This is a genomic window from Pseudomonas azotoformans (assembly GCF_001579805.1).
In the GTDB taxonomy this organism is placed as follows: domain Bacteria; phylum Pseudomonadota; class Gammaproteobacteria; order Pseudomonadales; family Pseudomonadaceae; genus Aquipseudomonas; species Aquipseudomonas azotoformans_A.
Genome location: NZ_CP014546.1, coordinates 2977286 through 3090734 on the forward strand (window position 1 = coordinate 2977286; position 113449 = coordinate 3090734).

General features: G+C 60.8%; 103 protein-coding genes and 4 pseudogenes (2 of these 107 cut by a window edge). 45 read left to right on the plus strand and 62 right to left on the minus strand.

Going from position 1 to position 113449, the window contains the following annotated elements:
• From AYR47_RS13775 to AYR47_RS13825, 11 genes are all read right to left on the minus strand, one after another.
• A protein-coding gene (locus AYR47_RS13775; protein ID WP_010212412.1) for an ABC transporter permease crosses the window boundary here: on the minus strand, window positions 1-266 show its 5' portion. It extends 463 nt beyond the left edge of the window; only the first 266 of its 729 coding nucleotides appear in the window; it begins with the start codon at window positions 264-266; its stop codon lies beyond the left edge, outside the window.
• A 57-nt stretch (window positions 267-323) separates the two neighbouring features.
• On the minus strand, window positions 324-1103 hold the full coding sequence (locus AYR47_RS13780; RefSeq protein ID WP_033902768.1) for a transporter substrate-binding domain-containing protein: 780 nt from the start codon (window positions 1101-1103) through the stop codon (window positions 324-326).
• Window positions 1104-1291: 188 nt separating this feature from the next.
• Window positions 1292-2926 carry an ATP-dependent DNA ligase gene (locus tag AYR47_RS13785; RefSeq protein WP_061435561.1) on the minus strand — a complete coding sequence of 545 codons (1635 nt, stop codon included), beginning with the start codon at window positions 2924-2926 and terminating at the stop codon, window positions 1292-1294.
• Window positions 2923-3927 (minus strand): ligase-associated DNA damage response exonuclease, encoded by a 1005-nt coding sequence (locus tag AYR47_RS13790; protein ID WP_061435563.1) that lies wholly within the window; start codon window positions 3925-3927, stop codon window positions 2923-2925. Before AYR47_RS13790 ends, AYR47_RS13785 begins: the two co-directional genes overlap by 4 nt.
• Before the next feature lie 125 nt (window positions 3928-4052).
• Window positions 4053-6494, minus strand: a complete 2442-nt coding sequence (locus AYR47_RS13795; RefSeq protein ID WP_061435566.1) for a penicillin acylase family protein — start codon at window positions 6492-6494, stop codon at window positions 4053-4055.
• A 102-nt stretch (window positions 6495-6596) separates the two neighbouring features.
• Window positions 6597-7241: a glutathione S-transferase N-terminal domain-containing protein gene (locus tag AYR47_RS13800; protein ID WP_033902764.1), complete on the minus strand. Its 645-nt coding sequence runs from the start codon at window positions 7239-7241 to the stop codon at window positions 6597-6599.
• Between the two features lie 105 nt (window positions 7242-7346).
• Window positions 7347-8132 carry an ABC transporter ATP-binding protein gene (locus AYR47_RS13805; RefSeq protein WP_061435568.1) on the minus strand — a complete coding sequence of 262 codons (786 nt, stop codon included), beginning with the start codon at window positions 8130-8132 and terminating at the stop codon, window positions 7347-7349.
• Window positions 8129-9187, minus strand: coding sequence for a FecCD family ABC transporter permease (locus AYR47_RS13810; RefSeq protein WP_061435570.1), 1059 nt, complete (start codon window positions 9185-9187; stop codon window positions 8129-8131). Before AYR47_RS13810 ends, AYR47_RS13805 begins: the two co-directional genes overlap by 4 nt.
• The gene (locus AYR47_RS13815; protein WP_061435573.1) at window positions 9184-10296 is read right to left on the minus strand and encodes an ABC transporter substrate-binding protein; all 1113 of its coding nucleotides are present in this window, start codon (window positions 10294-10296) and stop codon (window positions 9184-9186) included. Before AYR47_RS13815 ends, AYR47_RS13810 begins: the two co-directional genes overlap by 4 nt.
• A 28-nt stretch (window positions 10297-10324) precedes the next feature.
• Window positions 10325-11005 (minus strand): Fe2+-dependent dioxygenase, encoded by a 681-nt coding sequence (locus tag AYR47_RS13820; RefSeq protein ID WP_061435575.1) that lies wholly within the window; start codon window positions 11003-11005, stop codon window positions 10325-10327.
• 3 nt (window positions 11006-11008) lie between these two features.
• Window positions 11009-13390: a TonB-dependent receptor gene (locus AYR47_RS13825; protein ID WP_061435576.1), complete on the minus strand. Its 2382-nt coding sequence runs from the start codon at window positions 13388-13390 to the stop codon at window positions 11009-11011.
• 198 nt (window positions 13391-13588) lie between these two features.
• Here AYR47_RS13825 and AYR47_RS13830 point away from each other — a divergent pair, with 198 nt between their 5' ends.
• Window positions 13589-14299 carry a response regulator gene (locus AYR47_RS13830; protein ID WP_033902758.1) on the plus strand — a complete coding sequence of 237 codons (711 nt, stop codon included), beginning with the start codon at window positions 13589-13591 and terminating at the stop codon, window positions 14297-14299.
• On the plus strand, window positions 14296-15690 hold the full coding sequence (locus AYR47_RS13835; protein WP_061435577.1) for an ATP-binding protein: 1395 nt from the start codon (window positions 14296-14298) through the stop codon (window positions 15688-15690). The genes AYR47_RS13830 and AYR47_RS13835 overlap by 4 nt, the downstream gene beginning before the upstream one ends.
• 24 nt (window positions 15691-15714) lie before the next feature.
• Here AYR47_RS13835 and AYR47_RS13840 read toward each other — a convergent pair whose 3' ends face one another.
• The 4 genes from AYR47_RS13840 to AYR47_RS13855 are packed head-to-tail and all read right to left on the minus strand — an operon-like array spanning window position 15715 to window position 17387.
• Window positions 15715-15915: an SEC-C metal-binding domain-containing protein gene (locus tag AYR47_RS13840; protein WP_003189235.1), complete on the minus strand. Its 201-nt coding sequence runs from the start codon at window positions 15913-15915 to the stop codon at window positions 15715-15717.
• Entirely contained in the window at window positions 15912-16394 is a 483-nt protein-coding gene (locus AYR47_RS13845; RefSeq protein WP_016975046.1) for an LEA type 2 family protein, read from the minus strand. The genes AYR47_RS13840 and AYR47_RS13845 overlap by 4 nt, the downstream gene beginning before the upstream one ends.
• A gap of 20 nt (window positions 16395-16414) precedes the next feature.
• A complete protein-coding gene (locus AYR47_RS13850) occupies window positions 16415-16885 on the minus strand; it encodes a YchJ family protein (protein ID WP_033902756.1) in 471 nt (156 codons plus the stop codon).
• Window positions 16886-16889: 4 nt separating this feature from the next.
• Window positions 16890-17387 (minus strand): DUF6231 family protein, encoded by a 498-nt coding sequence (locus tag AYR47_RS13855; protein ID WP_033902755.1) that lies wholly within the window; start codon window positions 17385-17387, stop codon window positions 16890-16892.
• 190 nt (window positions 17388-17577) lie between these two features.
• Between AYR47_RS13855 and AYR47_RS13860 the strand changes: the two genes are divergently transcribed.
• On the plus strand, window positions 17578-18273 hold the full coding sequence (locus AYR47_RS13860; RefSeq protein WP_033902754.1) for an OmpA family protein: 696 nt from the start codon (window positions 17578-17580) through the stop codon (window positions 18271-18273).
• A gap of 160 nt (window positions 18274-18433) precedes the next feature.
• Window positions 18434-19192: a hypothetical protein gene (locus AYR47_RS13865; RefSeq protein WP_061435578.1), complete on the plus strand. Its 759-nt coding sequence runs from the start codon at window positions 18434-18436 to the stop codon at window positions 19190-19192.
• Window positions 19193-19271: 79 nt separating this feature from the next.
• Here AYR47_RS13865 and AYR47_RS13870 read toward each other — a convergent pair whose 3' ends face one another.
• Window positions 19272-19736 carry a CopD family protein gene (locus AYR47_RS13870; protein ID WP_010212384.1) on the minus strand — a complete coding sequence of 155 codons (465 nt, stop codon included), beginning with the start codon at window positions 19734-19736 and terminating at the stop codon, window positions 19272-19274.
• A gap of 99 nt (window positions 19737-19835) precedes the next feature.
• Between AYR47_RS13870 and dinG the strand changes: the two genes are divergently transcribed.
• The 6 genes from dinG to AYR47_RS13900 all read left to right on the plus strand — a co-directional run bounded on the left by dinG (window position 19836) and on the right by AYR47_RS13900 (window position 28295).
• Entirely contained in the window at window positions 19836-21980 is a 2145-nt protein-coding gene (gene dinG, locus AYR47_RS13875; protein WP_033902752.1) for an ATP-dependent DNA helicase DinG, read from the plus strand.
• A gap of 89 nt (window positions 21981-22069) precedes the next feature.
• A complete protein-coding gene (locus AYR47_RS13880; RefSeq protein WP_061435580.1) occupies window positions 22070-24367 on the plus strand; it encodes a beta-galactosidase in 2298 nt (765 codons plus the stop codon).
• A gap of 82 nt (window positions 24368-24449) precedes the next feature.
• Window positions 24450-25595 (plus strand): EstA family serine hydrolase, encoded by a 1146-nt coding sequence (locus tag AYR47_RS13885; RefSeq protein WP_033902842.1) that lies wholly within the window; start codon window positions 24450-24452, stop codon window positions 25593-25595.
• A gap of 143 nt (window positions 25596-25738) precedes the next feature.
• On the plus strand, window positions 25739-26884 hold the full coding sequence (locus AYR47_RS13890) for an OmpA family protein (RefSeq protein ID WP_061435582.1): 1146 nt from the start codon (window positions 25739-25741) through the stop codon (window positions 26882-26884).
• 27 nt (window positions 26885-26911) lie between these two features.
• Complete coding sequence (gene pdxH, locus AYR47_RS13895; RefSeq protein ID WP_061435584.1) at window positions 26912-27559, plus strand: pyridoxamine 5'-phosphate oxidase; 648 nt, start codon at window positions 26912-26914, stop codon at window positions 27557-27559.
• Between the two features lie 271 nt (window positions 27560-27830).
• The gene (locus AYR47_RS13900) at window positions 27831-28295 is read left to right on the plus strand and encodes a glycine zipper 2TM domain-containing protein (RefSeq protein WP_003189251.1); all 465 of its coding nucleotides are present in this window, start codon (window positions 27831-27833) and stop codon (window positions 28293-28295) included.
• Window positions 28296-28998: 703 nt separating this feature from the next.
• Here the strand turns inward: AYR47_RS13900 and nhaA are convergent.
• Window positions 28999-30186: a Na+/H+ antiporter NhaA gene (gene nhaA / locus AYR47_RS13905; RefSeq protein ID WP_061435585.1), complete on the minus strand. Its 1188-nt coding sequence runs from the start codon at window positions 30184-30186 to the stop codon at window positions 28999-29001.
• Between the two features lie 216 nt (window positions 30187-30402).
• On the opposite strand from nhaA, the gene AYR47_RS13910 reads away from it, so the two are divergent.
• Entirely contained in the window at window positions 30403-31497 is a 1095-nt protein-coding gene (locus AYR47_RS13910) for a PLP-dependent cysteine synthase family protein (RefSeq protein ID WP_033902747.1), read from the plus strand.
• A gap of 43 nt (window positions 31498-31540) precedes the next feature.
• On the opposite strand, the pseudogene AYR47_RS13915 reads toward AYR47_RS13910, so the two are convergent.
• From AYR47_RS13915 to AYR47_RS13925, 3 genes and pseudogenes are all read right to left on the minus strand, one after another.
• Window positions 31541-33155: pseudogene (locus AYR47_RS13915) on the minus strand (NAD(P)/FAD-dependent oxidoreductase).
• Between the two features lie 106 nt (window positions 33156-33261).
• Window positions 33262-33933, minus strand: coding sequence for a COG3650 family protein (locus AYR47_RS13920; protein WP_033902841.1), 672 nt, complete (start codon window positions 33931-33933; stop codon window positions 33262-33264).
• A gap of 96 nt (window positions 33934-34029) precedes the next feature.
• Window positions 34030-34629 (minus strand): short chain dehydrogenase, encoded by a 600-nt coding sequence (locus AYR47_RS13925; RefSeq protein WP_033902745.1) that lies wholly within the window; start codon window positions 34627-34629, stop codon window positions 34030-34032.
• Between the two features lie 104 nt (window positions 34630-34733).
• Between AYR47_RS13925 and AYR47_RS13930 the strand changes: the two genes are divergently transcribed.
• On the plus strand, window positions 34734-35642 hold the full coding sequence (locus AYR47_RS13930) for a LysR family transcriptional regulator (protein WP_061435587.1): 909 nt from the start codon (window positions 34734-34736) through the stop codon (window positions 35640-35642).
• On the opposite strand, the gene AYR47_RS13935 is transcribed toward AYR47_RS13930, so the two are convergent.
• The 9 genes from AYR47_RS13935 to AYR47_RS13975 all read right to left on the minus strand — a co-directional run bounded on the left by AYR47_RS13935 (window position 35639) and on the right by AYR47_RS13975 (window position 43258).
• Complete coding sequence (locus tag AYR47_RS13935; RefSeq protein WP_033902743.1) at window positions 35639-36124, minus strand: DoxX family protein; 486 nt, start codon at window positions 36122-36124, stop codon at window positions 35639-35641. The two genes, AYR47_RS13930 and AYR47_RS13935, sit on opposite strands and share 4 nt — an antisense overlap.
• Window positions 36121-36897, minus strand: coding sequence for an HvfC/BufC N-terminal domain-containing protein (locus tag AYR47_RS13940; RefSeq protein ID WP_061435588.1), 777 nt, complete (start codon window positions 36895-36897; stop codon window positions 36121-36123). The genes AYR47_RS13935 and AYR47_RS13940 overlap by 4 nt, the downstream gene beginning before the upstream one ends.
• A complete protein-coding gene (bufB, locus tag AYR47_RS13945) occupies window positions 36894-37772 on the minus strand; it encodes an MNIO family bufferin maturase (RefSeq protein ID WP_033902741.1) in 879 nt (292 codons plus the stop codon). Before bufB ends, AYR47_RS13940 begins: the two co-directional genes overlap by 4 nt.
• Window positions 37773-37795: 23 nt before the next feature.
• Window positions 37796-38092 (minus strand): BufA1 family periplasmic bufferin-type metallophore, encoded by a 297-nt coding sequence (locus AYR47_RS13950; RefSeq protein ID WP_061435589.1) that lies wholly within the window; start codon window positions 38090-38092, stop codon window positions 37796-37798.
• 171 nt (window positions 38093-38263) lie between these two features.
• The gene (locus AYR47_RS13955; protein WP_010212366.1) at window positions 38264-38965 is read right to left on the minus strand and encodes an ABC transporter ATP-binding protein; all 702 of its coding nucleotides are present in this window, start codon (window positions 38963-38965) and stop codon (window positions 38264-38266) included.
• 1 nt (window position 38966) lies between these two features.
• Entirely contained in the window at window positions 38967-39734 is a 768-nt protein-coding gene (livG, locus tag AYR47_RS13960) for a high-affinity branched-chain amino acid ABC transporter ATP-binding protein LivG (protein ID WP_016975067.1), read from the minus strand.
• Entirely contained in the window at window positions 39731-40984 is a 1254-nt protein-coding gene (locus AYR47_RS13965; protein ID WP_016975068.1) for a high-affinity branched-chain amino acid ABC transporter permease LivM, read from the minus strand. Before AYR47_RS13965 ends, livG begins: the two co-directional genes overlap by 4 nt.
• Window positions 40981-41904 (minus strand): high-affinity branched-chain amino acid ABC transporter permease LivH, encoded by a 924-nt coding sequence (livH, locus tag AYR47_RS13970; RefSeq protein ID WP_028619257.1) that lies wholly within the window; start codon window positions 41902-41904, stop codon window positions 40981-40983. The genes AYR47_RS13965 and livH overlap by 4 nt, the downstream gene beginning before the upstream one ends.
• Window positions 41905-42130: 226 nt before the next feature.
• Window positions 42131-43258 (minus strand): branched-chain amino acid ABC transporter substrate-binding protein, encoded by a 1128-nt coding sequence (locus AYR47_RS13975; protein WP_016975069.1) that lies wholly within the window; start codon window positions 43256-43258, stop codon window positions 42131-42133.
• A 340-nt stretch (window positions 43259-43598) separates the two neighbouring features.
• On the opposite strand from AYR47_RS13975, the gene AYR47_RS13980 reads away from it, so the two are divergent.
• Complete coding sequence (locus AYR47_RS13980; RefSeq protein WP_017735930.1) at window positions 43599-43901, plus strand: DUF2288 domain-containing protein; 303 nt, start codon at window positions 43599-43601, stop codon at window positions 43899-43901.
• Between the two features lie 308 nt (window positions 43902-44209).
• Here the strand turns inward: AYR47_RS13980 and AYR47_RS13985 are convergent, their stop codons facing one another.
• From AYR47_RS13985 to AYR47_RS13995, 3 genes are all read right to left on the minus strand, one after another.
• Window positions 44210-46387, minus strand: a complete 2178-nt coding sequence (locus AYR47_RS13985; protein ID WP_061435590.1) for a hypothetical protein — start codon at window positions 46385-46387, stop codon at window positions 44210-44212.
• A gap of 203 nt (window positions 46388-46590) precedes the next feature.
• The gene (locus tag AYR47_RS13990; RefSeq protein ID WP_061435591.1) at window positions 46591-48855 is read right to left on the minus strand and encodes a putative bifunctional diguanylate cyclase/phosphodiesterase; all 2265 of its coding nucleotides are present in this window, start codon (window positions 48853-48855) and stop codon (window positions 46591-46593) included.
• A 140-nt stretch (window positions 48856-48995) separates the two neighbouring features.
• The gene (locus AYR47_RS13995) at window positions 48996-49361 is read right to left on the minus strand and encodes a YkgJ family cysteine cluster protein (RefSeq protein WP_061435592.1); all 366 of its coding nucleotides are present in this window, start codon (window positions 49359-49361) and stop codon (window positions 48996-48998) included.
• A gap of 251 nt (window positions 49362-49612) precedes the next feature.
• Between AYR47_RS13995 and AYR47_RS14005 the strand changes: the two genes are divergently transcribed.
• Window positions 49613-50959, plus strand: coding sequence for a spinster family MFS transporter (locus AYR47_RS14005; protein ID WP_033902735.1), 1347 nt, complete (start codon window positions 49613-49615; stop codon window positions 50957-50959).
• Between the two features lie 149 nt (window positions 50960-51108).
• Here AYR47_RS14005 and rapA read toward each other — a convergent pair whose 3' ends face one another.
• On the minus strand, window positions 51109-53955 hold the full coding sequence (rapA, locus tag AYR47_RS14010; RefSeq protein WP_033902734.1) for an RNA polymerase-associated protein RapA: 2847 nt from the start codon (window positions 53953-53955) through the stop codon (window positions 51109-51111).
• A 219-nt stretch (window positions 53956-54174) separates the two neighbouring features.
• Here rapA and AYR47_RS14015 point away from each other — a divergent pair, with 219 nt between their 5' ends.
• Window positions 54175-54516, plus strand: coding sequence for a hypothetical protein (locus tag AYR47_RS14015; RefSeq protein WP_033902733.1), 342 nt, complete (start codon window positions 54175-54177; stop codon window positions 54514-54516).
• On the opposite strand, the gene AYR47_RS14020 is transcribed toward AYR47_RS14015, so the two are convergent.
• From AYR47_RS14020 to AYR47_RS14030, 3 genes are all read right to left on the minus strand, one after another.
• Entirely contained in the window at window positions 54513-55694 is a 1182-nt protein-coding gene (locus tag AYR47_RS14020; protein ID WP_033902732.1) for an aminotransferase class V-fold PLP-dependent enzyme, read from the minus strand. The two genes, AYR47_RS14015 and AYR47_RS14020, sit on opposite strands and share 4 nt — an antisense overlap.
• Window positions 55691-56161 (minus strand): RidA family protein, encoded by a 471-nt coding sequence (locus AYR47_RS14025; protein WP_061435594.1) that lies wholly within the window; start codon window positions 56159-56161, stop codon window positions 55691-55693. Before AYR47_RS14025 ends, AYR47_RS14020 begins: the two co-directional genes overlap by 4 nt.
• Before the next feature lie 90 nt (window positions 56162-56251).
• The gene (locus AYR47_RS14030) at window positions 56252-57118 is read right to left on the minus strand and encodes a LysR substrate-binding domain-containing protein (protein WP_061435595.1); all 867 of its coding nucleotides are present in this window, start codon (window positions 57116-57118) and stop codon (window positions 56252-56254) included.
• Between the two features lie 164 nt (window positions 57119-57282).
• On the opposite strand from AYR47_RS14030, the gene AYR47_RS14035 reads away from it, so the two are divergent.
• The 3 genes from AYR47_RS14035 to ccoM all read left to right on the plus strand — a co-directional run bounded on the left by AYR47_RS14035 (window position 57283) and on the right by ccoM (window position 58290).
• Complete coding sequence (locus tag AYR47_RS14035) at window positions 57283-57768, plus strand: lipocalin-like domain-containing protein (RefSeq protein ID WP_082781495.1); 486 nt, start codon at window positions 57283-57285, stop codon at window positions 57766-57768.
• A 100-nt stretch (window positions 57769-57868) separates the two neighbouring features.
• The gene (locus AYR47_RS32680; RefSeq protein ID WP_017137225.1) at window positions 57869-58030 is read left to right on the plus strand and encodes a hypothetical protein; all 162 of its coding nucleotides are present in this window, start codon (window positions 57869-57871) and stop codon (window positions 58028-58030) included.
• 143 nt (window positions 58031-58173) lie between these two features.
• A complete protein-coding gene (ccoM, locus tag AYR47_RS33245) occupies window positions 58174-58290 on the plus strand; it encodes a cytochrome c oxidase subunit CcoM (RefSeq protein WP_003172387.1) in 117 nt (38 codons plus the stop codon).
• A 150-nt stretch (window positions 58291-58440) separates the two neighbouring features.
• Here the strand turns inward: ccoM and AYR47_RS14040 are convergent.
• Both AYR47_RS14040 and AYR47_RS14045 read right to left on the minus strand, forming a co-directional pair.
• Window positions 58441-59917 (minus strand): annotated as a pseudogene (locus AYR47_RS14040) (inorganic phosphate transporter).
• A gap of 314 nt (window positions 59918-60231) precedes the next feature.
• Window positions 60232-60432: a hypothetical protein gene (locus tag AYR47_RS14045; protein ID WP_003189295.1), complete on the minus strand. Its 201-nt coding sequence runs from the start codon at window positions 60430-60432 to the stop codon at window positions 60232-60234.
• A gap of 556 nt (window positions 60433-60988) precedes the next feature.
• Here AYR47_RS14045 and pcaR point away from each other — a divergent pair.
• The 11 genes from pcaR (at window position 60989) to pcaC (ending at window position 71631) form a co-directional block, all read left to right on the plus strand.
• A complete protein-coding gene (gene pcaR / locus AYR47_RS14050; RefSeq protein WP_061435597.1) occupies window positions 60989-61831 on the plus strand; it encodes a pca regulon transcriptional regulator PcaR in 843 nt (280 codons plus the stop codon).
• A gap of 145 nt (window positions 61832-61976) precedes the next feature.
• Window positions 61977-63317 carry an MFS transporter gene (locus AYR47_RS14055; protein WP_061435600.1) on the plus strand — a complete coding sequence of 447 codons (1341 nt, stop codon included), beginning with the start codon at window positions 61977-61979 and terminating at the stop codon, window positions 63315-63317.
• Between the two features lie 148 nt (window positions 63318-63465).
• Entirely contained in the window at window positions 63466-64323 is an 858-nt protein-coding gene (locus AYR47_RS14060) for a CoA transferase subunit A (RefSeq protein WP_061435603.1), read from the plus strand.
• A complete protein-coding gene (locus AYR47_RS14065; protein WP_028619270.1) occupies window positions 64323-65102 on the plus strand; it encodes a CoA-transferase subunit beta in 780 nt (259 codons plus the stop codon). The genes AYR47_RS14060 and AYR47_RS14065 overlap by 1 nt, the downstream gene beginning before the upstream one ends.
• On the plus strand, window positions 65099-66301 hold the full coding sequence (gene pcaF / locus AYR47_RS14070; RefSeq protein WP_208603941.1) for a 3-oxoadipyl-CoA thiolase: 1203 nt from the start codon (window positions 65099-65101) through the stop codon (window positions 66299-66301). The genes AYR47_RS14065 and pcaF overlap by 4 nt, the downstream gene beginning before the upstream one ends.
• A gap of 17 nt (window positions 66302-66318) precedes the next feature.
• Window positions 66319-67023 carry a protocatechuate 3,4-dioxygenase subunit beta gene (pcaH, locus tag AYR47_RS14075; RefSeq protein WP_017137233.1) on the plus strand — a complete coding sequence of 235 codons (705 nt, stop codon included), beginning with the start codon at window positions 66319-66321 and terminating at the stop codon, window positions 67021-67023.
• Window position 67024: 1 nt separating this feature from the next.
• Window positions 67025-67591 (plus strand): protocatechuate 3,4-dioxygenase subunit alpha, encoded by a 567-nt coding sequence (gene pcaG, locus AYR47_RS14080; RefSeq protein ID WP_033902725.1) that lies wholly within the window; start codon window positions 67025-67027, stop codon window positions 67589-67591.
• A 173-nt stretch (window positions 67592-67764) separates the two neighbouring features.
• Window positions 67765-69060 (plus strand): MFS family transporter, encoded by a 1296-nt coding sequence (locus AYR47_RS14085; RefSeq protein ID WP_016975088.1) that lies wholly within the window; start codon window positions 67765-67767, stop codon window positions 69058-69060.
• Between the two features lie 10 nt (window positions 69061-69070).
• Window positions 69071-70426 carry a 3-carboxy-cis,cis-muconate cycloisomerase gene (locus tag AYR47_RS14090; RefSeq protein ID WP_061435607.1) on the plus strand — a complete coding sequence of 452 codons (1356 nt, stop codon included), beginning with the start codon at window positions 69071-69073 and terminating at the stop codon, window positions 70424-70426.
• A gap of 10 nt (window positions 70427-70436) precedes the next feature.
• Window positions 70437-71228 (plus strand): 3-oxoadipate enol-lactonase, encoded by a 792-nt coding sequence (gene pcaD / locus AYR47_RS14095; RefSeq protein ID WP_033902723.1) that lies wholly within the window; start codon window positions 70437-70439, stop codon window positions 71226-71228.
• 10 nt (window positions 71229-71238) lie between these two features.
• A complete protein-coding gene (gene pcaC, locus AYR47_RS14100) occupies window positions 71239-71631 on the plus strand; it encodes a 4-carboxymuconolactone decarboxylase (RefSeq protein WP_028619276.1) in 393 nt (130 codons plus the stop codon).
• 3 nt (window positions 71632-71634) lie between these two features.
• Here the strand turns inward: pcaC and AYR47_RS14105 are convergent, their stop codons facing one another.
• The 5 genes from AYR47_RS14105 to AYR47_RS14125 form a co-directional block, all read right to left on the minus strand.
• Window positions 71635-72534, minus strand: coding sequence for a polysaccharide deacetylase family protein (locus AYR47_RS14105; RefSeq protein WP_061435609.1), 900 nt, complete (start codon window positions 72532-72534; stop codon window positions 71635-71637).
• 83 nt (window positions 72535-72617) lie between these two features.
• Window positions 72618-73868, minus strand: a complete 1251-nt coding sequence (locus tag AYR47_RS14110) for an OprD family porin (RefSeq protein ID WP_061435610.1) — start codon at window positions 73866-73868, stop codon at window positions 72618-72620.
• Between the two features lie 173 nt (window positions 73869-74041).
• Window positions 74042-75499, minus strand: coding sequence for an AdeC/AdeK/OprM family multidrug efflux complex outer membrane factor (adeC, locus tag AYR47_RS14115; protein WP_033902719.1), 1458 nt, complete (start codon window positions 75497-75499; stop codon window positions 74042-74044).
• Window positions 75496-78657, minus strand: a complete 3162-nt coding sequence (locus tag AYR47_RS14120) for an efflux RND transporter permease subunit (protein ID WP_038849800.1) — start codon at window positions 78655-78657, stop codon at window positions 75496-75498. Before AYR47_RS14120 ends, adeC begins: the two co-directional genes overlap by 4 nt.
• A 3-nt stretch (window positions 78658-78660) precedes the next feature.
• Window positions 78661-79809: an efflux RND transporter periplasmic adaptor subunit gene (locus AYR47_RS14125; protein WP_033902717.1), complete on the minus strand. Its 1149-nt coding sequence runs from the start codon at window positions 79807-79809 to the stop codon at window positions 78661-78663.
• 286 nt (window positions 79810-80095) lie between these two features.
• On the opposite strand from AYR47_RS14125, the gene AYR47_RS14130 reads away from it, so the two are divergent.
• Window positions 80096-80728 (plus strand): TetR family transcriptional regulator, encoded by a 633-nt coding sequence (locus AYR47_RS14130; protein WP_033902716.1) that lies wholly within the window; start codon window positions 80096-80098, stop codon window positions 80726-80728.
• Window positions 80729-80962: 234 nt separating this feature from the next.
• On the opposite strand, the gene AYR47_RS14135 is transcribed toward AYR47_RS14130, so the two are convergent.
• The 3 genes from AYR47_RS14135 to AYR47_RS14145 are packed head-to-tail and all read right to left on the minus strand — an operon-like array spanning window position 80963 to window position 83554.
• Window positions 80963-82018 carry an alkene reductase gene (locus tag AYR47_RS14135; protein WP_033902715.1) on the minus strand — a complete coding sequence of 352 codons (1056 nt, stop codon included), beginning with the start codon at window positions 82016-82018 and terminating at the stop codon, window positions 80963-80965.
• Window positions 82019-82047: 29 nt separating this feature from the next.
• Window positions 82048-83214, minus strand: coding sequence for an MFS transporter (locus tag AYR47_RS14140; RefSeq protein ID WP_016975100.1), 1167 nt, complete (start codon window positions 83212-83214; stop codon window positions 82048-82050).
• 13 nt (window positions 83215-83227) lie between these two features.
• Window positions 83228-83554, minus strand: coding sequence for an ArsR/SmtB family transcription factor (locus tag AYR47_RS14145; RefSeq protein WP_016975101.1), 327 nt, complete (start codon window positions 83552-83554; stop codon window positions 83228-83230).
• Between the two features lie 154 nt (window positions 83555-83708).
• Between AYR47_RS14145 and AYR47_RS14150 the strand changes: the two genes are divergently transcribed.
• Window positions 83709-84281, plus strand: a complete 573-nt coding sequence (locus AYR47_RS14150) for an acyl carrier protein phosphodiesterase (protein WP_033902713.1) — start codon at window positions 83709-83711, stop codon at window positions 84279-84281.
• Here AYR47_RS14150 and AYR47_RS14155 read toward each other — a convergent pair.
• Both AYR47_RS14155 and olsB read right to left on the minus strand, forming a co-directional pair.
• Window positions 84278-85072 (minus strand): lysophospholipid acyltransferase family protein, encoded by a 795-nt coding sequence (locus tag AYR47_RS14155; RefSeq protein ID WP_061435612.1) that lies wholly within the window; start codon window positions 85070-85072, stop codon window positions 84278-84280. The two genes, AYR47_RS14150 and AYR47_RS14155, sit on opposite strands and share 4 nt — an antisense overlap.
• Complete coding sequence (gene olsB / locus AYR47_RS14160) at window positions 85072-85827, minus strand: L-ornithine N(alpha)-acyltransferase (protein ID WP_003172415.1); 756 nt, start codon at window positions 85825-85827, stop codon at window positions 85072-85074. The genes AYR47_RS14155 and olsB overlap by 1 nt, the downstream gene beginning before the upstream one ends.
• A gap of 187 nt (window positions 85828-86014) precedes the next feature.
• On the opposite strand from olsB, the gene AYR47_RS14165 reads away from it, so the two are divergent.
• Together AYR47_RS14165 and AYR47_RS14170 are read left to right on the plus strand one after the other, a co-directional pair.
• Entirely contained in the window at window positions 86015-87088 is a 1074-nt protein-coding gene (locus tag AYR47_RS14165; RefSeq protein WP_061435614.1) for a serine hydrolase domain-containing protein, read from the plus strand.
• The gene (locus tag AYR47_RS14170; protein ID WP_061435616.1) at window positions 87085-87399 is read left to right on the plus strand and encodes a hypothetical protein; all 315 of its coding nucleotides are present in this window, start codon (window positions 87085-87087) and stop codon (window positions 87397-87399) included. Before AYR47_RS14165 ends, AYR47_RS14170 begins: the two co-directional genes overlap by 4 nt.
• A 66-nt stretch (window positions 87400-87465) precedes the next feature.
• On the opposite strand, the gene AYR47_RS14175 is transcribed toward AYR47_RS14170, so the two are convergent.
• From AYR47_RS14175 to AYR47_RS14200, 6 genes are all read right to left on the minus strand, one after another.
• Entirely contained in the window at window positions 87466-87855 is a 390-nt protein-coding gene (locus AYR47_RS14175) for a hypothetical protein (RefSeq protein ID WP_061435617.1), read from the minus strand.
• 475 nt (window positions 87856-88330) lie between these two features.
• A complete protein-coding gene (locus AYR47_RS14180) occupies window positions 88331-88726 on the minus strand; it encodes a hypothetical protein (protein WP_061435619.1) in 396 nt (131 codons plus the stop codon).
• A gap of 48 nt (window positions 88727-88774) precedes the next feature.
• Window positions 88775-89164, minus strand: a complete 390-nt coding sequence (locus AYR47_RS14185; protein ID WP_061435620.1) for a hypothetical protein — start codon at window positions 89162-89164, stop codon at window positions 88775-88777.
• The gene (locus tag AYR47_RS14190; protein ID WP_061435622.1) at window positions 89161-90573 is read right to left on the minus strand and encodes a PAAR domain-containing protein; all 1413 of its coding nucleotides are present in this window, start codon (window positions 90571-90573) and stop codon (window positions 89161-89163) included. Before AYR47_RS14190 ends, AYR47_RS14185 begins: the two co-directional genes overlap by 4 nt.
• 76 nt (window positions 90574-90649) lie before the next feature.
• Entirely contained in the window at window positions 90650-91135 is a 486-nt protein-coding gene (locus AYR47_RS14195; RefSeq protein ID WP_061435624.1) for a hypothetical protein, read from the minus strand.
• A 226-nt stretch (window positions 91136-91361) separates the two neighbouring features.
• Window positions 91362-91655, minus strand: coding sequence for a DUF3077 domain-containing protein (locus AYR47_RS14200; protein ID WP_061435626.1), 294 nt, complete (start codon window positions 91653-91655; stop codon window positions 91362-91364).
• A 537-nt stretch (window positions 91656-92192) separates the two neighbouring features.
• On the opposite strand from AYR47_RS14200, the pseudogene AYR47_RS14205 reads away from it, so the two are divergent.
• The 6 genes and pseudogenes from AYR47_RS14205 (at window position 92193) to AYR47_RS14230 (ending at window position 98804) form a co-directional block, all read left to right on the plus strand.
• Window positions 92193-93369 (plus strand): annotated as a pseudogene (locus AYR47_RS14205) (M20 aminoacylase family protein).
• A 59-nt stretch (window positions 93370-93428) separates the two neighbouring features.
• Complete coding sequence (locus AYR47_RS14210; RefSeq protein ID WP_061435627.1) at window positions 93429-94739, plus strand: citrate-proton symporter; 1311 nt, start codon at window positions 93429-93431, stop codon at window positions 94737-94739.
• Window positions 94736-96179: pseudogene (locus tag AYR47_RS14215) on the plus strand (amidase). The gene AYR47_RS14210 and the pseudogene AYR47_RS14215 overlap by 4 nt, the downstream one beginning before the upstream one ends.
• 64 nt (window positions 96180-96243) lie before the next feature.
• Complete coding sequence (locus AYR47_RS14220; protein WP_033902706.1) at window positions 96244-97002, plus strand: IclR family transcriptional regulator; 759 nt, start codon at window positions 96244-96246, stop codon at window positions 97000-97002.
• Between the two features lie 52 nt (window positions 97003-97054).
• Complete coding sequence (locus tag AYR47_RS14225) at window positions 97055-97645, plus strand: YceI family protein (RefSeq protein WP_061435629.1); 591 nt, start codon at window positions 97055-97057, stop codon at window positions 97643-97645.
• Window position 97646: 1 nt separating this feature from the next.
• Entirely contained in the window at window positions 97647-98804 is a 1158-nt protein-coding gene (locus AYR47_RS14230; RefSeq protein WP_061435631.1) for a phospholipase D-like domain-containing protein, read from the plus strand.
• Window positions 98805-98835: 31 nt separating this feature from the next.
• On the opposite strand, the gene bglX is transcribed toward AYR47_RS14230, so the two are convergent.
• Window positions 98836-101127 carry a beta-glucosidase BglX gene (gene bglX, locus AYR47_RS14235; protein WP_061435633.1) on the minus strand — a complete coding sequence of 764 codons (2292 nt, stop codon included), beginning with the start codon at window positions 101125-101127 and terminating at the stop codon, window positions 98836-98838.
• A gap of 225 nt (window positions 101128-101352) precedes the next feature.
• Between bglX and AYR47_RS14240 the strand changes: the two genes are divergently transcribed.
• From AYR47_RS14240 to AYR47_RS14255, 4 genes are all read left to right on the plus strand, one after another.
• Window positions 101353-101964: a LemA family protein gene (locus AYR47_RS14240; protein ID WP_028619295.1), complete on the plus strand. Its 612-nt coding sequence runs from the start codon at window positions 101353-101355 to the stop codon at window positions 101962-101964.
• An 18-nt stretch (window positions 101965-101982) separates the two neighbouring features.
• Window positions 101983-102711, plus strand: a complete 729-nt coding sequence (locus tag AYR47_RS33175; RefSeq protein WP_061435635.1) for a TPM domain-containing protein — start codon at window positions 101983-101985, stop codon at window positions 102709-102711.
• Window positions 102712-102739: 28 nt separating this feature from the next.
• Window positions 102740-103357, plus strand: coding sequence for a TPM domain-containing protein (locus AYR47_RS14250; protein ID WP_033902701.1), 618 nt, complete (start codon window positions 102740-102742; stop codon window positions 103355-103357).
• A gap of 87 nt (window positions 103358-103444) precedes the next feature.
• Complete coding sequence (locus tag AYR47_RS14255) at window positions 103445-104662, plus strand: class I SAM-dependent methyltransferase (protein WP_061435637.1); 1218 nt, start codon at window positions 103445-103447, stop codon at window positions 104660-104662.
• On the opposite strand, the gene AYR47_RS14260 is transcribed toward AYR47_RS14255, so the two are convergent.
• From AYR47_RS14260 to AYR47_RS14285, 6 genes are all read right to left on the minus strand, one after another.
• Window positions 104650-105552, minus strand: coding sequence for a DMT family transporter (locus AYR47_RS14260; protein ID WP_033902699.1), 903 nt, complete (start codon window positions 105550-105552; stop codon window positions 104650-104652). The two genes, AYR47_RS14255 and AYR47_RS14260, sit on opposite strands and share 13 nt — an antisense overlap.
• Window positions 105553-105655: 103 nt before the next feature.
• Window positions 105656-108226 carry a TonB-dependent receptor gene (locus AYR47_RS14265; protein WP_033902698.1) on the minus strand — a complete coding sequence of 857 codons (2571 nt, stop codon included), beginning with the start codon at window positions 108224-108226 and terminating at the stop codon, window positions 105656-105658.
• A 128-nt stretch (window positions 108227-108354) separates the two neighbouring features.
• Window positions 108355-109323 (minus strand): FecR family protein, encoded by a 969-nt coding sequence (locus AYR47_RS14270; protein ID WP_033902697.1) that lies wholly within the window; start codon window positions 109321-109323, stop codon window positions 108355-108357.
• Window positions 109320-109859, minus strand: coding sequence for an RNA polymerase sigma factor (locus tag AYR47_RS14275; RefSeq protein WP_033902696.1), 540 nt, complete (start codon window positions 109857-109859; stop codon window positions 109320-109322). Before AYR47_RS14275 ends, AYR47_RS14270 begins: the two co-directional genes overlap by 4 nt.
• Window positions 109860-109974: 115 nt before the next feature.
• Window positions 109975-110853 carry a dihydrodipicolinate synthase family protein gene (locus tag AYR47_RS14280; protein WP_061435638.1) on the minus strand — a complete coding sequence of 293 codons (879 nt, stop codon included), beginning with the start codon at window positions 110851-110853 and terminating at the stop codon, window positions 109975-109977.
• 28 nt (window positions 110854-110881) lie between these two features.
• Window positions 110882-111664, minus strand: coding sequence for an aldolase (locus AYR47_RS14285; RefSeq protein ID WP_033902694.1), 783 nt, complete (start codon window positions 111662-111664; stop codon window positions 110882-110884).
• A gap of 105 nt (window positions 111665-111769) precedes the next feature.
• Between AYR47_RS14285 and AYR47_RS14290 the strand changes: the two genes are divergently transcribed.
• Window positions 111770-112297 carry a helix-turn-helix domain-containing protein gene (locus AYR47_RS14290; protein ID WP_033902693.1) on the plus strand — a complete coding sequence of 176 codons (528 nt, stop codon included), beginning with the start codon at window positions 111770-111772 and terminating at the stop codon, window positions 112295-112297.
• On the opposite strand, the gene AYR47_RS14295 is transcribed toward AYR47_RS14290, so the two are convergent.
• Window positions 112298-113314, minus strand: coding sequence for a DUF4917 family protein (locus AYR47_RS14295; RefSeq protein ID WP_061435640.1), 1017 nt, complete (start codon window positions 113312-113314; stop codon window positions 112298-112300).
• A 123-nt stretch (window positions 113315-113437) separates the two neighbouring features.
• Here AYR47_RS14295 and yiaY point away from each other — a divergent pair, with 123 nt between their 5' ends.
• Window positions 113438-113449, plus strand: partial view of an L-threonine dehydrogenase gene (gene yiaY / locus AYR47_RS14300; RefSeq protein WP_061435642.1) — the start only. 1137 nt of this gene lie beyond the right edge of the window; only the first 12 of its 1149 coding nucleotides appear in the window; it begins with the start codon at window positions 113438-113440; the stop codon falls past the right edge of the window.

A 113449-nucleotide genomic window follows, 5' to 3' on the forward strand; every position in this document is an offset into this window, starting at 1 on the left:
CAGGTTTGCAGGCTGTAGAAAATCAGCAGCATCAGCACCAGGTCGGGCACGCCGCGAATCAAGGTGGTGTAGAGCTGGGCGGGAATGCGCAGGAAGGGCAGGCTGGAGAGTTTGGCGCTGGCGCCGAGCAGGCCCAGCAACACGCTGACGGCCAGGGACAGCACCGACAACTTGATGGTCATCCAGGTGCCTTGCAGCAACAGCGGGCCGAAACCCTTCAGGCTGAGCGCGCTCAACCCGAGGGTTTGCAATAATTCTTCGAACATAAATCAGGACCTATGGCGATAAAAAAGCGCCCCTCCAAAGGAAGGGCGCTCCAGGCATTATTTGCCGCTGTACAGGTTCAGATCGCCAAAGTGTTTCTTCTGGATGGTGGCGTAGGTGCCATCATCGTGTAACGCTTTGATACCTTTATCCAAAAGCGCCTTCAGTTCAGTGTTACCTTTTTTGATACCGACGGCGGTTTTCGACGGCAGCAACGGGTCGTCAATGGCCGCGCTGACTTCATAACCGGCACCGGCCGGCGACTTCAGGAAGCCCAGTTCGGCTTGCAGCATGTCCTGCACGGAGGCGTCGAGACGGCCAGAGGTCAGGTCGGCGTACACCTGGTCCTGGTTGGCGTAGGCCTTGGTGGTCACACCGGCTTTATCCAGTACGGCCTTGGCGTAGGCTTCCTGGATGGTGCCTTGCTCGTAGCCCACGGACTTGCCCTTGAGGGACTCTGGCGTCGAGTAGCCCGCGCCTTTTTTGAACACCAGCGAAGTCGGGCCGGAGAACAGTTCGCTGGAGAAGTCGATGGCCTTTTCACGCACCGGGGTCACGGTCATGGATGAAATCACGCCGTCGAACTTGTTGGCTTTGAGGCCTGGAATCATGCCGTCGAAGTCACTTTCAACCCACTTGCACTTCACTTTCAGCTCGGCGCAGATCGCATTGCCCAGGTCGATATCGAAGCCCACCAGGCTGCCGTCGGCGGCCTTGGATTCGAACGGCGCGTAGGACGGATCGACACCAAAACGCAATTCCTTGTATTCCTTGGCCGTGGCTACACCTGCGGCCATGCACAGGGCCAGTGCAGAAAGGGTCAGCAATGCTTTTTTCATTATGTAATCCCTGGAAACCAAGATAAGCGCTTGTGGCGCGTTTAGGACTGTTACTGAACGGTGTCAGACGGATCACAAGTAGCAATTTCTGCACCATAGTTCCGAATGAGCGTTTTAAAAGGTGCGGGAAGGGAGATCTGAGTGTAGGAGATGCCCGAAAATGGGCATCGAAAAATGAGTGCACTGTTTCAGGTCAGAAGGTCTTGCAGGGTGGCGAGGTTGTCGGCTTCCTCGACTTTCTTGTCCTGCCGCCAGCGCAACATCCGTGGAAACCGCACCGCAATCCCACTCTTGTGTCGCTTGGACAAGGCAATGCCCTCGAATCCCAGCTCAAACACCATACTTGGCGTCACACTGCTGACCGGGCCGAATTTTTCCACGGTGGTCTTGCGCACAATCGCGTCGACCTTGCGCATTTCTTCGTCGGTCAGGCCGGAGTAGGCCTTGGCAAACGGCACCAGCGTGCGTTCGCTGCCGGCCGGGCCGTCCCACACGGCGAAGGTGTAGTCGCTATACAGGCTGGCGCGTCGGCCATGGCCACGCTGGGCGTAGATCAACACCGCGTCGACGCTGAACGGGTCGACCTTCCACTTCCACCACACGCCCATGTCCTTGGTGCGGCCGACGCCATACAGGCCATCGCGTGCTTTAAGCATCATGCCTTCCACGCCAAGGCTGCGCGAGGCTTCGCGTTGTTCGGCCAGTTCTTCCCAAGTCGCGCCGGTCAACAGCGGCGACGCCCGTAATAGCGGCTGGTTGCACTGGGCGATCACCTGTTCAAGCTGCGTACGCCGCTCAGCCTGGGTGTGGTTGCGCCAATCGTCGCCCTGGTGTTCCAGCAGGTCGTAGGCCAGCACCGCAACCGGGGCGTCCTCCAGCACTTTTTTGCTCAGGGTCTTGCGCCCAATCCGCTGTTGCAGCAGGGCGAAGGGTTGCACCGCGTCTTTCCACACCACGATTTCGCCATCGATCACCGTGCCATCGGGCAACCCGCTTACCAGGCTGTGCAGTTCGGGGAAACGCTCGGTCACCAATTCTTCGCCACGGGACCAGATCCACAGGCGGCCGTCGCGTTTCACCAGCTGCGCGCGGATGCCATCCCACTTCCATTCCACTTGCCACTCAGCGGGAGAGCCCAGCAAATCGTTGAATTGCTCCACTGGTTGCGCCAAACCATGGGCGAGAAAAAACGGATACGGTTGCCCGCCACGTTGTGCATGTTCGTCGGGGGATTCGGCGGCGATCAGCTTTAAATAGCCCTGGGCTGTAGGACGGTTGGACAGATCGGTGTAGCCCACCAACCGCTGCGCCACGCGCTTGCTGTCCAGGTCGGCCATCGCGGCGAGGGCGCGGGTGACCAGCAGCTTGGACACGCCCACGCGAAAGCTGCCGGTGATCAATTTGATGCAGACCATCAGGCTGGGCTGATCCAGTTGCGCCCATAACGCCGGCAGGCGCTCGGCCAATTCCAACGGCGGCAGGCCACGCAACGGCAGGAGTTTTTCCTCCAGCCACACCGCCAGGCCGTCCTGCGAGGTGTAGGTGGATTCCGGCAGCAGCAGGGAAATGGTCTCTGCCAGGTCGCCTACCGATTGGTAGCTTTCTTCAAACAACCACGGCTCGATGCCCGACGCTTCGGTGGCCATGTCACGCAGCAGGCGCGTCGGCACAAGTTGCCGAGGGCGTCCGCCGGACAGGAAATACACGGCCCAGGCCGCATCTTCCGGCGCGGCATCGCGGAAGTAGGCTTGCAACGCCGCCAGCTTGGCGTTGCTGGACGTGGTGGCGTCGAGGTTGGCGTACAACTCGGCAAAGGCCTTCATGCGCTGGCCTCTTCTTCGTCATCACCGTATTCAGTGGTGAAGCCCTGGGCATCCAGGCCTTTTTCCCGCAGATGGCGCACCAATACGCCGACAGACCCGTGGGTGACCATCACCCGCTCGGCGCCGGTTTGCTCGATGGCCCACAACAGGCCGGGCCAATCGGCGTGATCTGACAGTACAAAACCTCGGTCCACGCCGCGCCTACGTCGGGTACCGCGCAGGCGCATCCAGCCGCTGGCGAAGGCGTCGCTGTAGTCGCCGAAGCGCTTGATCCAACTGCTGCCGCCGGCCGAAGGTGGGGCGATGATCAAGGCTTGGCGCAGCAGCGGGTCGGTCTTCTTGAAGTCACCGGCGTAAAGGGTTTCGGGGATGTAGATGCCGGCCTCGCGGTACACCCGGTTCAACGGTTCGACCGCGCCATGGCTGAGGATCGGGCCGATGCTGGCGTCGATGCCATGCAGGATGCGCTGGGCCTTGCCGAAGGAATAACAGAACAACACGCTGGCCTTGCCGGCGGCGATATTCGCCTGCCACCAGTCGTTGATCCCGGCGAAGATCTGCGCCTGGGGCTGCCAGCGGTAGATCGGCAGGCCGAAGGTCGACTCGGTGATAAAGGTGTGGCAGCGCACCGGCTCAAAGGGCGCGCAGGTGCCGTCGGGTTCGACTTTATAGTCTCCGGATGCGACCCAGACTTCGCCCTTGTATTCCAGGCGCACTTGGGCCGACCCCAAGACATGCCCGGCCGGATGAAAACTTAAGGTGACGCCGTGGTGCACCAGTTGCTCGCCGTAAGCCAGGGTTTGCAGGTTGATGTCCTGACCCAGCCGTGAACGCAGGATGCCTTCGCCAGGGGCGGCGGCCAAATAGTGCTGATTGCCGGTGCGGGCGTGGTCGCCATGGGCATGGGTGATGACCGAGCGTTCGACCGGGCGCCAGGGGTCGATGTAGAAATCTCCGGCGGGGCAGTAGAGGCCTTCGGGGCGGGCGATGACAAGGTCCATGGACGTGCCGGGGGCGATGGGCTTATCAGGTAGGAGGCGGGCTGGCGAGCGGAAGTTCGATTAACTATTGTAGTGAGCAGGGCAAGCCCGCTCACCACAGTAAAAGCCAGCCCACGCTTTTCCGGTTATTTGCCCGGCGTCAGGGTCAACCGGGTTTTCCCATACACCTTCTCGAAGTTCTGCGGCTGCATCGGAAAGCTCAGGTATTGCGCCTTGAGCGACGGGTCGATGCCATTGGCATAGTTCGGGCTGGCCGGGTTGCCGGACTGGCCGATGCCACCCTGGCCCATCATCGCTTCCACTTGGCCGAAGTCGACGATCATGCGCAGCGCCGGCACCTGGGTGGTGCGGAAGTCCTGGCCCCAGCTGTACGGCGCCGGGTTCAGGGTGTTGTGGTCACCACCGGAGGCCAGCGGACCGCGAATCACCTGGCCGTTGGTATTTTTCCAGGTGGTGGTGTGCAACTTGCCCCACTGCCAGGCCTTGTGATCGGCGCCCAGCTGGCTGTCGCCATTAGTGATTGCGGCGGCCAGGCTGCGGGCGAGGATCGCCGGTTTGTCTTCTTTCTGCGGGGTGCGCACGTCGTCCCAGAACGGGCTGTCTTCGCGGCCCAGCAAGTGGTCGGCCTGGGCGGCGTAGGACAGGTTGGCATTGCTGACAAACGCCTTCCAGCTGGCACTGTTTTCCGGGCCGAGTTCGTCGAGGAAGATCTGTTTGGTGCTTTCCTGCAGGAACAGTTCATAGATCGCCGCGTCGGCGGAGGTGGATACCAAGCGGCCGTCAAAAGCCATCAGGCGGCCCAGTGCTTCACGTGCCTTGGCCTGCTCAGCGGCTGGCAGCGAGTCAATCGCCTGTTTCAGCGGCTGGGCCATGCCTGGCGCTTGGAACATGGTCTTGAGTTTGGCGGCGAAGGTGGTGGTCTGGTCGTACTGCATGGCAATCATGCTGCGGCTGTCATGCTTGCCGGCATTGGCAAGTTGCGCCAGACGCTCGCTACGTTCCGGCGCATCCCAAGAGTTGGACAGCTGCATGCCATAACCGCGGGGCGCGGTGCGTTGGTTGGCGGTGCCGATCCAGCCTTGGGCCGGGTCCTGGTCATACGGGTGCAGCATTGCGTCGGCGTAGCCGTCCCAGTCAAACCGCGTGTCCCAGCCCGGCGACGGCAGCAGGCCTTCGCCTTCGCGACGGTTGGGGAAGCGTCCGGTGACTTGCCAGCCAATGTTGCTGGCGTCGGCGAAGATCATGTTCAGCGCAATGGCGCGAATTTCGCGGGTGGCGTCCGAGGCCTTGCCGGCGTTTTTCGCACGGGACAGGTCGAAGAACGCATCCAGGCTCTTGTCGTCCTTGAAGTCGGCGGTTTGCAGCGCCAGGCCCAGGCCGGTGGTCAGCGCCTGGCTGCTGTTGAGCAGGGCGCCGTGGCGGGTTTCGTACACCACTTCGCGAATGGAGCGTTGGCCTTTGACGAAGAAGGTTTCGTTACGCACCTGGGCGGGTAACCATTTGCCGTTGTTCTCGTAGTACAACGCGCTGCCCTGGCGTTTGACCTTTTCCAGGAACAGGTCCTGGGTGTCGCCTTTGACCGTGCTCATGCTCCACGCGACGTTGCCGTTGAAGCCGGACAACAGCGTCGGCAGGCCGGCAATCGAGGCGCCCACGGCCTGGTATTTAGGTGCGCGGATCTGCACGTAGCTCCACGGCGACGGCGCTTGCGGCTGGGCGGCAAGGTCGCCGGCCAGCAGGCTTTTACCGCTGCGGCTGCGTTGCGGGCCGATGGCCCAGTTACTTGAGGTGGTCACTGCCAGCGAATTGAGGCTGCTCAGTTGCTGGCTGACCGCGTCCAGCCCGGCCAGACCTGTGATCTGGCCCAGGTTCACGCCCTTGAGTTTCTCGGCCTCGGCCAACGGGATCGCTTCGTCCGGCGCGCTAGGCGTGAGCCACGCGAGTTTGTCGACGCCGACTTTCTGCGCCAGCACCAGCGAGGCAATTTCTTCCTGCAGGTTGGCCGACTCGCTGAAATTCAGCAGGCAGAACAGCAGTGCCGAATCTTCCGGCTTCCAGTACTCGGGCTTGTAGCCGGTCTGGGCCAGGTCCGGCGGCAGCTTGTCGCGGTAGCGGAACAGGTAGGCGTTGACGCCACGCGCATACACTTCAAAGAAGCGCTTGAGGCGCGGGCTTGAGGCGTTGTACAGCTCGCCGGCGCTTTTCTTCAGGTTGACCGCGCGCATGAACCGGTCGACATCCAGCACCTCGGGCCCGGACATTTCTGCCAGGCGGCCCTGGGCCAGCAGGCGCAAGGTGACCATTTGGGTGATGCGATCACTGGCGTGTACATAACCGAGGCTGAACAGCGCATCATGGAAGGTGTTGCTTTCGATCAGCGGCATGCCCTGGGCATTGCGGCGCACGGAAACATTCTGTGCCAGGCCTTTGATCGGCTGCACGCCGGCGACCGGTGGCAGGGTGTCCTGGGTGCTCTGGAGCTGGCAACCGGCCAGGCTTAACGCACTGGCCACTGCCGCGGCAACGCCGAACCGGGGAAGAAAATGTGAGAGGGCTGGCGAGGCCATGGCAAAGCTCCTGCGGGGGGTAGCGTCAGTAAAGGCGCTACGTTAGTGAGCGCGGCGAAACGACGCAAGCAGGAGCTATGCCTTATTTTCAGGAATTGCGTATCAAGACTTGGGCGGGTTCACTTTCTGCACCAGCTCATAGGCACGCACTGTTGCCGGCCGTTCCTTGATGCTGTTGAACCAGCGATGCAGATGTGGGAAATCTTCCAGCCGTTGGCTCTGCCACTTGTGGGAAACAATCCATGGGTAGATCGCCATGTCGGCAATGCTGTAGGCCTCACCCGCCACGAATGCACGGTCCGCCAAACGTCGGTCCAGCACGCCGTACAGGCGGGCGGTTTCGTCCACATAACGTTTGATCGCGTAAGGGATTTTTTCCGGTGCGAACTGGCTGAAGTGGTGATTCTGACCCGCCATCGGCCCCAGGCCGCCCATTTGCCAGAACAGCCATTGCAGCGCTTCCTGACGACCGCGCAAGTCTGTTGGAAGGAACTGGCCGGTTTTTTCCGCGAGATACAACAGGATTGCGCCGGATTCAAACAGCGAAATCGGCGCGCCGCCGTCGGTCGGGTTCTGGTCGACGATGGCCGGAATGCGGTTGTTGGGAGCGATCTTCAGGAAGTCAGGCTTGAACTGGTCGCCCTGGCCGATGTTGATCGGATGCACCTTGTAGGGCAGGCCGGCTTCTTCCAGGAACAGCGATACTTTGTGACCGTTAGGGGTAGTCCAGTAATACAGGTCGATCATGAAGCTCTCCAAAAGTGGTGATGCTTGAGCGGATGCCTGTAGGTATAGGTAATGTTGGGTGTGCGAAAATTCAATGAAACATTTGCGCATACCCTTAGAAGCAAATCAAAAAGCGCCATCCACCAGCACCTGCAACGATTGCTGCGAACAGCGCTCGATGCGCGCCCGCACGCGATACACCTCGGCAAACAGCAGTGGATTGAGCACTTCGTCCGCCGCGCCGCTGGCGTACAAACGTCCCTGGCGCAGCACGGCGATATGGTCGGCGAAGCGCGCAGCCAGGTTGATGTCGTGCAGCACCACCACGGCGATCAAGTTGTGTTCGCGCACCAGCCCGCGTACGCAGTCCATCACTTTCAGTTGGTAATTGAGGTCGAGGGCGCTGGTGGGTTCGTCCAGCAGCATCACCTGGGGGCGACGGGCGATGAGCTGCGCGAGGCTGACCAGTTGGCGTTGGCCGCCGGAGAGGGTGCTCAGCAACTGATCAGCTAAATGCACTATGCCAATGCGCTGCAAGGCGTCGAAGGCTTCACGCAGGCAGGCGTCGCTGGACAAGGGAATGCCCTCGACATTCGCCACGCGCAGGGCGGCGATCACACTTTCCATCACGCTGAGGCTCAAGCCCGGCGGCAGGTTCTGCGGCATGTAGGTCACGCGTCGTGCACGCTCGGCGACGGACATGGCCGACAGGTCGAGGTCACCCAATCGTACAACGCCTTGCATCTTTTCCAGCCCGGCCACGGCACGCAACAGGGTGGACTTGCCGGCGCCATTGGGGCCGATCAGCGCGGTCAAACTGCCATGGGGCAGGGTAGGCAGGCTCAGGTCGTGCACGATCTGCCGGCGCCCGTAACTTACCTGGGCGTTGTGTACGCTCAAACCTTCGCTCATAACTGCCTCCCGCGCTTGAACACCAGCACCACAAAAATCGGCACGCCCACCAACGCGGTGACGATACCCACCGGCACGATCACACCGGGCATGATCAACTTGCTGGCAATCGACGACAGCGCCAGCAGCAACGCGCCGGTCAAGGCGCTGGCCGGCAACAGGAAACGTTGATCGTCACCCACCAGGATCCGCGCGATATGCGGACCGACCAGGCCGATAAATCCGATGGTGCCTACAAAGGCCACGGCGGTGGCCGACAGCAGGCTGATGCGCAGCAGTGAGAAAAACCGCAGCCGCTTCACATCCACGCCAAAGCTTTGCGCGCGGTCCTCACCCATGCGCAATAGGGTCAGGCGCGGTGCGGCGGCAAAGGAAAACGGCATGACGACCGCCACCACCAGGGCCAGGATGCCGAGCTTGTCCCAGTTGGCGCGGGTCACGCTGCCCAGTGTCCAGAACACCAGTTGTTGCAGCACATCTTCGGTGGCAACCAGTTGCAGCAAGGCCACCACCGCGTTGCAACTGAACACCAGGGCGATGCCGAACAGCACCAGGCTTTCCACCCCGGCGCCGCGCAGGCGCGACATGGCTTGCAGCAAAAACACCGAGGCAGCGGCGAAGATGAAGGCCGAGATGGAAATCGCCGTGTTGGCTGACACCCACAGCGTTGTCACCGGAAACACAATCACCAGTGACGCGCCCAACGCTGCCGCCGACGACACGCCCAGCGTGAACGGGCTGGCCAGCGGGTTGTTCAGGATTGCCTGCATCTCGGCCCCGGCCAACGACAACGCGCAGCCCACCAACACCGCCATCAGCGCGTAGGGCAGGCGCACGTTCCAGATGATCACCTGGTCGGTGGCGCTCAGGTGCGACGGGTGCAGGATACCGTCGAGCAAGGCCAGCAGGCCCATGCCCGACGGGCCGCTGGCCAGGTCCACCAGAATGGCGCAAACCAGTGCGGTACCGAGCAGGCCTAGCAGCCAGGTACGCCGCGCCAGCAGGCGGCGGTAGCCGTGGGTGGCGCTGGCGAGGTCGAGGGTCTGGGTGGTCATTTAGGGGTGTCGATCCAATAGGCACCCTGCAACGGCATCCCCAGGAACTGCGCGTTGATCTGCGCCATGGTCGCCTGCGGATCCAGCTTGGCGAACAGTTCTGGGTGCACCCATTTGGCCAACGACTCAATCGCGAGCAGGTTGTACGGCGAGTTGTAGAAGTCATGCCACAGGCCGTGGGCAGTGCCTTCGCGGATGGCGCGAAGGTTGGCGAATTCCGGGCGTGCCAGCACTCGGTCGAAGGCTTCACGCGCCTCGTCGTTGCTGACGCCAGCCCCCAGGATCAGCCCAGGCTTGTGGTTACCGGTGGCGACATAAATATCCGGATCCGCCTTCAGCGCGTACTCCACGCTGATATCCCCCAGCGCCCCCGGCACCACGTCGGCGGCGATGTTGCGCCCGCCCACCAGCTTGATCACTTCACCCATGCCGCTTTTGCCGGTGGTGTGCCCCGGCGCTTGCCAGGCCCCGGCCAGCAGTTCGAGGAACACACTCGGGCGCGGCCCCGCCGGCAAGGTGGCGACCGCATCGGTGATCACCTTGATGTGCTGGTCATAGAAACCCAGGAACGCTTTGGCCTGGGCTTCACGCCCCAATGCTTGGCCCAGCGCGGTCATGCTGGTGTGAGTGCCCTGCACCGGATTGATACGGAAGTCGACGAACAGCACGGGAATGCCCGCCTTGGCCAGCACATCGGCGACCGGGCTGTGTTCGGTAGGGCCGTGGCCGGAAATGCTGAACACCGCCAGGTCAGGTTTCAGCGAGAGGATTTCCTCGGCGCTGACGCTTTGCTCCGACGCTTGGCCGATCAATGGGATGTCTTTCACCGTGGGAAATTTCGCCACGTAGGCGTTATAGGTGTGCTGGTCCAGCAGCTTCAAATCGTTCTGCCAGCCGACGATGCGTTGGAACGGCGCGTCGCGGTCCAGCAGGGCAAACGCCGAAATCAACCGGCCTTCACCGAGGACCACGCGTTTTACGTTGTCAGCCACTTCGACCTTGCGGCCCAGCACGTCGGTGACTTCATGGGCCGCAGCGGTTTCGGCATAGCCGAGGACCAGGGCGCCGAACAGCACGCCCAACTTGAGCAGGTGACGGGGTTTCAACATGGCAGGGACTCCAGGTGAAGGCGGCGCATCAGACATCGCTCCAGCGCCGCAACAGGTTGTGATAGGCGCCGCTCAGTTGCAGCAGCGCGTGGTGGTCGGCGTCTTGGACGGTGAGGGTCTGGATGGCGACGTCCATGTCCAAGAGCAACTGGCGCTGGCTGTCTTCGCGCACCAGGCTTTCGATCCAGAAGAAACTCGCGATGCGTTCACCACGGGTCACCGGGTTGATCTTGTGCAGGCTGCTGCCGGGGTAGATCAGCAGGTGGCCGGCGGGCAGCTTCACCGCGTGCTCGCCGAAGGTGTCGCGGATCACCAGTTCACCGCCGTCGTAGCTGGCCGGGTCGGCCAGGAACAGCGTGGCGGAGATGTCGGTGCGCACCCGCTCGCGCACGCCCTTGATGCCGCGAATAGCGTTGTCGATATGCCAGTCGAACGCTTCACCGCCGCTGTAGCGGTTGAACAGCGGCGGGTAGATGCGCTTGGGCAAGGCGGCCGACATGAACAGCGCGTTGTCCGACAGCCGCGCCAGAATCTGCTCGCCGATGCGCAGGGCCACTGGCGAATCTTCCGATAACTGTCGGTTGTTTTTCGCCATGGCCGAGCGCTGTCCGGCGGTCACCTTGCCGTCAACCCAGGGCTGATCGAGCAAGGTGTCCACGGTGGTTTCGACTTCGCTGGCGCTGAGCAGCGCCGGGATTTCGATCAACACGGTTCAGAACTCATAGTCGACGCTGGCGGTGAGGGTGCGCCCGGCACCTGGGATGCCGTAGAGCTGGAAGCCGTCGAGGGACGCGCCGACCTGGCTGTAATAAAACTTGTTGAACACGTTGTTGAGGTTGAGGTTGACCGTGGTGTCCTTGTTCACCTTGTATTGTGCGGCCAGGTTGCTCAGCCAGTAGCCGGGGGCTTTTTCGTGGTCGCGGGTGTAGATCGCGTACACGCCGGACGGGCCATTGGCGTAGCTGCTGTTGTTGTTCAAGCCGCCGACGTACTTGTTGTCGGTGTAGCGGCGTCGACCCACGTATTGCTCGCCGTAGCTGAGGCTCAGGGCGTCGGTGACGGCGTAGGTGGTCCACAGGTTGGCGGTCAGGTCGGGGACGTTCTTGGCTTCGGCGCCTTTGTTGATGCCTTTGGTCTGGGTGCTCTTGAGTGCCGAGAACCCGCTGTAGGCGGTCCAGCGCGGGGTGATATTGCCTTGCAGGCCCAGTTCGATGCCGTCTACACGCTTGGCGGGCAAGGCACGTACCGGGGCGGATTCGCCGTCCTGGTATTCCCAGGCATTGTCCAGTTCGGTACGGAAGATCGCCGCCGTGACGTTGAGCCTGTCGTGGGCAATGTCCCACTTGGTGCCCAGTTCATAGGTCTTGGACTTGGCCGGGCTGTAGTTGCTGGTGCTGGCCGCGCCGTAGATCTGGTTGTTGGTCGATGCGCCCAGTGCCGACGGCTGCGCCGCTTCGCTGTAGGACACATAGATACTGCCGTTGGGCAGCGGTTTGAACACCGCGCCAACCCGACCGCTGACGGCACCGTCAGTGCTGCTGATGCTGGCCTGGCCACGCTGGCTGGTTTGTGCGCGCCAGTTGTCATAGCGCAACGAGCCCAGCACTTGCCACTGATCGTTGAGGGTGATGGTGTCGCCCAGATAGATCCCGGCGTTGTCGATCACCGAACGCGGGTCGCCATCGCCTTTGGTCACGTAGGTGCTAGCGAAGCTGTGGCTGGGGTCGTTCATGTCAAACAACATGTCGCCGGCCGGCACCTTGGCGTTGCGTTTCAGGCCGCCGTAGGTCTCGTGATAGAACTCCAGGCCGCTGACCACGGCGTGCTGCAGGCTGCCGGTGGTGAGGTTGAAATTGAAGTCGGTCTGGTTGTCGAGGATGGTGTAGCGCTTGGACAAACCGAAGTCACTGCCGCGCAGGATGCCGTAGGCGGTATTACTGTTATTTACATAATCGGTGTAGGCATTCACCGTGCTGCCCGGCACTTGGCTGATCGGCCCTACACCGGTGTAGCCCAAGGTCGCACAGCGGGTGCCGGTGCAGGTCTTCTGGCCGTTGGCATTGGCGGCGAAGAAGCGCGCCGGGGAGAGCACGGCAAAATTGTCGCTGCGTTCCCAACGGGTCTGGTTGCGCAGGTTGGCGTCATTCCAGTCGAAGTCATGCTCGAAGCGTGCGGTGAGCGAGGTGGTTTTGTTCTCTTGGGTGTAGAGGCTGGAGTCGCCGTACCAGTTGGAGCGCTTCACGCCGGGCATGCGGTCGCCATTCGTCCCACGCTGGATCGGCACGCCGCCGTCCGGGGTGTTGGTGTCTTTCTGATAGAAAGTGTCGATGAAGAAGCGCGTGTCAGTACCCAGGCCGAAGCCGAACGAGGTGGCAATGCCCCAGCGGTCGTAGTCCACGTCGTCACGTTCGGCCACCTGGTTGTAGTGCTTCATCAGGTTGACGCGTACGGCGGTGGTGTCGTTGATCTGTTTATTCAGGTCGGCGGTGAGACGGCGGTAGGCATCGGTGCCGATACCGGCGGAGACGCGGTTGGCGTCGCCCAAGTGCGCTTCTTTACTCACCAGGTTGACGCTGCCACCCACGGCGGACACGCCGGATTCGATGGAGCCGGTGCCCTTGAACACTTCCGCCTGTTGCAGGTTGAAGGTGTCGGTACGGGTGGACATGCCCGCATCGCGCACGCCGTCGACGGTCAGACTCTGCTCGGAAGAAAACCCGCGAATCGAAAACAGGTCGCCCCAGCCCAGGTTGCCCTCGCCGGACATGAAGGTAATGCCCGGCACGTTGCGCAACACTTCCTGCAGGGTCTGCGCGTTCTGCTCCTTGAGCACCTGCTGCGGCACGATGGTCACGCTTTGCGGGGCGTCCAGCAGCGGTTGGCTGATTTTTGCCGAGGTCACCCGGTCCACCTTGAAGGTGGAGGTGGCTTCGCCATCAACCTTGATTTCCGGCAGGCTCAGCACCGAGTCATTGGACGTGGCCGTTGGCGCGTCAGCCAAGGCAACCGGTACGACGCTGCCGGCAGCCAGCAGGCCGAACATCGGCGCCAGAGTAGTGTGCAGCGTGTGGCTGCGAGGTGTGGGCAATGACATGAGTGGCTTCCGAGTCTAAATTACAATTACTCTCATTTAGGTTCGGTAGTCTAAAGAGCGATTTCCCCTGCCATACCCCAGGTTTGTATCGCTGATGCGTGATTATGGTTTCCTACAACATTCCATTACATTTGCCTGCACGGCTGGCTGAACTTTCGGCTATTTGCTGCGTTTCATTGTTTTTCGGATTGACTGCCCATGGCCAAGCAAGACCACCTGCTGATCGTTGATGACGATCAGCAAATCCGCCAGTTGCTCTGCGACTACTTGAGCGACGCTGGCTTCCAGGTGTCCACCGCCGCCGACGGCAAGGAAATGCGCCGTCGTCTGGCGCTGAATGTCATTGACCTGATCGTCCTCGACCTGATGCTGCCCGGCGAAGACGGCCTGAGCCTGTGCCGCGAACTGCGGGTGAACTCCAACATCCCGGTGGTGATGCTCACGGCCAAAGGTTCGTTGATCGACCGCATCGTCGGCCTGGAAATTGGCGCCGACGATTACCTGCCCAAACCGTTCGACCCACGCGAACTGCTGGTGCGGATCAAGGTGGTGCTGCGCCGGGTGCAGAGCTTTCCCGACCGCGCGCGCCTGGATGAAGCACCGAGCATCCGTTTTGCCGGCTGGCAGCTCGACACGCGGGCGCGACAGTTGCTCTCGCCGGAGGGGGTGGTGGTCAGCCTGGGCAACTCGGATTACCGCGTGTTGCGCCTGTTGTTGCAGCACCCCAATCGCCCGTTGAGCCGCGACTTTTTACTCAACCACGTGTTCGACAAGGACAGCACGCCGTTCGACCGTTCCATCGACGTGTGCGTCAGCCGCTTGCGCTCGCAACTGCCGGCCCATTTGATCAAGACCGTGCGCAACGAAGGCTACATGCTCACCGCCGACGACGTGGTGCTGGAGTCGTGAGACTGCTGCCGCGTTCGTTGTTCGGGCGGCTGGTGCTGATTTTGGTCAGCGGCATGCTCGCGGCGCAGGCGCTGACCAGTAGCATCTGGTACGACCGTCGCCATGGGCAGGTGCTGGAAATTCCGGCGCGCTTGATCGCCACGCGCCTGGCGGACGTGGTGCGCCTGGTGCACAGCGACCCGCAACAGGCGGACCAGCTGATCAAGATGCTCGACACGCCGACCTTCCGCCTGACCCTCAGCGATCAGGCCAGTAATACGCCCAGCACGCTTCACGACAGCGACCGGCCCACCGAACGGTTGATCAAGAAGGTGTTGTCGGAAAAAACCGGCTACGCCCAGACCCTGATCCTGTTGCGCCTGTCGTTGGTGGATGGTGAGGGGCAAACCGCCGGGCTGTCGACCCTGCTCGGTTCCAAACCGGTGGTGGGGCAGTTTCTGATCGACCTGCGCCTGCCTGACGGCCGCTGGTTGCAGGTGGATGCCAGCGAAGAACAGGGTTGGACCAGCACTTCACCGCTGGACCTGCTGTTCGATTACGTCATGCGCATTTATTTGCTGCGGGTGCTGGTGCTGGTGTTGATCGCGCTGGTGGCGGTGCGCCTGGCGATCCGTCCGCTCAACGCGCTGGCCAAGGCGGCCGAAGCCCTGGGGCGGGATATCCAGCGCCCGCCGTTATCGGTGGACGGCCCCACCGAAGTACGCCGTGCTGCCCAGGCGTTCAATGCCATGCAACAGCGGCTGATCGCCAATATTGCCGAGCGCACGCGGTTTCTTGCGGCTATTTCCCACGACCTTCGTTCACCGATCACACGCCTGCGCCTGCGCACCGAAATGCTGGAAGACAACCGCACCAAGGAGCGTTTTCGCAGTGACTTGGAAGAAATGGAGCACATGGTCTCCAGCACCTTGGACTTTGTCAGCAGTGGCGAAATCAACGAGGCACGGCAGAACATCGATATCAACGCCTTGCTGCAAAGCTTGCAGGCGGATCTGCAAGATGTGGGCGAAAACGTGGTGATCGAAGGCCGGGCCAAACAGCCACTGCCGGGTTACGCCCGTAGCCTCAAGCGTTGTGTGCAGAACCTGCTGGAAAACGCGGTGCGCTATGGCAGCGATGTGGTGGTTCGCGTCGAGGACCAGGTGGAGAGCTTGAAGATCGTCATCAGCGATCGGGGGCCGGGGATTCCCCAAGAACAGCTGGAGCAGGTGATGGAGCCGTTTTATCGGGTGGAAGGTTCACGCAATGCCGAGACCGGTGGGTATGGCTTGGGGTTGAGCATCGCTCACACCATCGCCAAGGCGCATGACGGGCGGTTGAGTTTGCGTAATCGCGAAGGTGGGGGGCTTGAGGTGGCGTTGCTTTTGTGGAGAGCCCGCTCACCACAGTAAGTGGGCTCCTCCGGGGTCAGGGCCTTACGCCCCGTGGCACTTCTTGAATTTCTTTTCGCTGCCGCATGGGCAAGGATCATTGCGACCCACGTCCTTCAAGGCGTTGCGCACTGGCTCCTGGTGAGCGTGGCCGCAGTTCGGGCCGTGGACATGGCCGTGGTCGTGATCATGGTGATCGTGATCGTGGTTGCAGTCAGGGCCATGGACATGGGGTTGCTGAGTCATCGATGTCGCTCCGGAATAAAATCGCCGGGGATTATCTCGCCATTGTGGTTCACCTGCACGTCATAACCGATGAATAATCCGGTTTTCAGCTCACCCTCCAGGCGATATGGCACCGGCCGGTCGGGATTTTTCAGCATCTGCACCACATCGCGGATCTGCGGCCAGAGGTTGGTGCGCACCGACACCCGGAAAAACTTATGACTGCGCGGCGGTACGGTGAGCCATTCATTGGACTCGCCTTCGGTCAGCACAAAATCATCCAGGGTGACCTTGTAGATCAGGCCGCGCACGGTCAGGTCGGCGTCGTCGCGGTTGTCCACGCGAAAGTACAGCTTGAATTTCTGCTCCAGCAACTTGGCGCGCACCACTTCGACTTTGACCAGGGACACGTGGGGCGGCGGGGAATCATCTTCGAACCACGACGCGCAGCCGGTCAGGCCAAGGGTCAACGCCAGAAGCAAGCTGTACATCCGGAGCATGGCGTTAATCCTTTGAGGGTTTAGAGGTAGCTGGAACAGCACTTCTTGAATTTCTGCCCGCTGCCGCACAGGCAGGCATCGTTACGCCCGGCCTTCACTTCCACTGTCGGGTCGATGAAGTACCAGCGCCCGTCATTCTGTACGAAAGAAGACTGCTCGCGGTGGCTATGTTCGCCAGTGCTGTCATGCCAGCGCGCGGTGAAGGTCACGAAAGCGTGTTCCGGCTGGCCGCCGAACACCTCGGAGCTTTCCACCTCAAGGCCGAGCCAGGTGCTTTGGGCACTCCAGGCGGCGATGGCGTTACGGTCCAGACCGGCCTGTTGCGCGGGCAGGGTGGTGGCGACCAGGTAGTCCACCAGGCCTAGCACATAGGCGCTGTAGCGCGAGCGCATCAACGCGGTGGCGCAGGGCGCCGGGTGCCCGGCGTGATAATGGCCGCAGCAGGCATCCAGCAGGTTGCCACTGCCGCAGGGGCAAATGGATGTACTCATCGGGTTACCACCAATACTTTCCGAAGTTTTCCGGGTTGGCCCAGAAGCGGGCGTTGAGCCAGTCCGGCACCTGTTTATAGTCAAGCAGATCATAGGTAAACAGCGTCAGAACCTGCTCGTCGCGCTGGAAGCGCTCGCCAGCCTGCAGGGCCAGGGAGAAGAAGTCGGTGTCCTTCCAGTCGCAGGCGGCCAGGTCCACCAGCACCGCAATGCGGCTGGCATTCAGGTTGCGGATGCCGCCGAGCAGGGTCAGGCCTTGCGGTTTTGACAGGTGCTCCAGGCAGTCCACCACCAGTGCCAGGTCAAACCGCTGTGCGGCAAGCTCCGTGGGCAACGCGCCGGGCTGCGCGACGGACACTTGGGTATCCGGGTGGGCTTGTTGAAAAGCCTCCAGCGCCGGGAACTGGCTGGCGCCCAACAGCAACAGGCGTTTGGGCTGGTGCAGGTCGAGCAAGGCGGCCAAGGCTTGCTGGGGGGTACGGGCAGAAATACCGGCGATCATCAGAGATCCTCACATCAGGACCCTAGAGACTAGCGCGGCTGAGCGTGCGGGCCTAGAGCGGGCGGCCGAGAAAAGTCCCATGAATGCGGCGATCGTCAATGAATACAGGGGCGCGGCGTAGTGGCGCAGATGAAAAGAGCGGTCTTTACTCCACCCATCGGCCCCCGCCGATCCCCTCAGGAGAAATCAGATGAGCATCATGCGGACAGCTCTACCCTTGGTTCTGCTAACCGGAGTATTGACAGGTTGCGCAGGTTTGCAAAAAACCGATTGGCCCACCTGCGCCGCCCTTGGCGGTGTGACCGGTGCGGCGATCGGTGCTACGGAAAGTTCGGCCTATGCCGGCGCAGGTGCTCTGCTGATCGGCGGCATGGCGGGTGCGTATTGCTGGGTGCACGGCGATGGCGACGAAGACGGCGATGGTGTGCCGGACAGCCGTGACAAGTGCCCAGGCACGCCAAAAGGTGTGCAGGTGGATGCCAATGGTTGCCCACCGACACCGCCACCGGCCGTGGTTGAAGAAGTGGTCGTGGTCAAGGAAGAAACCATCGTGATCCGCGATGTGCACTTCCAGTTCGACTCGGCCAAGCTGACGGCGGCGGATAAAACCAAGCTCGACACCATCGCCACGCGCTTGAAACAGGAAGCCCCGAGCGCCCAGTTGCGGGTCAGTGGCCACACCGACAGCGTCGGCAAAGACGCCTACAACCAGAAACTTTCGGAAAAACGCGCCCATTCGGTCACGGAGTACCTGATCGGTGCGGGTGTACCGCGCAGTAACTTTGTCTCGGTGACCGGCGCGGGTGAAAGCCATCCGGTAGCCGACAACAAAACCGCTGAAGGCCGCGCCCTGAACCGTCGCACGGAAATCCAGATCAACCGCTGACGGCCCTTGCCCCTGTGGGATCCACAGGGGCATCGCTGCCAATCCTCCCCCTTTATTAACTTTTTTGATCCTTCACTGGCAAAGCGCCTGTGGAAGTCGTTACTGTGCGTCCAAAGAAAAACTAGAAATATTTCTTAAAAGAATTCAGGGGAGCTCCACGATGCGTAAGGTTTTACTGCTGGCCCTGTTGGTCAGCCCTGTTGCCCTGGCTCAAAGCGTCAGTGTGGAAACCAACTCGTTGATGCGCCTGCCCAGCAGCACCAGCGTGTTGCAACTGGAACGCTTGGAAGTGGCGGATTACGGCACCTTGCTGATCCCTGCCACCATCAGTCAGGTTACGGTGGATGAACTGCACCTAGGCCGCGACGCGCGCATCGCCATTGTGCCCGGCAACACCGCGCTGCAATTGCAGGTGCGCCATGCGCAGTTGGACCACGGCAGCCAGATCACCTCGCGCGGCGCGCCTGGCACCCATGAAAAACCGGCCAAGGCCGGGCGTGACCTGACCTTGCGCATCAATTCCCTGTCAGCAGAAGAACTTTCAGTCGACGCCCGTGGCGGCGCCGGTGCCCAAGGCTATGCCGGGCTGGACGGTGCCAATGGCGTGGACCCAGGTTGCACCTGGGGTTCGGCCGGTCGCGGTGCCAATGGTGACAACGGCGGTGATGGCTTGCCTGGCGCGTCCGGCGCGCAGGTGCGGGTCGAGTTGCCGCAGGACTTCCCGGCGCAGCAGATCAAGGTCTGGGTGGACGGTGGTCCCGGCGGTTTGGCCGGCACGGCGGGTAAGCCGGGCAAGGGTGGCCAGTCCAAAGGCTGCCTGGTGTATCGCGCTGATGGCGGCGAAAAGGGCCGCCCAGGGTTGGAAGGGCAGCCGGGGCCGGCTGGGCCTGCGGGTACTGTGACTATTCAGCGGCTCTAAAGAGCCGCAGTTGTGAGGCACAAGCTACAAGCCACAAGATAAAGGCTTGCAGCTTGTAGCTTGAAACTTGCTGCTGCATTCAAAGCATCGGTCGAGCCGAAGCAATCGCCACCACCACCAACCCCACGATCAAGTTAATTCCCACCAACCGGCGGATCTGCCCCAGCACCGCAGCCCCCGCCGGCCAATCCTCAGCCGCCACCGCCGTGCGCAATTCCGGGAATTTCAACGCCTGGATACGGATAAACAACGCCGTCATCACCAGATACAACCCCATCATCACCTGCACATAACGCGGTGCTGTCTCAAAGCCGTTGAAGCGCAACTGCAGCAGGCCTATGCCGCTGATCGGCAAAATCGCCACCGCGACCCACACCCACACGAAAAAACGTTGAAACACATTCGCCCACAACCTGAGGCGGGCAGGACCCTCAAGTGCCGCCACAGCGGCGGGGCGCAGGATCATCCAGGCGAAAAACATACCGCCGACCCATACCAGGGCGGCCAATACATGCAGGGTGTAAGCGAGGCTAAACGCGGTCATTGTGGTACTCCGTTCTGCGCGGGATTCATTAGCGGGGTATGATAGCCGCCGATCCGAACCACTGAAAATTTATCCAGCGTTTTTTGCGCCCGACTATCCATGATCAGCACTGAACTCAAAACCACGATCCAGGGCGCCTATTCGCGTTTTCTCGAAGCCAAGAGCTTGAAACCGCGCTATGGCCAACGCCTGATGATCGCCGAAGTGGCCAAGGTCCTCGGGGATATCGACACCGACGACGAAGGTCGCCGCGAGGGTGAGCCCGCGGTCGTGGCCGTCGAGGCCGGCACCGGTACCGGCAAGACCGTTGCCTACAGCCTGGCTGCGATCCCCACCGCCAAGGCCGCCGGCAAGCGCCTGGTGATCGCCACCGCCACCGTCGCCCTGCAAGAGCAGATCGTCTACAAAGACCTGCCCGACCTGATGCGCAACAGCGGCCTGAATTTTACCTTCGCCTTGGCCAAGGGCCGTGGGCGCTACATGTGCCTGTCCAAGCTTGACGTGCTATTGCAGGAAGGCCACGCGCAAACCGCTACGGCGTCGCTGTTTGAAGAAGAAGGCTTCAAGATCGAGGTGGATGAAGTCAGCCAGAAGCTGTTCACCAGCATGATCGAGAAACTCGCCGGTAATAAATGGGACGGCGACCGCGACAGTTGGCCCACTGCCCTGGAGGATGCCGACTGGGCACGCCTGACCACCGACCACAGCCAGTGCACCAACCGCCATTGCCCCAACTTCGGTCAGTGCGCTTTCTACAAGGCCCGCGAAGGCATGGGCAAGGTTGATGTGATCGTCACCAACCACGACATGGTCCTGGCCGACCTGGCCCTGGGCGGCGGCGCCGTGCTGCCCGACCCGCGTGACACCCTCTACGTTTTCGACGAAGGCCATCACCTTCCCGACAAGGCCATCGGCCATTTCGCCCACTACACGCGCCTGCGTTCCACTGCCGACTGGCTGGAAACCACCGCGAAGAACCTCACCAAGTTGCTCGCCCAGCACCCGTTGCCCGGCGACCTGGGCAAGCTGATCGAACAGGTGCCGGAGCTGGCGCGGGAGATCAAGACCCAGCAGCAATTCATGTTCAGCGCCTGCGAGCAGGTGGCGGATTTCAAACCCGGCGAAGACGTCGAAGGCCGTGAGCGGCCGCGCCATCGGTTCGTCGGCGGTTTGATTCCCGAGCACATGCGCGAAATGGGCATTGAGCTGAAGAAGGGTTTCTCACGCCTGACTGATCTGTTCACCCGCCTCACCGACCTGCTTAAAGAGGGCATGGACGGCGAGGTCAACATCGGCATCGCCAGCAACCAGGCCGAGGAGTGGTACCCGCTGTTCGGCAGCCTGTTGTCCCGTTCCCAGGGCAACTGGGAATTGTGGACAGCCTTCACCGTTGAAGACCCGGAAGACAACCCGCCCATGGCGCGCTGGCTGACCCTGTCGGAAAGCGGTGCGTTGTTCGACATCGAGGTCAATGCCAGCCCGATCCTGGCGGCCGAGATGCTGCGCCGCAACCTGTGGAACGTGGCCTATGGCTGCCTGGTCACCTCGGCCACGCTGACCGCCCTAGGCACCTTCGACCGCTTCCGCATGCGTGCCGGCCTGCCGAAAAAGGCTGTCACTGCGGTGGTGCCAAGCCCGTTCCATCACGCCGACGCCGGTGTGTTGCGAGTGCCGGACCTCAAGGCAGACCCGCGCGACGCGCCAGCGCACACCGCTGCGATCATCCGTGATCTGCCGGAGTTGGTAGAAGGTTCACGCGGAACGCTGGTGCTGTTCTCGTCGCGCAAACAGATGCAGGACGTGTTCGACGGCCTCGACCGTGACTGGCGCAAGCAGGTGTTTATCCAAGGCAACCTGTCCAAGCAGGAAACCCTGAACAAACACAAGGCGCGGGTGGATGGCGGGGATTCCAGCGTGCTGTTTGGCCTGGCGAGTTTCGCCGAAGGGGTGGATTTGCCAGGTGCCTACTGTGAGCACGTGGTGATCGCCAAGATCCCGTTCTCGGTGCCGGATGATCCGGTCGAGGCGGCGTTGGCCGAATGGATCGAAGCACGGGGCGGTAACCCGTTCATGGAAATCTCGGTGCCGGATGCTTCCTTGAAGCTGGTCCAGGCCTGCGGTCGCTTGCTGCGTACTGAAGAGGACCGAGGCACCATCACCTTGCTCGACCGCCGATTGGTCACCCAGCGCTATGGCAAGGCTATCCTTAATGCGTTGCCGCCGTTCAGGCGCGAAATTTCTTAAGCCACCGTGGGCGGATTCGCCCACTTCGTGGTCTATCTCACTGTATTTCATCAGGCCATTCATCGGCCGTCTGGGAGAACCTTGCTCGTATGATTCGCACGCTGCCCGCTCTTTTTGCCCTGCTGTTCGCCGCGCCCTTGCTGGCCGCGCCCGCCGGGCAACAGACCCTGTTCAATTTCGTCCGGCCTGCCGATGTGGTCAAGGTGGCGACCCAGGACGCCAGCCTGCCGCAGTACAACGCTGAACAGACACCTGAAGGCGAAGTGCTACGCCGCATCACCTTCAACCCGGCTGCCGAACCCAGCCTGGTGCTCAGCCCGCAGACGGGCGCCTGGGACTGGTTTCAGTCGGGGGCCATGAGCCTGCGCATCCAGAGTGCGATGGATTGGGCGCTGACGCTCTACGTGAAAGTGCAGAGCAGTGATGGCCGCACTCTGGTCAGTCGCATCGACCTGCCGGCGGGCCCGGCCCAGACCCTGCTGGTCCCGTTGCAGGCCAACTCGCCGCTGAGCCAGGGCATGAAGGCCGGCCCGCCGATGCCGATCACCGTAGACGGCCAGCGCGTATTGCTGGCCAGCAGCGCGGGCGAGATCGACCGTAGCCAGGTGGTCTCGGTGACGCTGTCTATGATCAAGCCCAACGCCGCCCAAAGCATCCTGCTGGAGCGCTTTGGCGTGCAGGACAGCGAGCCGGTCTTGAAGGCCGCCTACAGCGAATTGGTGGATACCTATGGTCAATCCACCCGTGCCCGCTGGCCGGAAAAAGTCAGCAGCGACGAACAACTCAAGGCCGCAGCAGCCAAGGAGCAACAGCAGCTCCAGGGCTGGCTGGCCACGCGAGAGAAATCGTCGCTGGATAAGTTCGGCGGCTGGAACAAAGGCCCGGCCTTCGACGCCAGCGGCTTTTTCCGCACCGAGAAGCGCGACGGGCGTTGGTACCTGGTGACGCCGGAGGGGCATCCGTTCTATTCGCTGGGCGTTAATACCGTGGCCCCGGACAACAACCAGACCTACGTGTCCGGCCGTGAATGGATGTTCGCAGCACTGCCCAAGGCTGGCGAACCGTTCGACAAGTATTACGGCAGCGGCGACAACCGCACCGGCAACGGTGCGGGTGAAGGCCGCAGCTTTGGCGCCGGGCGCTGGTACGATTTCTACGGCGCCAACCTGCAACGCACCTACGGCGGTGACGGGTTTGACCAGAAGCGCTGGACCACTCACACCCTCGATCGCCTGCAAGCCTGGGGTTTCAACACCGTGGGCAACTGGAGCGACGACGATCTCGCCCGTGCCGATCGCGTGTCCTACACCTTGCCGCTGTCGATCGTCGGCGACTACACCAGCATCAGCACCGGCACCGACTGGTGGGGCGGCATGCCCGACCCGTTCGACCCGCGTTTCGCCATGGCCACCGAGCGCGCCGTCGCTATCGCCGCTCGCGATCACCGTGATGACCCATGGTTGATCGGTTTCTTTGCCGACAACGAGTTGGCCTGGGCCGGCCCTGGTGATGATCCGAAATCCCGCTATGCCTTGGCCTACGGCACCTTGCGCATGACCACTGACGTTCCGGCCAAGCGCGCGTTCCTCAAGCAACTGCGCGACAAGTACCGCAACGAAGAAGGCCTGTCGAAAGCCTGGGGCATCGAATTGAAAGGCTGGGAGCTCATGGAAGACCCAGGCTTCGAACCACCGGTGCCCAACCCTGAGCACCCGGAAATCGAAGCGGACTTCAAATACTTCCAGAAGACCTTCGCCGATGCTTACTTCAAGACCATTTCCGACTCGCTGAAATGGCATGCGCCCAACCAACTGCTGCTGGGTGGTCGTTTCGCGGTGAGTACGCCGGAAGCCGTGGCGTCCTGCGCCCAGTATTGCGATGTGCTGAGCTTCAACATGTACACCCTCAAGCCGCAGGACGGTTATGACTTCGCTGCCCTGCGTGCGCTGGACAAGCCAGTGCTGATCACCGAATTCAACTTCGGCTCGGCTGACCGTGGGCCGTTCTGGGGGGGCGTGACACAGTTGGCCAGGGAAGAGGATCGCGGTGTGGCGTACGGCAACTTCCTCAAGCAGGCCATGGCTGAACCGTCGATTGTCGGCGTGCATTGGTTCCAATACCTGGATCAGCCGGCAACCGGGCGTCTGCTGGACGGCGAAAATGGCCACTTTGGCCTGGTGGGCATCACCGATGTGCCGTTCCAGGGTTTTGTCGACAGCGTGCGCAAAAGCAACCTGGCGGCGGTCGATCAACTGGGCAAGGAAGCGGAAAAGGCCAAGGCGGCGGGCGCTGTACGTGAAAGCGAAGGCGGCAGGGCCGGGCACGAAGGCAAAGGCCCGGGGCAGGGCGCTGGGCATGCGGGCGGGCACTCAGGGAATGGTCATTGATTGAGGGCTGACGGGTTCACAAAACCCACCAGTACTGGAACAATGTCGGCCACTTTTTGCTGTGTTGTCCGAGGGTGTTCAGGTGCAGATCCAGGGTCATTACGAACTCCAGTTCGAAGCGGTACGGGAAGCCTTTGCCGCGTTGTTCGATGACCCGCAGGAGCGTGGTGCCGGGCTGTGTATCCAGATAGGCGGAGAAACCGTCGTCGACCTGTGGGCCGGCACCGCCGACAAGGACGGTGCCGAGGCCTGGCACAGTGACACCATCGTCAACCTGTTCTCCTGCACCAAGACCTTCACCGCCGTGACGGCGCTGCAATTGGTGGCCGAAGGCAAGTTGCAACTGGACGCACCGGTTGCCAACTATTGGCCGGAATTTGCTGCAGCGGGCAAAGAATCCATCACCCTGCGCCAGTTGCTTTGCCACCAGGCCGGGTTGCCGGCAATCCGCGAAATGCTGCCGACCGAGGCTTTGTACGACTGGCAACTGATGGTCGATACCCTGGCGGCCGAAGCCCCGTGGTGGACACCTGGCCAAGGTCATGGCTACGAGGCGATCACCTACGGCTGGCTGGTGGGTGAGTTGCTGCGTCGTGCCGATGGGCGTGGGCCGGGAGAATCCATCGTGGCGCGGGTTGCGCGGCCACTGGGGCTGGACTTCCATGTGGGCCTGGCGGATGCAGAGTTTTATCGCGTGGCACATATAGCGCGTAGCAAAGGCAATATGGGCGATGAAGCGGCACAACGTTTACTGCAAGTAATGATGCGTGAACCCACGGCCATGACGACCCGTGCATTTGCTAATCCACCGTCTATTCTGACCAGCACTAACAAACCTGAATGGCGCCGTATGCAGCAGCCGGCGGCAAATGGTCACGGTAATGCACGTAGCCTGGCGGGCTTTTATAGTGGCTTATTGGACGGTAGTTTGCTCGAAGCCGACATGCTTGAACAATTGACCCGCGAACACAGTATCGGGCCGGATAAAACATTATTGACACAAACCCGTTTTGGCCTGGGCTGCATGTTGGACCAACCGCAGCTGCCCAATGCCACCTTTGGCCTTGGCCCGCGTGCATTCGGGCATCCTGGGGCGGGCGGCTCGGTCGGGTTTGCCGACCCAGAGCATGATGTAGCGTTTGGTTTTGTGACTAATACATTGGGTCCCTATGTACTTATGGACCCGCGGGCACAGAAGTTGGTCGGAATATTGGCCGGTTGTCTGTAAACCCCTTGCTGTTTCACGTTTTTTTGTTACAAAGGCAACTATAAGAAGGCGCTGAACGAAACGATGTAACTTTAATGTTCTGTAAGCGTCTGTTTAACGGGTCATCCAGACCCCCGTTTCTTTTCTCATTTTGTGGATATCTCATGTTATCGAACAAGTCCTTGGCACTGGCGCTATGCCTCACTATTACCGGCTGCGCACAAACTCCACAAAATGATGCCGAAGGCGGGCATTGGTGGTCATTTGGATCTGATAAGGCCGCCACCAAGGATGCAGTGACCCAAACCGATGCCAAGCCGGACGCTAAACCGGACGCCAAGCCCGCTGCCGGCGCCAAGCCTGCCGCCCCGGTAGCCGCTGCTGCCGCTCCCGCTCCAGCCGCCAAGGCTGACACCGGTTCCAGCTGGTGGCCGTTCTCTTCCAAGAGCGCCGACGAAAAGGCCGCCGATGCCAAGGCCGACCTGAAAGCCGACCTCAAGGCCGCCGAGCCAGCCCCTGCCGCTGCCCCAGCTGTCGCCAAGAACGACACCGAAACCAAATGGTGGTGGCCGTTCGAAAGCAAACCCAAGCCGTTGGCCAAGGTCGACGTGACCAACGTGCCGATGCCGGATCCAAAAATCACCCAGGCCTGGCTGGACGACTATGAGCCGCGCCTGCGCGCCGCCATCAAGGACAGCAACCTGCAACTGGAACGTCGCGACAACGTGCTCGTCGTGATTGCCCCGGTAGACGGTTCCTACAACCCGAAACGCCCAGCCATGTTGCTGCCGGTCACTCTCGGTCCGTTCACCCGTGTTGCCAAGGCCGTTGAAGCCGATCCGAAGACCGCCGTACTGGTGCTGGGCCACGTTGATGCCACCGGCACCGCCCCGGCCAGCCAGGCGTTGTCCAAGGAACGCGCACAATCCATCGCTTCGATCTTCAGCCTCAGCGGTCTGAAGCAGGACCGCCTGATGCTGCGTGGCATGGGCGACCTGATGCCACGTGCCGCCAACGACAGCACTCAGGGCCGAGCGCTGAACCGTCGCATGGAGATCATGTTCACCCAGCGCACCACCATGTTGGCGCTGCTGAGCAAGTATCAATCGGGCAAAACCCCGCCTGCCGCTGAAATGGTTGCTGTGCAGGCCGCTCCAGCGCCAGTAGCAGCACCTGCTGCGAAGAAAGCCGCAGCGAAAAAAGCCCCGGCCGCCAAGAAAGCCGCCGCCAAGCCCGCCGCTAAAAAAGCGCCAGCCAAGCCTGCTGCCAAAAAAGCTGCACCGGCTGCCAACGACCAGGCGAAAAACTGATCCGCTGAACCAGAAGGATAAAGCCGCATGACCCAGGCACTGGCCGATATGCGCCGTGACTACACACGGGATGGTTTGAGCGAGGCCCAGGCCCCGAGCGAGCCGTTTGCCTTGTTCCACCAGTGGTTTGCCGACGCGGTGAAAACCGAGCAGCCACCGGTGGAGGCCAATGCCATGACCTTGGCCACGGTCGACCAGGACGGTCGCCCTCACTGCCGCATCCTGTTGCTCAAGGGCCTGGACGCGCAGGGCTTTACCTTCTTCACCAACTATCAGAGTGCCAAGGGCCAACAGCTTGCGGCGCGGCCGTTCGCGGCCATGACCTTCTTCTGGCCGACCCTGGAGCGCCAAGTGCGCATCGAGGGGCGGGTGGTCAAGGTCACGGCTCAAGAGTCGGACGCTTATTATCAGGTCCGCCCGCTGGGCAGCCGCCTGGGCGCCTGGGCGTCTCCGCAGAGCCAGGTCATTCGTGACCGCGAGGAACTGCACGACTTGCTCAAGGCCACCGAACAGCGTTTCAGCGACACCCAGCCCGACTGCCCCGAGCATTGGGGTGGCTATCGCTTGCTGCCGGAGCGCATCGAGTTCTGGCAAGGTCGTGCCAGCCGCTTGCACGACCGCCTGAACTATCGCCTGCAAGGGGCCGATTGGACCCGCGAGCGCTTGGCGCCCTGAGCTGCACCTTTCGTCACTTCACCTGAATGTTGCCTATCACGCTGAAGTCTCTATACCAGAGGCTTCGGGCGTGTAGTGCTGTGTGGTGTTCCTGGCGACTGTCGCGACTACAATCAAAGTAATCCTTGAAGGGGGTACGCTACCGTTCGTCGATTTTTCTGGTGCGGTCAGTCTGTACTCAGGCTGAATGAAAGCAATTTTCTGCGGTGCTTGCCGTGACAGGCGGCAATCTGCAGCGTTTAATGACCACCTGTCCTTTGGAGTTGATGCTATGCGTAAGTCCGTTTTACTGGTTGCCTGCTTTACCACGCTGTCGTTGCTGCTGGGTGGCTGCGCCTCGAGTCTGACCGGCGACTCGTACTCCCGTGACGAAGCGCGTCGTGTACAGACCGTGCGCATGGGCACCATCGAATCCCTGCGTCCTGTGAAGATCGAAGGCACCAAGACCCCAATCGGCGGCGCTGCCGGCGCAGTCATCGGCGGTGTTGGCGGCAGCGCCATCGGCGGTGGCCGTGGCAGCATCGTGACCGCCGTGATCGGCGCTGTTGCTGGCGGCCTGTTGGGTTCGGCCACCGAAGAAGGGCTGACCCGCACCCAAGGTGTGGAAATCACCGTCCGCGAAGACGACGGCAGCATGCGCGCCTACGTGCAGGCTGTGCAGGAGAATGAAATCTTCCGCATTGGTGACCGCGTGCGCATCATGACCGTTGATGGCACCAGCCGCGTTACTCGCTAAGCGCGGGTTGTAGAAACACAAAACTCCAACCGGGTGACTGGTTGGGGTTTTTGGTTTTCTGAGCGGGCATTTTTAGGTGGCGGCCGGGCTAAATGCAAAAACGCAGGCAATAAAAAACCGCCTTAGTAGGGCGGTTTTTTATTGCATATCCAGCTAGCAGCTGGGGATGCGACTCAAAGATGCATTGACCTGCAGCCCGATATTACCCCTGGTCATACTGTCATGCAAGGTTGGGAGATGGACCACGAGCGCAGCAAAAACTTGCAATAGATCTCACAAGAGTACTGGATATTTGATCGCTGTTCGTCACACCTTCATTTGGGATATCCGTTAGGCTCTTCCCTGTTCTACGTTTGTTGCTTTTAGGTGAGCCGGGCACGCGCGCGAATTCTTGGACTGACCGCCACGGGCTAGTAATCCGTGCCGGATTCACGCGGAAGGCCCATCAACCCGGCCGCCTCAAAGATGCATTGACCTGCATCCAAAGGCCACGTGTTCCGGTAAGTGTGCTGGAGGTAGGCCCAACGTAAGGGGGCCGAGTATGTCGAAGTTTGCACGACGTATGTGGAACCTCGTAGTGAACTGTCTGCGTGCTTATCACGTATGGAAGTTCCTGCGAGACAGCTTCGATGACCTGTAAGGTCTGAGAAGTGGAGCCGCCTCGGTCAATCCGAGGCGGCTTTTTGGTTTTCGGTCTGTCAGTTCAACCCTGAAGCGTGGCCTTCTTACGACTCGCCATCGCCGTCACCGCATAACCAATACACGCCGCCAGAATCGATCCCGTCAAAATCCCCATCCGGTCCTCACCGGCAAACTCACTGGCACCCGGCACAAATGCCAGCGAACCGACAAACAGGCTCATGGTAAAGCCGATCCCACACAGGATCGCCACACCAAACACCTGCCCCCAGTTCGCACCGCTGGGCAGGGCGGCGAGGCCGGTCTTGATGGCCAGCCAAGTAAGGCCAAACACACCGACGGTCTTGCCGATCAGCAGGCCAGCGGCGATGCCCATGGGCACGTGGTGGGTGAAGCTTTCCAGGCTGACGCCGGTCAGGGATACGCCGGCGTTGGCGAAGGCAAACAGCGGCAAGATGCCGTAGGCCACCCATGGGTGCAGGGCGTGTTCCAGCGTGAGCAGCGGCGAGGGCTCGGCGTTCTTGGTACGCATGGGGATGCAGAAGGCCAATGTCACGCCGGCCAGCGTTGCATGCACGCCGCTCTTGAGCACGCAGACCCACAGGATCAGTCCGATGATCAGGTAAGGCCCAAGCTTGATGACGCCCAGGCGGTTCATCGCAATCAAGGCAATCAAGCACGCACCCGCGCCTGCAAGGGCAGCGCCGGACAGGTCGGCGGAGTAGAACACCGCAATCACAATGATCGCGCCCAGGTCGTCAATGATCGCCAGGGTCATCAGGAACAGCTTCAGCGACACTGGCACGCGCTTGCCGAGCAAGGCCAGCACGCCGAGGGCGAAGGCAATGTCGGTGGCCATGGGGATCGCCCAGCCGGAGAGTGCGGCGGGGTAATCCTTGTTGATCGCCCAGTAGATCAGCGCCGGCACGACCATGCCGCCGATAGCCGCCGCGCCGGGCAGCACCACTTGCGAGGGCTTGGACAGGTGGCCGTCGAGCAGTTCACGCTTGACCTCCAGGCCGATCAGCAGGAAGAACAGGGCCATCAGGCCGTCGTTGATCCACAGCAAGGCCGGCTTGGCGATTTTCAACGCGCCGACCTGTGCCACCACCGGTACGTCGAGAAACGCCTCGTACAGGTGCGACAAAGGTGAATTGTTGATGATCAACGCCAAGGCGGCAGCCGCGATCAACAACAGACCGCTGGCGGCTTCCAGCTGGAAGAAACGGGTAAAAGTGCTACGCAGAGGCAAGGGATGCTCTCCAATCCAGATTCAATAGGTGGGTACCCTAACCCGTACCGTTAGTTGTTAAAACAAAAGTTATATTCTTATTTGTTATAAGAAGCTGTTTGGCATGACGTTGCGTCTAAGCCTAGCAATTGTGTGTCCGATTGAGTCGGTACTGTATCTGTGTGACACGTAGGAAACCCCCTAAAATCAGGGCTTACACCTTCAGAGAAACCCTCCATGAGCGACCACCGTCCCTGGGCCCGCGAAGCCATTCGCATTATTGAAGCCGACTTCCAGCGCAGTGCCGACACGCACCTGATCCCGTTGCCGCTGCCGGGGTTGCCGGGTATCGAGTTGTACTTCAAGGACGAGTCCAGCCACCCCACTGGCAGTCTCAAACACCGACTTGCCCGCTCACTGTTTCTCTACGCGCTGTGTAACGGTTGGCTCAAGCCGGGCGCGCCGGTGATCGAGGCCTCCAGCGGTTCGACGGCAATTTCCGAAGCCTACTTCGCGCGTTTGCTCGGTTTGCCGTTTATTGCGGTGATGCCGGCCACCACCTCCCAGGAAAAGATCGCGCAGATTGCCTTCTACGGCGGCAAGAGCCACTTGGTACAGGATCCCACGCAGATCTACGCCGAATCCGAACGCCTGGCGCGTGAAAGTGGCGGTCACTTCATGGACCAGTTCACCTACGCCGAACGCGCCACTGACTGGCGGGCGAACAACAATATCGCCGAGTCGATCTTCCAGCAGATGCGCTTCGAGCAGCATCCGGAACCGAGCTGGTTGATCTCCAGCCCCGGCACTGGCGGCACCACCGCGACCCTTGGTCGTTATGTGCGTTATCGCCAGCACTGCACACGCGTGTTGTGCGCCGATGCCGAGCGTTCAGTGTTCTTTGATTTCTATCAGAGTGGCGACGCCAGCTTGCGCCTGGACTGTGGTTCACGCATCGAAGGCATTGGCCGGCCACGGGTCGAGGCGTCGTTTCTGCCCAAGGTGATCGATGCGATGGTCAAGGTGCCGGATGCACTGTCGCTGGCGGCCATGCATTACCTGGCTGAGCGGTTGGGGCGGCGGGTCGGTGGTTCCAGCGGGACTAACCTGGTCGGCGCTCTGGTGGCGGCGCAGCAAATGAAAGCGGCGGGGGAGTCGGGTTCGATTGTGGCGATCTTGTGTGATGGCGGGGAGCGGTATGCCACGACTTACTACGATCAGGCCTGGCTCGACGCCCAGGGCTATGAATTGGCTGGGTTGATTGCGGCCGTTGCGGCCAGTGTCGAGCGGGGCGAGCCGTTGCCGGACAGCATCCTGCGCGCCAACATTTAATCGTCTAGAAGCCCGGCGAGCCGGGCTTCTACAAGAGAATGTGTCAGGCCTCGATACCCAACATATCCCGCGCCAACGCCTCGGCAATCCGAATCCCATCCACGCCTGCCGACAGAATCCCACCGGCATAACCGGCGCCTTCCCCGGCCGGGAACAGGCCTTTCACGTTCAGGCTCTGCATCGATTCGTTACGGGTGATCCGCAGCGGCGACGAAGTGCGAGTCTCAATACCCGTCAACACCGCGTCGTGCAGCGAGTAACCCTTGATCTGCTTTTCGAACGCCGGTAAGGCTTCACGGATCGCTTCGATGGCGAAGTCCGGCAAGGCCAGCGCCAAATCGCCCAGGGACACACCTGGTTTGTAGGACGGTTCCACACTGCCGATCGCCGTCGACGGCTTGCCGGCGATGAAGTCCCCCACCAGTTGTGCTGGCGCCTCGTAGTTGCTGCCGCCGAGGACGTAGGCGTGGGATTCCAGGCGTTCCTGCAGCTCGATACCCGCCAGCGGGCTACCCGGATAATCCACCTCAGGCGTGATGCCGACCACGATGCCGGAGTTGGCATTGCGCTCATTACGCGAGTATTGGCTCATGCCGTTGGTGACCACACGGCCCGGCTCGGAAGTCGCTGCGACCACGGTGCCGCCTGGGCACATGCAGAAGCTGTAGACCGAACGGCCGTTCTTGGCGTGGTGCACCAGCTTGTAGTCGGGCCGCGCCGAGTTTCGGGTGGCCGGCGTATTTGCCCAGTCGCGCGGCGTCGATCAAGGATTGCGGGTGTTCGATACGGAAACCCACCGAGAACGGCTTGGCTTCCATGTACACACCACGGCCATGGAGCATGCGGAACGTGTCGCGGGCGCTGTGGCCCAGCGCCAGGATCACGTGCTTGGACAGGATCTGTTCGCCGCCATCGACGACGACGCCGTTCAACTGGCCGTCTTCGATCAGCACGTCGGTCACGCGCTGTTCGAAGCGCACTTCACCGCCGAGGGCGATGATCTGCTCGCGCATGTTCTCTACCACGCCGGTCAGGCGGAACGTACCGATGTGCGGCTTGCTGACGTAGAGGATCTCTTCCGGCGCACCGGCCTTTACGAACTCATGCAGGACTTTGCGGCCGTGGAACTTCGGGTCCTTGATCTGGCTGTACAGCTTGCCGTCGGAAAAAGTCCCGGCGCCCCCTTCACCGAACTGCACGTTGGACTCTGGGTTCAGCACGCTTTTGCGCCACAGGCCCCAGGTGTCCTTGGTGCGCTGGCGCACTTCCTTACCGCGCTCAAGGATGATCGGCTTGAAGCCCATCTGCGCCAACAACAAGCCGGCGAAGATGCCGCACGGGCCGAAACCGACCACGATTGGACGCTCCGTGAGGCCTTCCGGCGCCTGGCCCACGACTTTGTAGCTGACATCCGGCGCCGGGTTGACGTTGCGGTCATCGGTGAACTTGAGCAGCAGGGCGGCTTCACCCTTCACGTTCAAGTCGATGGTGTAGATGAAGCACAGCTCCGAGGATTTCTTGCGGGCGTCGTAGCTACGCTTGAACAGGGTGAAATCGAGCAAGTCATCACTGGCGATGCCCAGGCGCTGCACGATGGCGGGCCGCAGGTCTTCTTCGGGATGGTCGATGGGCAGCTTGAGTTCGGTGATTCGTAACATGACAGGATCCGGTAGGCGGCGGGCTCGGAGGCCGGCTGTTTTGCAAACCGGCGATTATAAGCCCCAATGGCGGTTTCCCGTCATGTTAAAACAGCACGGCGTGGCGTCAGTCGTCGCGCGAGCCGCCGAACGACGCACAACCGCGCTGCACCTGGCCGTTGACGCGCAGTTCGGCGCTCATGTGTTGCAGGCTGCCGCTGACCGGGTCGACGCAACGCTGCGGGGCCACCCACAATTCCACGTGTTGATTATTGGCCTCGGTCATCAGGTTGAATCGGCCGTCACCGATTTGTTCTTCCACATAAGGCACCGCCAGTGGCGGCTGGCCTTCGCGTTCCAGCACCAGGCCCTTGGCGGTGACGTTCATCACCCAGGTCGGTTTGTGGCCGTTGGCGCGCAGAATCATGCGTTTGAAGTCGGGGTCGTTGCAGGCCGAGGTCGAGCGTTCGACGCGGTAGAGTTGTTGCAGGTCGACGCTGCCCTGGGTGCCGCTGGCGACCCCGGAGAATTTGCCGCGCAGGTCGGCAAACAACGCGCCTTGCTCGCCGGCCAGAGAAGCCGCTTCCTGCAGGATGCTGGTGCCGCCGGTGTCGTTGACCACATAGTTGCGTTTGTCGCCACACGGCTGGAACAGCAGTTTGCCGCCGACTGCCGTGAGTTCGCCCTGCATGCGGGTCAGCCCGGCGATAGAGGGCTTGGCCGGATCGTTATCGAACATCTGGCAGGCGCCAAACAGGGGAAACAAGGCAAGTAGAGCAAGGGTATGGGCGGCACGCATCATCGAGTCTCCAGACAAGTGCCGCCACGTTACGCAGGCCTGCGTCGCACCACAACCCCGCCCGCGAGGTTCAGGCAATTCTGACAGGCAGCCTGATCACCCCACGATAAAGGTCTGACCGGTTTGCAGGCCTTCCACGCTTTTTGCGTAGGCCAACGCCACGTCGGCACCCGACGCCGGTTTGTAGCCACGGAAATACGGCGCGTAGCTGTCCATGGCTTCCAGCAAGACCGTCGGACTCACTGCGTTGACGCGCAGCCCGCGCGGCAACTCGATCGCTGCGGCTTTGACGAAGGCATCGAGTGCGCCGTTGACCAGTGCCGCCGAGGCGCCAGTGCGGATCGGATCGCGGTTCAGAATGCCGCTGGTGAAGGTGAACGAGGCGCCATCATTAGCGTACTCGCGGCCGATCAACAGCAGGTTGACCTGGCCCATCAGCTTGTCACGCAAGCCCAGTTCGAAATCGCTTTCGCTCATCTCACCCAGCGCTACAAAGTTCACGCTGCCTGCCGCACAGACCAGGGCATCGAACTTGCCGGTCTGTTCGAACAGCTTGCGGATCGACGCGCTGTCGCTGATATCCACTTGGAAGTCACCGCTGTTGCGGCCGATGCTGATCACGTCGTGACGCTGAGCCAGTTCCGCCTTGACTGCCGAGCCGACAGTGCCGCTGGCGCCAATCAATAGGATTTTCATCGTGCTGTTCCTCCAGGGGGTAAGTGAGGATTCAGTCTAGTGTGGCTTTTTGGGCGGATAAACGCGCTAATAGGCAACCTTTGGTTTTCAAATGGAAACAATCCATGAGCGAGATGGATGACCTGGCCGCGTTTGCGGTGCTGATCGAAGCCGGCAGTTTTACCGTGGCCGCCGAGCAACTGGACTGCAGCAAAGGGCAGTTGTCCAAGCGGATCAGCCAGTTGGAAGCGCGGTTTTCCGTGGTCTTGCTGCACCGCACCACGCGCAAACTCAGCCTGACAGCCGCCGGCGCAGCGTTGCTGCCCCAGGCCCAGGCATTGGTGGTGCAGGTAGATCGGGCCCGGCAGGCATTGGCGCGGCTCAAGGACGACCTGGCCGGGCCGGTGCGCATGACGGTGCCGGTCTCGTTGGGCGAGACCTTCTTCGACGGGTTGTTGCTGGAATTTTCCAAGCAGTACCCGCAAGTGCAGATCGAGCTGGAGCTCAACAATAGTTACCGTGACCTGGCGCGGGATGGGTTTGATTTGGGGGTACGCTCAGGCGCGATTGAAAACGAGCGCCTGGTGGCCAAGCCACTGCTGGCCTGGCATGAAATGACCTGCGCCAGTCCGGCGTACCTCGAGCAGCATGGTGAGCCACAGACCCCGGCCGACCTGGCAACCCACACCTGCCTGCTCAACAGCCATTACAGCGGGCGGGAAGAGTGGCTGTACCACCAGCAGCACGAATTGCTGCGGGTGCGGGTCAGCGGCACCTTTGCGTCCAACCACTACAACCTGTTGAAAAAAGCCGCGCTGGTGGGCGCCGGTATCGCACGGCTGCCGTCCTATGTGCTTCCAGCAGAATTGGCTGACGGCCGCTTGCGTTGGCTCCTGCGCGATTATCAGACGCGGAGCCTGCCGATGTACCTGGTGCATCCTTATCAAGGCGGCTTGCCGCGTCGCACCCAGGTGTTGGCCGACTATCTGGTGGACTGGTTCAAGCGCAGTGGCGAGGCGCTGGATCGGCTTTAAGCGTAGCGACGAGCGATCAGGTGATCGATGGACAGACGCCCCGGCCCTTTGGCCACCAGCAGCAACAGCAGCGCAATCCAGGTGCCATGGGTTGGGTAGGCGTCCGGGTAGACGAACAGCTGGATCACCAGGGTCATGCCGATCAGGGCCAAGGCCGAGAAGCGCGTGGCGAAGCCCATCAGGATCAACACCGGGAAAAAATGCTCGGCAAATGCAGCCATAGGCGCTGCGATTTCCGGCGATAACAGCGGCACGTGGTATTCGCTGCGAAACAGCGGCAATGTCGAAGCCGCCAGTTTCGGTGCGCCTAGTTGGAAGGTGCCGCTGATCAAATCAATCGCGAAGCCTTCGACTTTGGTTTGCCCGGATTTCCAGAACACGGCTGCAATGGAGAAGCGTGCGAGAAAGGCGATCAGGCTGTAGGGAATCTGTTCGAAAAGCGCGATGACCCGATTGATCAGGCACGATGGACGAGTATTCATGGCGATACCTTTTGTTCTGGTTGCAAATGGGTGATGGCGTTGTGGCTGATCAGCAGCGTCAGACATTGGTGCAGATCGAACTCGGCTGCAGTTTCAAGCGCCTGCTCCACGGCTTTTTCCAAGGGCGTGCCATGGGCCAGGCTGTCGATAAACGCGACTGAGCCGTGGTCGATAGCAAAGACTTGAACCTCCAGGCCCTGACGTATGACTAGTGCACCCTGGGCGTGCCAGGGATTCAAAGTGGCCAGGCCACCTTCGGTCTGGTGCGCGGCCCACACGGCCACCACTGCATAGGCTGAATTCAAAGTGGCTAGGGAGGGATGCAGTTGCAGGCGCAGTTTCCCCAAGTCTGCCTGGCCTTGCAGTGCCAGGAGAACCGTCTGCTGGTCCAGCGGCTGGGTATCCGCGGCGTGATAGGCACGCACACGCAAGCGTTCCAGGCGCGCGACATCCGCCAGGTAGGGCACGCTGGCGGCAGGCTCGAAATCCTGGATAAACGCCGCGAACGCACTGCCGTACTCGCTGATCAACGGGCTGGTGGGTGGGCAAGCCTGTACAAACAGGCAGGCCATCGCTCGGAAGAACTCTTCGCCTACCAGCTGCAATGTCACGGGATATGCCGTCGCCAACGCGTTGATCAATGAGCTGTGCACATTGTTGCGATACACCACGAAGCGGCTGGCGGGATCGGCGCCATTGGTGCTGAACAGGCCATCGGGGCAGGCCAGGTCCGGCGCCAATAATGCCTCGGCGAAATTGTCGTGCAGGCTCATGCTTTCACCTTCGACAGATGCCATTCGGCCTGCTGGGCCTCGGCCAGTAATACGCCGAACGCCGGCACCTGGTTATCCCGCTCGATCAAGGTTGCTACCGAGCCGACGTGTTTAAGTACCTTTTCGTACAGCTGCCACACGGCGTTGTCGATAAGTGCGCCGTGATCATCGATCAGCAAGCGATCGCCGAGGCTGTCAGTGTCTTCGGCAAAACCGGCCAGATGAATCTCGCCCACCGCGTGCAATGGCAACGCGTCGAGGTAGGCAAGTGGATCGCGCCGATGGTTGATGCACGACACATAGACGTTGTTTACATCCAGCAGCAAACCACAGCCGGTGCGGCGGATGACTTCGCTGATGAAGTCGGTCTCGTCCAGGGTTGAGCGTTGGAATTGCAGATAAGTCGACGGGTTTTCCAGCAGCATCGCGCGCTTGAGGGTGCTCTGCACCTGATCAACGTGTTCGCACACCCGTTGCAGGGTCGCGCTGTCGTAAGCCAGGGGCAGCAGGTCATTGAGGAACACCGGGCCATGGCTTGACCAGGCCAGGTGTTCGGAAAAAGAGTGGGGTTGATAGCGTTCAATCAGCGCGGCCAACCGTGCCAGGTGCTCACGGTCCAGCGGGCCTTCGCCGCCGATGGACAGGCCCACGCCGTGCAAGGACAGCGGGTACTGCTCGCGGATCAACCCCAGGTAATGATGAAACGGGCCGCCGGCCACCATGTAGTTTTCGGCGTGCACTTCAAAAAAACCGATGTCGGGCGAGGTCTCCAGCACTTCCATGAAATGCTCGTGCTTGAGCCCCAGCCCGGCCCGGCGGGGAAGGCCGGGCGCCTGAGCCTGGGAGACGGCTTGCAGGGATGAAAGGGTCATCATCAGTACTCAGGTTTTACGAGGTTTCAGGACTTGGCGGTGAAGGCTGCTTCCTGGCCGAAACCGGTCGGCGAGGTGGAGCTTGGGGTCTTGAGGCAGGTGCCGGCAGGGACCAGTTTCCAGGCGTTGGCCTGGTCTTTGACTTTCGAGGTACCGGCGCAGGAAGTGCCTGCACCCGCGGCGCAATCGTTCTTGCCGGCTTCAGCGACGCCGAAGCATTTCTGCATGTCGTCGGCAGCGTGGGCGGTGGTGGCCAGGGCGGACAGGCTCAGGGCGGAACCGAGGGCCAGAACGAGGGTGGCGGCGGACAGTTTGGTCGTCATGGTGTATCTCCAGCAGTGGGTTGAGGTGGCAGGCTTACATGCCTGCTTACACCTCTAGAGACGGTACGGAGAAAATCGTTACAAGCGTGTAGGGAAAATCTTTTATTTTTCCCAAAAAAATGAGGAGCTGGTTTCCCAGCTCCTCTGATGGCTTTCATCAAGGGCCTTTTATCAGCCGCCCAGATACGCCTCGCGCACCTTCGGATCGGTCAGCAACTGCTCGCCCGTCCCCTGCATCACTACCCGGCCGTTTTCCAGCACATAGGCACGGTCAGCGATTTTCAGCGCCTGGTTGGCGTTCTGCTCCACCAGGAACACCGTCACACCGTCCTTGCGCAGCTGTTCGATGATGTCGAAGATCTGCTGGATGATGATCGGTGCCAGGCCCAGTGAAGGTTCGTCCAACAGCAACAGCTTGGGTTTGCTCATCAGCGCCCGACCGATGGCGAGCATCTGCTGCTCGCCGCCGGACATGGTGCCGCCGCGCTGGCTGAAGCGTTCCTTGAGCCGAGGAAACAGGTGCAGCACCTTGTCCATCTGCTCCTGGTAGTCGCCCTTGTCGGTGAAGAACCCGCCCATGGCCAGGTTCTCTTCCACGGTCAGGCGCGAGAACACACGACGCCCTTCCGGCACCACCGCAATGCTCTTGCGCATGATCTGCGAGGATTGCTGACCCACCAGTTCTTCACCCATGTAACGGATGCTGCCGCTGTGGGCCTGGGGCGAACCGCACAGGGTCATCAACAGGGTCGATTTGCCGGCACCGTTGGCACCGATCAGCGTGACGATCTCACCCTGGCGCACTTCCACGTTGACGCTGTGTAGGGCCTGGATCTTGCCGTAGAAAGTGGAAACGTTTTCGAATTGCAGCATTTTACGCTTCCCCCAAATAGGCTTTGATCACTTCAGGATTGTCGCGGATCTGCTCCGGCGTCCCGTCGGCCAAAGGCGTGCCCTGGTTGATCACCACGATGTGGTCGGAAATGCTCATGACCAGTTTCATGTCGTGTTCGATCAACAACACCGTGGCGTTGTTTTCTTCACGCAACACACTGATCAGCGCCTTGAGGTCTTCGGTTTCCTTGGGGTTCAGGCCAGCCGCGGGTTCGTCGAGCATGAGGATCCGCGGGCGGGTCATCATGCAGCGGGCGATTTCCAGGCGACGTTGCTGACCGTAGGCCAGGGTGCCGGCCGGGCGGTTGGCAAACTCGGTCAGGTTGACCTTGTCCAGCCAGTACTCGGCGTACTCCATGGCCTCGCGCTCGCTCTTGCGGAACGCCGGAGTTTTGAACAGGCCCGCGAAGAAGTTGGTGTTCAAGTGACGGTGCTGGGCAATCAACAGGTTCTCGACCGCCGTCATGTCCTTGAACAACCGCACGTTCTGGAAGGTCCGCACCACGCCCTTGCGGGCGATTTCGTGACCGGCCAGGCCCTGGATCGGCTGGCCGTCCAGCAGGATGCTGCCACCGCTCGGCTTGTAGAAACCGGTGAGGCAGTTGAACACCGTGGTCTTGCCGGCGCCGTTGGGGCCGATCAACGCTACCACTTGTTTCTCTTTCACGGTCAGGGCCACGCCGTTGACCGCCAGCAAGCCGCCGAAGCGCATGCTCAGATTTTCGACTTTCAGGATCTCGCGGCTCATTTGCGCAGCTCCATGTGTGGACGTTGCATGGGCAGCAGGCCTTGAGGACGCCAGATCATCATCAGCACCATCATGGCGCCGAACATCAACATGCGGTATTCGCTGAACTCACGCATCATTTCCGGCAGCAGGATCATCACGATCGCCGCCAGGATCACGCCCAGTTGCGAGCCCATGCCACCCAGTACCACGATGGCGAGGATGATCGCCGACTCGATGAAGGTGAACGACTCCGGCGTCACCAGGCCTTGGCGAGCGGCGAAGAAGCTGCCGGCGAAACCGGCAAACGTTGCCCCGAGGGTAAATGCCGAAAGCTTGATGACTGTCGGGTTCATGCCCAGTGCACGGCAGGCGATTTCATCTTCACGCAGCGCTTCCCACGCACGGCCGATGGGCATGCGCAGCAGGCGGTTGATCACGAACAATGCAGCCAGTGCCAGCAGCAGCGCCACCAGGTACAGGAACACCACTTTGCTCACCGGGTTGTAGTCGATCCCGAAGTACTCGTGGAAGGTCTGCATGCCTTCTGCGGCGCTACGGTCGAACGTCAGCCCGAAGAAGGTCGGCTTGGGGATGCTGCTGATGCCATTGGGCCCGCCAGTGATGTCGGTGAGGTTACGCAGGAACAACCGGATGATTTCACCGAAGCCCAGGGTCACGATCGCCAGGTAGTCACCGCGCAGGCGCAGCACCGGGAAGCCGAGCAGGAAGCCGAACGTAGCCGCCGCCATGCCCGCCAAGGGCAGGCAGATCCAGAAGCCCCAGCCCAGGTAGTGCGAGAGCAGCGCGTAGGTGTAGGCACCCACGGCGTAGAAGCCCACGTAACCCAGGTCGAGCAATCCGGCCAGGCCCACCACGATGTTCAGGCCCAGGCCCAGCAATACGTAGATCAGGATCAGGGTGGCGATGTCGACCGCACCGCGCGAGCCAAAGAACGGCCAGATCAACGCGGCCACGATCAGGCCGATGATGATGTAGCGCTGGGTACGCGGCAGGGTCAGGAATTGGCTGACCTTGGGCGATACCAACGGGCCACGGTTGCCCTTGAACAGGGCGCCGACCTGCTGGGTGAACAGCACGCGCAGGAACATCAGCACCGAACACAGGGCGATGATGGTCAGGGTCACGGGACCGGTGCCATGCACTTCCAGGTTGATGCCGACAATGCTCAGCTTGAGGCCGAGTACCGGAAAGGCCACGGCCCATACCAGCAAGGCGCTGAAAAACGCCGATTTAAGATATCTGCTCATACTTTCTCAACCTCCGGACGGCCCAGGATGCCGGTCGGACGGAACAACAGCACCAGAACCAACAGGCCGAACGCCACGACGTCCTTGTACTGGTCGCCGAAGATATCGGCGCCAAAGGCTTCGGCCACACCCAGCACCAGGCCACCCAGCATCGCGCCCGGGATACTGCCGATGCCGCCCAATACCGCCGCAGTAAAGGCCTTGAGGCCTACCAGGAAACCAGCGTTGGGGTTGATCACGCCGTACTGCATGCTCAGCAGCACCGCCGCAACGGCAGCCAGTGCGGCACCGATCACGAAGGTCAGGGCGATGATGTTGTTGGTGTTGATACCCAGCAGGTTGGCCATCTTGATGTCTTCGGCGCAAGCCCGGCAGGCACGCCCCAGACGGGAGCGAGAGATGAACAGGGTCAGGCCCAGCATCGCCACCAGGGTGACGACAAAGACCAGGATCTGCATATACGAAATCAGCACTTCTTGTGCGCCACCTGGGCCGAAGGAGATGCTCCCCGGGATCAGGTTGGGAATGGACTTGTCCTTGGAGTCCTGGGACAGCAATACGGTGTTCTGCAGGAAAATCGACATGCCGATGGCGGAAATCAGCGGAATCAGACGGTTGCTGCCACGCAAGGGACGGTAGGCAACACGCTCGATACTGTAGCCATAGGCACTGGTCACGACGATCGACGCCAGGAACGCGGCGGTCATCAACAGCGGCAGGGAGTGGATACCCATCATGGCCAACCCGGCAAGGGCGATAAAGGCCACGTAGGAACCAATCATGTACACCTCGCCATGGGCGAAGTTGATCATTCCAATGATGCCGTAAACCATTGTGTAGCCAATGGCTATCAAGGCATAGGTGCTGCCAATGGTCAGGCCATTAACCAGCTGTTGGAAAAAATGATAGATCTCAGGCATTACAGCGCTCCTAAAAACCCGATACGCATTTCACTGGTGGAGTCATTTCCGGCCTGTGCCCTGTTCTGTGACCAGGTTGCACAAAGCGTTTGCCAGCGAACCGCTGGTGACGGTTTTAAGATTTTCAGGTGAGCCAGCGCCCGGATCGCGGGTGACAGGCCCATAAACCTCGTAAAACAAAGCCCACTGCTCTCACAGTGGGCTTGTTGGACCAGTAACGCCTGGCTTACTGAGGGGAAACTTCGGTTTTTGGTTTACCGAAGTGCCATTCGTAGACCACGAATTTGAAGTCCTTCAGGTCGCCCTTGGCGTCGAAGCTCAGGTCGCCGGTAGGGGTCTTGAAGGTGCCCGCGTGGATGGCGGCTGCCACTTTGGCGGTGTCTTCGCTCTTCGCAGCGGCAATACCGCCGGCGATCACTTCGATGGCCGAGTAGGCTGGGAACACGAACGGACCGGTTGGGTCCTGCTTGTTCTTGGCGAACTCTTCAACGATGGCTTTGTTGGCCGGGTCGGTGTCGAAGGACTTAGGCAGGGTCACCAGCAGGCCTTCGGAAGCGCCCTGGGCGATTTGCGAGATGGAGTCGTTGCCGACGCCTTCCGGGCCCATGAACTTGGCGTTCAGGCCTTTTTCCTTGGCTTGGCGCAGGATCAGGCCCAACTCAGGGTGGTAGCCGCCGTAGTAGACGAAGTCGACGTTGGCTTGCTTGAGTTTCTGGATGATCGAGGAGAAGTCTTTGTCGCCGGCGTTCAGGCCTTCGAAGACAGCAACCTTGGTGCCTTTTTTCTCGAGGGTCTGTTTAACGGCGGTGGCGATGCCTTCACCGTATTGCTGCTTGTCGTGCAGGACGGCAACGATCTTCGGCTTCACGTGGTCGGCAATGTAGTTGCCGGCGGCCGGGCCTTGGGCGCTGTCCAGGCCGATGGTGCGGAAGATCAGCTTGTAGCCACGGGCGGTGATTTCCGGGCTGGTGGCAGCCGGGGTAATCATGATCACGCCTTCGTCTTCATAGATGTCGGAGGCAGGTTGAGTGGAGCTGGAGCAGAGGTGACCGACCACGAACTTGACGCCGTCGTTGACCACTTTGTTGGCGACGGCAACGGCTTGTTTAGGATCGCAAGCGTCGTCGTATTCCTTGGCCTCAAGCATTTTGCCGTCGACGCCGCCCTTGGCGTTGATATCGGCGATGGCTTGTTTGGCACCCATGAATTGCATGTCGCCGTATTGCGTCACTGGACCGGTCTTAGGCCCTGCGATACCGATCTTGATGGTGTCGGCTGCGAACGAATGGCCGGCAACCCCAGCCAGGACCATAGCGGCAAACAGTTTGGAAATCTGCTTAGTAGCCTTATTCATAGTGCTCCACTCTTACTGTTGTATTTTTTATAGTTCTAGCGGCCTTGTGAGCTGCAGAACCGGATCAGATATCTCGGATATCCCCCCGGCAGTGCCCTGGCAACTGTACCGGTACAGTGTAGAGCGCCGGTTGATCGCTTGAAAAGCTGGCTGCTGGGGGCAAAACCCGGGTATGTCGCTTAAATGAAAGAAAAAGACAGAATTGCGGCGGGGTGATGCCAGAGTTTCGGGCAATCCTTGGCTTTCCTGACACTTTCTCTCGGTGACTCATTTGCAACTGGGTTTTTCTACCAGGGCCACGACGTTATGATTGCGCCGTTTTTTACTCAGGTGAATTCCCATGACGCAAGAACCTAGCACCCTCTATGCCAAGCTGCTTGGTGAAACCGCCGAAATATCCTGGAAGGAGCTTGAGCCGTTCTTCGCAAAGGGTGCCCTATTGTGGGTCGACGCAGGCCTGGATTTGATCGAAGCCGCCGAGGGAATGGCCGAGGACAACCGCGACAAAGTCGCTGCCTGGCTGGCCTCTGGTAGCCTGGGCGAAGTGTCTGCGACGCGGGCGCTGGACCTGGTTGAGCGCGATCCGAGTCTGTGGGCGGTGGTGGTTTCACCGTGGATTCTGATCCAGGAAAGGGCGGCGTAAGAAAAGCCTGCACGAAAAAGGTGCACGTTTTTTGCCGAGGGAAGTGTGTAGCGGAGTAACTGCTGAAGCGGTGATGGCATCTTGCCGTAGAGAAAGGTCACAGCCGAGGGTGACGTGCGCGTCACGGGAACAGTTGGGCCGTGGTGAAATCACTGGGGAATTGTTTCCAGGTGTGCCAGGGCTATAGATATCTGTTGCCTGGGCTGTTGCTTTCGCGAGCAAGCCCGCTCCCACACTCGACCGCATTCCTACAGGATGCACACCTTCAAGTGTGGGCGCGGGCTTGCTCGCGAAGAGGGCGCCTCGGTCTAGGCGGTCTTGCCGGTGTGGTTATTCAACGAAATAACCTTGGTCTTACCGATGCGGTGACGGTAAATCTCACGCAAGTACTTGATCGCCTTCTTCACGCAATCCCGCGACAGGCGAATGTCATTGATCGATACGAACTTCTCTTTGTCGTTGATCAGCTCGCGGTACTTCTTCTCATACATCGGCTTGATCGCGTACCAGTTGGTATCGAGGATCTTCGCCGGATTTTCGAACTCGTTGAGCAGCTCGTCGATATGGGCTTCGTCGAAGTCCTCGTGGATGATGAAATCCAGGATCGAGTTGTCCAGCGTGTCATCGAACCGGTACGGGTTGCGCGCAAAGCAGCGCTTGATGAAGGCTACGATCAGCGTGAGGAAATCATCCGACAGGCACGGGCTTTTCGCAATCAAGGTGGTCAGCGACAAGTTGGCCGAAGCACCGATCACCAGGGCATAGCGCTTGAGGGTGGTGTTGGGGAACAGGCTGTTGAGGTGGGTCTTGAGCCGGTTCAGGTCCATGTAGGACAGCTTGTAGTCCTTGGGCAACGAGACGATGGACACCACCGACGAGCAGTTCTTGAAGAAGTGCAGGTCATGCAACGCGGCCGCGTCGTAGCCTGAATTCTTGTACTGCTCCAGCGACGCCTTGTAGCGCTTGGATTCGATCGGCAGCAGGCTGATGCCTTCGATGGCTTGGGTGACTTTGTTGAAGTGCGGCAGGTCGATGGAGCGAAAGAACAGGTCATCGATGTTCAGGCGTTGCGGCTCTTTCTCGAATACCTTGAATTTGTCGCTCGACGGCGCCGGGGTTTCCGGGACGACGGACTCGGCGTAGGCAATCGCCACCGGGCCGGCCAGGCTCATGAACAGGTCGTTGGCATCCAGGCGGATGGTTTCGCCGATGTCGATCCCGGCGCGCCGGAAGTAGTTCTGGTCGTAGTCGGTGGTCACGGCCTGGGCGGTGAGGATGTTGAAAATCTGCTGGGAAATGTACTGGTTGGCGTGTTTTTCCATGGCATTGACGTCAATGTTCTGGATGTTGCCGTCATCGCTTTCTTCGGCATAACGCATGATGTCGTTGGAGATCAGCATCATCGCGTTCCACGGCCGGATGCGCCCCTTCACGCTGGCTTCGCTGCTGTCTTCGTTGGCGAAGTTGTACGAGAAATCCCATTCTTCCGACAGGTATTTGCACAGCAGGCGCCCGGCGTTGATGTGCAGCGCCTCGGACATTTCGCTACGGTGGTCGGAAATGTTCGGCAGCACGCAAATGCCGCTGGTGAAGATCGGCTCGAACACAAAGGCATGGCCGCTTTTGCTGTCGTGCTCGTCGGCGGGCTTGGTGTCGAACGTCTTGTTCATGTACGAGTGTTGCTGGGCCAGGCCGAATTCCGAGGCCATGCCCGAGCCGGTGCCGCCGCCGGCGCTGAAGATCGAGAAGTACAGGCGCGACTGGTTGGCCTTGATGCCGCACGAGTCGATCAGGTACGAGTGGATCATCTTCCAGTCAGGGCTGGAAAAACGCTGGGTGTCTTTATTGAGGATGATCTTGGCCAGGTACTGGCCGAGGATCGGCGCGTTACCTGCACCACCGGCATGGACTTCAGACAGGTCCATGATTTTCATCTTGCTGTAGTCGCGCAAAAAGCCGCTTTTTTCGCCCTTGCGCGAGAAGCGGATACGCCCGGCGATGTCCTTGTCCAGGTCGCCAAGCATTACCAGCGGTTCCACCAGGAACACCGGTTTGCTGGCCTTGCCGCTGCCCAGGCGCAGGTTGTTGCGGATCCACTGGGCCGGGCTGTAACCCTTGTCCTGTGACTTGTCTTCGTTGCTGAATTCGTTCAAGTAGAACTTGCGCGCGTTGTACACCAGTTCCGCCACGTCGAGCGCGATGTTCGAACCACAGCGGCCCAGGCCGATCAGGCACACCGAGGGGAATTCCTGCTCGTTGCGCGGATCGTTGTCGCCTTCCAGATGGGGGGCGCGCGGGAACACCATGTCGCGCAGGCCGTCGAGGTTGTCGAGGATGCGGTCGGTATTGGTTTCGGTGAAATACAGGTATTGCTGGGTGGCCAGCGGGCGGGCGGTGCTCAATGACTTTGAACCTGAGGGAGTGTCCGCAGGAGCTGGGAGCAACACGTCGGATACCACGGTGGCAGAGTTATTTTTAGAAGTCATTGTGCGCCATGTGCCTGGGCGGATGGCTGAAAGTATCAAAGGGCCATCACGGAATGGGAGTTCGCGACTTTACAGTGCGTCCTTGTCCTGGGCGAGTGGGCTAAACCCTAGTGTTTTCGGGGAAAACCTGGCCGGACTCTGATGAATCGGCCGTTCGTCGGCGTTCTTTAGGCAAATGATGGCGAAATGCCAAAGATTCGGCGTCAGCGAATTGGCCTGACGATGGACGTGGAGCCTCCACGGCTTGGCGAGGGCTCTTTCGGCGTACGGCTGTCCGTGGTGCTCACCCCGCTTGGTGAGTGGAGCGGATTGCGCATGTTGATGCCTTGCATTACACCGATGATGTCACTGGCTGGCACCGCAGGACTCAGCAGGTAACCCTGGACGAAATCACAGCCATGTTGGTGCAGCAGCTCGAACTGGGCCTGGGTTTCCACGCCTTCGGTCACCACTTGCAGGTGTAGGGTGTGGGCCATGCCGATCACCGCCTGGACGATCTCGATATCGGCGGTGGATTTGGGAATATCCTGGATAAACGAGCGGTCGATCTTCAGGGTGTTGAGGGGCAAGCGCTTGAGGTAAGCGAGGGATGAGTAGCCGGTGCCAAAGTCATCGATGGCCAGTGACACACCCAGCGCGCGGATTTGCCGCAGCAACGCCAAAGTACTGCTGATGTTACCCATCAGGGCGTTTTCGGTGACTTCCAGTTCCAGGCGGTTGGCGCCGATCCCGCTGAAGCGCAACGCGTCTTCGATTTCATCCGCCAGCTCATCGCGGGCCAGGTTCAGGGCCGAGCAGTTCACCGCCATGGTCAGGTCGGTATAACCCCGTTCCGACAGCAGGCTCAGGTCATGACAGGCTTGGCGCAGTACCCAGTGGTCCAGTTCGGCAATCAGGCCGTTGCTTTCGGCGATGCCGATAAAGCGGTCCGGAGCCAGTAGACCGTGCTGTGGGTGTTGCCAGCGTACCAAGGCTTCCAGTCGCGTGACCTTGCCCAGTTTCATGTCGAAGATCGGTTGATAGAACAGCACCAGTTGGTTACGGGTGCGCAGGGCGCCGCGCAGTTCCTCTTCCAGTTGCAGTTCAAGGAACGCGCGGGTTTTTAGGTTGGAGCTGAAGAAGTTCAGGCTGTTGCGCCCGGCATCCTTGGACTGATACAGCGCCAGGTCGGCGGTTTTCAACAGCTCTTCGCACGTCAGGCCGTCATCGGGAAACAGGCTGATACCGATGCTGGTGGTCATCACCATGCGCCGGCCGGCCAGTTCGATGGGTTCTTTCATCTGTTGCATGATGCGTTGGGCCAGGTGCCGGGCTTCGTCGCGGTGGTGGATGCTGATCAAGATGCAGAACTCATCGCCGCCAAACCGCGCCACCACATCGGCGTGGCTGCGTACCGAGCCCTTGATGTGCCCGGCCAGCACGGTGAGCAACTGGTCGCCGGCGTCATGCCCGAGGCTGTCGTTGATGCGTTTGAAGTGGTCGATATCAAGGAAGATCACCGCCATCATGCCGTGGGAGGCGGTTTTTTCGGCGAGCTTTTCCGCGAAGATCTGGTTGAAGCCTCTTCGGTTGAGCAGGCTGGTCAAGGCGTCGTAGTGGGCCACCTGTTGCAGCGAGGCGCGGGCCTGATCGAGTTCGCTGAGCAGCGCATTGACCCGACGTAGATCGCGTTCCTTATGTTGCAGTTTCTTGTCAGCCAGGGCCGCGCTGATGCTGCTGCCGATCACCAGCAGGGTGATGACGGCGACCGACAAGCCCAGTTGAATCGGATTGTTGTCCAGCGGCAGCGACAAGTCCGCCCCCGTCGGCACCATCAGGCGCATAGCGGCCATGCCGGTGAAATGCATGCTCAGGATGCCCGCGCCGAGCACCAGACTGGCGGCATATTTAAGCAACTGGTGGAACACCCCGGCACCGTTGCGCAGGTAACTCGACAGCAGCAAGGCCGCCAGGCTGGCGCCGATGGCAATGCCGATCGAGGCCATGAACAGTTTTGTTTCGAAATACACCTGTGCCTGGGAACGCATGGCCGACATGCCGACGTAATGCATCAAGGCGATGCCGATGCCCATCCACACCGACGCCAGCAAATACTGGTGGAAGCGCAGGTGGGGGTGACTCAGGGTTTGCATGGCGATCAGCGACGCGATCAACGCGATCAGCAAGGACGCGAACGTCATGAGCAGTTCGTAATGGATGGCAATCGGGGCCTGGAAGGCCAGCATGCTGATGAAATGGGTCGACCAGATCCCGCCCGCCAGGCACCCGGCACCGAGCCAGCGCCAGTGGCGGCGCGCGGTAGGGTCTTCGACATGGCCGACGCGTTCGGCCATGTCCAGCGTGCCGAAACCCGCCGCGCAGGCGACCAGGTAGGCCAGCAGTACCAAAAAGGGGTTATGACTGCAATTGAGTAATAAGTGCCCGCTCTCTGGAAGCTCGGTAAAAAAATGCAGACCCAGCCATTCCATAGCATGTCCCGTCATAGCGTCACGTCACTGCCTACGGCGATGACCTATGGGGACCAGTGTAGACGTGTAGGAGAATTCGCCAAGAAGTAATGGCACTTTGCTCCTCTACGATTTTGGCATGCCACTCATAGCGTTTGATGCTAAGCGCTGATAGGCAGCTCCAGTTCGAACGGTGCTTCCAGCGGCGCCAGGCCAAATGCCGCGCGGGCTGCATCGCAATCGGCGTTGTGCACGCCTTCATACCAGGAGGACTCGAATTCGCGGCACACACTGGAGCGCTGATCATAGATCGTGCAACGGGTGCCTTGGCCCACTTCCCCTTCAAGGCTGCAGCAGCGTGCCGGTTTCTGGTCGGTGCCGATCATCGCCACGCGGGTGTGATTGATCTGCACCACCAGATCATCGGGCACCGTGCCCCCCGATGAGGCGCACTCGCCCCAGAAGAAAGACACGCGAAAGTGTGAACAGCAGGCACCGCAATTCAGACACGGACTGGCTTCGGACATGGGCGTCATCGATAAGAAAAGTAGGGGTGGGGTGTTACGGAAGGCTCGCCATTCTATCCGGGCCATGGCCGTTGGGAAGGGGGGCAGGCACTTATATTTTTGTAGGCCAAGTCCCGTGCTGCCGGGCGAAATCATGCCCTATCAGCTTTACGAATCATTACAGACAACCGGGGGCTGGCTGACTATGTTGCAGGTACCGGGCAGGATGCATCGGGCATCGCAGCTCTCATAACTATAAAAGAGACGGACCCATGCAGAACTCGACCCAAGCGGCGAATGCCTGGCGCATTCTGTTCCTGCTGTTCCTCGCTAATCTGTTCAATTTCTTTGATCGCACGATTCCGGCGATCATCATCGAGCCAATCCGCATGGAATGGCACTTGAGCGACTTCCAGCTCGGCATCATCGGCACCGCCTTCACCATCGTCTACGCCATTGCCGGCCTACCCCTCGGGCGCCTGGCCGATACCGGCTCGCGCAGCAAACTGATGGGTTGGGGCCTGTTCGCCTGGAGCGGGTTGACGGCGGTCAATGGCATGGTCGGCAGTTTCTGGACGTTTCTGCTGGTGCGCATGGGAATCGGCATTGGCGAAGCCAGCTATGCGCCGGCGGCCAACTCGCTGATTGGCGACCTGTTCCCGGCGCACCGTCGCGCGCGGGCCATGGGCATTTTCATGCTGGGCCTGCCGTTGGGGCTGTTGCTGGCGTTCTTCACCATCGGCTGGATGGTCAAGGCGTTCGACAGCTGGCGCGCACCGTTCTTTATCGCGGCGGTACCGGGGATGATCCTGGCGGTGTTCATGTTCTATATCAAGGAGCCCAAGCGCGGCGCCGCCGAAACCGTGCAGGTTTCCCAGGAGCGCGTCGACCGCCCGATCCGCCGCGTACTGGCGGTGCCGACCTTCCTGTGGCTGGTGCTGGCCGGGCTGTGCTTCAACTTTGCGACCTATGCCTGCAACTCGTTCCTGGTGCCGATGCTGCAGCGTTATTTCCTGATGCCGTTGCAGGAAGCGGCCGTCGCCACGGGCGTCATCGTCGGGTTGACCGGCCTGGTAGGCCTGACTTTAGGTGGCTGGGTCGCTGACAAGATCCACCAGCGTGTTGCCAATGGTCGCCTGTTGTTCGCCGCGTTCAGCCTGATCATCTCCACCGTGACCACCGCCTGGGCGTTGCACGCCGGGCGTATCGAGATTGGTGTGTTTGTGGCGCTGTTCAGCGTGGGTTGGTTGTTCGCCTATAACTTCTACACCTGCGTGTACACGGCGATCCAGGACGTGGTCGAACCGCGCCTGCGCGCCACGGCCATGGCGCTGTTTTTTGCCGGGCTGTACTTACTGGGCGGTGGGATGGGGCCGATCGTGGTGGGTGGGCTCTCCGATCATTTCGCCCATTCGGCGATGTATGCGGCCGGGGCGGAGCAGATGACTGAAGCGTATAAAGCGGTGGGGTTGCATGACGCCATGTACCTGATCCCGGTGGCGCTGTTCTTGACCATGCTGTTTTTGTTCCAGGCGTCGCGGTGTTTTGTGCGCGATGCCAAGAAGATGAAGGAGGGGTTGAGTGCGGTGGAGGTGCCGGGTTCGGCGGTGACAGCTTGAGACCGAGGTGACTCCTTCGCGAGCAAGCCCGCTCCCACATTCGACTGCATTCCAACGTTGGAACTCGGTCAACTGTGGGAGCGGGCTTGCTCGCGAAGAGCCCCGAAAGACTAATAAAGAAGGTCCGTATTGCGCGGGCCTTCTTTTTACTAGCCTGCGACCAGGACCCGAATCGCTTCCAAGCGCAACGCAGCCTTATCCAGCATCGCCAAGCCTTGCTCACGTTGGGCACGCAAGGCCACCAACTCACTGTCACGCACGGTCGGGTTGACCGCTTGCAACGCGGTCAGGCGTGCCAGTTCTTCGTCGGTGTCCGCCGCCAGGCGACGCTTGGCCTCGGCCACGCGCTCGGCATGTTGCGGGGTGATCTTCTCTTCACCGGCATTGATCCGTGGCGTCAGCTGGTCGCGCTGGGCCTGGATGAACTTGTTGGCGCTGGCCCGTGGCACGCTTTCCAGCTGGTCGTTGAGGGTCACGAATGACACGCGGCTCGACAGGTCGTTGCCGTTGGCATCCAGCAGGCAGCGCAGGGCGGCCGGCGGCAGGTAGCGGCCCAGTTGCAGCGAGCGCGGGGCGACCACTTCGCTGACGTAGAGCAGTTCCAGCAACACGGTGCCAGGCTTCAGCGCCTTGTTCTTGATCAGCGCCACGGCGGTGTTGCCCATGGAACCGGACAGCACCAGGTCCATGCCGCCCTGCACCATTGGATGTTCCCAGGTGATGAACTGCATATCTTCGCGGGACAGCGCCTGGTTACGGTCGTAGGTGATGGTCACACCTTCGTCGTCGCCCAGGGGGAAGCTGGCGTCGAGCATTTTTTCGCTGGGCTTGAGGATCAGCGCGTTTTCCGAATGGTCTTCGCTGTCGATGCCGAATGCGTCGAACAGGGTTTCCATGTAGATCGGCAGGGCGAACTGGTCGTCTTGCTCCAGAATGTCCTCGACCAGCGCATCACCTTCACCTGCGCCGCCGGAGTTGAGTTCCAGCAGGCGGTCGCGACCAGTGTGCAGCTCTTCTTCAAGACGCTCGCGCTCGGCACGGGCCTCGTCGATCAGGGCTTGCCACTCGCCGTCGTCGGCGTTTTCCAGCAGCGGCAGCAGGCGTGGGCCGAACTGATGCTGCAAGGCGTTGCCGGTCGGGCAGGTGTTGAGGAAGGCGTTGAGCGCTTCGTGGTACCACTGGAACAAGCGCTCTTGCGGGCTGGTTTCCAGGTACGGCACGTGCAGTTCGATCACGTGTTTCTGGCCGATCCGGTCCAGACGGCCGATGCGCTGTTCCAGCAAATCGGGGTGGGACGGCAGGTCGAACAGCACCAGGTGATGGGAGAATTGGAAGTTGCGGCCTTCACTGCCGATTTCCGAGCAGATCAATACCTGGGCGCCAAACTCTTCATCGGCGAAGTAGGCGGCGGCGCGGTCACGTTCGAGGATGTTCATACCCTCGTGGAACACCGTGGCCGGAATACCGGAGCGCACGCGCAGCGCGTCTTCCAGGTCCATCGCGGTTTCGGCGTGGGCGCAGATCACCAGGACCTTGGTGCGCTTGAGCATTTTCAGCTGGTCGATCAGCCACTCGACGCGCGGGTCGAAGCGCCACCAGCGGTTTTCTTCTTCGATGTCCGGTTGCGACTGGAAGCTGACTTCCGGGTACAGCTCGGCGTGTTCGCCCAGCGGCAACTCCAGGTATTCGTCCGGGTTCGGCAGCGGGTAAGCGTGCAGTTTGCGCTCGGGGAAACCTTGCACTGCGGCGCGGGTGTTGCGAAACAGCACGCGGCCAGTGCCGTGACGGTCGAGCAGCTCGCGCACCAGGCGTGCGCTGGCTTCGGTGTCGCCATCATTGACGGCGGTCAGCAGGGCTTCGCCTTCGTCCCCGAGGAAACCCTGGATGGTCTTGTGTGCGGCAGGGGAGAGGCGCCCTTTGTCCAGCAGCTCCTGCACGGCTTCGGCGACCGGGCGATAGTTCTCGCTTTCGGCGCGGAAGGCGGCGAGGTCGTGGAAACGGTTCGGGTCGAGCAGGCGCAGGCGTGCGAAGTGACTGTCCTGGCCCAGTTGCTCCGGGGTGGCGGTCAGCAGCAGCACGCCCGGAATCACTTCGGCCAGTTGCTCGACCAGTGCGTATTCAGGGCTGGCCTTTTCTTCGTGCCACACCAAGTGGTGGGCTTCGTCGACGACCAGCAGGTCCCAGCCAGCAGCGAACAGTGCGTCCTGGGCCTTCTCGTCGTCCACCAGCCATTCCAGCGCGACCAGGGCGAGTTGGGTGTCCTCGAACGGGTTGGTGGCATCGCTTTCGATAAAGCGTTCTTCGTCGAACAGCGCAACCTGCAGGTTGAAGCGGCGGCGCATTTCCACCAGCCATTGGTGCTGCAGGTTTTCCGGGACTAGGATCAGCACGCGGTTGGCGCGGCCCGACAGCAGCTGGCGATGGATCACCAGGCCGGCTTCGATGGTCTTGCCCAGGCCCACTTCGTCGGCCAGCAATACCCGTGGTGCGATACGGTCAGCGACTTCGCGGGCGATGTGCAGTTGGTGAGCAATAGGTTGCGCACGCACGCCACCCAGGCCCCACAGCGAGGACTGCAATTGGCGGCTGGTGTGTTCCAGGGTGTGGTAGCGCAGCGAGAACCAGGCCAGCGGGTCGATTTGCCCGGCGAACAGGCGGTCGCTGGCCAGGCGGAACTGGATGAAGTTGGACAGTTGGGTTTCCGGCAGGGTGACCTGCTCGTTCTGCCCATTGAGGCCGTGGTACACCAGCAGGCCGTCGACGTCGTCGACTTCCTGTACGGTCATTTTCCAGCCTTCGAAGTGGGTGATGCTGTCACCCGGCGAAAACCTCACACGCGTGAGGGGCGCATTCCGTAGCGCATACTGGCGAGTGTCGCCAGTGGCCGGATAGAGCACGGTCAACAAGCGGCCGTCCTGTGCCAGAACGGTGCCTAACCCCAGCTCTGCTTCGCTGTCACTAATCCAGCGTTGCCCCGGTTGATACTGCTGCGCCATGCTGCCTGACTCCCGCCGTGAAAAAGCCGACTATCTTAACGGAACAAGCCCCCACGCCCAAGGACTCTGACAAAAACTACTCCGTTTGCGTGGGGGGCCGGAAGCCGAATCGACGGGTGGCGGGCACTTGGGAGTGTCGACTGGGTCACAGCTTGGCGAGCCTGCGCTCAAGTCGCCCTGCCACCCGCCGACAGCCTGTTGATCAGGAGAATAATCACTATGCTGCCACCCATGCTGCCCGTCAGCGTTGTGCCGGTGACGTCACAACTCGATCCGGTGCGACAGAAGCCGGATATCCCGCCCGTGGTGCCAGTTCAGCCGGGCTCCAACGAGAGCACCATCGACCTGAAAAAGGGCGACGCCGAGACCTCGGCTTTTTTGCTGCGCGAAGAACAACGCCGTCAGCAGGAACAACAGAAACGTCGGCGTGAAGCCGATGAAGACCCGGAGCAGCACCTGGCCATTCCGGGCGACATACTCAACGCCGATAACACCGTGCCGGTGGTGCCACTGATCGAAGATGCCCCGCGCCAGGGCTTGTGGGTGGACGTCGAGGTTTAGTCGCGCAATTCGCGCAGGGCGGCTAACAACACCTCGATATCCTGCTGGGTATTCAGCGGGCTGACCGAGATCCGCGCCACGCTCTCCAGGCCCCGCGCCTGCATATCCAGCGGTGTGTAGGCGACGCCATTGGCGCCGATATTGATGCGCTTGAGGCCCAGCCGCCGCTTCAGTTCGAATGCATCCCAGCCCGCCAGGTTGAAGGCGATCAAGCCTGACTGCTGCGTGCCCAGGTCATGCAGGGTAATGCCTGATATCCCACGCAACGCCTCGCGGATTCGCTCGGCGGTTTGCGACATTGTTTCCCAGGCGCGCTCGATGCCCAGATGATTCATCTCTTGCAACGCATTGCCCAGGCCTGCCAGCAAGGCGAAAGAGGTTTCGCTGGTTTCGAAGCGCCGTGCGTCGTTGCGCAGGTCAAAACCCTGGGCGGTCCAGGGTGCTGAAAATACATCGCGCTGGGTCGGATTCAACCGTTCAAGAAAACCCGGTCGCACATACAACAGCGCGGTGCCCCGTGGGCCGCGCAGGTGTTTGCGGCCGGCCGACTTGAGCACGTCGCACTGCAACGCCTGTACATCCACCGGCACCTGGCCGACGGCTTGGCCGGCGTCGATGAAGTAGGGGATGGCATGCCGCCGCGCCACTTCACCGATGGCCTGGGCGGGGTTGATCAGGCCGCCATTGGCTGGGAGCCAGGTGAGGTCGATCAGCTTGACGTGTGCATCGACCATCGATTCCAACGCCAGCGGGCAGACCGCGCCGGTTTCATCGCAAGGGATGACTTCCACTCGGGCGCCGGCCTGCACTGCCAGGTCCATGCTGGCCAGGTTGCCGCCCCATTCGTGACGGCCTACCAGAATACGGTCGCCTGGTTGCCAGGGCCCCAAGGCTTGGAACGCCAGGCTCCAGGCGGTCGAACCGCTGCTGGCAAAGGCAATCGAAGCGACGGGGGCATTGAGCAGTAGCGCGGCGGCGCGGCGGGCTTTTTCCACCAGCACGGCGCCCTGTTCGCCGGCTTCCATCGGGCCGTCGCGGGCCTCGCGTTGCAGTTGTTCGATGATCGCATCAAGGGTCGCCTGGCTGGGCAGGGACGCACCGGCAGGGTTGAAGTGCACGATGCCGGATTGGCAGCCCGGCGTGGCGTCCCGCAGGCGCTGGACTTCAAGCGGGCTCACGGGCGTAGCTCGAAAATGGCATCAACCTCCACGGCCACACCGGCCGGCAGGCTGGACACACCTACGGCGGTGCGCACGTGCCGGCCTTTTTCACCAAGGGCGTTCACCAGCAGGTTGGACGCACCATTGGCGACCACGCTTTGCTGTTTGAAATCACCGCTGCTGGCGATGAATACACCCAGGCGCACGGTGCGCACCAGGCGCGATAAGTCATCACTCAAGGCATTGCTCAATTGCCCCAGCAGGCCCAAAGCCGCCAATTCGGCCGCCTGTGCGCCTTCTTCATCGCTGAGGGATTCGCCCAGGCGACCGATGTAGGCGGGCTTGCCGTCTACCAGGGGAATTTGTCCGGAAACGAATAACTGGTTTTGGCTGATGACATGGTTGATGTAGTTGGCAATTGGCTGGCTTGGGGTGGGCAGCGTGAGGCCAAGGGCTTGCACGCGTTGGCGGATGGAGTCGCTCATGATGAATCCTCTGGGTTTTGGAGGTTTCAGCATGTTGGCTGCATCAAGGGGCGACAAACGGATAGATCTCACGCGACGTATCGAAATAACTCACGCGTCGGCGCAGGCTTCCTTCAGCCATTGGCTGAAACAGGCGGCGGCTTCAGTGGCGGGGCCTTCGGGCGCGATGAGCCAGTAGCCGATATCGCTGTGATAGGGCGGCCAGTCGAACGCTTCCACCAGGCTGCCGTCCTGTAGTCGACGTTCTATCAGGCGATGGCGGCCCATGGCGATACCTTGGCCGGCCACGGCGGCTTCGACCACGATGTTGTAGTCGTGCAGCATTACGCGGGGATGGTGGGTGAGGTCGACCTGGTAGTGCGCGGACCAGTCGGTCCATTCAAAGGGGCGGTGCGAAGTGGCCATCAGCAGTGGGCTGTCCTGGCGTGCCTTGAACGATGGGCTGCACACCGGGGAGATGATCTCGGGCATGAGCCGCGTGGCCTGGACATCGGGCCAATCACCCTTGCCGTAACGGATGGCCAGGTCGACTTCGGCGCCCGCGACATCCGCCAATTGAATCGCCGGCAACAACTCCACCTGGATATGCGGGTAGCGGTTGAGAAAGCCCGCCAAACGCGGCGCCAGCCACAGCGTGGCGAACGATGCCAGTAAACCGATGCGCAACACGGTGGCGCTCGGGGCAACCCGCTGGGCACGCGTGGCGGCGGCGATAGCATCGAGGGCAGGGCGGATTTCGTCGTAGTACTGTTGGCCGTCGGCGGTCAGATCAATCGCGCGGGTGCGTCGGATGAACAGTGGTTTGCCCAAGTGTTGCTCAAGTTTCTGCACCTGATGACTGAGGGCGCTCTGGGTCACCGATAACTCGCTGGCGGCTTTGATGAAACTCAAATGCCGCGCCACGGCTTCGAAAGCGCGCAAGGCCAGCAACGGCGGAAGGTCCTTGTGCAGTGCCACTTCAGCATGCCTCCTGGGTAGGCCGCAAAAGGCTGATTTTGAGGTAACTCCGGCATATTGTCGCGCGTTGGTTTTACCTTTCAGTCTCATTTCTGGGATTTTTCCTACATACCATTACGTAGGAATTCACAAAAATTCGCCTCTTTTTTTGAGGTATTGAAACGATGAAGACCTATATGAAGGCCGGTATGGCTGCACTCGGTATTGCGATGGGAGGGAGTGCCACCGTACAGGCAAACGAGTCTCCTTTGGTCGGGGCATGGCGGTTGGTGGCCTATCAGGTTGAATCAAAGGATACGCTCAAGAAGATTCCAGCCATGGGTGACCATCCTACCGGGCGTGTCATTTTTACCGCGGACCATCGCGTAGCGTTCGTCTTGACCGGCGAGGGGCGAAAAGGTGGCTCAACCGACGCGGAAAAGGCCATGCTGTTAAATTCCCTCGTCGCCTATACCGGTATCGAACGAGTGGAGGGCAATCAGTGGTGCTCCCAGGTCGAATCGGCCTGGAACCCGACGTGGGTCGGTACCACGCAGTGCCGCGAGTTTCGCATTGATGGCGACACACTGGAGGTGCTGACTCCATGGCGGGAAATGCCGAATTGGCCGGGCACGACTCGCTCCATCATTACGTTCGAGCGTGACAAATAGAGAAAAATCTCGGTGGGGCAGATTTTTTATCCACGGCATTTGCCGACTCGTAAGCTAGGCCGCATTATTGAGCCATTCCCTCCACGACGTAAGCCAAGCCATGAGTGAAGACGACAAGCTGATTGATTTGAATGCCGAACGTGCCAAGCGCGTGCACGACCTCAATGACAAGCGCCTGAATGAAGTGCGCCAGGCATTTGAACAAGCGATGCCGCTCGGCAAAGTGAAGAAAAAGCCGAAGAACAAACCGAAAAAGCGTTGAAACAGCCTGCATCCCTTGATGCAGGTCAGTTATTGCCCTTCTTTACGCCCCGTCGCGGGCGACATTGATCCCCGTCAATTTTCCAATTCGCCTTCTCCATTAACTTAGCCCTATCGCAACAGGGCAAGCACAGGAGGCCGGTCATGTTTATCGATAATGTGGTGTTTGCCGGAGTGCTGACTGTAAGCCTCATGGTGCTGTTTTTTGTAGGGTTTGGAATTTTTATCTGGAAAGACGCGAACAAGCGTAAAAAACCTTAGTTTTTCCAGGTTACATGAGCACGCAAGGCATTTTGGGCGACTTCGGTCGCCCTTTTTTTGCCTGTTATTTGAGTCGGCTTCTACAGAAAAACGAACATAAAAAAAGGTGCGACCCTCGCGGATCGCACCTTTTTTATTGCAGCGGGGTTATCAACTACCCAGCGCCTTCGACGCCAACCAGAACAACCCGGCCGACAAACCTACCGTCGCCGGCAGGGTCAGCACCCAGGCCATCAGGATGGTCTTCACGGTGCCGCCTTGCAGGCCGCTTTTGTTCGCGACCATGGTGCCGGCCACGCCGGAAGACAGCACGTGGGTGGTGGACACCGGCAGGGCGAAGATGTTGGCAAAGCCAATCATGGTCGCGGTGGTGATCTGCGCCGACATGCCTTGGGCATAGGTCATGCCCTGCTTGCCGATCTTCTCGCCGATGGTCAGCACCACACGCTTCCAGCCCACCATGGTGCCCAGGCCCAAGGCCAGTGCAACGGCGAGAATCACCCAGAACGGGGCGTACTCGGTGGTGGCAGTGAGGTCTTTGCGCAGCTTATCGAGGTCAGACTTCTCACGCGCATCCAGGCCCGGCAGTTTGCCGACTTTTTTCGCGGTGTCATCCAGGCAGAGCAAATAGCGACGCACTTCAATACGCTGGTCAGAAGTCAGCGAGTGATAGTCGGACACGCCTTTCAAGGTGTCGACCAGTGCGTTGATGGTCGGCTCGGTCTGTTGCGGGTTGCACTGGAACTTGCCCGGCAGATCGTTCTTCACGCTTTTGCCCAGTGCCAGGAACTCACCGAGCGTGGCGTTGTTGCGCTGGTAGAACTGGCTCAAATGCACGGTCGCATCGCGCGTACGTTCGATCTGGTAAGTGGTGCTGCCCAGGTCGAGCACGAACTGCGCGGGCACGATACCGATCAGCACCAGCATGATCAGGCCGATGCCTTTCTGGCCGTCGTTGGAACCGTGCACGAAACTCACGGCCATGGCGGAAATCACCAGCACCAGGCGGTTCCAGAACGGCGGGTGTTTCTTGTCGTCAAGCTTGCGGCGCTGGTCCGGGGTCTTGTGCATCTTCGACAGCGGCCGCCACCACTTCAGGCCAATCAGCACCAGGGCTGCGACCAGGAAGCCGGCCATGGGCGAGAACACCAGGGAGGCGCCGATATCGATCGCCTTCTGCCAGTTCACACCGTCTGCCAGGGGAATGTCGTTGATCAGGGCATTGGCCAGGGCCGACACCGAGGATCGAGCCGATCAAGGTGTGGGAACTGGAAGCCGGGATACCGAAGTACCAGGTGCCCAGGTTCCAGGTGATCGCCGCTGCCAATAAAGAGAAGACCATTGCCAAGCCATGGCCGGTGTTCACATTGATCAGCAACTCCACCGGCAGCAAGTGCACGATGGCGTAGGCGACACCGACACCACCGAGCAACACGCCGAGGAAGTTGAACACCCCGGAGAAGAACACGGCCAGGTGCGGCGGCATGGCTTTGGTATAGATGACTGTGGCCACCGCGTTAGCGGTGTCATGAAAGCCATTGATGAACTCGAAGGCGAGGACAAAGGCCAGGGCGAGCAACAGGCTCACGAGAACCCAAGCATCCAGTCCGCTGAATAAATCGATCATGAAGGTTTTCTGACCCGGTCGTAAGGGGGCGCGATTATGCCAGAAAACCTCAGTAATCGATGCACTAGCTGCTCATCGGTAACAATCTTCACCGAAAAAAAAACCCAGAAAGGCACGCATCCCAGGGTTTTCGGGGCTTTGGCAAGTCTTTGATTTATAAAGCAGAGGGGCCCCGTGGTGGGGTTTTGTCACAAAAACGTCACGCCTGAAACATTTGTATGAAATTTTACCGGGGATGGTGGGATTCAAGGTTGCCGGCTGCTAGCTATGTGCCAGCAACCGAGGCAAAAACCTTGGGGCTCAGACCGGATCGCTTATGGCTCTTCGGTTTTGAGCTCTTGTTCAATCTTTTGGATTTCCTGGGCAAATGCCTGGTCGAGCAGGCTGGCTCGCTTGCGCCATGGTTTGCGTTCAGGTTCAGGCTGGGCGGCGTAAGTGGTGACTTCTCCGCCGTAAACGTCCTTGTAACGTTGCTCCTGGCGCTCAAGTTCCGCGCGCAGTTCATCTTTCGTCACATCGTTACCTAATTGAGTTGAGTGTAAATACGTTGCAGCGTTATGCCGGAATGCGCCCTCGACGTGTTCCAAGTTGAAGCGCAGAACGTTCAAGTTGAAATAGGCACGGGCGGCCACTTGTTAGTGGTGCATTCGAGGCGGATAGTTGCGATCGACAATGCACGGTAGGTGCATCATCTGGCGAGTTCCAGCCCCGCTGATCGAGCCGGGCGGACCTGCGCATAGAGTGCATTATAGCCGTGCATTTGAATAACACTATCAGCATAAAGTTAAAAACCGTCAACTTTGTGTGAGCGTTTTGTTACACAGGCGTGGCGGTAATTGCACAAATTCTGGCGCCATAAACTCAACCCAACTTCAGACATTATTAAGCGTGACTTAATTTTACTCAGCGCTTCGGGTCGACTCGGCCCAGGTCGCTCGCAAATTGCGATAATCGAATGATTGTCCGATAATCGCACAATGTTGTCGGCGCTGCCTTGTGCATCCCGGCTGGCACGGCTTGTAATAGCAGCCGAACCCCTCTGCGTTCGACAATAAGAGAAAGGATCCCGACATGAACGATCAATTGCGCAACTCTTTCGCGTCAGTGGCGCCGCCGATCGTTGCTTCCCCAGCCAAGCGTATCCAGGCGTTCACCGGCGATCCGGACTTTATGACTTCCCTGGCTCGCGGCCTGGCCGTGGTGCAGGCGTTCCAGGAACGCAAGCGCCACCTCACCATCGCCCAGATCAGCCACCGCACGGAAATCCCCCGCGCCGCCGTGCGCCGTTGCCTGCACACCTTGATCAAGCTCGGCTACGCCACCACCGACGGGCGCACTTATTCGCTGTTGCCCAAAGTGCTGACCCTGGGCCATGCCTATTTGTCGTCCACACCGCTGGCCGTGTCGGCCCAGCCTTACCTGGACCGCATGAGCGAGCAGCTCCACGAAGCCTGCAACATGGCGACCCTCGAAGGCGACGACATTCTCTACATCGCCCGTTCGGCCACCACCCAGCGCCTGATTTCCGTGGACCTGTCGGTGGGTGGGCGCTTGCCGGCCTATTGCACCTCCATGGGGCGCATCCTGCTTGCTGCGCTGGACGACGCCTCGCTGCAGGATTACCTCGACCACGCCGACCTGCAAACCAAGACCAGCCGCACCCTGACCACCGCCGAAGCGCTGTTCGAATGCCTGCAACAAGTGCGTCAGCAGGGCTGGTGCATTGTCGACCAGGAGCTGGAGCAGGGCCTGCGTTCCATCGCGGTGCCGGTGTATGACGCCTCGGGTCAGGTGCTGGCCGCGCTGAACGTCAGTACCCACGCCGGGCGCGTCAGCCGCAGTGAGCTGGAACAGCGCTTCCTGCCGAGCATGCTCAGCGCCAGCCGTGAGTTGAGCGCGCAACTGTTCGCTTAAGCTGTTCGGTCACCGCACAGATCCCGGTTTGCTCAATTGACGGTGTTTCCCCCGACTTATTACTGTGCGGCAGCGCTGTTGAAGCGCCCCAATAATAACGACGGCCGCAGGTCGTCAGCCCGCCATCGGTGTGGAAATAAAAACAATGAATCAGCCTTCTGTCGGTTCCACGTTGGACGTCCAGTCCTTCATCAACGCCCAGCCCCTGTCACGTTATCAGTGGCGCGTGGTGATCCTGTGTTTCCTGATCGTTTTCCTCGACGGCCTCGACACCGCTGCCATGGGCTTTATCGCACCGGCACTGTCCCAGGACTGGGGCATTGATCGCGCCAGCCTCGGCCCGGTGATGAGCGCTGCGTTGATCGGCATGGTGTTTGGTGCCCTCGGTTCCGGCCCGTTGGCCGACCGCTTTGGCCGTAAAGTGGTGCTGGTGGGCGCGGTGCTGGTGTTTGGCGCGTTCAGCTTGGCCTCCGCTTACAGCAGCAACGTCGATCAGTTGCTGGTGCTGCGTTTTCTCACCGGGCTTGGCCTGGGCGCCGGCATGCCGAATGCCACGACGCTGCTGTCCGAATACACACCGGAACGCCACAAATCATTGCTGGTGACCAGCATGTTCTGCGGCTTCAACCTGGGCATGGCCGGTGGCGGGTTTATCTCGGCCAAGCTGATCCCGGCGTTCGGCTGGCATGCCTTGCTGCTGATCGGCGGCATCCTGCCATTGATTCTGGTGGTGGTGCTGATGCTGTGGCTGCCGGAGTCGGCGCGCTACCTAGTGGTGCGCAACCGGGGCACCGACAAGGTGCGCAAAACCCTCTCGCCCATCGAACCCAGCATCGTCGCCCAAGCCAGCAGCTTCAGCGTGCCCGAGCAAAAAACCGTCAAGGCGCGCAACGTGTTTGCGGTGATCTTCTCCGGCACCTACAGCGCCGGCACGTTGCTGCTCTGGCTCACCTACTTCATGGGCCTGGTGATTGTCTACCTGCTCACCAGTTGGTTGCCGACCCTGATGCGTGACAGTGGCGCCAGCCTGGAACAGGCCGCGTTCATCGGTGCGTTGTTCCAATTCGGTGGCGTGTTGAGCGCGGTGGGCGTGGGCTGGGCGATGGACCGGTTCAATCCGCACAAGGTTATCGGCATCTTCTACCTGCTGGCCGGGGTGTTTGCCTACGCGGTAGGGCAGAGCCTGGGCAATATCACCCTGCTGGCAACCCTGGTGCTGGTTGCCGGGATGTGTGTCAACGGTGCGCAGTCGGCAATGCCGTCTCTGGCCGCGCGTTTCTACCCGACCCAAGGCCGCGCGACCGGCGTGTCGTGGATGCTCGGCATCGGTCGTTTCGGCGCGATCCTTGGCGCCTGGATGGGCGCAACCTTGCTGGGCCTGGGCTGGAACTTCGAACAGGTGCTCACCGCTCTGGTGATCCCGGCTGCATTGGCCACCGCTGCGGTGGTGATCAAGGGCATGGTCAGCCATGCGGATGCGACCTGAGGCTGATCGATAGCTTGCCAACAATCCGTTCGATAATCGAACACTGAGTCGATTATCGGATTGTTTGGCCCATTTCCCCGGCTTAATCTTCAAGCACTTCGGCGCCACCTCAGCGCCTTTTTCGATCCATACCGGGAGCCCGAACCCCATGGCTGAAATCCTCGCGCTGCGTGACGCGGTGAAGCAATTTGTGAACGACGGCGACACCGTCGCGCTGGAAGGCTTCACCCACCTGATCCCAACGGCAGCGGGTCATGAAATCATTCGTCAGGGCAAGAAAAACCTGACGTTGGTGCGTATGACGCCTGACCTGATCTACGACCAGTTGATCGGTGCCGGCTGCGCCCGAAAGCTGATTTTCTCCTGGGGCGGCAACCCAGGCGTGGGCTCCCTGCATCGCCTGCGTGATGCGGTCGAGAAGCAATGGCCGCAACCGCTGGAAATCGAAGAACACAGCCACGCCGACCTGGCCAATGCCTACGTCGCCGGCGCCTCCGGCCTGCCCTTCGCGGTGCTGCGTGCCTACGCCGGTTCTGACCTGCCCAAGGTCAACCCGCTGATCAAGACTGTGACCTGCCCATTTACCGGTGAAGTGCTGGCGGCGGTGCCGTCGGTGCGTCCGGACGTCACCGTGATCCATGCGCAAAAGGCTGACCGCAAGGGCAACGTGCTGTTGTGGGGCATCCTCGGTGTGCAGAAAGAGGCGGCCCTGGCGGCCAAGCGTTGCATCGTCACCGTCGAAGAAATCGTCGACGACCTCAATGCGCCCATGAACAGCTGCGTACTGCCGACCTGGGCGCTGACGGCGGTCTGTCATGTGCCGGGTGGCGCGCATCCGTCCTACGCCCATGGCTACAACGAACGTGATAACCGCTTCTACCAGGCGTGGGACCCGATCGCCCGCGACCGTGGGACCTTCACCGCCTGGATCGATGAATACATCCACGGCACCGCCGACTTCAGCGAATTCCAGGCCAAGCTGGCCACCGCGCAGGAGGCCAAGTAATGGCTTACTCGACCAATGAAATGATGACCGTCGCCGCCGCGCGCCGCCTCAAGAATGGCTCCGTGTGCTTCGTCGGCATCGGCCTGCCGTCCAAGGCGGCCAACCTGGCGCGCCTGACCTCGTCGCCAGATGTGGTGCTGATCTACGAGTCCGGTCCGATTGGCGCCAAACCGTCGGTACTGCCGCTGTCCATCGGTGATGGCGAACTGGCAGAAACCGCCGACACCGTCGTGCCGACCGGTGAGATTTTTCGCTATTGGCTGCAGGGCGGGCGCATCGACGTGGGCTTTCTCGGCGCGGCTCAGGTCGACCGTTTCGGCAACATCAACACCACGGTGGTCGGTGACTACCACCAGCCTAAAGTGCGACTGCCGGGAGCCGGTGGCGCGCCCGAGATCGCCGGTTCGGCCAAGAGCGTGTTGATCATCCTCAAGCAATCGGCACGTTCGTTTGTCGACAAACTCGACTTCATCACCTCAGTCGGCCATGGCGAAGGCGGCGACTCGCGTAAACGCCTGGGCCTGCCGGGCGCCGGTCCTGTAGGGATCATTACCGACCTGTGCATCATGGAGCCGGAGGAGGGCACCCATGAATTCGTAGTCACCGCGCTGCACCCTGGGGTGACCCGTGAACAGGTGGTGGCCGCGACCGGTTGGGCGATTCGTTTTGCCGACCAGGTCGACACCACTGCCGAACCGACTGACGTAGAGCTGACCGCCCTGCGTGACCTTGAAGCACGCACTGCGGCCGCCCATGGCCAAGCGCCTGGAGAAGCCTGATGCGCGATGTATTTATCTGTGATGCCATCCGTACCCCCATTGGCCGTTTCGGCGGTGGCTTGTCCACCGTGCGTGCCGATGACCTGGCAGCGCTGCCGATAAAGGCGTTGATCGAGCGCAACCCTTCGGTGGATTGGACGGCCGTCGATGAAGTGTTCCTCGGCTGCGCCAACCAGGCCGGTGAAGACAACCGCAACGTGGCGCGCATGGCGTTGCTGCTGGCGGGCCTGCCGGAAAGCATTCCGGGCGTGACCCTCAACCGCTTATGCGCCTCGGGCATGGATGCGATCGGCACCGCCTTCCGCGCGATTGCCAGCGGTGAAATGGAGCTGGCGATTGCCGGTGGCGTCGAGTCGATGTCCCGCGCGCCGTTCGTGATGGGCAAGGCCGACGCGGCGTTCTCGCGCAACATGAAGCTGGAAGACACCACCATCGGCTGGCGCTTTATCAACCCGCTGATGAAGGCCCAGTACGGCGTGGATGCGATGCCGCAGACGGCCGACAACGTGGCCGACGATTACCAGGTGTCTCGCGCCGACCAGGACGCTTTTGCCCTGCGCAGCCAGCAACGTACCGCTGCTGCCCAAGCCGCCGGCTTTTTCGCCGAAGAGATCGTGCCGGTGCGGGTTGCGCATAAAAAAGGCGAAACCGTGGTGGAGCACGACGAACATCCACGCGATACCACCCTGGAAGCCCTGGCCAAGCTCAAGCCGGTCAACGGCCCGGACAAAACCGTCACCGCTGGCAACGCCTCGGGCGTGAACGACGGTGCGGCGGCGCTGATCCTGGCCTCCGCCGAAGCGGTCAAGAAACATGGCCTGACCGCCCGCGCCCGAGTCTTGGGCATGGCCAGCGCCGGTGTCGCACCGCGCGTGATGGGCATCGGCCCGGTTCCAGCCGTGCGCAAACTGGTCGAGCGTCTTGGCTTGGCGGTCACTGACTTTGATGTGATCGAACTCAACGAAGCCTTCGCCAGCCAAGGCCTGGCCGTGCTGCGTGAACTGGGCATCGCCGACGACGCGCCGCAGGTCAACCCGAACGGTGGCGCCATCGCCCTCGGCCACCCGCTGGGCATGAGCGGCGCGCGGCTGGTGCTGACGGCCCTGCACCAACTCGAAAAGACCGGCGGCAGCAAAGGCCTGGCGACCATGTGCGTGGGCGTCGGCCAAGGCTTGGCCCTGGCGATTGAACGCATCTAATAAGAGAGGACTGCACCATGAGTGACAAGCCTGGATACCGGCGCCCGCAAGCGGGCACTCAACCTGATTACCTGCACCCGGCCTACCAGTCGACGAACCTGCGTTCGCCGTCCCAGCCGTTGGTGTTCCTGCCCCATTCCTTGTCGGAAATCACCGGCCCGACCATCGGCGCCGAACGCATCAATGAGAAGGACAACGACCTCACGGCCCAGCATGAAGGCGAGCCCCAAGGCGAACGCATCATCATTCATGGCCGTGTACTCGACGAAAACGGTTTGCCTGTGCCGGGCATTCTGGTGGAGATCTGGCAGGCCAACGCCGCCGGTCGCTACAACCACAAGCGCGACCTGCACGATGCGCCACTGGACCCGAATTTCACCGGCACCGGCCGCACCGTCACCGATGCCGATGGCTGGTATCAATTCCAGACCATCAAGCCCGGCGCCTACCCGTGGGGCAACCACCACAACGCGTGGCGCCCGGCGCATATCCACTTCTCGCTGTTCGGCCCGAGCGTGCTGACGCGGCTGGTCACGCAGATGTACTTCCCCGGCGACCCGCTGCTGGAATACGACCCGATCTACAATTGCGTGCCGGACACCTCGGCCAAGCAACGCTTGATCGCCCGTTTCGACCTGGAAAAAACCATTCCTTCCTATGCCCTCGGCTACCGCTGGGACATCGTCCTGCGCGGCCGCGACGCCACGCCGATGGAGAAATGAGATGACACTCAACGCGACCACGTCCCACACCGTCGGGCCGTATTACCACATCGGCCTGACTTGGCTGAACCGCGAAGACCTGACCGTGAGCGCCACCCTCGGTGAACGTGTAGCGATCAGCGGGCAAGTGGTGGACGGCAATGGCGATGTCGTCAACGACGCCATGCTCGAAGTCTGGCAGGCCAATGCCGCCGGTAAATATGACCATCCGGAAGACGAGCAAGACAAAGCCGTCGACCCGAACTTCGAAGGCTTCGGCCGGGTGCCTGTGGATGCTGAAGGGCGGTTTCGCTTTACCACCATCAAGCCGGGTGCGGTGCCGGGCCTGAAAGGCACGACCCAGGCGCCGCACCTGGTGGTGCTGGTGTTTGCCCGTGGCTTGGTGAAGCACTTGCTGACGCGGATCTATTTCGAGGGCGAGGCGCTGAATGGGGATGACCCGTTGCTGGCGTGTGTGCCGGCAGATCGGCGCGAAACCTTGATTGCCAAGCAGGATGCAGAGGGTGTGCATCAGTGGAGTGTGGTGTTGCAGGGCACAGATAAGGAAACGGTGTTCTTCGATTATTGATCACTAGCGGCGGCAAGTTTCAAGCTGCAAGCGTCAAGGAAACGCGGGCATCGCCGCAGCTCTTCTCTTGCAGCTTGAAGCTTGAAGCTTGAAGCTTGCAACAGCGCCAATTGCGGAACATGGTTGTTGCAAAGTATGTCTAGGCTATAACCGTTCCCACTGAGTGAAAAAACATGACAACAACAACCAGTCACTACACCGGAGAAGAACGCAGCAAACGGATTTTTGCGATCGTCGGGGCATCCTCCGGCAACCTCGTCGAATGGTTCGACTTCTACGTCTACGCCTTCTGCGCCATTTACTTTGCACCGGCGTTTTTCCCGTCGGACGACCCCACGGTCCAACTGCTCAACACTGCCGGTGTGTTCGCTGCCGGCTTCCTGATGCGACCTATCGGTGGTTGGCTGTTTGGCCGGGTGGCCGATAAGCACGGGCGCAAGAACTCGATGATGATCTCGGTGCTGATGATGTGCGCCGGTTCCCTGGTCATCGCTTTCTTGCCCACCTACAAAGACATCGGCGCCTGGGCTCCGGCGTTGCTGTTGGTGGCGCGGCTGTTCCAGGGCCTGTCGGTGGGGGGCGAATACGGCACCACCGCGACCTACATGAGTGAAGTCGCGCTCAAGGGCCAGCGCGGTTTCTTCGCCTCGTTCCAGTACGTGACCCTGATCGGCGGGCAACTGCTGGCGGTGCTTGTAGTGGTGATCCTGCAACAGATCCTCACCGAAGAAGAATTGCGCGCCTGGGGCTGGCGGATTCCGTTCGTGATCGGCGCCATTGCGGCGGTGATCTCCCTGTTGCTGCGTCGCACCCTCAAGGAAACCACCAGCAAGGAAATGCGCCAGGACAAGGACGCCGGCAGCGTGGCCGCGTTGTTCCGCAACCACAAGGCGGCCTTCATCACCGTGCTCGGCTACACCGCCGGTGGCTCGCTGATCTTCTACACCTTTACCACTTACATGCAGAAATACCTGGTGAACACCGCCGGGATGCACGCCAAGACCGCCAGCTACATCATGACCGGCGCGCTGTTCGTGTACATGTGCATGCAGCCGCTGTTCGGCATGCTCTCGGACAAGATCGGCCGTCGTAATTCGATGCTCTGGTTCGGCGCCCTTGGCACCCTGTGCACCGTGCCGATCCTGCTGACCCTGAAAACCGTGACCAACCCGTTCCTGGCCTTTGTGCTGATCTCCCTGGCGCTGGCCATCGTCAGCTTCTACACCTCGATCAGCGGCCTGGTGAAAGCGGAAATGTTCCCGCCGCACGTGCGTGCCCTGGGTGTCGGCCTGGCCTATGCGGTGGCCAACGCGATCTTCGGCGGTTCGGCGGAATACGTGGCCCTGGGCCTCAAATCCATGGGCATGGAAAACACCTTCTACTGGTACGTCACCGGCATGATGGCGGTGGCCTTCCTGTTCAGCTTGCGCCTGCCGAAACAGGCAGAGTACTTGCACCACGATCTATAAGGGACGCGTTATGACACTGCGCACGAGCAATCAATTGTTCGACGCTTACTTCACGGCGGGCAGCATGGCCGAGGTGTTCTGCGACAGGGGACGCTTGCAGGGCATGCTGGATTTTGAAGCGGGGTTGGCCCGGGCCCAGGCCCAGGTCGGCTTGATTCCCCAGGCCGCCGTCGCACCGATTGCCCAGGCCTGCCTGGCCTCGTTGTACGACGTGGATGCCCTCGGCGTGGCAATTGCCACGGCAGGGAATTCGGCGATTCCGCTGGTGAAGGCACTGGGCAAGTTGATTGCCAGTGAAGATGCCGGGGCCGAGCGCTACGTGCATCTGGGCGCGACCAGCCAGGACGTGATGGACTCCGGCCTGGTGCTGCAACTGCGGCGGGCGGTGGAATTGATCGAGTCAGACCTGATGCGTCTGGGCGACATACTTGCCGCCCAGGCCCAGCGCTACGCCGGAGTGCCATTGGCCGGGCGGACCTGGTTGCAGCATGCAACACCGGTCACCCTGGGGATGAAAATCGCCGGTTGGCTGGGCGCGGTGACGCGCAATCGGCAGCGTCTTGCTGAACTGAAACCGCGTTTGCTGGTGCTGCAATTCGGTGGCGCTTCGGGAACCCTCGCAGCGCTGGGCGAACAGGCCATGCCCGTGGCCGAAGCGCTGGCGGCTGAGTTGCAACTGACCTTGCCGGAACAACCCTGGCACACCCAACGGGATCGTTTGGTGGAGTTCGCCAGCGCCCTCGGTTTGATCGCTGGCAGTCTGGGTAAATTGGGCCGTGATATCAGCTTGCTGATGCAGACCGAAGCCGCCGAGGTGTTTGAGCCATCCGCACCGGGCAAGGGTGGTTCCTCCACCATGCCGCACAAACGCAACCCAGTAGGCGCGGCGGTGCTGATCAGCGCCGCCACCCGCGTGCCGGGCCTGGTCTCGACAATGTTCAGCGCCATGCCCCAGGAGCACGAGCGCAGCCTGGGCCTGTGGCACGCCGAATGGGAAACCCTGCCGGAGATCTGCCGTTTGGTCTCCGGTGCCTTGCAACAGGCGTTGCTGGTGAGCGAAGGCCTGGAAGTCGACCCGCAGCGTATGGCGCAAAATCTCGACCTGACCCAGGGCCTGGTGTTGGCCGAAGCCGTCAGCATCGTGCTTGCCCAGCGTCTCGGGCGTGAAACCGCACATCATCTGCTGGAGCAGTGCTGCAAGCGTGCCGTCGTAGAGGGGCGTCACCTGCGTGCGGTATTGGCGGACGAACCACAGGTCACCGCCGAACTGTCCGCAACTGAACTGGACCGTTTGCTCGATCCCGCCCACTACCTGGGCCAGGCCCACACCTGGGTCACCCGCGCCGTAGCCGAACACTTTGCTTGAGGAGACCACCGTGGCCTTTGTACAACTCGCCGAGGGCGAACTGCATTACCAATTGGATGGGCCTGAGGATGCACCGGTGCTGGTGCTCTCCAACTCGCTGGGCACCGACCTGCACATGTGGGATATCCAGATCCCGGCCTTCACCCAACATTTTCGCGTGCTGCGTTTCGATACCCGTGGCCATGGCAAATCCCTGGTGACTCCAGGCCCCTACAGCATCGGGCAACTCGGTCAGGATGTGATCGCGCTGCTGGATGCTCTGGATATTCAACGCGCGCATTTTTGCGGGTTGTCCATGGGCGGCTTGATCGGCCAGTGGCTGGGCATCCATGCAGGCCAACGTCTGCAGCGCCTGGTGGTGTGCAACACCGCCGCCAAGATCGGCACACCCGAGGTGTGGGACCCGCGCATCGAGATGGTGCTGCGCGATGGCGCAGCGGCGATGGTGGCGTTGCGCGATGCGTCGATTGCACGCTGGTTCACCGCAGACTTTGCGGCGGCCAACCCACACCAGGCCAAGCAGATTACCGACATGCTGGCGGCCACATCGCCCGAAGGTTATGCCGCCAACTGTGCGGCGGTGCGTGACGCGGATTTCCGTGAGCAACTGGCTTCAATCAAAGTGCCAACCCTGGTCATTGCCGGCACCGAAGACGCCGTCACACCGCCGGCGGGTGGCCACTTTATCCAGAACCATGTGCAGGGCGCCGAGTACGCCGAGTTCTATGCGGCGCACCTGTCCAATGTGCAGGCCGGCGCTGCGTTCAGCGACTGCGTCATTGATTTTTTGTTGGCCCGCTGAGGAGCTTTTTGTGGACGAGAAACAACGTTATGCCGAAGGCCTGCAAGTGCGCCGCGAAGTACTGGGCGATGCCCATGTCGACCGCAGCCTCAATGCCCTGACCGAATTCAACAGCGAGTTCCAGGAAATGATCACTCGCCACGCTTGGGGTGACATCTGGACCCGTCCCGGTCTGCCCCGGCACACCCGCAGCCTGATCACCATTGCCATGCTGATCGGCATGAACCGCAGTGAAGAACTCAAGCTGCACCTGCGCGCCGCGGCGAGCAATGGCGTGACCCGCGCCGAGATCAAGGAAGTGCTGATGCAGAGCGCGATCTACTGCGGGATCCCGGCGGCGAATGCCACGTTTCACCTGGCGGAGTCGGTGTGGGATGAGCTGGGGGTTGAATCGCGGGAATAGGGGTTAGTGGGAGTCGGCGTCCCACACCCAATTCCACACGCCCGGCAAATGCACGGCTTCATTCACATCCCTGACCGTACGCGCCAGCGCTGCGCGCTGTAGCTGGGCCGTGTCGGTGTAGAAAGGTTCGGCGGCGGTCTTCACGCCGTTGATCCGGGCGCTGTCCAGCAGGATCTGCAGGTACTCCTGCAGATGCCGCGCGGTGTAGCGATTGATGTCGTGGAAGGTCACCACCACCGGTATCACGCCGTCCACCGTCGGCAATTCACCCAAGGCAACGCGTTCGCGCACCACCGACAGTTGCCGGTACAGGTTGGCTCGGCGGCGCGGGCTGCCGTTGAAACCCCAGATCTTGCCGTCATTGGCACTCAGGTCCGTCAGCAACACGTGCATGCCGTGGCGCTGGTAGGCGGCGAAGGTGCGTCGGTCGTAATTCCAGAACGGCGGGCGCACCAGCACCGGTGGCGCACCTGTGATCGCGGCGATGTCGGCGGCGCCTTGGGTGAGGGTGCTTTCCAGTTCGGTATCGTTCAGCCAGCGGTGGTTGGTGTGAAACCCCGTGGCCGTGTGGAAGGCCAGAACGTGACCGGCCGCGTATTCGCGTTCCATGGTCTTGCGGCCCCGTGAACTGCCGCCGGATCGAGCGGCTTCGGTCTGCAGAAAAAACACGGCTTTGATCCCCGGCAGCACCGGGTTCTGCGCCAGGTCGGCCACCACCGAACGGCTCGGGTTGTTGTAGCCCGACGCACTGGGACCGTCATCGAAGGTCAGCAGGAAGCGGATCGGCGCCTGGGTTTGCAGGCGCTGTTCGGTCTGTGGCGTGAGAGCGATGGGCGAGCCAATGCAGCCGCTGAGGCTCAAGGCCAGGGCAAACACGGCGGATACGATGGCGAAGGATTTCATGGTGGGCGCAGGCTCGAATAAAGGCCGCTGCTGAGTGGATCAGCAGCGGCAGGCGCGCACCATACAGCAAGGTCGATGATGGTTTACAGCAGGCTTATCGGGTAACTGACGATCAACCGGTTCTCATCGAACTCATTGTTGCTGTAGTCGCGGCGCATGCTGGAGTTGCGCAGGCGCACCGTGAGGTTTTTCAGGCTGCCGCTTTGCACGGTGTAGCCCAGTTCGCTTTCGCGACCCCATTCCTTACCGTCGGTAATCGTGCCGGTGTGCACGTTGCTGCCGCTGATGTAGCGGTTCATCAGGGTCAGGCCGGGCACGCCGAGGGCGGCGAAGTTGTAGTCGTGGCGTACCTGCCAGGATTTCTCCTGGGCGTTGTCGTAGCTTGAGTTGTAACTATCGTTAGCCAAAGTGCCGCCGCTGGTGCCGTTGACGCGCATCCAGGCGCTGTTGCCGGTGAGTTTTTGCAGGCCGACGTAGAAGGTGTTGCCGCCATACTTGGCGGAGAACAGGCCGGACCAGGTCTTGTTGTCCAGGTCGCCGGCGCGGGCGCTGCCATCGTCCTTGCCGTAGAAAAAGCCGAGGTTGGCGCCCAGGGTCCAGTCGCCAATGGGCTGGCTGTGGATCAGGTTGACGAACTGCTGGCTATAGATGTCCTTGAGTTGGGCATTCCACAGGCCGATCTGGGTGCGTTTGTCGTTGAACGCGTACTCGGCGCCCTGGAAGTTGAAGCGATCGGAGGTGAACGCGGTTTTTCCGAACATAGACATGTCATTCATGCTGCTGTCGTCACGCGGGCTGTTCGCGCGGAACTGGCCGCCGTAGAGGGTCAGGCCGTCGATTTCTTTCGAGGTGATCTGCCCGCCGCGCAGGGTTTGCGGCAGGGAGCGGCCGTCATCTGAGCGCAGGATCGGCAGCACCGGCATCCACTCGCCGACCTTCACTTCGGTCTTGGAAATGCGCGCCTTGAACGCCACCCCGAGACGCCCGAATTCATCCGCCGGGCGGCCATCGTGATCCAACGGCAACAGCTGGGTGCCCCCGGTGCCGCGACCGCCATCCAGCTTCAACGAATACAGCCCCAACACATCCACGCCGAAACCCACGGTGCCCTGGGTAAAGCCGGACTTGGCGTCGAGGATGAAGCTCTGCGTCCACTCCTGCGCGCCGCCCTGGGCCTTGGTGGGGTTGGTGTAGTTGCGGTTGAAGAAGAAGTTGCGCAGGTTCAGGTTGGCGCTGGCGTCTTCGAGAAAACCGTGTTCTTCAGCGACGACGGGCAACGCAAGACTGGCGACAGCGGTTGCCAGCAAGAGCCGGCGCGGGTGGAAAGTGCTCATGGCGAAAGGACCTGTTGTTATTGGGTTTATGCAGGTGGCGGCCATGGTGCGGGGCGGTGCGGGGGCGATGAAAGTGGGGGAGAGCGGGTTGTGGGCGATGATCGAACGCAAGTTGCTCAGCCCCAGAAAACACAAAGCCCACCAGGAGGTGGGCTTTGTTGATGCAGGTGCTATCAGAACAACTTCAGCGCCGGTGCTTCTTCTTTCAACGGCTCGTTCTTCGCGGTCTGCTCGTTCCAACCGCCGCCGAGGGCCTTGTACAGGTTGACCTCGCTGGTCAGCTGCGCCAGGCGGTCGGTGATCAGCGATTGCTGGGCACTGAACAGTTGGCGCTGGGCATCGAGGAACGTCAGGTTGCTGTCGACACCAATGCGGTAGCGACGCTCGGCCAGGCGGTAGTAATCCTGGTTGGCCGCGACGAAGCCACGTTGGGCATCCAGTTGCTGCTTGTAGGTCTCACGCGCGGCGAGGCCGTCGGAGACTTCCTGGAAGCCGGTCTGAATGGCCTTCTCGTAGTTCGCCACGTTGATCTCTTTCTGGATCTTCGAGTAGTCCAGGCTGGCGCGCAGGCTGCCAGCGTTGAAGATCGGGATGTTGATCTGCGGGGCGAACGACCAGGTGCCCGAACCACCCTTGAACAAGCCGCCCAGGTTCGGGCTCGCGGTGCCGGCGCTGGCGGTCAGGGTGATGCTCGGGAAGAACGCAGCACGGGCTGCGCCGATGTTGGCGTTGGCGGCCTTGAGGTTGTACTCGGCCTGGACGATATCGGGACGACGTTGCAGCAGGTCGGACGGCAAGCCAGCCGGCACTTCGCTGAGCAGGTCATCCGACAGCGGCTTGCTGGCGATATTCGCCGGCAGGCCGGTGCCCAGCAGCAGGGTCAGGCTGTTTTCGTCCTGGGCCACCTGGCGGGTATAACGCGCCAGGGCGACCCGGGCGTTTTCCACCGAGGTGCGCGACTGGCTCAGGTCGAGGGCCGAGGCCACGCCGACTTCGTTGCTACGCGAGGTCAATCGGTAGCTTTCTTCGAAAGCACCCAAGGTGTCCTTGGTCAGCTTGAGCAGCTCCTTGTCGGCCTGCCAGGTCAGGTAGGCATTGGCCACACTGGCCACCAGGCTGATCTGGGTACTGCGCCGTGCTTCTTCAGTGGCGAAGTACTTTTGCAGGGCTTCTTCACTCAGGCTGCGTACGCGACCGAACAGGTCCAGCTCATAGGAACTGATCCCGAGACCGGCCGAGTATTGGCTGCTGATGGTCGATTCGCCGGTCTGCGACAGGCGGGCCGGGGTACGCGAACGGCTGCCGCTGCCCGTGGCCGACACGGCCGGGAACAGGTCGGCGCGCTGGATCTGGTACTGCGCGGCGTAGGCGTCGATGTTCAGGGCCGCGACACGCAGGTCACGGTTGTTCACCAGCGCGGTCTGGATCAGCTGTTGCAGGGCAGGGTCATGGAAAAACTGCTTCCAGCCCTGCTCGGCAGCGGCCTGGCTCGGCGCCTGGGCCGACGAATACGCCGGCCCCTGCGGGAACTGTGCGGCCACCGGCGCTTCGGGGCGCTGATAGTCAGGTATCAGCGAGCAGCCACTGAGCACGAATGCCGTGACCGCTAGGGAAAGTAGCGACTTGCTCATTGGCCAGCCTCTTTAGGGGTTTCAGTTGTGTCAGTCTTTTTACGTTCGCCAGCGGCGGATACGGTTGCGAAGAACAACGGCACCCAGAAGATCGCCAGCACAGTGGCCGTGATCATACCGCCAATTACACCGGTACCGATGGCGTGCTGGCTACCTGAGCCTGCGCCCGAGGAGATCGCCAGCGGCAGTACGCCGAGGATGAACGCCATGGAGGTCATGATGATCGGGCGCAGACGCATGCGAGATGCCTCGATGGCCGCCTCGACGATGCCTTTGCCCTGCTCGTGAAGCTCTTTGGCGAACTCCACGATCAGGATGGCGTTCTTCGCCGCCAGACCCACCGTCACCAACAAGCCCACCTGGAAGAACACGTCGTTGGACAGCCCGCGCATGCTGGTGGCGATCAACGCACCCACCACGCCCAGCGGCACCACAAGTACTACCGCAATCGGGATCGACCAGCTTTCGTACAGGGCTGCGAGGCACAGGAACACCACCAACAGCGACAGGGCGTACAGCGCAGGCGCCTGGGAGCCGGACAGACGTTCTTCGTACGACAGGCCCGTCCAGGCATAGCCCACGCCGGCCGGCAATTGCTTGGCGATACGCTCGACTTCGGCCATCGCATCACCGGTACTGTAGCCCGGTGCCGGAGTACCGAGGATTTCCATCGCCGCTACACCGTTGTACCGCGAGAGCTTCGGCGAACCGTAGATCCACTTGCCCGAGGAAATGGCCGACATCGGCACCATCTTCCCGGAATCGCTGCGCACGTACCATTTGTCCAGGTCTTCCGGGGACATCCGGCCAGCCGCTTCGCCTTGCACGTACACCTTCTTCACTCGACCACGGTCGATGAAGTCGTTGACGTAGCTGCCACCCAGGGCAATCGCCAGGGTCTGGTTGATGCTCGACAAGGTGATGCCCTGGGCGCTGGCCTTCTCATCATCGACGGTGAGCTCGTACTGCGGCTCATCGTTCACGCCGTTAGGACGCACACCCGCCAGGATCTTGCTTTGTGCGGCGGCACCGAGGAACTGGTTGCGCGCTTCCATCAGTTTTTCGTGGCCGACACCGCCCTGATCTTGCAGGAACACGTCGAAACCGGTGGCGTTACCCAACTCCAGCACCGAAGGCGGCACGATGGCAAATACCATGGCGTCCTTGAAGGCGCCGAAGAAGTAACCCTGGGCACGCTTGGCCACTTCGAATACCGACATGGACGAATCGCGTTCATCCCATGGCTTGAGCATCACGAACGCCAGGCCCGAACTCTGGCCACGACCGGCGAAGTTGAAGCCGTTGACGGTAAACACCGATTTCACGGCCTTGCCTTCGCCCGGCTCGCCTTCCTTGTCGTTGAGCAGGAAGGCACGCATGTCGTCGATGACTTTTTGCGTACGCTCAGCCGAAGAACCGACCGGGGTCTGCACCTGGGCAAAGATCACGCCTTGGTCTTCTTCCGGCAGGAACGCGCTCGGGATGCGGGTGAACAGCCAGATCATGCCGACGAAGATGATCAGGTACACGAAGAATGCCGGAAACTTGTGCTTGATCATGTTGCCCACGCCGCGCTCGTAGCTCAGTACGCCACGGTCGAAGGTGCGGTTGAACCAGCCGAAGAAACCACGCTTGGGTTGGCCGTGTTTCTCAGGGTCGATCGGCTTGAGCATGGTGGCGCACAAGGCCGGGGTGAAGATCAGGGCAACCAGTACCGACAACGCCATGGCCGAAACGATGGTGATGGAGAACTGTTTGTAGATCACACCGGTAGAACCACCGAAGAACGCCATCGGCAACAGTACCGCCGACAGTACCAGGGCAATACCCACCAGGGCGCCCTGGATCTGGCCCATGGATTTCACCGTCGCTTCTTTAGGCGATAGGTGTTCCTCGGCCATTACCCGCTCGACGTTTTCTACCACCACGATGGCATCGTCCACCAGCAAGCCGATGGCCAGGATCATGCCGAACATGGTCAGGGTGTTGATGGTGAAGCCGAACGCGGCCAGGATCCCGAAGGTACCCAGCAATACCACCGGCACCGTCATGGTGGTGATGATGGTGGCGCGGAAGTTCTGCAGGAACAGGAACATCACCAGGAACACCAGCACGATCGCTTCGACCAGGGTGTGCACCACACCGGAGATCGATTCGGTCACCACCGGCGTGGTGTCATACGGCACCACTGCCTTCATGCCAGGCGGGAAGAACGGTTCCAGCGACGCCACGGTGGCGCGGATGGCCTTGGCGGTGTCCAGGGCGTTGGCGCCCGATGCGAGCTTGATCGCCATACCGGAAGCTGGCTTGCCGTTGAACTGCGCACTGATGCTGTAGTTCTGGCCGCCCAGTTCGATACGTGCGATGTCACGCAGGCGAACCTGCGAGCCGTCGGCGTTCACCTTCATCAGGATCTTGCCGAACTGCTCGGCAGTCTGCAGACGGGTCTTGCCGATGATGGTCGCGTTCAGCTGGGTGCCGGGCAGGGCAGGCAGGCCGCCCAATTGGCCGGTGGCCACCTGGACGTTCTGGGCCGCGATGGCGGTGCTGACGTCGACCGGGGTCAACTGGTAGTTGTTCAGCTTGGCCGGGTCGAGCCAGATCCGCATGGCGTACTGCGAACCGAACACCTGGAAGTCACCCACACCCGCGGTACGCGAGATCGGGTCCTGGATGTTGGACACGATGTAGTTGGACAGGTCGTCCTTGGTCATGCTGCCGTCTTCCGACACCAGACCGATCACCATCAGGAAGTTCTTCACCGACTTGGTCACGCGGATACCCTGTTGCTGCACTTCTTGCGGCAGCAATGGGGTCGCCAGGTTCAGCTTGTTCTGCACCTGGACCTGGGCGATATCCGGGTTGGTACCCTGGTTGAACGTCGCGGTGATGGTCATGCTGCCGTCGGAGTTACTGTCCGAGGCGACATAACGCAGGTTGTCGATACCGTTGAGCTGTTGCTCGATGACCTGCACCACGGTGTCCTGCACGGTTTGTGCGGACGCGCCTGGGTAGGTCACCTGGATGTCGATGGCGGTAGGCGCAATGGCCGGGTATTGGTTAATGGGCAACTTCAGGATCGACAGTGCCCCGACCAGCATGATCACCAGGGCAATTACCCAGGCGAAAATGGGACGGTCGATAAAAAATTTCGACATGGGTTACTCCCCCTGGCCAGCAGCGGCAGCAGGAGCTGGAGCAGAACCGGCAGGCTTGGCGTTGTCGGCGTCCTTGACCTTGACTTCGATGCCCGGCTTGATGAATTGCAGGCCTTCGGTGATCACACGGTCACCGGCGTTCAGGCCTTTTTCCACCAGCCAGTAGGCGCCGGCAGTACGGTTGGCCACCAGTTGACGCTGTTCTACCTTGTTGTCCTTGTTCACCACCATGGCAGTCGGGATACCTTTGATATCGCGGGTCACGCCTTGTTGTGGTGCCAGGATGGCTTTGCTGTTCACGCCAGCTTGTAACTGGGCGTGTACGAACATGCCCGGCAGCAGGGTGTGGTCAGGGTTGGGGAACACGGCGCGCAGGGTCACGGAACCGGTGGTCTGGTCAACCGACACTTCGGAGAATTCCAGTTTGCCGTCCTGGCCATAGGCGCTACCGTCTTCCAGGGTCAGCTTGACCTTGGCGGCGTTGGCGCCGGCTTTTTCCAGCTGGCCGCTTTCCAGGTCGCGGCGCAGTTTCAGCATTTCAGCCGAAGACTGCGTGACGTCGACGTAGATCGGGTCCAGTTGCTGGATCACGGCCATGGCATCGGTCTGGCCATTGCTGACCAGCGCGCCTTCGGTCACCGAAGAACGGCCGATACGCCCGGAAATCGGTGCGAATACTTTGGTGTAGCGCACGTTGATCTGGGCCGTTTGAACGTTTGCTTCCGCAGTCATGCGGTTGGCGACGGCGGTGTCGTATTCCTGGCGGCTGACGGCTTGTTCATCGACCAACTGCTTGTAGCGGTCGGAGATGGACTTGGTCTGGGTCAGGCTGGCTTGTGCGCTTTTCAGGGTGGCGTCATACACCGACGGGTCGATCTGGTAGAGCTGTTGCCCTTCCTTCACGTCGCCGCCTTCCTTGAACAGGCGCTTGAGAATGATGCCGTTGACCTGTGGGCGAACTTCCGCGATGCGGTAGGCGGTGGTGCGGCCTGGCAGCTCGGACGTCAGGGTATAGGCTTGCGGTTGAATGGTGACCACGCCGACCTGAGGGGTTTGAGCGGGCGGAGCCGCTTCTTCCTTTTTACATCCGCTGAGCAGCGATGCCAGGGCGACGGCAGTGACCAGAGCGGTAACAGCTGGCTTAAGTTGCATGAAGATCCTCGGGTCAGGCGCGCAGGGTGCGCACAAGAAGTGTGGAAGGGTAAAAAACAAACACTGAGTAGATAAGTAGCTTGCTACGCAATATACTTACGTTCATGGTTGTTTGTAAACTCTTGACAGGCTTCGCGGAATGTTGACAAAGCAACGCCCAAAGCCTCGATTTCATTACGTTCGCCACCCATGACGGTGTCGTCCCACAAATATTCGGATGATCGTTACCGGCGGTTAATTCTGCGTTAACGATAGTCTCAAGTGCCCTGATTGAGGTTGTACTGCCATGGTTCGTCGCACCAAAGAGGAAGCTCAGGAAACGCGCAGCCAGATTCTTCAAGCCGCCGAGCAAGCCTTCTATGAGCGCGGCGTCGCGCGGACCACGCTCGCGGACATCGCCGCGCTGGCCGGTGTGACGCGGGGTGCCATCTATTGGCATTTCAGTAATAAATCCGATTTGCTGCAGGCGCTGCTCGACACGCTGCATGAGCCGCTGGACGAGTTGGCCAGGGCGAGTGAAAGCGAGGATGAACTCGACCCGCTGGGCTGTATGCGCAAGCTGTTGATTCATTTGTTTCATCAAGTGGCCCTGGACCCGAAAACCCGGCGCATCAACGAGATCTTGTTCCATAAGTGCGAATTCACCGATGAAATGTGCGACATGCGTCGCCAGCGTCAGACCCACAGCCTGGAATGCAACCTGCGCATCGGCCTGACCTTGCGTAACGCGGTCCATCGCGGGCAACTGCCGGAAAACCTCGATACCACCCGTGGCGCGGTGTGCATCCACGCCTACATCAACGGGCTGATCGGCCAGTGGCTGCTGGTTCCCGACAGCTTCCAACTGCATCAGGACGCCGAGCGCTGGGTGGATGCCGGGTTGGACATGCTGCGCTGGAGCCCCAGCCTGCGCAATTAAGACAAAATGCGTAATTGCATCAGGTTGTGTCAACAGTAAAGCCCAAGGACAGTCAATCGTCCTTCCGCCTGATCGGTGGGGTGACTTTATATACGGGCTGGCGGGCAGTTGATAGGTAGCCGCCTAAGTATTTTGTAGCGATTTTGTTGCAGGCCTGTGAAGGAATGTTTCCCTGCCTCCACGAAAAAGCCCCGGTTCCTGCGAACCGGGGCTTTTTCGTTTCAGCTTATTACGTCAGATCGCCAGCGTTGGGTAGTCGATGTAACCCACCGGGCCCTTGCTGTAGAAAGTATCTGGGCGTGCTTCGTTCAACGGTGCGTCGGCTTTCAAGCGAGCCGGCAGGTCAGGGTTGGCAATGAACGGCACACCCCAGGCCACGGCATCGGCTTTGCCTTCGGCCACCCAGGCGTTGGCGCTGTCCTTGGTGAAGCGTTCGTTGGCGATGTACACGCCGCCGAAGGCTTTCTTGAGCTGTGGGCCGAGGCTGTCGCCGGCTTCTTTCTCACGGGAGCAGATGAAGGCGATACCACGCTTGCCCAGTTCGCTGGCGACGTAGGTGAAGGTTTCCGCCAGGTTGTCGTCGCCCATGTCGTGAGAGTCGGCGCGTGGTGCCAGGTGCACACCCACACGGCCAGCGCCCCAGACTTCGATGGCTGCGTCAGTTACTTCCAGCAGCAGGCGTGCACGGTTTTCCAGGGAGCCGCCGTACTGGTCAGTGCGTTTATTGGTGCTGCTCTGCAGGAACTGGTCAAGCAGGTAACCGTTGGCGCCGTGGATTTCCACGCCGTCGAAACCGGCGGCCTTGGCGTTCTCGGCACCGGTGCGGTAGGCGTCGACGATATCGGCGATTTCAGCGGTTTCCAGGGCGCGTGGCGTCGGGTAGTCGGCCAGTGGGCGCACCAGGCTCACGTGGCCTTTAGGCTGGATGGCGCTCGGGGCCACCGGGCTTTCGCCGTTGAGGTACGACTCATGGGAAATACGCCCCACGTGCCACAGTTGCAGGAAGATCTTGCCGCCTGCGCCATGGATGGCCTTGGTGACATTGGCCCAGCCGCGCACCTGGTCGTTGGACCAGATACCCGGCGTGTCCGGGTAGCCCACGCCCAGCGGCGTCACGGACGTGGCTTCGCTGAGGATCAGCCCGGCGGAGGCGCGTTGTACGTAGTACTCGGCCATCAGCGCGTTGGGCACGCGACCGGCGTCGGCACGGCAGCGGGTCAGCGGCGCCATGATGATGCGGTTCGACAGTTCCAGGTCGCCCAGTTTGATTGGATCGAAAATAGTCGTCATGGGGAAAGCACCTTTGTCTTTGAAGGGGATCAGTTAGTCGCAGGGGCCAGGTCGGCATCGCCGGTCTGACGGAAAGTAATCAGGGTCACCAACAGCGCGAGGATCGCCAGGGCCGCTGCGGCCAAGGGCACGCTGGTCAGGCCGAAACCGTGGGCAATCACACTGCCTCCGACCCAGGCGCCGAGGGCGTTGCCGATGTTGAAAGCACCGATGTTCAGGGTGGACACCAGGTTCGGCGCGGCCTTGCCGAAGGTCACCACGTTGATCTGCAACGCAGGCACGGCGGCGAACGATGCGGTGGCCCACAGGAACAGGGTGATTTCGGTCGGGATCACGGCGACGCTGGTCCAGGTCAGTGCGGTGGAGACCACCGCCATGCTGATGAACACGCCGATCAGGGTGGCCGCCAGGCGCTTGTCGGCCAGCTTGCCGCCAATGATGTTGCCCACGGTGAGGCCCAGGCCGATCAACAATAGGGTCCAGGTCACGCCTTTGGGCGACACGCCGGTGACATCGCCCAGCAACGGTGCGACGTAGGTGAAGAGGGTGAACATGGATGCGGCAAACAGCGCGGTCATGCTCAACGACAGCCAGATGCCAGCACCCTTGAGGGCGGCCAGTTCGGCGCGCATGTCGAGTTTCTCTTCATCGCGCTTGGCCGGCAGGAAGCGGATCAGGCCGATCAACGCCACCACCCCAATCACCGTCACCGCCCAAAAGGTCGAGCGCCAGCCGGCTTCCTGGCCGAGAGCCGTGCCCAACGGCACGCCCAACACGTTGGCCAGAGTCAGGCCGGTGAACATCAAGGCCACGGCCGAAGCCCGCTTGTTGGCCGGCACCAGGTTGGCGGCTACGACTGAACCAATCCCAAAGAATGCACCGTGGCACAGCGCGGTGACGACACGGGCAAACATCAGCACGTTGTAGTCACTGGCCAGGGCGCAGAGCAGGTTGCCGATAATGAAGATACCCATCAACGCTACCAGCGCCGCCTTGCGTGGCAGCTTGGCGGTGGCCAGTGCCATAAAGGGCGCGCCGATGGCCACGCCCAGGGCGTAGCCGGTTACCAGCCAGCCGGCGCCGGGAATCGATACACCCAAGTCCGCCGCCACATCGGGCAACAAGCCCATGATGACGAACTCGGTGGTGCCGATGGCGAAGGCGCTGAGGGCCAGTATGAGTAGCGAGAGGGGCATTAGGGTTTCCTTGTTACAGCGCGGCGCTGTCGTGCGCGCTGAGTTCGGTGGTGAGCGCGGCGAGGAAGGCCTGGATGGTGTCCTCGTTGCGTTTGAAAAAGTGCCACTGGCCGGCTTTCTGGCTGCTGATCAACCCGGCGCGTTGCAGGGTGGCCAGGTGGGCCGACACGGTCGACTGGGACAAGCCGCAGCGCTGGTCGATCTGCCCGGCGCAGATGCCGTATTCGTGGTTGTGCAGTTGTTCGGGGAATTGCACTTTCGGGTCTTTCAGCCAGGTGAGGATGTCTCGTCGTACTGGGTGTGCCAGGGCTTTTATTATTTCGTCGAGGTCGATGGACATGGCAGGTGCTCGGTGTCTTGCAGCGTTATATCGCGATGAGGCGAACTTTATATCGGTCTATCCCGATAGACCAATATGATTTTGGTCTGAGCCTAGGCTCATTCGGTATATCGGGTTATAACGATACGTTGAGCGCAGTGGTAGACTGCACGCCATGAATTATCTCGCACATCTGCACCTGGGCGGCCAACTTCCTGCGCAACTGCTGGGGAGCCTCTATGGCGACTTCGTCAAAGGCCGCCTGCAGGGCCAGTTCAGCCCGCAAATCGAATCGGCGATCCAGCTGCATCGTTCCATCGACCGCTTCACCGACAGCCACCCGCTGGTGGGGGAGGCGTTGTCACGCTTCAGCCTGACCCGCAGGCGCTATGCCGGGATCGTCCTCGATGTGTTTTTCGACCACTGCCTGGCGCGGGACTGGACCTTGTATGCCGACCAGCCCCTGGAGCGTTTCACGTCGCAGGTGTACCGCGTGCTGGCGGCCGAGCCGCAATTGCCGGGGCGGCTGGCGCAGATTGCGCCGTACATGGCGGCGGATGATTGGTTGGGCTCGTACCGCGAGTTTGCGGTGATGGAGCAGGTGTTGCGCGGGATCTCCCGGCGCCTGACACAGCCCGAGGAACTGGGCCATGCCATGCAGGAGTTGCGGACGTTGTACGAGCCTTTGAGTGAAGATTTCCGGCGGTTCTACCCCCAATTGCAGGCATTCGCCGCCGAACATCGTTAAGCGGCGACCAACTCTCCAGCGCGACGCGGCTCGGCCGGCTGCACCACTTCACCAAACAACGCCTTCTGCACCGCCTGCTGCGCCTGATACGCCAGTGCCGCACGTTCCTGCCCGGCGCAGGCTATCGGCTTGAGCACATGGATTTCCACATCGCCCTGGTCGTTCGCAAACAAACGCATCAGGTGCGACAGCAAATCATCATCGCCAATAAAAGGGGCCAGCGGGTCGACTTGGCCGTCACGCAGGTAACGGATCGCCACCGGTTGCAGCGACACATCCGCATCGATCGCACTGGCCAGCAAGCGCCCGTGAAAGGTGCGCAGGCTGCGCCCGTCGGTGGTGGTGCCTTCCGGGAACATCAGCAACGGATGCTCTTGCTCCAAGTGGCGCGTCATCTGCTTGCGGATCAATTGGCTGTCGCCCGAACCGCGACGGATAAACAAGCTGCCAGCCTTGGCCGCCAACCAGCCTGCCACCGGCCAGGTGCGCACTTCGGCCTTGGACAGGAATGACATCGGCGCCACGGCACCCAGCAGCGGAATATCGGTCCAGGACACATGATTGCTCACCCACAGCATCGGCTGCGTTGGCAATTCGCCGTGCACCGTCACGCGAAAGGGCAGGGCGTTGGTCAGCCGCGCCATGAAAAACCGTGACCAACGCTGGCGCCGCACCATCGAGTTTGCGATGCCCAAACGCTCGAACAGCCCAAACACACTGGCCATGCTCAAGCCCAACGCCACCACCACCAGCACGCGGGCAATGCGCCCGTAAACCCGCAGGCGGCTCATCACATTGCAGCCTTGAAGTGGCGGGCGTAACGCGGGCACAGCTCATCGCGCTTGAGCAGGATGAACACGTCGGCCACCTGGAAATCTTCATCCCAGCACGGCTCGCCGCAGATCTTCGCACCCAGGCGCATGTAAGCCTTGAGCAACGGCGGCATCTCTGCGATCACGTTGGACGGCAGGTCCAGCGCCGGCAGTGGTTTTTTCGGTTCGGCGCGCAGGTGCTCGTTGCACAGGTAGCGTTCGCGCAGACGCTGCATGATCGCGTGGGCCTGGATGCCGCCGTCGTGCATCGGGATGCTCGCGCAACCCATCAGGTAGCTGTAGCCGCCCTGGTTGAGCACTTCGGCCAACTCGCCCCACAACACGGCGATGGTGCCGCCGTTGCGGTAGGCCGGGTCGACGCAGGTGCGGCCGATTTCCAGGATCGGGCCCTGCAGGTGGAGCAAGCCATGCAGGCTGAATTCTTCTTCACTGTAGAACCGACCCAGGGTGCTGGCGGCCTGGTGGTCCAGCAGGCGGGTAGTGGCGACGAGTCGACCGCTGTTCAAGTCCCGCACGCCGATGTGGCTGCAGTGAACATCATAGTCATCCATGTCCAGGCCCAGTTCCGCGCCTTTCAGCTTGGCGTTGAACTCGCCGCTGAACACGTTGAACCGCAGGGCCTGGGCTTCCTGCAACGCCTGCGCGCCAACCAGGCGTTCGGCTTGCAGACGGCGTTCATTGCCGGTGTCGCTGATGCGGGCGATCTGAGTCATGGCGAGTCTCCGAGTGCCGGCCACGATTTCGGCCGGTCGACTTTGTTGTCCAAACTCAGGCTATGGAGGCCCGGTGTCATCTCCATGAAGTTATGGTGACGCTTGGATGACAGCCCTCTGTGTCGCAAATCTGTCATCAGCCTCGGCTAGGCTCGCGGGCTTGAATGCCCCCCTTGAGTTTGCGTCCATGGTCAGAGGCCTGCTGTGTGTTGCCCTGCTGTTCGTCACCGTTGCCGCTCACGCTGAAACCTGGCCCGATAAAGACTGGGCCAAGGGCATACCGCTTTCTGGTCCCGCTGTTGATGCCCTGGAGGCCTACGCTTTCCCGGCGCGGGACGACACCACCCGCCAAGGCATCCGCACCGATGCGTTGTTGGTGATTCGTGACGGTGAAGTGATCTACGAACGCTACGCCGCGCCCACCACCGCCAGCACCCCACATCTCACCTGGTCCGTCAGCAAAAGCCTGATGGCAGCCGTGTTGGGCGTGGCCTATGGCGAAAACCGCTTCAAATTGACCGACCCCGCCGCGCGTTTTTACCCGCCGATGAAACAGCACCCAACCGTGACCATGGCCGACCTGCTGCACTGGGCCTCGGGCCTCGACTGGCAGGAGGACTACGAATACGCGCCGCTGAAATCCTCGGTGGTGGCGATGCTTTACACCCGTGGCCGCGGCGATATGGCCGACTTTGCTGCCGACACCGAGGCTGCCAATGCACCGGGCCAGGTGTTCCGTTATTCCAGCGGCGACACCAATATCCTGTCCGCCACCCTTAAAGGCATGCTCGGGCACAAGGCTTATATGAGTTACCCGTGGGACGCACTGTTCAAGCCCTTGGGCATTCGTAATGCCACCTGGGAAACCGACGCCGATGAAACCTTCGTCGCGTCCTCTTATGCCTACCTCACGGCTCGTGACCTGGCGCGTGTCGGTTTATTGATGGAGCGGGAAGGTCGCTGGGGCGATCAACAACTACTGCCCAAAGACTGGGTCGCTTTTAATCGCCAGCCCTTCGACAAATACAAAGCCGGTCAGGACGAAGCCGTCCCCGGTGGTCATTGGTGGCTCAATAAAGGTGCTCCAAGGCCCTGGCCCGACGCCCCCGCCGACACCTTCGCCGCCCTCGGTCACTGGGGCCAGGCGCTGTACGTGATGCCTGACGAACACCTGGTCATCGTGCGCTACGGCGATGACCGCGACGGCAGCTACCGGCATAACGAACTGCTCAAACGCGTCCTCGCGGCGGTGCAACCATGATCCGCCGTCGGCCGTTTACCAGTGTGTTTCTGCTGTTATTGCTCGCCTTGCTGGGCTGGCTCTGGCACGAACGCGTCAACCTGCAAGCCTTCCCCGACATCATCGCGGCCTACACCGCCAAGGAGTACTGCTCGTGCCGCTATGTGGCCAACAACCCGGCGGAGTATTGCCGGGGGTACGTGAAGCAGTACGTGCCGACGAGTGCGTTCGGGGATAATCCGGAGCGCAGTGAGGTGACGGCGAGTGGGTTGGGGAGGACGCATGTGGCACGGTGGTTGGGGGAGCGGCAGGGGTGTCGGTTGGTGCCGTGAGGTTTCTGTTGGCACTTTCACGTGATTGATCCTAATAAATGGGCCTCTGATGAGGCCCCTCCCGGACTATCTGAACTTTATCAGTACGGCTGCAACGAGCGCCCAAGTTAACGCAATGAACGCCAACGCCATATTGAAGAACAGACGGCGTTTCAGCTGAGGCGGAAAACTCTCAAAATCCATAGGGTTTAAATCTCCAATTTGGATGTGTGCCTTCGGCCATGTCACCATCCCGGTGATTTTTGCGATCTCCAATAAGGACCAAATCAAGCCTCGTTTACCCAGACTCGGCCCCCAGAGATAGATATAACGGCTGTTCTTTAGCGCCTCCTTTATTTCCTCCAAGTGGCGGCGGCTCAAGTACAGACTGTACGCAAGGCCAATAGCTGATAGTAGGCCTGGGGCCCCCGTAACAATGATCGCAATCCAAGGGGCCCAAGTGTCGATACTGGTCATGGTTGATTAATCTCATAAAACTTCTCACCCATATACTCACCGCTCCTCTCACCAATAGTAGTACCGACCCACGCGCCAGCCCCGATTATAGCCGCTACACATACAACACCCCCTATACCTGTAGAAGCACCAAGCGCCAGGCAGACAGGGCCGCTGGCATACTTGCCTATCTCTCCACCTATATAGCCAGCAGCCGTGGAACCTGCGAATTTTCCGCCTTCGGTAAACTTAACTTTCTCGCAAGCGGCCGTAGAGTCACCGTTGCACACCTGCTGAATAGCAAGCAACGAGGACACACCTCCGAGGCCAATACTGATATATCCCCCAGCCTTTATGTACTTAGCTGCCCGACTGATCGCCTCCACATGCGCGGAGTACCCCGGAATCTACCCAGGCGCCCGGGCCTTGTCCCAATGATGTATCAGGCTGTTACTTGAAATGCTGGGGGACGTTTTCAACTTGGAGTGATCCTTCATCAAGCTAACTTAAGCTTCAGCAGTACGAAAACGGTCGTTAGCCAAACGCCGGTAGCAATTATCATCACAAAGTCGAGTTTTAGTAGGCGTTTGAGGTGGGGAGGGAAGTTTTTATGATCGACAGTGTCCAGGTCGCCGATGCGGATATGCGTCTGCGGCATCATTATCATCCCTGTGATTTTTGTTATCTCCAACAGTGACCAAATCAAACCTCGTTTCCCCAGACTCGTCCCCCAAATATAAATATAACGGCTGTTCTTCAACGCCTCTTTCAAGGCCTCCAAGTGACGGCGACTTAGGTAGAGACTGTATGCAGTATTTACAAGTGCGAGCAGGCTCCAGCCACCAAGAGCAATGATCGCAACCCAAGGGGACCAGGTGTCGATACTGGTCATGATTGATTAATCTCATAAAACTTCTCATCCATACACTCACCGCTCCTCTTACCTGAGCTTCAGCAGAGTGGCCACAACTATCATCCAAATAAACGCGGTAGCCATCATCGTCAAATTAATGATCAAATGCCGTTTCAGATGAGGCGGAAATTTTTCAATGTCGGCAGAGTTTACCTCTCCAATAATGATGGACGCCCTTGGCCACACAACTATTCCAGCGATTTTTGATATTTCCAAGAAAGACCAGATCAAACCTCGCTTTCCTAAGCTTGGGCCCCAAAGATAAATGTAGCGACTGTTCTTCAGGGCTTCCTTTATCTCTTCAAGATGGCAGCGGCTAAGGTAAAAGTTGTGTGCAATGCCGGTAATTGCGAGTAGGCCGGGCACGCCTATAAAAATGATCGCAGCCCAAGGATCCCAAGTGTCGATATTGGTCAAGGCTGTACGGCCTCGTAGATTTTCTCACCGATATATTCGCCACCCATACCACCGACGGTCGTACCTACCCATGCGCTAGTTCCCACTATCGCCGCGACGCAAATAACGCCTCCTATACCTCCTGTGGATGCGCCGATTGCCAAGCACATCGAGCTCCCAACGGAACTCGCTAAACCGCCGCCTGCAATACCGAAAGCAGTAGATAGTCCGAATTTTCCTCCTTCAGTAAATTTTATCTTCTCGCAAGCCGCTTCTGAGTCGCTGCTGCACACTTGCTGAATAGCTAACAAAGATGACGCACCACCTACACCAACAGCCAGATACCCCCCCGCCTTCATATATTTGGTCGCCCGACTCACCGCCTCCACATGCGCCGAATACCCCGGAATCTGCCCCGGCCCACCCGCCTTGTCCCAGTGATGCACCAAACTGCGGCTGGAAATACCCAGTGCTGTTTTCAACTTGGGATGATCCCCCAAGGTTGTCTGGCCGCGCAGCCGAGTAGAGTTCAGCAGATGAGCGTCCAACTGAGCGAGCAGCCGCTGGCGATCAGCAAAAAACTGCGGTGATTTAAGGTGACCATGCTGGCGATACTGTTCTTGATGCAGTCGCTCAATGGCTTGCAGGGTATCGTGCAGGTTAGCCAGGTGCTTCTCCATCACCACCGCACTGACACCCAGCCAGGTCGAGGTATGGCCGATGAAGCTGGCAATTTCGGCACCGTGACGATGCAGGAAGTCAGCCTCTTGCGGCGTCAGTGAGTCGAGTGATGCGTAGACCTGTTGGGCGGCCTGCATCAGTTGTGCTTCCTGATAAGTACAGGAAGTGTTGTTCGGATCACTGAGCACAATCAGTGAACCCGCTTTAACGTTTACGGTACTAGGATTAAGCGCCCGAAACTTGCGCATTACAGCCGGATCAGGGGTTGGAAAGAGTGTTCTCTCCAGCGCTTCACGGCTCATGCTGGTGGGCACGATGTAGAAACCCGGTTCCTGACCCTGTACGCCGTTAAATGCTGTCGGGATGGGTGTACTTGGAGAGGTGTATGAGCTTGTAGAGGGCGCTGCCTGGCCGGTGTTCGTTGTTCGAGCCGACTCGGCTGTTCGGCTGGCCGTTCGCGCTCCAGCACTTCGGCTTTCGTAGGAGGCCCAGGTCACTGAAGGAACCAGTTCGGCTTTGCAGGGACAATCGCTGTAGCTGTCCAGCGTACCGGCCATAAGCCTGCCGTGGCTGTTCATATGCGAAATGCCACCGACGATTCGATAAGTTTCTCCGTTCTTTCCACAGGTCACTCGGTCACCTTCGCAGGCATGAAGGAGGCCATACATGTTGATTCTTTTATCGCCGTCCAGCACTTCGCCGCCGCAGGTGGTTTTGTCGCCCTGACCGATGAAATAACCCTTGTTCATTGTATTGTCCTTTGTTTTACCGTCCGTTTCATCTGTGTTGAAACAGCAGGGCACTTCGCAGTGCCATGTTGTTGTTTCAGCGTGCAGTCGTGGGCAGGAAGTCCTGTGCCAGAGGCACACCTTCACGGGCAATTAGCAGGGTTGAGTCTTGAGGTGTATTGATGATCAGATCGCCATTGCTGAGACGACTGCCCACCAGCGCGATATTGCTATTGGCTTTACCTGCGGTCGTCACGACTTGCGATTGAGTACCGTCTGGGTACACAACGTAATCGCCTTTTTGTGCGGCGCGCACGTGTGAGCCGTCAGTCAATTTGAGTTCCACCGGAAATGTCGCTTGTTTAATCACTCCGCCGTCGCGAGTCTGACTGCCCTGTGTGGCTATTCGGTAAATAGCGATCGCAGGATGAGCGTTAAGGTAGGTCTGTTGTTGATTAACGATCTCCAACGCTTGCTTGTTGAAGGTCGCAAGTTGCTCCTCCGTAAAGCGGGGTTTGTCCAAGTTTCTTAAAAGTTCCGATGAGGCGTCATTGGTATACGGCGAAGGGCGAGGAGTATTCATGTTGAAAAACCTTTTCCAAAAAAGTTGGCTGGTTACCTCTTAACTAACAATGAATTGAGCGTAGTGAGCAAGAGGTGGTGAGTAACACACCAAACTTTGGAGAGGCTTTTGCTTTGCGTACAGTCAGACGTTTCCGGTAGTCGCGTCGTAAGAATCTGATAGAGCGATTGCCTAGGCATAGGAATGACGTCTAGGCGCCCGATGCATTACATCGGGCGCGAACGACTTACTGAGGGGATGAATTGCCGGGTTGCATAGCCATTAGTAGATCATCAACGATGGCTTTGCCCATTTCGCCCAGGTAATGCGACGCGAACGCGAATTTCTCTGCCTTGGGATCCATTGCGGCCTCCAAGGAGAGCATTTTTGCGTAATAGAGCACGTGGGATGCGTGTTCAAGGGCTTCCACAATCGGAACCCCGGCGTTGACGCGGAACACTTTCAAATGGCTTTTGTTTTCACCGCAGTCTGCGAAGGCCACGGCGCCGATGGTTTCGGCTGAGGGTATTTCGTACGGCATAGCTTGCTCCTTTGGTACAACCAAAAAGAGCTGCCAGTCACGATTCCAAGCATGAGGGTGGCAGCTGTACGCAGGTTGGAATCCGAGAAGAAGCGACTCGGCAGGCACGAGGCCTCCCACGTACAGCCGCCATAAAGCACAAACAGCGGGCACAAAAAAGCGCCGACTTATTGTATGACGACGCTGTAGCGCCTTCTTTCTCGGGATTCCACGCCCGGTCGCTGATGAGCAGCGACGGAGGCAGATTAACGCTATGCCGGCGCCGTCGCAACCAGTGGCAAATGGCTGCGCTCCGTGGCGAGGGAGCTTGCTCCCGTTCGGCTGCGCAGCAGTCGTCGGCTTTTTTGGGGGGCGCTTCGCACCCCAGCGCAAGCAAGCTTGCTCGCCACAGAGATAGGCACGCTTCAGGGGGACGGTGTAATGCCCCAAGGTTCCACCCAGTGGAACCACCTTTGATTGTCCTTGCGCCCACATCGCGGTTAGCTGGCGATGTGCAGCAAACAAGAACGGGAACACCCGCCTGTGAGGAGAATCACCATGCGCCCACACCAGCACATCCTGGATTGGCTCAGCGACGTTGCCGGCGATTTGCACGCCGTGCGCCAGGACATCCACGCCCATCCTGAACTTGGCTTTGAAGAGAATCGCACCAGCGCGCTCGTCGCCAAATCCTTGAAAGGCTGGGGCTATGAGGTGCACACCGGCATCGGCAAGACCGGCGTGGTGGGCGTGCTGCGCAATGGCAGCAGCCCCCGCACCCTGGGCATTCGTGCCGACATGGATGCGTTACCCATCATCGAAAACACCGGCGCGTCCTACACCAGCCAACACGCCGGTTGCATGCACGCCTGCGGGCATGACGGCCACACCACCATGCTGCTCGGCGCCGCGCGCTACCTGGCGGCGACTCGGCAGTTCGACGGCACCCTGAACGTGATTTTCCAGCCCGCCGAAGAAGGCCAGGGCGGCGCCGAAGCCATGCTGGCCGACGGTTTGCTGGAGCGTTTTCCCTGCGATGGCTTGTTTGGCATGCACAACATGCCGGGGCTGCCGGCGGGACATCTGGGCTTGCGCGTCGGGCCGATGATGGCCTCGCAGGACTTGCTCACCGTGACCCTCGAAGGTGTTGGCGGCCATGGCTCCATGCCACATTTGACGGTGGACCCGTTGGTCGCGGCGGCGAGCATGGTCATGGCGTTGCAGACGGTGGTGTCGCGCACTATCGACACCCAGGAAGCCGCCGTGGTAACGGTTGGCGCGCTGCAAGCGGGCCAGGCAGCCAATGTGATTCCCCAAGAGGCGTTGTTGCGTTTGAGCCTGCGCGCTCTCAATCCCAAGGTGCGTGAGCAGATGCTGGCGCGCGTGTTCGCCATCATCCAGACCCAGGCCGCCAGCTTTGGCTGCACGGTACAGATCGAACACCGCCCGGCCCTATCCGGTGTTGGTCAATCACGCCGAAGAAACCGAATTCGCCCGCCAGGTCGGCGTCGCCTTGCTCGGCGCCGACGCGGTGGACGGTAACACCCGCACGCTGATGGGCAGCGAAGACTTCGCCTGGATGCTGCAACGCTGCCCCGGCAGCTACCTGTTCATCGGCAACGGCGTGTCGCGGCCGATGGTGCATAACCCCGCTTATGACTTCAACGACGACATCCTGCTGACTGGCGCCGCCTATTGGGGCGCGCTGGCCGAGAGCTGGCTCAAGCCTGCCTGACGACCTTCTTTTTCTGCCGCTGGACCCTTTCCCTCGATCGGTTGAATGGAGTGTTCCTCATGCAGATTGCAAAACCAGGTGTGTCCCGCACCCGCCAAGTGGTGGCGGCCGTGATCGGCAATGCGCTGGAATGGTATGACTTCATCGTTTATGGCTTTCTGGCGAGCATCATCGCCCGGCAGTTTTTCCCATCGGATGACGAGTACGCCTCGCTGCTGATGGCCTTGGCCACTTTCGGCGTGGGCTTTTTCATGCGTCCGGTGGGCGGCATCCTGTTGGGGATCTATTCCGACCGCAAAGGCCGCAAGGCTGCGATGCAGTTGATTATCCGGCTGATGACCGTGTCCATCGCGCTGATCGCCTTCGCACCCAATTACGCCGCCATCGGCATGGGCGCGCCGTTGCTGATCGTGGTGGCGCGCATGCTTCAAGGGTTTGCCACCGGCGGTGAATACGCGAGCGCCACAGCGTTCCTGGTGGAAAGCGCGCCGGCCCATCGCAAGGGCTTATATGGCTCCTGGCAATTGGTGGGGCAATGCCTGGCCGTGTTCGGCGGCGCGGCGATGGTGGCGGCGGTCACGCATTTCTTTTCGCCGCAAACCCTCGACCTGTGGGGCTGGCGCTTGCCGTTTGTGTTCGGTTTGCTGATTGGTCCGGTGGGCCTGTGGATTCGCCGGCACATGGAAGACCCGGAGGAATTCATCGAGGCACGCAAACAGGCAACCGGCCCGGCGCCGAGCCTGATGCAGGTGGTGCGCGAGCATCGGCGCAGCATCCTCGTGTCCATGGGCCTGGCCTGTGGCGCGACGGTGTCGTTCTATGTGGTGCTCGTGAACATGCCGACCTTTGCCCATAAAAGCCTCGGTCTGCCGCTGGATCAAGTGCTGATGGTGCAGATGTTTGCGGTGGCACTGATGACCGTAGTGATTCCACTGTCAGGGCTGCTCTCGGATCGCCTGGGGCGGCGGCCGGTGTTGATGGCGTTCACCTTGGCGTTTTTTGTGATGGTCTATCCGCTGTATGTGTGGGTCGCTGCTGCACCGTCCATCGAGCGTCTGCTGGTGATGCAGGTGATGCTGTGCACCGCCATCGGCGGCTTTTTCGGGCCGGCACCGACGGCATTGGCTGAGCAGTTTCCCATCGAAGTTCGCTCGACCGGTGTATCGGTCGCCTATAACGTGGCGGTCATGGTGTTCGGCGGTTTCGCGCCGTTGATTGTCACTTGGCTGACCCAAGTGCTGGGCACGCCCGTCGCGCCATCTTTCTATGTATTGTTCGCTTGCGTGCTGACGCTGCTGGGCACTTACTGCATGCATGAGGCGCCGCGGGCCAAGCAACCGCAGCCGTTTTCCAAAGAGGTGAAGCCTTGAGTATTGTTGATTGGGATGCCACTGAACTGTCGCGGGCGATCCATGCGCGGCAGGTGTCGTGCGAAGAGGTGATGCAGGCCTACCTGGCGCAGATCCAGCGCTTCAATCCGACGGTGAATGCGCTGGTGTCGCTGCGCGATGCCGATGACGTGTTGGCCGAGGCGCGGGAACGTGATCGCGAGCTGGACCAAGGCCAGTCACGCGGCTGGATGCACGGCATGCCCCAGGCGATCAAGGACCTCGCGGCGACCCAAGGCTTGCGCACCACCCTGGGTTCGCCGCTGTTCGCCGAGCACGTACCCAGCGAAGACGCCATCAGCGTGGCGCGCGTGCGGGCCAGTGGCGCGATCATCATCGGCAAGACTAACGTGCCGGAGTTCGGCCTGGGTTCGCAGACCTACAACACGCTGTTCGGCACCACCGGCAATGCCTACGACCCCAGCCTCGTCGCGGGCGGCAGCAGCGGCGGGGCGGCGGTGGCCCTGGCGCTGCGCATGCTGCCGGTGGCTGACGGCAGCGACATGATGGGCTCGCTGCGCAACCCGGCGGCGTTCAACAACGTGTTTGGCTTGCGCCCGTCCCAAGGCCGTGTGCCTTATGGGCCGACGCCGGAACTGTTCGTGCAGCAATTGGGCACCGAAGGCCCGATGGGCCGCAGCGTCACGGATGTGGCTCAGTTGTTGAGTATCCTGGCGGGTTACGACCCACGGGTGCCGTTGTCGTCCAAGGAGGATCCGGCGGTGTTCGGCCAGCCCTTGCAGCGCGATTTCAAGGGCGCACGCTTGGGCTGGCTGGGGGATTACAACGGCTATCTGCCGATGGACGACGGCGTGTTGAGCCTGTGCGAATCGGCCCTCGGCGATTTCACTGCGTTGGGCTGCACGGTGGAAAGCTGCCAGCCGGATTTTTCCATGGCGCGGCTGTGGCGCAGCTGGTTGGTGCATCGCCACTGGCTGGTGCACGGCAACCTCGGCGCGGCCTACGCCAATCCGCAGAAACGTGCGCTGCTCAAGCCCGAAGCGCAATGGGAAGTGGAGGGCGGCCTGGGTTTGACGGCCCAGCAGGTGTACCAGGCGTCGGTGGATCGCAGCGAGTGGTATCGCGCGCTCGCCAAGCTATTCGAACGTTACGATTTCCTGCTGTTGCCGACTGCCCAAGTGTTCCCTTTCGATGCACAACAGCCCTGGCCACGCCTCGTTGGCGGGCGCGAAATGGACACCTATCACCGCTGGATGGAGGTGGTAATCGGCCCGACCCTGGCCGGGCTACCGAGCATGAACGTGCCGGTAGGGTTCAACCCTCAGGGCCTGCCCATGGGCGTGCAGATCATCGGCCCGGCCCCAGTCGGATCGCGCGGTACTGCAGTTGGCCTATGCTCATGAACAGCTGACGCAATGGGTTCAGCGTCGGCCGCCGACGTGCCTGGCGTCGACGGATTGATCCGCGACCGGGCCTGTATCTTGCTGTGAACAATGATCATCCATCGGCAACAGGGAGATCGAACATGGAGACAGGCACCGTACGCTCGGTCGAGCGCGCGCTGGCAATCGTCGAGTTGCTGGGCGAGCACCAGGCTCTGGGGCTGGAGGAGTTGCACTACCTCACACGTCTGCCCAAGGCCACGGTGTCGCGCATGTTGCTGACGTTGCAGGAGCAGGGCTGGGTCTATCGTGGCCTGAGTGATCGCCGTTACCGCCTACGCGCCCAACGCCTGTTTGGTGACACCCAGCAACGCTTCAAACGCCAGGTAGTAGAAAGCGCGGCGCCGTGGCTGCTGGAACTCAGCGAGCGCACCGGGCTGGTGGTGGATTTATCCTGTTTTGATGGCGAGCGCCTGGAAGTCATGGAAAGCGCGATCCCCAGCGTGTTGCGCAAGCTATACCCCAACAATTGCCAGATCGTCGGCCAGCACGCCAGCCTGTTTCATTCGGCGATGGGCAAGGCCTGCCTGACCCAATTGCCGGCCGAAGAGGTGCAACGGTTGGCGGGGCGCGACCAGGTGGCGGCGGACGAGCAATACCAGGCCTGCGAGCAAACCCAGCACCAGGGCTTCGGCCAGCGCACCGAGGGGTATTGGGAGTATCCGGTGCGCCTGCCGTTTCTGATTCGCGCCGTGGCCCTGCCGGTGCGCGCCAACGGTCGCCTGGTCGGCAGCATGGCGTTGCATTGGCCGATGCATCAGGCGCCGGTGGAGCGGGTGTTGAACCTGCACTTGGCCAGCCTGGAAGAGACGGTGCGCGAAGTGCAGCGCGCATTGGCGTAACCCTCGCGATCCGGTTAAGGTTCGTTCAGGTTTTTCGCCCCATGAGTCTTCAATGTTCAACGCTTCTGTGATCAAACCCCTGGCCTTGGCCCTGTTGGCCGCCGCCGCTGTGCCTGCCCATGCCGACTGGTACCTGGATAACGAGTCCTCGCGTCTGTCCTTCGTCACCACCAAGAACACCGAAATCGCTGAAGTGCAGCGCTTCCTGGTGTTGCACGGGAAGGTCGACAGCAAGGGCGCGGCGCAACTTGAGGTGGAGCTGGAGTCGGTCAACAGTGGCATCCCGCTGCGCGACGAGCGCATGCGCAACCAGTTGTTCGAGATCAAGACTTTTCCCGATGCGTTGATCAACGCGCAAATCAACCTGCAACCGATCAACGATTTGGCCCCTGGCGCGCAATTGGAATTGCGCCTGCCGTTGTCCGTGACCCTGCACGGCAAGACCCAAACCTACAGCGCCGAGCTGTTGGCCACGCGCTTGGACGACCGACGCTTCCAGGTGGTGACCCTGGAACCGCTGGTGATGCATGCCGAGGACTTTGACCTGGCGCCGGGTGTGGCGGCGATGCGCAAAGCGGCGGGGCTCAAGTCGATCAGTCTGTCGGTGCCGGTGGGTGCGGTGCTGATCTTCACGGCGCGCTGACATGAGCGGCGCGGTGTTCCCCTGGCGCAGCGCCAACCGTTTCGAATTGCTGATCGACGGGCCGAATTTCTTCCCGCAGATGCTGGTGGACATTGCCCGCGCCGAGCAGCAAGTCGAGCTGGAGTTGTACCTGGTGGAAGCCGGGAGCTGTGCCGAAGCCATGGTGCAAGCGTTGGTGCTCGCCGCCGAACGCGGCGTGCAGGTGCGCTGCCTGTTCGATGATTACGGCAGCCTGGCGTTTACCCTCGGGCTGCGTAAACGCTTGACCGACGCGGGTGTAGAACTGCGTTTCTACAATCGCCTGAGCTGGCGCCGTTGGATGCGCAATCTGTACCGCGATCATCGCAAACTGTTATTGATCGACCAGAGCATCGCCTTTGTCGGCGGCACCGGCGTGACCGACGAGTTCTGGACGCCGGGCAATGACAGCGCCGACTGGCATGAAGTCATGGTGCAGATCAGCGGCCCGTTGGTGCAGGACTGGCAAGCATTGTTCGACCGTCAATGGCACGCCAACAACGCGCGCCGCGCCTGGAAACCAGCCACCCACTTCGGCTTGCCACGCTTGCCCAGGATGCCGGCCACCGGGCCGGGGCTAGGCCGTGTCGCCTACGCCGACGCCCGCCAACACCGCGATATCCTGCAATCGCTGATCCGTGCGTTGAACAGCGGCAAACAGCGGATCTGGTTGGCGACCCCGTATTTTCTGCCCACCTGGGGCGTACGCCGTGCGTTACGTCGGGCCGCAGGGCGTGGCGTAGACGTGCGTTTGCTACTCACTGGCCCACGCACCGATCACCCGTCCGTGCGTTATGCCGGCCACCGTTATTACCCGCGCTTGCTGCGTTCGGGCGTGCAGATCTTTGAATACCAGCCGTGCTTCCTGCACCTGAAAATGGTGCTGGTGGATGACTGGGTCAGTATTGGGTCGTGCAATTTCGACCACTGGAATTTGCGCTTCAACCTGGAAGCCAATCTGGAAGCGTTGGACCCTGAATTGACGCGGGCGGTGGTGGGCAGTTTCGAGCGGGATTTCGCGCAGAGCCTGGCAGTGAGCCTGGAGGCGTGGAAGTCGCGGCCATTGTGGCGGCGGGTAAAGCAGCGGGTGTGGGGGTGGATTGATCGGTTGGTGGTGAATTTGTTGGATAGACGCGGCTAGCTTAAACACTGACCGCGTCTACAGCTTTAGATCAGAGCAATTCGAACGTCTGCTGCTGCACATCCTGGGAATCCAACCCGATCTGCACATTGAACTCGCCCGGCTCTGCCGCGAACTTCAGTTGGGTGTTGTAGAACTTCAAGTCTTCCTCGGTGATGGTGAAGTGCAACGTGCGCTCTTCGCCGGCCTTGAGCATGACTTTCTGGAAGTTCTTCAGCTCCTTGATCGGGCGGATCATCGAGCCGGCCACGTCCTGGATATACAGCTGCACCACGGTTTCGCCATCCACCTTGCCGGTGTTGGTCACGGTGACACTGGCGTCGAGCTTGCCGGTCTTGTTCAGGGTGGTGGACGACAACGCCATGTCCGACAGGCTGAACGTGGTGTAGCTCAAGCCGTAGCCGAACGGGAACAGGGGACTGGTGGTGTCATCGAAGTACTGCGAGGTGTAGTTGCCCGGCTTGCCTGGGGTGAACGGCCGGCCGATGGTCAGGTGGTTGTAGTAGGTCGGAATCTGCCCCACCGAGCGTGGGAAGGTGATCGGCAGTTTGCCCGACGGGTTGTAGTCACCAAACAGTACGTCGGCAATCGCGTTGCCGCCTTCGGTGCCGGCGAACCAGGTTTCCAGGATCGCGTCGGCCTGTTGGTTCTCTTCGAGAATCGACAATGGGCGGCCGTTCATCAGCACCAGCACCAGCGGCTTGCCGGTGGCCTTCAGGGCCTTGATCAGGTCGCGCTGGCTTTGCGGGATGTTCAGGTCGGTGCGGCTTGAGGATTCATGGGACATGCCACGGGACTCGCCCACGGCAGCCACCACCACATCGGCATCCTTGGCGGCCTTGACGGCCTCGTCGATCATCACCTGGGCTGGGCGGGTGTCATCCACCACTTCCGGCGCATCGAAGTTGAGGAAGTTCAGGTAGTCGACCACCGCCTTGTCGTTGGTGATGTTGGCGCCACGGGCATAGATGATCTTGCCTTTCTCGCCGATCACCGCGTTCAAACCGTCGAGCAGGGTGACCGACTGTTCCGGCTTACCGGCGGCGGCCCAACTGCCCATCATGTCGATCGGCGCCTTGGCCAGCGGGCCGACCAGGGCGATGGTCGCGGATTTCTTCAGCGGCAGCGTGTTGTTCTGGTTTTTCAGCAGCACCAGGCTGCGGCGGGCGATGTCGCGGGCTTCGGCGCGGTGCAGGCGGCTTTCGGCGTAGGTGTCTGCCGGGTCATCCTCGGCCTTGCCGATGCGCAGGTACGGGTCTTTGAACAATCCCATGTCGTACTTGGCGCCGAGCACTTCGCGCACGGCGTTGTCGATGTCGCTCTGCTCGATCTCGCCGGACTTGAGCAGGCCGGGCAATTCCTTGCCGTACAGCGAGTCGTTCATGCTCATGTCGATGCCGGCCTTGATCGCCAGCTTGGCGGCTTCACGCCCGTCCTTGGCCACGCCGTGCTTGATCAGCTCGAAGATCGCGCCGTGGTCGCTCACGGCCAGGCCCTTGAAGCCCCAGTCCTTGCGCAGCAGGTCGTTCATCAGCCAGGTGTTGGCGGTGGCGGGCACGCCGTTGATCGAGTTCAGCGCCACCATCACGCCGCCGGAACCGGCCTTGATCGCCGCGTGGTAGGGCGGCAGGTAGTCCTGGTACATCTTGACCGGGCTCATGTCGACCACGTTGTAGTCGCGGCCGCCTTCCACCGCGCCATACAAGGCGAAGTGCTTGACGCTGGCCATGATGCTGTCGGCATTCGCCGGGCTCACACCCTGGAACGCCTTGACCATCACTTCGGCGATGCGTGAAACCAGGTAGGTGTCTTCACCGAAGCCTTCGGAAGTGCGGCCCCAGCGTGGGTCGCGGGAGATGTCGACCATCGGCGCAAAGGTGATGTCGAGGCTGTCGGCGGCGGCTTCCTGGGCGGCGATGCGTCCGGAGCGGCCGATGGCGTCCATGTCCCAGCTGGAGGCCAGGGCCAGGCTGATCGGGAAAATCGTGCGGTGGCCGTGGATCACGTCGTAGGCGAAGAACATCGGGATCTTCAGGCGGCTGCGCATCGCCGCGTCCTGCATCGGACGGTTTTCCGGGCGGGTGATGGAGTTGAAGGTGCCGCCGATGCGGCCGGCGGCGATTTCCTTGCGGATCAGTTCGCGGGGCATTTCGGGGCCGATGCTGATCAGGCGCAATTGGCCGATCTTTTCATCCAGGGTCATCTGCTTGAGCAGGTCGCTGACGAAGGCGTCCTTGTCTTTAAGCGCAGCAGGCTTTGTTTCTGCCCATACGGGGTGACTGGCCAGAGTGGCAACAAGGCCGAGCAAACACAGCTTTTTCATGAATATCCTTTTTCGGCTCACTGCACAGCGAAAATGCGCTGATCTGCCAAAATGTGGGGAACATATGTTGTTGTTCGAGTGTTATTGCAGAAAATGCACCACACTTCTGAACTCTTATTTGTGCTGGGCATCTTTTTAGCTGATTGATCTGATGCAATCCAGTCGCGGCAGCGGATTATGCCTTACCGTTGCCACATTCCACCAAGGTTCGCCAGGAGAAACACCATGCAAGCAGCACAAGGCTACCGCTGGGGCGTGAAAGCCGCAGTTTTGTTACTAATTAGTACCGTATTGAGTGGTTGCGGCATCAACAACATTCCCACACTGGATGAACAGGCCAAGGCGGCCTGGGGCCAGGTGCAGAACCAGTACCAACGTCGTGCCGACCTGATCCCCAACCTGGTGGAAGTGGTCAAGGGCTACGCCGCCCATGAGCAAGACACCCTCACCGCCGTGATTGAAGCGCGGGCCAAGGCCACCTCGATCCAGGTGGATGCGAGCACCCTCGACAACCCGGAAAAACTCAAGCAGTTCCAGCAGGCCCAAGATGGCTTGAGCGGCGCACTCAGCCGCTTGATGGTGGTGTCCGAGCGCTACCCGGACCTGAAGGCCAACCAGAACTTCCTGGCCCTGCAATCCCAGCTTGAAGGCACTGAGAACCGTATCGCCGTGGCTCGCCGCGACTTTATCCAGGCGGTGCAGGCCTACAACACTGAGATCCGCACTTTCCCTGGCCGTCTGTGGCACAGCGTGATGTACAGCGACTTGCCGATCCGCGCCACGTTTGAAGCCACCAGTGCCGATGCCGATAAAGCGCCGCAAGTGAAGTTCAAATAAGGCTGCACTGAGGTGTCGATGCGTTTATTACGGATAGGCCTGGCGTTGTGGCTGTTGGCCTGCGTCGGTGCGGCCCAGGCAGCGCTGACCTTCCCGGCGCTGACCGGGCGGGTGGTGGACAACGCCCAGATGATCGACCCGGCCACGCGCCAGCAACTGACGCAGCAGTTGCAGGCGCTGGAGCAGACCTCCGGCGACCAGATCGTGGTGGTCACCGTGCCTGACCTGCAGGGCGCGCCCATTGAGGACTTCGGTTATCAATTGGGCCGCGAGTGGGGTATCGGCCAGAAGGGCAAGGACAACGGCGCGCTGTTGATCGTCGCCCGCGATGAGCGCAAATTGCGCATCGAAGTCGGCTATGGCCTGGAAGGTGTGCTCACCGATGCGCAGTCGTGGGTGATCATCAACCAGGTGATTGCGCCGGCGTTCAAGGCCGGTCACTACAGCAAAGGCATCAGCGACGGCGTGGCCGCGATGGTGCAGGTGGTGGGCGGCGAGCCACTGGCGGTGCCGGCGCATGTGGCGGATGCCAACTTTGCCAAGGATAATCCCGGGTTTTCCATCGGCCTGTTTATCCTGCTGATCGGCGTGTTGTGGCTGTGCAATCGCATGGGGCTGCCGGTGGGCGCTATTTTGCTGGCGATTCTCAGCAGCAGCGGCCGTGGCGGTGGCGGCGGGGGAGGCGGCGGTGGTTTTCGGGGCGGCGGTGGCGGCTTCGGCGGCGGCGGGGCTTCAGGCGGCTGGTGATGATAATAATGAGAGAGCAAGCACAACCATGGCATTACTGACTGAACACGAGCAGCGCCAAGTCGCGGAAGCGATCGCCCGCGTCGAGAAAACCACCGACGCGGAGCTGGTGACCGTATTGGCCGCCCGCGCCGACGACTACGCTTATATCCCGCTGTTGTGGGCCAGTCTGATCGCGTTGGTGGTGCCCGGCGTGGTGCATTACTTGTCGGGTTACCTGACCATGTACACCTTGCTGTTGGCGCAATGGGCGACATTCATCGTGTTGTGCCTGGTGTTCCGTTTGCCCAAGGTGACCACGCGGTTGATCCCCCGTTCGGTGCGCCACTGGCGTGCGTCCAACCTGGCGCGGCGGCAGTTCCTGGAGCAGAATCTGCACCACACCCTGGGCAGCACCGGCGTGCTGATTTTTGTCAGCGAGGCGGAGCGGTACGTGGAGATTCTGGTGGATGACGGCATTTCCAAGCGCCTGGATGACGGCAGTTGGGATGTGATCGTCAAGGCGTTTACCCAGCAGGTGAAACAGGGGCAGACGTTGGCGGGGTTTATCGACTGCATCGAAGCCTGCGGCGAGTTGTTGAAGGTGCATGTGCCGGTGACGCAAACCCGCAATGAACTGCCCAATCGATTGGTGGTGCTGGAGTAAGGCGTACCGCTGGTCAAATAACTCCGTGCCCTGGCGGGCTATCCCCCCTAAAATGCCCGGCATTCCCTGCCCGAGGCGTTTTTGTTCATGTCTGTCACCGCTCAACCTGCCCGCCCTGCGCCGGATCATCACGCCCAGTTCATTGAACTGCTCAGCGCAAGCCTCGCGCAAAACGCCTTTATCAAGCTGGTGCTGGCCAAGTACGTCGGTGAGGAAGCCGAGTTGCAGCGGCTGATCATCAAGCCGGTCACGGTCAAGGAGCAGGCGTGCCTGTCCTTCGTCTACCGCTACAAGACCCGCGACATCACCAAGAACTTCCCGCAGGCCGAAGGTGTGGCAGCGATTGCCGCGTTGCTGCCGGCGCAGTTCAAGAACGCGCACCTGCTGTCGCTGACTGACGAAGCCCAGCTGGAATACAGCAAGAAGAACAAAAGCTCGCTGTTCAAAAGCAAGCCACAGCAACTGCGTGAAGCGCCGTCGGCTGAGCATAACCGCGAGAAGAATCGCTTCCTCGACCTGAGCCGGCCATTCCTCGCCGACCTCGGTGTGACCGACGCCAAGCAGGCGCTGATCCCGTCGATGTCGCGCAAGTGGAAGCAGATCAACAAGTTCATCGAAGTGTTCAGCCACGCGCTCACCTCGTCGCCTTTGAAGCTGGACCAGCCGGTGCGTGTCGCTGACTTCGGCTCGGGCAAGGGCTACCTGACGTTCGCGATCCACGACTACCTGCGCAACACCCTCAAGGCCGAGGGCGAAGTGACCGGCGTCGAGCTGCGCGAAGACATGGTGACCCTGTGCAACTCAGCGGCCGCCCGCCTGGAGCATCCGGGGCTGGTGTTCAAGTGCGGCGATGTACGCAGTGTGGCGCCCAGCGAACTGGACGTGATGATCGCCCTGCATGCCTGCGACATTGCCACGGACTACGCGATCCACACCGGCATCCGTTCCGGCGCGTCGATCATCATGTGCTCGCCGTGCTGCCACAAGCAGATTCGCCTGCAGATCCAGAGCCCACTGCTGCTCAAGCCGATGCTGCAATACGGCCTGCACCTGGGCCAACAGGCCGAAATGGTCACCGACAGCTTGCGTGCGCTGTTCCTCGAAGCCTGTGGGTATGAGACCAAGGTGTTTGAGTTCATCTCGTTGGAACACACCAACAAGAACAAGATGATTCTGGCGGTCAAGCGCGCCGAGCCTGTGGACAACGCGCAGTTGCTGGAGAAAATCCAGGCGCTTAAAGCGTTCTACCACATCACCGAACATTGCCTGGAAGCCCTGCTGCGCGCGGATGGCTACCTGGCCTGATCGGCCACAGCCACGGGCGCAGGCTGCACCGCCGTCTTGCGCCCCAGCATCACCGTCACGATCACCCCACAGGCAAACAGCCAGGTGATTGGCTCGATGTGTTCGCCAAAGAACAGCGCCGAAAACGCGATGGTGAAGAAGATCTGCAACAGCTGGATCTGGCTGACCCGCGCAATCCCGCCCATGGCCAACCCGGCGTACCAGGCAAAGAACCCCAGGAACTGCGAGAACAGCGACACGTAGCCAAACGCCCACCAGGCGCGCATGGAAATCGCCCCTTGATGCTGCGCCGCCAGGTACCACACCGGCCCGATCAGCACGGGCGTCGACAGTACCAGCGCCCAACAGATCACCTGCCAGCCGCCCATCTCCTTGGCCAATCGGCCGCCTTCGGCATAACCCAGGCCGCCCACCGCGATTGCACCGAGCATCAGCAAATCACCGGCCTGGATACTGCCGGCGCCGGTGATCAACGCGTAGCTCAACACCAAGCCACTGCCCAGCGCCGCACAGGCCCAGAAGGCTTTCGACGGCCGCTCATGGGACAGCCACGCCGCGTACAGCGCCACGCACAGCGGTTGCAGGCCGTTGACCAGCGCGCCATGGGACGCCGGCAAGGTCTGCATGGCCCAGGCCGACAGCACCGGGAAACCCAGGATCACGCCCGCGATCACCAGGCACAGCCCGCGCACCTGGCGCCAGGTCGGCCAGCGCTCACGGCGCCACAGCAACAGCGCCGCCGCCGGGATTGCCGCGAACAACGCGCGGCCCAGGCCGTTGAGCAACGGGTGGATTTCCTGCACCACGATGCGGGTGAAGGGCAGGGTCAGGCTGAAGATGATGACGCCCAGCAGGCCGAGGGCCATGCCGGTGTTTTCGCGCGAGCTCATGGGGAAGAACCGAAATCTAGAGGGCTTCAAGGGAAGCCCATCTAGCCACATCCCCCGCCGATTGCGGGCTTACAGCTGCGTGCGGATTTATCCGTACAGTTTTTCAGAAGAAACGGGTGATGCTGACCTTGGCGTTGCGCCCCTCACTGTAGGCACGGTCGCCGCTGAGGGCGGGGCGGTAGTTGCGGTTGAACAAGTTGTCGACGGTGAAGTTGACCTCGGTACCCTTGAGGCCGGCCTGCTGCGGTTTCCAACTGGCGAACAGGCCCTGGGTATCGTAACTGGCGTTGTCGTACTGGTCGTAGAAGCTGTCGCCGGCCACGCTGTTGAGGCTGCTTGAGTATTTGTCGCTGGGAAGACGGTCGGTCTTGCGTACGAACTGTCCCTGCCAGCCCACTTGAGCGTCCCAGCTCGGGATCTTGGTGCCTAGTACCACCACCCATTTGGCCGGTGGAATATCACGCGCCCACACGTGAGTACCGGTGGCCCATGGGTTGGTGTAAGGGTTGTCGCGCTTGCCGGTGGCCCAGGAATAGGACAGGGAGCCGAACAGGTAAGTGGAGTCGTAGTAACCCTCAACCTCGAAACCCTTGATGGTCATACCGCCGACGTTGCGGTAGTTGGATTTGGCGGCCATATCTCCACCGCAGACCGTATCGATACTGCCCGGGACCGAGTTCTGCCGCTCGCAGCCGATACCGGTCGCCTTGAAGATTTCATCCTCGATACGGTTGTGGAACAGCGTGGTGCGTAGTTGCAGGTTGTCTTCGCGGGTGAAAACACCGGAGAAGTTGGTGACGTTGCCCGCGGTGATCGCGGTGATGCGTTCCGGGTCAAGGTCGACACTGGTGGCGGTTCGGCTGCCGATGCCTTGCACTTCGTACTGTTCGTCGATCACCGGGGCGCGCCAGGTTTTGTTCCAGCTGGCGAACATTGCCACATCCGGCGTGATGTTCCAGTAGGCTGCCAGGCGTGGCGACCAGCCGGTGTAGGTACGGTCGCTGTAGTCATGCCCGAAAGACGGATTCGGATTGCTGTAGTAAGGCGCATCATTGGCTTCGCCACGGTTGCGCACGTGGTCGTAGCGCAGGGACGGGGTGATGGTCACGTCGCCGATGGTCACGGCGTCCTGAAGGTAGAGCGAGTTGGTGTCGACTTTGCCGTGGGGCATGAAATAGGGCTGGAAGTGCCCGTAGTTATAGCGGGGCGTGTTGTAGGCGGCACCGGGCATCCAGCTTTCGGTCTCGCGGATGTGTTTGCGGATCTGCACGCCCGTGGTCACCGCGTGTTCCAGTGGCCCGGTGGTGAACAGGCTGATGTTGCGCGCTTCCAGAATCTTGTCGTTGTAGGAAGTGTCCATCTTGCGCCCGCCGGTGGCCAGGGAGAACGAGGCATTTTCGTTGCGCTCATCGGTCTGGTCGGTATCGGACACGGAGTAGCTGAGTTTCAAATCCACCAACGGGTTGTCCAGGGGCTTGTATTCATATTTGCCCGAATATGTGGTGTCGATGGTTTCGCGATCCGCCAGGAAGCGTTTGAGCGCGCCTTCGTAGCCGTAACGGTCAATCGCCGATTGCAGCGGTGGCGTGGGGTAGCTTTTGGCCGAGAAGGGCGTCCAGCGCTGGCTTCGCGAGCGCGAATACGACAGCCCCATACTGTGTTCGTCGGTAAAATGTGCGTTGACCTTGAACAAGGCGCCGTCGACATTCTGCGCGCTGTTGGGCAGGCGCTTGGGGTTGATCGGAAACTCGTTGTACTTGTCCGGCGGGGTGGCTGCCAGCTTCATGTCGCCGCCGTCGCGCTGGGTGATGTAGGCCAGGCCGTCGAAGCGAGCATCATCGGTGCGGCCGTAGATGGCCGAGCTGTAGACCTGTTCGTGGTCATTGCTCGAATAACCATACTTGAGCATCGCCCCGGCATTGCGGCCGTCTTCAAGCAGGTCTGGCGCATCCTTGGTTTCCATGTGTACCGTGCCACCGAAGCCGCCGTTACCGGTAAAGGCCGAGTAGGGGCCTTTCTCCACTTCGATTCTCTTGATCAATTCGGGCTCGATAAACACGGTGCCCTGCTGATAGCGCTCGAAGCCGCTTTTGGTGGCGCCATCGACGGTCATCGGTATGTCTTCGGCCTCGCCCATGCCTCGAATGTTGATGGTCTGGCCACCCGGTTTGGGCGAGCCTCCCATAAACACACCCGGCAGGGTTTGCAGCAGCGCGGGAATATTATTCGGTTGGTAACGGTTGATGTCCGCCTGGCTTAAAGTCGAGCGGCCTACGGTGACGGAGTCGACCTGCGTGCCGGTGCCGATCACGCTCAGGGCATCCAGTTGGATGGCACCGCTGTTGGTGGTCTTGCCCTCGTCCGGGCGCACGACGTAGGTGCTCCCGACCTTGATCAGGGTGAACTCGCCGTTTTTCAGCAGGGTGCGAATCGCCACTTCCGGCGTGAAGTCGCCGTTGAGTGCCGGCGCCTGCACGTTCTTGAGCAGTTCTTCATCGAACAGCAACTGGATTTTCGCCTGCTGCGCCACCTGGCTCAGGGACGTGGCCAGCGACTGCGCAGGCAGTTGCAGCGTGAGCGATTCGGCCTGGGCACTGAGGCTCAATACCAGGCAGCTAGCGATGAGCGTCGGTCGAAGAAGCAGGTGCAAAGCGTGGCAAGGCGCGCGAAACATGAAATCCCCCGGTGTGGCCAAATGGCCGAAAAGGTGTGCGTATCAAACGCAGACCGGGGGAAGACGGGGCTGGTCGAAAAAACCACACCTGTGAATGCAAAATATTCTCAAATAAGAATGTTGCAGGGTTATTTCGGTTCGATCCTTACGATGCCATCGGCCGACGCCACGGTTTTCACCGGCAGCAGGGCAGGCAGGGCGTTGAGCAGCGCGTCGGGATCATTCACATCCAGATTGCCCGAGACCTTCAAGTGCGCCACGGCGTTGCTGACCTGCAACGGCGCCTGTGGGCGATACAGGCTCAGCTCATCGATCAGGCTGGCCAACTCGCGGTTGCGAAACGACAGGTGGCCGCTGCGCCAGTCGGCGACCTCCTCGGCGGTGAGGGTTTGCTGCTGCAACGTGCCTTTGGCGTAGCTGAAGATCGCGCGCTGCTGCGCACCCAATAGGGTGACGGGGCTTTTGGCATCCGGCTCGAATGCGACCTGCCCATGGGCGACGCTGACCACCAGTTGCTGCTGGCTGCGGCGCACATCGAAGCCGGTGCCGACCACGCGTACATTGGCCTCGCCGGCTTGCACGAACAGCGGTCGTTCCTTGTCGGCGGCCACTTCGAGGTACAGCTGGCCCTTGTCCAAGTGCACGATGCGTTGGTGCGCGGTGAAATCTACGCGCACGCGGGTGTTGGCATTCACATACAAGGTGCTGCCGTCGGGCAGGTTGAGGGTGCGCATGCCTTTGGCGTGGGCTGCGACCTGGGTGTGATACAGCTCGCGGGGCGCGCCGATAGGCGTGGTCATGACCGCGCATAACAGGGCGGCGGCCACGGCCAGGGCAGGGCGCCATGCCGACGGTTTGCGCTTGGGCAGCGCCACGGGTTTGTTCAGTTGCTGCAACTGGGCCAGGTCGGCCCACAGTTGCTCGAATTCGGCATAGGCGCGGGCGTGGGCGGGCTCGGCTTGCCAGGCGGCAAAAGCCTTGCGGTCGGCACGCCCCGCGTCATTATTGCGGTTGCGGGCAAACCAGCTGGCGGCTTGGGCATCGATGGCGTCGCTGTCTTCGATGTCGAGCACGTCGGTGTCGCTCAGGCGGTTCATTCTGGCTGCTCCGTGCCGGGTTCGTGTTGAAGGCGTCGCTTGCAATGCAGCAGGGCAAAAGCGATGTGCTTTTCCACCATGCTGGTCGAAATGCCCATGCGCGCGGCGATCTGCGCCTGGCTCAAGCCTTCGAAGCGGTGCAGCATAAGGGCTTCTCGCCTGCGGGGCGAGAGTTCGGCGAGGACTTCTTTCAACTGTTCCAGGCGTTGCAAGCGCTGCACGGCGGCCATGGGATCGTTTTGCTCGTCGGTGACCGGCTCGGCGTCCATTTCGGCCTGATCGGAGTGGACGGTGTGCCGTACCTTCTGTTTGCGCCAGTGATCACGCAGCAGGTTGCGCGCCATCTGGAACAGAAATGCCCGTGGCTGCTCGACCTTGGCCCGGTCGCGGTAGTCCAGCCACTGAGTGAAGACATCCTGGGTCATGTCCGCCGCGTCGCTGGCGTTGTCGGTGCGCTTGCGCAGGAAATACAGGATGTCTGTATAGAACCCGCGAAAGGCATCGGCCGACAACGGGTCGGGCTTGGGACGAGACATGGATATCCTTCTTGACGAAGCACGACGTGGAGAAAGTCGCGAATGGTATCGAGAACCATTGTCATTTGTCTCGTTTATTTTGTCGGAGCCGGATATCCGGCTCCTGTCGCCTTTTTCAGACGGTTGTCAGCAGTTTTCTCAACTGTTCAATCCCGGTTTCGCCCAGTGGGAACACCGGCAGACGCGGGTCACCCGCTTCCAAGCCTGTCAACCGCAACCCGGCCTTGATCGTCGCCGGCAACCCACCCTTGAGGATGAAGTCCAGCAACGGCAACTGGCGGTAAAACAGCTCCCGCGCCTGGGTCAGGTCATTCGCCAACACGGCCTCATACAGCGCCAGATTGAGCTGTGGGATCAGGTTCGGCGCCGCTGTGCACCAACCCTTGGCACCCGCCGCGAAGGCTTCCAGCGCCAGCGGGTTGCAGCCGTTATAGAACGGCACGTCGCTGTGGCGATGCAGTTGGTGCATGCGCTGGATGTCCCCGGTGCTTTCCTTGACCATGGTCACGTTGGCCACCTGCTTGATGAGGCGCAGGATCAGGTCCACCGACATGTCCGTGCCGCTGGTGGCCGGGTTGTTGTAGAGCATGATCGGCACGCCGATGCTGTCGCCGATCGCCGCGTAGTGCGCGATGATTTCCGCTTCGCTGAGTTTCCAGTAGGAGGTCGGCAGCACCATCACCACATCGGCGCCATTGGCCTCGGCGTAGCGGGCGCGGCGTACGGCTTTGGCGGTGGTGAGGTCGGACACGCTGACGATGGTCGGCACGCGCCGCGCGATTTTTGCCAGGCTGTAGGCGCTGACTTCGTCCCACTCGGCATCGCTTAAATAGGCACCTTCACCGGTGCTGCCCAGTGGCGCGATGGCGTGTACGCCGCCGTCGATCAGGCGGTCGATGGAGCGGCCCAGGGCGTCGAGGTCAATGCGTTGGCCGTCGGCGCTGAACGGGGTGATGGTGTAGCCGATGATGCCGTGAATGTTAGGGCTGGACATGGGAAGTCTCCGGTCGAAAAAGGGCAAGTCAGTTCAGGCAATCGGCGTGTTGACGCAGGTTCTGCCGGGCGTAGTAGTTGAACGCGGCGCCGTGGCGCTTGGGCCGGGAGATCCAGTCATGGGCCTCGCGCCCCAGTTCCGGCAGGATCGGCTTGATGGTGCCAGCCGCCATCGCCAGCAACTGCAATTTGGCCGCGCGCTCGATCAACTGCGCGATCACGCAGGCTTCCTCGACGCTCGCCCCGGTGGACAACTGGCCATGGTGTGAGAGCAGGATCGCGCGTTTGTCACCCAGTGCCGTGGTGATGATTTCCCCTTCCTCATTGCCCACCGGCACACCTGGCCAGGCTTCCAGGAAGGCGCAGTCTTCGTACAGCGGGCAGAGGTCCATATGCGACACCTGCAGCGGCACTTCCAGCATCGACAGCGCGGCGATGTGGGTCGGGTGAGTGTGGATGATGCAGTTCACATCCGGGCGCCCACGGTACACCCAACTGTGAAAACGGTTGGCCGGGTTGGGAATGCCGTGGCCTTCCAATACTTCAAGGTCCTCGTTTACCAGCAACAGGTTGCTGGCCGTGATCTCATCAAAACCCAGGCCCAATTGCTGAGTGTAATAGGTGCCTTGCTCCGGCCCGCGCGCTGTGATCTGCCCGGCCAGGCCGGAGTCGTGGCCGTTCTCGAACAGGATGCGACACGTGAGCGCCAGCTTTTGCCGAACGGTCCACGTATTATCCGCCAGAGTGTTTTGCATCTGGACCAGTGCTTGCTTGACCAGTTGGTCTTTCGGGAGTGCTAATGTCTTGGCCATATCGGGTGCCCTCGGTGGCTGCAAATGACACTAACGATGCTATATGACACTTTGTGTCATTGGCAAGCACAGCTCATCGCTTACTGCATGGATTAATCGCAGCGCATGTCTATCCGTTTGAAATTATTGAGAAAAAAACTTGGTGTGACGTTGGATGTCCTGGCCGAAAAGTCCGGGATGACCAAGAGTTATCTGTCCAAGGTCGAGCGCGGGCTCAATACGCCGTCGATTGCCGCCGCGCTGAAACTGGCCAAGGCGCTGAACGTGAAGGTCGAAGAGTTGTTCAGCGAAGACAGCGTCAGCCTCGACAGCTACAGCCTGGTGCGCAGCCATGAGCGGCCGGACACGTCACCGGGCTATGCGGTGCTGGCCCATCAGGTCAGCGAACGCAGCCTGCTGCCGTTCATCATCTACCCGCCGGCGGAGTTCACCGACAAGACCTTCAAGGAGCATGTGGGGGAAGAGTTTCTGTTTGTGCACGAAGGCCAGGTGGAGGTGGATTTCATGAACGAACGGGTGATCCTGGAGCGCGGCGATGCGCTGCACTTCAATGCGCAGAAGCCCCATCGGTTGCGCTCGGTGGGGCCGGTGCAGGCACAGCTATTGGTGGTGGTGCACAGCAGCGAAGCGTGATCAGCGTTCGACAGGGACGGACAGTGCGGGGCTGCCCAATGGATGCGTGCGCGCTGCAAAGAACTTCAGTGCCACGCCAGTCCCGTCGAACAACTCCGAATACCGCCGCTTCTGCTGACGGATAAACCCCTCACTGCGCCCCGACACCGAGATCGCCAGCGTGGTCAGCTTGGCCTGGCGAATCGCATCCACCAGGTGTTTATCCTGCGCTCCCAGGTCATGGCCAAAGATGCACAGTGCACCTTCGTGGTTGAGCAACTGCTCATAGCAGAACGACAGGTAATCCGAACTGCGGAGGGTCTTGAGCTTTTCCTCAGCCTTGCCCTCGCTGACAAACAGCGGGACATCATCGAGGGTCTTGATCGTGTTGTTGATCGCAAAGCTGCTGAGCAAGGTACTGTCGGTGGTCGGCAATTTGCGCGCGGTACCATCCAGGTTGCGCACCAGGTGCAGGCCTCCGTGCAGGTAGAGGATGCGCGTGGCGTCGGTGCGGGTATTGCGCAGGTCGAAGCTGGCGTCGGCGCTGCGGAACAGGTCGTCGATGCCCGGCGCGTGCAGGATGGCCCAGTAGTTGAGCAGGTCGTAGTTGCTGGTGAACACCGTCGAGTATTGCTTCAGCTCAGCGTTGATCGTCGCCAGCGTCGACGGCTGCACCAGGCGCCACGGGATGTGCACGGCATGGATGGTATTGATCAAGGCTTCCTTGATCGCGTAATAACGATTGCGCGGCGCCGCCGAGCTGACCGCCAGGGCCTTGTTGACCCGGCTGGTGGTCTTCAACGCGCCCAGGGCTTGCTCGAAACTGCGGGTTTGCAGGGCGTCGAACACGCTGAGCTCGGATTGGCTGAGGGGTTTTTCCTCAACGGTGCGGGCGTTTTCGAACAGCGAGTCGTAGGCGAAGTCTTCCCAAATGGCACGGCTCGCGCCATTGCCGATCAGAATCCCGCTGAAGTCCGTGCTGCTGCGCAGTGCGCTCCAGTCTTCGAGGTGGGCGTCAATATCCTGGAAATCCTTCATTGCGGCGGGTCTACTCGAAATCGGCTGGACGGAGACTTTATCACGGCTCGGCGTTGATCCTGATCAAGATACGGAGGCTGGCGCAGGTTGATGCTGTAGGTATAAAGCCTCTGAGGATTGACCATGAGCAGCACC

Excerpts from the sequence above, each read along its gene's own strand:
- AYR47_RS13780 (WP_033902768.1), bottom strand. The coding sequence starts at position 1,103 with ATGAAAAAAGCATTGCTGACCCTTTCTGCACTGGCCCTGTGCATGGCC.
- AYR47_RS13785 (WP_061435561.1), bottom strand. The coding sequence starts at position 2,926 with ATGAAGGCCTTTGCCGAGTTGTACGCCAACCTCGACGCCACCACGTCC.
- AYR47_RS13790 (WP_061435563.1), bottom strand. The coding sequence starts at position 3,927 with ATGGACCTTGTCATCGCCCGCCCCGAAGGCCTCTACTGCCCCGCCGGA.
- AYR47_RS13795 (WP_061435566.1), bottom strand. The coding sequence starts at position 6,494 with ATGGCCTCGCCAGCCCTCTCACATTTTCTTCCCCGGTTCGGCGTTGCC.
- AYR47_RS13800 (WP_033902764.1), bottom strand. The coding sequence starts at position 7,241 with ATGATCGACCTGTATTACTGGACTACCCCTAACGGTCACAAAGTATCG.
- AYR47_RS13805 (WP_061435568.1), bottom strand. The coding sequence starts at position 8,132 with ATGAGCGAAGGTTTGAGCGTACACAACGCCCAGGTAAGTTACGGGCGC.
- AYR47_RS13810 (WP_061435570.1), bottom strand. The coding sequence starts at position 9,187 with ATGACCACCCAGACCCTCGACCTCGCCAGCGCCACCCACGGCTACCGC.
- AYR47_RS13815 (WP_061435573.1), bottom strand. The coding sequence starts at position 10,296 with ATGTTGAAACCCCGTCACCTGCTCAAGTTGGGCGTGCTGTTCGGCGCC.
- AYR47_RS13825 (WP_061435576.1), bottom strand. The coding sequence starts at position 13,390 with ATGTCATTGCCCACACCTCGCAGCCACACGCTGCACACTACTCTGGCG.
- AYR47_RS13830 (WP_033902758.1), top strand. The coding sequence starts at position 13,589 with ATGGCCAAGCAAGACCACCTGCTGATCGTTGATGACGATCAGCAAATC.
- AYR47_RS13840 (WP_003189235.1), bottom strand. The coding sequence starts at position 15,915 with ATGACTCAGCAACCCCATGTCCATGGCCCTGACTGCAACCACGATCAC.
- AYR47_RS13845 (WP_016975046.1), bottom strand. The coding sequence starts at position 16,394 with ATGCTCCGGATGTACAGCTTGCTTCTGGCGTTGACCCTTGGCCTGACC.
- AYR47_RS13850 (WP_033902756.1), bottom strand. The coding sequence starts at position 16,885 with ATGAGTACATCCATTTGCCCCTGCGGCAGTGGCAACCTGCTGGATGCC.
- AYR47_RS13855 (WP_033902755.1), bottom strand. The coding sequence starts at position 17,387 with ATGATCGCCGGTATTTCTGCCCGTACCCCCCAGCAAGCCTTGGCCGCC.
- AYR47_RS13860 (WP_033902754.1), top strand. The coding sequence starts at position 17,578 with ATGAGCATCATGCGGACAGCTCTACCCTTGGTTCTGCTAACCGGAGTA.
- AYR47_RS13865 (WP_061435578.1), top strand. The coding sequence starts at position 18,434 with ATGCGTAAGGTTTTACTGCTGGCCCTGTTGGTCAGCCCTGTTGCCCTG.
- AYR47_RS13870 (WP_010212384.1), bottom strand. The coding sequence starts at position 19,736 with ATGACCGCGTTTAGCCTCGCTTACACCCTGCATGTATTGGCCGCCCTG.
- dinG (WP_033902752.1), top strand. The coding sequence starts at position 19,836 with ATGATCAGCACTGAACTCAAAACCACGATCCAGGGCGCCTATTCGCGT.
- AYR47_RS13880 (WP_061435580.1), top strand. The coding sequence starts at position 22,070 with ATGATTCGCACGCTGCCCGCTCTTTTTGCCCTGCTGTTCGCCGCGCCC.
- AYR47_RS13890 (WP_061435582.1), top strand. The coding sequence starts at position 25,739 with ATGTTATCGAACAAGTCCTTGGCACTGGCGCTATGCCTCACTATTACC.
- pdxH (WP_061435584.1), top strand. The coding sequence starts at position 26,912 with ATGACCCAGGCACTGGCCGATATGCGCCGTGACTACACACGGGATGGT.
- AYR47_RS13900 (WP_003189251.1), top strand. The coding sequence starts at position 27,831 with ATGCGTAAGTCCGTTTTACTGGTTGCCTGCTTTACCACGCTGTCGTTG.
- AYR47_RS13910 (WP_033902747.1), top strand. The coding sequence starts at position 30,403 with ATGAGCGACCACCGTCCCTGGGCCCGCGAAGCCATTCGCATTATTGAA.
- AYR47_RS13920 (WP_033902841.1), bottom strand. The coding sequence starts at position 33,933 with ATGCGTGCCGCCCATACCCTTGCTCTACTTGCCTTGTTTCCCCTGTTT.
- AYR47_RS13925 (WP_033902745.1), bottom strand. The coding sequence starts at position 34,629 with ATGAAAATCCTATTGATTGGCGCCAGCGGCACTGTCGGCTCGGCAGTC.
- AYR47_RS13930 (WP_061435587.1), top strand. The coding sequence starts at position 34,734 with ATGAGCGAGATGGATGACCTGGCCGCGTTTGCGGTGCTGATCGAAGCC.
- AYR47_RS13935 (WP_033902743.1), bottom strand. The coding sequence starts at position 36,124 with ATGAATACTCGTCCATCGTGCCTGATCAATCGGGTCATCGCGCTTTTC.
- AYR47_RS13940 (WP_061435588.1), bottom strand. The coding sequence starts at position 36,897 with ATGAGCCTGCACGACAATTTCGCCGAGGCATTATTGGCGCCGGACCTG.
- bufB (WP_033902741.1), bottom strand. The coding sequence starts at position 37,772 with ATGATGACCCTTTCATCCCTGCAAGCCGTCTCCCAGGCTCAGGCGCCC.
- AYR47_RS13950 (WP_061435589.1), bottom strand. The coding sequence starts at position 38,092 with ATGACGACCAAACTGTCCGCCGCCACCCTCGTTCTGGCCCTCGGTTCC.
- AYR47_RS13955 (WP_010212366.1), bottom strand. The coding sequence starts at position 38,965 with ATGCTGCAATTCGAAAACGTTTCCACTTTCTACGGCAAGATCCAGGCC.
- livG (WP_016975067.1), bottom strand. The coding sequence starts at position 39,734 with ATGAGCCGCGAGATCCTGAAAGTCGAAAATCTGAGCATGCGCTTCGGC.
- AYR47_RS13965 (WP_016975068.1), bottom strand. The coding sequence starts at position 40,984 with ATGAGCAGATATCTTAAATCGGCGTTTTTCAGCGCCTTGCTGGTATGG.
- livH (WP_028619257.1), bottom strand. The coding sequence starts at position 41,904 with ATGCCTGAGATCTATCATTTTTTCCAACAGCTGGTTAATGGCCTGACC.
- AYR47_RS13975 (WP_016975069.1), bottom strand. The coding sequence starts at position 43,258 with ATGAATAAGGCTACTAAGCAGATTTCCAAACTGTTTGCCGCTATGGTC.
- AYR47_RS13980 (WP_017735930.1), top strand. The coding sequence starts at position 43,599 with ATGACGCAAGAACCTAGCACCCTCTATGCCAAGCTGCTTGGTGAAACC.
- AYR47_RS13985 (WP_061435590.1), bottom strand. The coding sequence starts at position 46,387 with ATGACTTCTAAAAATAACTCTGCCACCGTGGTATCCGACGTGTTGCTC.
- AYR47_RS13990 (WP_061435591.1), bottom strand. The coding sequence starts at position 48,855 with ATGGAATGGCTGGGTCTGCATTTTTTTACCGAGCTTCCAGAGAGCGGG.
- AYR47_RS13995 (WP_061435592.1), bottom strand. The coding sequence starts at position 49,361 with ATGTCCGAAGCCAGTCCGTGTCTGAATTGCGGTGCCTGCTGTTCACAC.
- AYR47_RS14005 (WP_033902735.1), top strand. The coding sequence starts at position 49,613 with ATGCAGAACTCGACCCAAGCGGCGAATGCCTGGCGCATTCTGTTCCTG.
- rapA (WP_033902734.1), bottom strand. The coding sequence starts at position 53,955 with ATGGCGCAGCAGTATCAACCGGGGCAACGCTGGATTAGTGACAGCGAA.
- AYR47_RS14015 (WP_033902733.1), top strand. The coding sequence starts at position 54,175 with ATGCTGCCACCCATGCTGCCCGTCAGCGTTGTGCCGGTGACGTCACAA.
- AYR47_RS14025 (WP_061435594.1), bottom strand. The coding sequence starts at position 56,161 with ATGAGCGACTCCATCCGCCAACGCGTGCAAGCCCTTGGCCTCACGCTG.
- AYR47_RS14035 (WP_082781495.1), top strand. The coding sequence starts at position 57,283 with ATGAAGACCTATATGAAGGCCGGTATGGCTGCACTCGGTATTGCGATG.
- AYR47_RS32680 (WP_017137225.1), top strand. The coding sequence starts at position 57,869 with ATGAGTGAAGACGACAAGCTGATTGATTTGAATGCCGAACGTGCCAAG.
- ccoM (WP_003172387.1), top strand. The coding sequence starts at position 58,174 with ATGTTTATCGATAATGTGGTGTTTGCCGGAGTGCTGACTGTAAGCCTC.
- pcaR (WP_061435597.1), top strand. The coding sequence starts at position 60,989 with ATGAACGATCAATTGCGCAACTCTTTCGCGTCAGTGGCGCCGCCGATC.
- AYR47_RS14055 (WP_061435600.1), top strand. The coding sequence starts at position 61,977 with ATGAATCAGCCTTCTGTCGGTTCCACGTTGGACGTCCAGTCCTTCATC.
- AYR47_RS14060 (WP_061435603.1), top strand. The coding sequence starts at position 63,466 with ATGGCTGAAATCCTCGCGCTGCGTGACGCGGTGAAGCAATTTGTGAAC.
- AYR47_RS14065 (WP_028619270.1), top strand. The coding sequence starts at position 64,323 with ATGGCTTACTCGACCAATGAAATGATGACCGTCGCCGCCGCGCGCCGC.
- pcaH (WP_017137233.1), top strand. The coding sequence starts at position 66,319 with ATGAGTGACAAGCCTGGATACCGGCGCCCGCAAGCGGGCACTCAACCT.
- pcaG (WP_033902725.1), top strand. The coding sequence starts at position 67,025 with ATGACACTCAACGCGACCACGTCCCACACCGTCGGGCCGTATTACCAC.
- AYR47_RS14085 (WP_016975088.1), top strand. The coding sequence starts at position 67,765 with ATGACAACAACAACCAGTCACTACACCGGAGAAGAACGCAGCAAACGG.
- AYR47_RS14090 (WP_061435607.1), top strand. The coding sequence starts at position 69,071 with ATGACACTGCGCACGAGCAATCAATTGTTCGACGCTTACTTCACGGCG.
- AYR47_RS14105 (WP_061435609.1), bottom strand. The coding sequence starts at position 72,534 with ATGAAATCCTTCGCCATCGTATCCGCCGTGTTTGCCCTGGCCTTGAGC.
- AYR47_RS14110 (WP_061435610.1), bottom strand. The coding sequence starts at position 73,868 with ATGAGCACTTTCCACCCGCGCCGGCTCTTGCTGGCAACCGCTGTCGCC.
- adeC (WP_033902719.1), bottom strand. The coding sequence starts at position 75,499 with ATGAGCAAGTCGCTACTTTCCCTAGCGGTCACGGCATTCGTGCTCAGT.
- AYR47_RS14120 (WP_038849800.1), bottom strand. The coding sequence starts at position 78,657 with ATGTCGAAATTTTTTATCGACCGTCCCATTTTCGCCTGGGTAATTGCC.
- AYR47_RS14125 (WP_033902717.1), bottom strand. The coding sequence starts at position 79,809 with ATGCAACTTAAGCCAGCTGTTACCGCTCTGGTCACTGCCGTCGCCCTG.
- AYR47_RS14130 (WP_033902716.1), top strand. The coding sequence starts at position 80,096 with ATGGTTCGTCGCACCAAAGAGGAAGCTCAGGAAACGCGCAGCCAGATT.
- AYR47_RS14135 (WP_033902715.1), bottom strand. The coding sequence starts at position 82,018 with ATGACGACTATTTTCGATCCAATCAAACTGGGCGACCTGGAACTGTCG.
- AYR47_RS14140 (WP_016975100.1), bottom strand. The coding sequence starts at position 83,214 with ATGCCCCTCTCGCTACTCATACTGGCCCTCAGCGCCTTCGCCATCGGC.
- AYR47_RS14145 (WP_016975101.1), bottom strand. The coding sequence starts at position 83,554 with ATGTCCATCGACCTCGACGAAATAATAAAAGCCCTGGCACACCCAGTA.
- AYR47_RS14150 (WP_033902713.1), top strand. The coding sequence starts at position 83,709 with ATGAATTATCTCGCACATCTGCACCTGGGCGGCCAACTTCCTGCGCAA.
- AYR47_RS14155 (WP_061435612.1), bottom strand. The coding sequence starts at position 85,072 with ATGAGCCGCCTGCGGGTTTACGGGCGCATTGCCCGCGTGCTGGTGGTG.
- olsB (WP_003172415.1), bottom strand. The coding sequence starts at position 85,827 with ATGACTCAGATCGCCCGCATCAGCGACACCGGCAATGAACGCCGTCTG.
- AYR47_RS14165 (WP_061435614.1), top strand. The coding sequence starts at position 86,015 with ATGGTCAGAGGCCTGCTGTGTGTTGCCCTGCTGTTCGTCACCGTTGCC.
- AYR47_RS14170 (WP_061435616.1), top strand. The coding sequence starts at position 87,085 with ATGATCCGCCGTCGGCCGTTTACCAGTGTGTTTCTGCTGTTATTGCTC.
- AYR47_RS14175 (WP_061435617.1), bottom strand. The coding sequence starts at position 87,855 with ATGACCAGTATCGACACTTGGGCCCCTTGGATTGCGATCATTGTTACG.
- AYR47_RS14180 (WP_061435619.1), bottom strand. The coding sequence starts at position 88,726 with ATGACCAGTATCGACACCTGGTCCCCTTGGGTTGCGATCATTGCTCTT.
- AYR47_RS14190 (WP_061435622.1), bottom strand. The coding sequence starts at position 90,573 with ATGAACAAGGGTTATTTCATCGGTCAGGGCGACAAAACCACCTGCGGC.
- AYR47_RS14195 (WP_061435624.1), bottom strand. The coding sequence starts at position 91,135 with ATGAATACTCCTCGCCCTTCGCCGTATACCAATGACGCCTCATCGGAA.
- AYR47_RS14200 (WP_061435626.1), bottom strand. The coding sequence starts at position 91,655 with ATGCCGTACGAAATACCCTCAGCCGAAACCATCGGCGCCGTGGCCTTC.
- AYR47_RS14210 (WP_061435627.1), top strand. The coding sequence starts at position 93,429 with ATGCAGATTGCAAAACCAGGTGTGTCCCGCACCCGCCAAGTGGTGGCG.
- AYR47_RS14220 (WP_033902706.1), top strand. The coding sequence starts at position 96,244 with ATGGAGACAGGCACCGTACGCTCGGTCGAGCGCGCGCTGGCAATCGTC.
- AYR47_RS14225 (WP_061435629.1), top strand. The coding sequence starts at position 97,055 with ATGTTCAACGCTTCTGTGATCAAACCCCTGGCCTTGGCCCTGTTGGCC.
- AYR47_RS14230 (WP_061435631.1), top strand. The coding sequence starts at position 97,647 with ATGAGCGGCGCGGTGTTCCCCTGGCGCAGCGCCAACCGTTTCGAATTG.
- bglX (WP_061435633.1), bottom strand. The coding sequence starts at position 101,127 with ATGAAAAAGCTGTGTTTGCTCGGCCTTGTTGCCACTCTGGCCAGTCAC.
- AYR47_RS14240 (WP_028619295.1), top strand. The coding sequence starts at position 101,353 with ATGCAAGCAGCACAAGGCTACCGCTGGGGCGTGAAAGCCGCAGTTTTG.
- AYR47_RS33175 (WP_061435635.1), top strand. The coding sequence starts at position 101,983 with ATGCGTTTATTACGGATAGGCCTGGCGTTGTGGCTGTTGGCCTGCGTC.
- AYR47_RS14250 (WP_033902701.1), top strand. The coding sequence starts at position 102,740 with ATGGCATTACTGACTGAACACGAGCAGCGCCAAGTCGCGGAAGCGATC.
- AYR47_RS14255 (WP_061435637.1), top strand. The coding sequence starts at position 103,445 with ATGTCTGTCACCGCTCAACCTGCCCGCCCTGCGCCGGATCATCACGCC.
- AYR47_RS14260 (WP_033902699.1), bottom strand. The coding sequence starts at position 105,552 with ATGAGCTCGCGCGAAAACACCGGCATGGCCCTCGGCCTGCTGGGCGTC.
- AYR47_RS14265 (WP_033902698.1), bottom strand. The coding sequence starts at position 108,226 with ATGTTTCGCGCGCCTTGCCACGCTTTGCACCTGCTTCTTCGACCGACG.
- AYR47_RS14270 (WP_033902697.1), bottom strand. The coding sequence starts at position 109,323 with ATGAACCGCCTGAGCGACACCGACGTGCTCGACATCGAAGACAGCGAC.
- AYR47_RS14275 (WP_033902696.1), bottom strand. The coding sequence starts at position 109,859 with ATGTCTCGTCCCAAGCCCGACCCGTTGTCGGCCGATGCCTTTCGCGGG.
- AYR47_RS14280 (WP_061435638.1), bottom strand. The coding sequence starts at position 110,853 with ATGTCCAGCCCTAACATTCACGGCATCATCGGCTACACCATCACCCCG.
- AYR47_RS14285 (WP_033902694.1), bottom strand. The coding sequence starts at position 111,664 with ATGGCCAAGACATTAGCACTCCCGAAAGACCAACTGGTCAAGCAAGCA.
- AYR47_RS14290 (WP_033902693.1), top strand. The coding sequence starts at position 111,770 with ATGTCTATCCGTTTGAAATTATTGAGAAAAAAACTTGGTGTGACGTTG.
- AYR47_RS14295 (WP_061435640.1), bottom strand. The coding sequence starts at position 113,314 with ATGAAGGATTTCCAGGATATTGACGCCCACCTCGAAGACTGGAGCGCA.